The following is a 110,611-nucleotide window of genomic DNA, read 5'->3' as shown; positions in this document are numbered from 1 at the left end:
CCGTATCTTGCGGTCAAAAAAAATTCCAGGAAAAATCTTAATTTCGCTCAATGATACAAATTTGAGTGAATTTTTAGCCCAGAAAGTTGTCCTTTGCGATAAGAATCTGGACGAACCGGGCGCATGATGAACCCGATCGCATTCCCTTCTTCAGCCGCTTCAGTCAGACGAAAATGTTCCTCTTCCGTCAGTTCTTCGGGTAACCAGCCGATCACCACGCTGTAATTTCCGGTGCGCAACGCGCGAACCATAGACTCAACGGTATCGCAGGGAGAGAGTTGGTTAATCTGCATCACCTTAGCCAGCGGCAGGCCTGCGGACTGAACCCATTCACGGCTCAATTTTTGCTGTGGCGTCAGCCAGAGCTGCCAGCGCGATTGCTGACCAAGCTGCTGTAATAAAGGCAGTAGCAGGAGTTGGGTCAACAGAGGCTGGTCTTCACGATAAACCACTTCACTAATAAGCCCCGTCGAAACACCCCCAACGGTGTTGTGCGCGACAGTGCCCGCGGTAGAGGAGAGAGAAGTTGAGCGATTTGCATAGCCTGAAGTGTACATATTCATTCCAGCCCTGTAGTTACTGTATGGATATACAGTAACCCCTGTATGCATAAAGATCAACCTCATTTTCGGAAAGCGACTCGCAAAATTCGTTCAATGTTGATGCCCCTCGAAAAATCATCTTGCTCAACGGCGCTAAGTTGCCTATTTTCCTGCTAACGGATCCGCTAGTAAGAAATTTCGCTGTTACCTTATGATTTAGAAGGGAAATATCATGAAAAAGATATCTTATGAACGGATTTATCAATCCCAGGAATACCTCTCACCGCTAGGAGAAATTCATCATCGCGCACTGTTCGGTGGCTATACCCTGGCGATAGATGACGCGGTTTTTGCCATGGTGTCAGATGGCGAGCTGTACCTTCGCGCCTGTGAAGAAAGCGCGAAATACTGTGTAAAAAATGCCGCCTCTTTTTTGACGCTGATGAAACGAGGCCGCCCGGTACTTCTCAACTATTACCGTGTCGATGATGGACTGTGGCAAGACAGGGAACGGCTGCTTCAGCTCTCCTCTTTCGCGCTCAATGCGGCGAGGAAAGAGCGCTGTCAGCGCCATCAACGAAACCGGCTTAAAGATCTGCCAAACCTGACCTTTCAGCTTGAGGTATTACTTTTTGAAGCTGGCATTACTAACGAAGAGACGCTGCGGGCACTGGGTGCCAGGGAGTGCTGGTTAAAGATGCGGGCTAAAAATAGGGCACTCGGTATTAAAGTGCTCTTCGCCCTTGAGGGGGCTATTGAGGGTTTGCATGAGGCGGCACTCCCGGCAGGCACTCGCCGGGAGTTGACGGAGTGGTTTAATGCGCTGCCTGAGCCACAGAAGAATCACTCCTCCAGGTAGCGATTTGCTGTTGTAACCGGCAAATTTCTGGCAGCAGAGCGATAAGCAGGCCAATCTGCTGTAGCACCAGCGGCGCTTTGCTGTCGTTTCCAGGCTCAAGACGCGCGATACGTTGAGTCAGTTCATCCAGCGACTGTCTCACTTTCGGTTCATCGGCTGGCCGGTGATGCAGTGCATCATCGACGTAGCAGACCGCGTCATCCAGCAGGTTGAGTATGCCCGGGTTGACCAGTTTCTCGCGGTGTGCACCCAGGGTGGAAATATAGCTGGTGAAGGTATGGTTGAGGCAGAGCAACCGGAAAGCCGTCTCACGCATCTCGGCCGTGGCACGAGGCTCCGTTGACATGTTAGAGACAACCGAAGCCAGTTCAGCATCACTGTTGTGCGCGTCGCGGCGGGCTATCCGATAAGCCAGACGGTTATCGCGTCCCTGGTGGTACTGCTCAAGGATGGCATCCAGGTATCGACAGTTGGCGTTCAATGCCCTGTCTAACACCCGCGGTAAATTACGGAAACGCCAGTCCGGCCAGATAAAGCTCACCGCTGCCCAGGCAATCGCACAGCCGATCAGGGTATCGAGCACGCGAGGCAGGGCGACCTCGAACCCTTCACCCAGCAGGTTAAAGCAGAGCAGCACCAGCAGCGTGATAAACATGGTGGCATGAGCGTACTGCACGTTGCGAAACGCGAAAAACAACACGCCGGTAATCACAATCAGCACCAGCTGCCCTTCAACAGAAGGCACGAAGTACAGCACGGGAAGTCCAATCGCGACACCGACCAGCGTACCGATAATACGCAGCGCAAGGCGGTGCCGGGTGGCGTTATAGTTTGGCTGGCAGACAAACAGGCTGGTCAGCAGGATCCAGTAGCCATGCTGCAAACCGGTTATCTGGATAAAGGCATAACCGACGCATAGCACCAGAGACATTCTCACCGCGTGGCGAAAGAGCGCCGACTCTGGCGTAAAGTTGCGGCTCAGCCGTAGCCACATATCGCTAAAGCTATGCACGCTGTCATCAGCCAGCTGATTTTCCACATCATTACCCGGTTGCGCCATCGCCTGTTCGGATTCGATAGTCGCCAGCTGAGCATCTATAGCCCGCAGGTTGTTGAGCAGAAAACCCAGCGCTTTGATATGTTCCGGTGATGTTCCGCTGGCCTGAACGCGGTCGAGCGCCGCATCAAGATGGCTAAACACGCGTTCGAAACGGGGGTCATGCTGATAGGGCGTGCGCAGCAGAATGGATCGCGAGAGCTGCTGGCAGGCCAGGGACTGCATGGACAGCAGGCGCTGGAAGCGGAACATCACGTCGCTGTAACGAAACTTTTCACGTAGGGCGGCGTACTGAACATGCGAGGAACTGGCGCGTTCATGAATGTCCTGGGCGGCAAAATAGTAGTGTAAGGTTCTTCGCGTTCCACGCTGACCGCGATCGCCGCGCAGACGGGTAAGCAGTGAGGCTTTCGTCTGGTTAAGGGTGGTGACCAACTGACCGTTTGCCAGCGCCAGATCGTAAAGCGGCGCCTGGCTTTCTTCTTCAATATCCGGGTCAAACAGCCGGGATTTCAGTTCCAGATAATGGGCCAACTGCTCAAAGCTACGGGCAAGGTTATCCTGCAGCGGGCGAACCGGGAAGATAAGATGGCCGGTTAACGTCAGCAGGTTATACCAGATGGCGCCCAGCAACAGCAGTAGAGGTTGCTGGTACCACTGGTCGTAAAGTGACACGCCCAGCATGGTATAGATGGCGATCAGTAAGGCGCCGAAGGCGATGGTGGCGTAGCGCTGCCCCAGTCCACCCAGCAAAATAAACCCGCTGGTCGAAAGCGTCAGGCCCAGCGCAAACAGCCACGGCCAGGGGAAGAGCAACTCAACGGACGCTGACGCAATAAAAAAGCAGACGAGCGTAATCACCAGATTACGCAAACGACCGGCCAGGCGATCGTCCAGATCCGCAAGCGCCCCGGCCACCACCCCCAGCGTGAGCGGGATGGTGAGTTTGACGTCATTCAACCACCACGGCAGGGCTACCGTGCCGCAAAGCGCGATAAAAATCCTGACGTTGTAAAGCCAGGAACTGTTCCAGGTATAACGGCGAAGCAGTGGGCTTAGCATAAACGCGGCCAGTCCTTATTTACTGAAAACGACGGCGTGCGTTCGCTTCACGCGCCGCCTGGGCCACTTCAACCGGAACAACTCTGCGCCCGACGGGCCAAAGGGCGATGGCGGCGATCTTAAAGTTCGCGAGCCCTACCGGAATCCCAATAATTGAGATGCACTGTGCAATACCGGCAAAAATATGCATGATGCATAGCCACCAGCCAAAGAAAATCAGCCACAGAATGTTCAGCAGGGTTCCACCCGTGTTCATCAGGGCGTTCTTACTTTCCGGGTTCAGTTCGTCAACGTGGATGGCTTCGTTACCGTAGGGGATTAACGAGAGTTTGGTGATTTCCCAGCAGGAGCGGGTCAGGGGGAGTGTGAAAATCAGGACGATGCTCACCAGTGTGGCAAAAAGCCAGGAAAGGGTGGTGGCAAAACCGCCCAGCACAAAATTCAAGACATTCAGAACGGTACGCATAAACCCTCACTTCCTTTCGATAAAATTAACGCCCAATGATTGTAACGTTTTTTTAGGCTGGAGCACCTTAAAACTGGCAGTTAAACTGTCAGGTAAATTATCTCTTCGTGGATTTGGCGGGACATGGAACTGAAAGCAACTTCATTAGGCAAACGCCTGGCGCAACACCCTTATGACAGCGTTGTTTTGCTCAACGCCGGGGTGAAAGTCTCCGGAGAACGCCACGAATACCTTATTCCGTTTAATCAGCTTCTGGCCATCCACTGTAAGCGTGGGCTGGTATGGGGTGAGCTGGAGTTTGTTCTGCCAGACGATAAAGTCGTGCGTCTTCACGGCACCGAGTGGGCGGAAACCCAGCGTTTTCATCACCACCTGAACGCCCGCTGGCAGCAGTGGAGTCACGACATGAGCGTGATTGCCGCCCAGGTTCTGCACCAGGTGCTGGACGAGATCGCCCAGAGCAACGCGCAACAAACGTGGTTGACCCGCCAGCAGACTGCCGGGCTGCAGCAAAAGATTCGCCAGGCTCTCTCGGCCCTGCCGATTGCCGTAACGCGTCTTGATGAGTTCGACAACTGTCGCGACGCCTGGCGTCAGTGTCAGGCCTGGCTGAACGATAGGGATAAGAGTCGGCTGGCGCATAACCAGGCCTGGACAGATGCCATGCTGGCCCAGTACGCCGACTTTTTCAGTACGGTGGAATCTTCGCCGCTCAACCCTGCGCAGGCTCGCGCGGTGGTCAATGGCGAGCAGTCGCTGCTGGTGCTCGCGGGGGCAGGAAGCGGCAAAACGTCGGTACTGGTGGCGCGTGCAGGCTGGCTTCTGACGACCGGCGAAGCGGTTGCCGATCAGATTCTGCTGCTGGCTTTTGGCCGTAAGGCTGCCGAGGAGATGGACGAACGCATTCAGCAACGTCTGCATACCCGGGATATTACTGCCAGAACCTTCCATGCCCTTGCGCTGCATATCATTCAGCAGGGCAGTAAAAAAGTGCCTTCTGTCAGTAAACTGGAAAACGACACGCAGGCGCGCCAGGCGCTGTTTATCAAAACGTGGCGTCAGCAGTGCAGTGAGAAAAAAGCGCAGGCGAAAGGGTGGCGTCAGTGGCTGGAAGAGGAGCTCAACTGGGCAGTGCCGGAAGGCAGTTTCTGGCAGGATGATAAACTGGCGCGTCGGCTGGGATCGCGTCTTGACCGTTGGGTCAGCCTGATGCGGATGCACGGTGGCTCACAGGCTGAAATGATTGAAGGTGCGCCAGAGGGGATCCGCGATCTATTTTCGAAGCGGGTCAAACTGATGGCACCGCTCTTAAAAGCCTGGAAAGCCGCGTTGAAGGCGGAAAATGCCGTCGATTTTTCTGGTTTGATCCATCAGGCGATCGTCATTCTTGAGAAAGGACGTTTTGTCAGTCTGTGGAAACATATTCTGGTGGATGAGTTTCAGGATATCTCACCCCAGCGCGCAGCACTGCTCTGTGCGCTACGGGCGCAAAATAAACATACCTCGCTGTTTGCGGTGGGGGATGACTGGCAGGCTATCTATCGCTTCAGCGGCGCACAGCTTTCACTCACGACCGCGTTCCACCACTATTTTGGTGAAGGGGATCGCAGCGATCTGGACACCACGTATCGCTTCAACTCCCGGATTGGTGAAATCGCCAACCGTTTTATCCAGCAAAACCCGCATCAGCTGACCAAGCCGCTTAACAGCCTGCAGCCTGGGGATAAAAAAGCCGTCACCCTGCTGGCGGATGACCAGCTGGAACCGCTGCTGGACAAGCTCAGCGGCTATGCGAAGCCCGATGAGCGTATCCTGGTGCTGGCGCGTTATCATCACCTTAAACCTGCAGCGCTGGAAAAAGCAGCTACCCGCTGGCCGAAACTGCAGCTTGAATTTATGACTATTCACGCCAGCAAAGGGCAGCAGGCCGATTATGTGATTGTGATGGGGCTGAAAGAGGGCAGCGACGGTTTCCCGGCTCCGACCCGTGAATCGGTGATGGAACAGGCCCTACTGCCGGTGCCGGAAGATTTCCCGGATGCCGAAGAGCGACGTTTGCTTTATGTGGCAATGACGCGCGCACGTCACCGCGTCTGGCTGCTGTTCAATAAAGCGGAGCCATCCGTGTTTGTCGATATTCTGAAGAGTATTGATGTGCCGGTAGCGAGAAAGCCGTAGCGACGACGGGCAAGGATGGGTAGGCCGGGTAAGGCGAAGCCGCCACCCGGCAAAAAAGCTACTTCAGTCTCTCAGAAAGATAACGCTGATAGTCCGGAATCAGGATATCAACCGGCGAATTGAACTGCGGTGATTCGATGATGAAATCCGCCGTCGAGAGGTTTGTCGCCACCGGAATATTCCACACCGTCGCCAGACGCAGCAGGGCTTTAACATCGGGATCGTGCGGAACCGCGTTCAGCGGATCCCAGAAGAAGATCAGCACGTCAATCTTCCCTTCGGAAATCTGCGCGCCGACCTGCTGATCGCCGCCCATCGGGCCGCTCAGCATCGCATTGACCTCCAGACCCGTTTCGCGCTGGATCAGGTTTCCGGTGGTGCCGGTCGCTGAAAGGGCATGCTTTTCCAGCAAAGACTGATGGCGGCGCACCCAGTTAAGCAGCATTTGTTTACAGTGATCGTGCGCCACCAGTGCAATGTGTTTGCGTTCAGGCAGCGTGCGTGTTGTCAGTTCCATAATCATATCCATCAGGTTAACTGACTACACGATGACGGGAAGCGCCTGACGCTGCAAGCCTCAGGCGAAAAAAATGTGGCTTAGGATGAAGGTTGTTGCTTTGCCCACTGTAAAAATCGGGCCCGCGTGTCGGGATCGGCCTGCTGGAACCAGAATTTCAGGCGCTGTTCCGTCAGCGTCTGGGACTGAGGCGGGATAACATCCAGTTCCGATACGCCGGAAAGTAGCGTACTGTCGTCGGCCATCAAGGTGGCAAACTGCGGAAGGGAGGCACGTTTACCGGCTTTGTTATAAACCTGCGTAGCCGCCTCGTAATCCGGGACTTTCGGGGACGTGGTTAATGCCAGAATATCCAGCTTCACCGGGATCGGCATCGCATCGCCGTCCAGCAGTTCAATGCGCGGCGAGGCGTCAAAGGCCGCCGATTCCTTCTCTGTTTCAAGGCGAGGCAGAGTAATGTTCACCTGACTGATTTGCCGGGTATTAAAGCTGATAATCAGCGGCGGCGAGATGTACAGTCGTTGCTCATGGTTAGCCAGGCCGATCGATTTTTCTACCCGAAAGACCAGTTGATGGGGGCCGTTATCTAATTCGATGCTGTCAGCACCGCGTAATAATGAGCTGGACACTTTTTTTCCGTCCAGTACCAGAAGATCAATGTCGCCAGAGAGCCGAAGCGTGGTAGCAAATACGCAAACCGGCATCACTAACGCAATCAGAGCCGTGGCAATACCGGTTTTCATAGGAGGCTCCCGTCAGACATACTGTCGCCGCATTAATGTATCTAAATTTTTCGATAATCACGTTTACTAACATATAGACATATTTTGCCGTTTTGCCCTCATGCATCTGTATGGGATGGATGGTTGAGATGTGCGCTTTGGCGTACACTTTTAAAAAAGCCAGGAGAAAAACCATGAAAGAGAATGATGTTGCTGAGATTTTGACATCCACGCGGACCATTGCGCTGGTGGGCGCGAGCGATAAACCCGATCGTCCCAGCTATCGGGTGATGAAATACCTTCTCGATCAGGGTTATCACGTCATCCCGGTCTCGCCAAAAGTGGCGGGGAAAACGTTGCTGGGCCAGCAAGGGTATGCGACGCTCGCTGACGTACCCGAAAAAATTGATATGGTCGATGTCTTCCGTAATTCCGAGGCCGCATGGGGCGTAGCGCAGGATGCTATTGCCGTCGGGGCGAAAACCCTGTGGATGCAGTTGGGTGTGATTAACGAGCAGGCGGCCGTGCTGGCGCGTGAAGCGGGTCTGAAGGTGGTCATGGACCGATGCCCGGCGATTGAGATCCCCCGTCTGGGGCTGGCGAAATAATAAAAAAAAAGCCCGTTATCGGGCTTTTTTTACACGCTTAGTTCCGCAGGCGCGGAGCCTGTAGCTGTTTACGGATGGTCTGAGCAAGTTCATCCATCGTAGGTTGCTCCGGATGCTCTTCCTGCAACTCACTACTCAGCTGCGCTTCGGCAAGGTAGGTATGAACAGGTTGTCCGTCGTCACCTTCCATCACCACATGGTACCAGGGCGCAGCGCGAAGCTCGGCGTTAACCGCCAGCTCGTCTGCTGACGGTTCATCAAGGGAATACTCCGGGTCGATATCGACGACCACACCCAAATACCCTAGCAAAGTGTGGCGGACCTGCTGGCCGATACCGAATTTGCTGGCAATCATAGTCACCTCCCGGGAAATACGACTTACACGTTATGTGTGGTCAATATTTCTCTTTTCAAGTTACATGACGCGACAGGCAAACCCTTTCAGATACAGCCCTTCCGGGTAGGTAGCAATCACGGGATGATCGGCTGCCTGACGGAACTGCTCTATAAATTGTACATCACGACCAGCATCTATTGCGGCATCGGCGATGATTTTCTGAAATAAATCTGTGGTCATCAGACCGGAGCAGGAGAACGTCAGCAGAACGCCACCCGGGTTCAGCAGCTGGATGGCCAGCATGTTGATATCTTTGTACCCGCGGCAGGCGCCCATCAGCTGGCTTTTATTCTCCACAAATTTAGGGGGATCCATCACGATAACGTCGAACTTCTCGCCCTGATCGCGATATTTACGCAGCAGCTTGAAAACGTCGTCGCGTACAAACTCCGCTTTGCTCAAATCCAGCTTGTTTAGCTCGACGTTTTGTTTTGCCACGTCAAGCGCTTCCTGTGACGTATCCACGCTGACGACCTGCGCACAGCCGCCCATCAGCGCCGAAACGGCAAAACCGCCGGTATAGGAGAAGCAGTTAAGTACGCGCTTGTCGGCGACGTACTGGCGTGTCGCCAGACGGCTGTCGCGCTGGTCAAGGTAATAGCCCGTTTTGTGACCGCCCTGAATATCCACCAGCAGCTTCATGCCATGTTCTTCAATGGGCAGCAGGGCTGGCGGCAGTTCGCCCGTTACAGGCCCCTGAGTCAGCTCCATGCCCTCTTTTTTGCGCACAGCCACATCGCTGCGGTCGTAAATGGCACACTGCGGGAACAGCGTTTGCAGCGCGCTAATCAGCGCGGCACGCTGGTATTCCGCTCCGGCGCTCAGGAGTTGCAGCACCAGGAAGTTGCCGAAGCGATCGATGGTCACACCCGGCAGGCCGTCGGACTCACCGGCGATCAGACGATAGCTGTCCAGACCGTCACGCTTTGCCAGCCACTCACGCCACTGCTGCGCCTGCTGCAGGCGGCGAACAAAGAAGTCGATATCAATGGTTTCATCTTTGTCGAAGGTCCAGACGCGAGCGCGGATCTGGGACGCAGGCGAGTATGCGCCTCGCGCTAACCATTTCCCCTGATGGTCAACGATATCAATGGTTTCACCGAGGCTGGCTTTGCCTTCCATGCGGGCAACTGCGCCAGAAAAAACCCAGGGATGACGGCGCAGTAAGGATTTCTCGCGCCCTTTGGCTAACACTAAACGTACACTCATAATTTGCTGTTCTGTCGATTTCAGGGAAATGGCGCGTAGATTATCACATTCAGCAAGTCGCAATCATCTGTGGATGCCTTTGAGCGTTTCGGCACAAAATCAAATCGCTTAAGCACATTACGGTATGGCCGCGTGCCTTACATTGGGGCTTCCCGTTCAGCAAAGGACTCCCCCATGAAAAAGCGCAATGTAATAGTAACAACCGCTCTGGCGGCGATAAGTTTTCAGGTTTTAGCGGCAACGCCTTTCAGTATCACCAGTCAGGATATCTCCAGGGAGCACCGTTTAGCGCAACAGCAGGTGTTCAACGCTTTTGGCTGCCACGGTGATAATCAGTCTCCGCAGCTTGCATGGAAACATCCGCCAGCCGGTACGAAAAGTTTTGCCATCACGGTATATGACCCCGATGCCCCCACCGGCAGTGGCTGGTGGCACTGGACAGTCGCCAATATTCCTGCGAAAACAATGGCACTGCCTGCGGGCGCGGGTAACCCAAAGAGTGAGAAATTACCCGCTGGCGCGGTGCAGGGGCGTAATGACTTCGGTTATTCTGGATTTGGCGGCGCATGTCCACCTGAGGGAGACAAACCGCACCGTTACCAGATTACCGTCTGGGCGCTGAACGTGGACACACTGCCCCTTGATAACAATGCCAGCGGCGCGCTGGTCGGTTATATGATAAACAGTCACGTTCTCGGAAAAACGCAGTTAACCGCAACGTACAGCAGATAAGGATGACCCGGTGCAGGAGTTTTACCTTCAACATAAACAGCTGACGGCGGGCGAAGTCAGTGCCAGCAAAATGCATCGCCTGCACCAGGTTAAACTTTTTTTTCCGGCCATTTGTCACATTACTCACGGCAGTAAGGTCATTGTTCAGGATGATAATCGCCTGGTGGCAACGAGGGATGCGCTGATTATTATCCCGGCCAATACGTCAATGGAGATTATTAATCAGCCTGCGAACGGCATGTTTCGATCGGACTTGCTGATGTTGTCGCCAGAAATCCTGGCCGAGTTTAAAGCGCATTACCTGAAATCCTGGCCGGGCACGACGTTACATTCCCTTTGTGTCCCGTTGAGCGAGGGGCTGACGTTTATGTGGGATAACCTGCTGCACGCCGTGCGTCAGGATTTACCGGAGGCGTTACAAAAACATCAGGCCTTCGGTCTTTTGCTGGCATTGCTGCATGAAGGCGTGGCAGGTCCGCTGCTTATTGAGCGAAGCAGTAACCTGACTGAGCAGGTGCGACAGTTCATCATGCTATCGCCGGCCAGATCCTGGACTGCGCAGGATATTGCAAGCCGTCTGGCCTTAAGTGTGCCGACGCTGCGCAGAAAGTTGCGTGAAGAGTCGCAGAGTTTTCGCCAGATCGTGGAAGAGGTGAGAATGGCCGTTGCGCTGTCACAGCTGCAATCGACCCGATTACCCATTGGCGAAATCGCATTACAATGTGGGTATCTTTCCAGTTCTCGTTTCACCGCCCGCTTTCGGCAGCACTACGGCTGTTTGCCGAAAACGCTACGTTAAGGAGAAGAAAAATGTCAAAAGTTTGCACTATTGCCTGGGTTCACGGCATCGTTCAGGGCGTCGGGTTCCGCTACAGCACCCAGCGTGAGGCTCTTCAGCTCGGGATAACGGGCTATGCGCGAAACATGGATGACGGCAGTGTTGAGGTGGTCGCCTGTGGCGACGCGGAGCAGGTAGAAAAACTGATGGTGTGGCTGAAAGCAGGTGGCCCGCGCAGTGCGCGGGTTGACAGGGTGCTAACGGAACCGCATCAACCCGGCCGGGAATACGAGAACTTCAGTATTCGTTATTAAATGCATTTCACCGGCTTTGGCAGGCCAGCAATTTTGGTGGCCTGTTTTGCCGGGCCTTTCGGAAACAGACGATACAGATAGCGGCTGTTGCCTTTCTCTTCGCCAAACTTATTGGCCATCGCTTTCACCAGCATGCGGATCGCCGGAGAGGTATTAAATTCGAGATAAAATTCGCGCACAAAACGCACGACTTCCCAGTGTTCGGGGGAGAGGGTGATACCTTCGTTTTCGGCGATTTTTTCCGCCAGTGGCTCGCTCCATAGCGTGGTATCTTTCAGATAGCCTTCGCTATCGGTCTCAATTTCCTGGCCTGCAAAAATGAACATAGTGCTCTGTCGATAAAGTAAAAACCGCCCCTAGTCTAGCAAAGAAGGGGCGGCATGAGAAACTTCGGTCTACAGAAGAAGCTGTAGCAGATTGTTGGCATTCAGCTTTTTTAACGCGTTGCATTTGTACGTCGAGACCTGTTTTTCGCTCATCTGCGTCATTGTCGCAACATGTCTTACCGATTGCCCGTTAACCAGCCTGTCGAGAACATTGAACTCCATGCCCGTCAGGCAACAATTCAGGCTGCGGACCCGACGGGGCTCTTTTGCAAGCAGATACGCTGCATCCGCGACGGCAATTCTGTCATCAATAATATATGAGGTCAGCGTGGCAAAACGCTTTCGCAGATGCGTGGCCAGCGCCCAGCCTTTTTCATTGCACACCAGATAAAGGGTTCCTTCCCAGCAACTGGCCTCCAGCTGAAGCAGAATCTCAACCAGCGCCTGATGCGTCCCGGCGACGGAAAAGCGGCAGCGCACAACGAGGGTGTCGCAGGCCAATAACGAATGTCGCCACGTTACCGCGCCGCTTTCAACCAGCATCTGAGCGTTACGGCGCAGAAGGGCGTAGCGTAAACCTTCGGCATAAAAGCGATTATTATCAAGAATAACGTAATTCACGGCGGCCTCTTTATAATGTACTGGGTGTGTAGATAATGCGTAGCGTGCCGGTGTAATCCCCGGCATTTTTGCTGCTGGCAGTAAATGAAGGGGTTTTCAGGATAATAGGGGCTGGCACGCACAGTACGCTCTCGCGTCCGCCGGGCAGGACGACCTGACGCAGATACCGCGGATCGTTAGTCCCTTGCCAGACCACGGTTTCACCGTTAGCGACGATGTCTGTTGCGCCTGTGATGGGATGGGTGACAAAGACCTGATAGTCGAGACGGTCTCGCGCATCGGTCTGGCTTCCTCCGCGTCGCCTGATTGAAAACGCACCTTCAGTACGGCCCGCTGAGGCGAGTCCGTCGTCCTCAAACCGAAGGTAGGTGCGGGTGCTGGTGCTGTTTTTACCATCGTACAGGCACATATCCAGCGTATTTTCTCCCTGGATCTCACTGCCACCCGGCCGCCCCGGGAAGTTAGTCAGGTTGAGGTTAACGATGGGCGTGGAGTGCGGAAATGCCGGCAGATAAATCTGCTGATTACCCGGATCGACCACCTCAATGCGAATATTTGCCTGCCACCTGGCGATAGCGAGATAGCCAGGACAGCCCACGTTAACATTATTGGCATTTCCGCTGCTACAGCTACCATTACCCCATTGACGCAGGTTTTGCTTCAGCGTTGCGGTCCAGATCCCCGGTAATGCGAGCTTGTCCAGTTCGCTTTTCACAATATAGAAATCGAAGTAGGGCTCTCTGTTCCAGGCGGAGATATCAACATTCCCAGCTGTGACAAAGCTGGCAAAAATATCCACTTTATTGCTAATGAACATATGGTGATCGCCATACACCTTGATATCCACCGTCTTGCTGGTGAGGGCATGCGTAAAATGTAATGTGATGGCATAAGGCTTGGCTGGGTTCGCCTGAAACCAGACCGGTGAGTCCATGCAGGCCCCGTACGTGGCGTCGGTCCGTGACTGACAGGTCAGGGTATTACGTCCCCACTTTTGCGGGTCGGCGGCGTCAAAGCCGCCCGATTCATGCAACCAGATATCGAAACGTGCAGGCGGTGCCGTGCGATCGAAGCTGATCCCAACGCTGGTGTTTCGTCCCGCAGGGGCGCCCGCCAGCGTCTGGCCTGTCCACAGGCTTAACAACAGTAAAATAAAGAGGTACTTCATCACATCATTTCCCTTTAGTGAGGTTGTCGGCGTTCATGGCAGTTGGCCCGGCAGGTACCGATCGTCCGGCGAGCATCAGCTGCGCCTGCTGCTGGACGGCATCCGGCAGGGCCGAGAAGGTTAATTCCCGACAAGGAATTGAGCCGACATAGCGCACCACGTCGCGCATACTTTTCACGTTGAGTTCGCACTGATAAAACTGCTGCTGACGCACCAGGTAGAGGTTATGCAGCAGAGCATCGCTCTGGGCGCTGAATCCGCCGTTGCCGAGATCGCTCCAGCCGTTAACGTTCAGCGGCACACCACCGATAAACGGCGAATGACGCTCGTCGGTTAACTGGCCGAGCCAGGTGTAGCTTGCGGTGGTTTGCACATCCCGACGCAGCAGTTTGCCTGGCACCATAAACAGCGTTCTGCTGCCTGAACCTTGCGTGATCTCACTGCTGGCTCCCCGGGATACATCCAGCGATTCGTTAATTGTCAACGTGGTCTGCTGGTAGCCCGGTACGGCGAAGAGAGCGCGGCTATTACCCGGAATGTCTGCGCTCCCGCTGTTATCCAGCGACACGGCAACGCTCGGAGCCAGGTATCAGTCGGTGTGGCAACGTTAACCGCGACGGCGGAAGCAGGGCGTCCGTCGCTCCATCGGCCCAGCCACAGGCCAGAACGCGACAGCGCAAGTGTCGAGCTGTAGTTGCCGCTGGTGCTCAGCGTATGGCGTCTGTCCTGACGATCCCAGGCGTCGCTGACGGTCAGACTGCCGTTGCCATATCGCCCGCCCTGGCGCGTATAGGCTGAGGTATTCAGCGAGTCGCTGTTAATGCCTGATGCGCTAAGGCCGTACTCGTTTTCACCGCGTGCATCGCTGTACCAGTTATGCGCCACGTTGTAGCTCAGCTGATTTTTTTCACGCTGCTGGTGCTGCCAGGTCGCCCCCAGAGAGGTATAGCTAGACGCATCACCCTGACGGTTATGCGCCATGGACAGGCTCACGCTCAGGTAGCCGCCTTTGTCCCTGCCGTCGCGGGCATCATCGTTGCGCATGAAGAGGTTAACGCTACTGTTAATGTTCAGACCATGGGTGCTAAAGGCATTGCTCAGGCCTCCCTGCCAGGCCCGCGAGCGCGAGCGGGTCATATAGACCGATTCCCACGGCAAACCCGCATCGTGGCGATCGACGCTATCCGGCAGCTCCCGGCGTGAAACGTACCGTCCTTCGTTGCGGTTATCCGAATAGCCGAGGCTCGCATACCAGGCGCCGACAGGGACGGAAAACATCACCGAGAGGGTGCGATAACAGCCGTTCACGGCGTCAAACCCGGCGCTTCGGGTGTTGCAGTTTTCCGCTGATAGCGCGTTGCGATAGAGGCTCAGTGAAAAACCGTCGTTGTAGCTGATTTGCTGAATATTGCCGCGCTGGCCTTCGCTGCCGTAAAGGTAGCTAAACCGGGTACTCAGCACGCCGTCGATCGGGCCCGCGTTGAAGCCCCGGCTCCAGTCGAGCGCATTTTCCAGGAAGCGCTGGTTTTGCTTTATCGTTGCTCCGCTGGTAAGCGCTAAGGTCTCGGTGACGGGCAGGCGTACGCCCGCCTGCGCAACCGCGCTGGGTTCTTCGTTTTGATCGCTATTGTCGGTTTCACCAGCCTGCAGGAACCACTCGACGCGGTCGAATGGCGTAATGCCGGTTCGGGTAAACGGCACCTGCTCGGTACGCGTTAGCCGGTTATTTTCATAGACCGACAGCGTGACGGTGTAGCTCCCGTCCGGAAACGATCGCGTGTCGAGAGTTTGCGCCCCGGCATTCAGGTAAAAGCTGGCCAGCAGCTGACTGCCACGGCGGGCATCAATACGCGCGTCATGGGAAAGCAGCACGGTGATAGGGGTTCCCTTTGACTGCTGAACCGGATTTATCCACGCCCGTGTTGAGCCTGCGCGCACGCCGCGAATTTTCCCCAGCGGAAGCTGGCTGAGGTTGATATTTCCACCGGCATTACTGAACAGATCGCGGGTATCCATTTCGCCCAGCTGGACATAGTACTGGCGCAAGATATCCTGGCGGAACCAGGCATTGTTAACGGTGATTTCCTGTTGCTGCTGGTGCCTTGAACGCTGTCCCAGCCAGGTCCAGTCGAGGTTAACATAGCCGTCCTGCGTGAGCGCCAGCGCGCCATTGCCCTGCACGGTGGCTGACTGATAATCCCTGTCGGCAACAAAATTAACATTCTGCTGATGGATAAGCGCATTTTCGGTGTCCTGCGTGGGCTGATACCACTGATTTTCCGCGGTGGCTTTAGGCAGGAATTTCTTGTCTAAAAACAGGCTAATACGGGCGTTATTCTCGTCATAGATAATGGCCGCGTGGTCGGTATCAATGTAATCGCAGCCCGCTGCGGAACTGTTGCTGCTGCAGGCCAGGTTGCCGTTACGGGCAAGCGGAACGGCCAGCGTGGCAGACACGATGGCAACGAGAGCAGGGTCGTCGTTAAACCGTCGTTTGATGGCTGCTACAACGGTTTCAGGTGCGACAAAACTGACCGTTTCAAGCGTGATATCCGTTTCAAACAGGCCAAGCGACTCGCCATAGAGGTTTACCTCTGTCCACAGGCGCTGGGTTTTCGCCAGATCTTCAAAACCTGCCGGGACGGTCATCCCGGCACAGGCGAGTTGGATGGAAGCGGGTAACAAAGCAACAAAGAGGAGAGTATTTCTGTGAAACGCCATGAACGAGCCTCGACATCATCCTGACGTCAGAGGGTGGGCACCCTCTGACGTTATTCCTTAGGTGCTGTGGTGTTACGCACCGCCTTCCGTGGTCGTCGCTTGCGTCAGCATCAGGCTGACAACACCGCTGTACTGACCGGTTTTCAGAATGCCTTTGGTGGTCTGAGAAATGGTCAGCGGCAGTACCGCTGAACCGTTTTCAATGCTCCCCGGGAACAGTTCGGTACCGGTATATTCAACATCGGCGGTAGAGAGGGTTTTATCGCCCAGCTTCACCGTCATTGGGATGGACTCAGCACCGTCGGCATTTGCCAGCTTCGCGGCGCTCACCAGACGGACTTTCACGTTGCTGGTGGCGGAGTTAGACCATACCTTGGTATTCAGGCGGTAGCTTTCCAGACCGCGGCCTGGCAGGTACTGCATATCGATGCTTGCCGGCAGCGGCGTATTATCGGCCTGGGTCATATCCAGCTGTGAATCAACGCTGGCGTTGACGGTAATATCTTTTTGGATCGCCAGCGCGCTAACGGACGTGGTCATCGCGGCAACAATCATCAGGGGTTTAAAATACTTACGCATTGATATCTCCATATTTACAAATGAGCACCCTGGCTCTTTAAACAAACCCTTTGGGGTCTTTACGGTAACGTCGTGTTATTGCACGACGGGTAAATCAGCTTCTTCAGCGGTTTTATTCACCCAGTTGAAGTAGCGGAATTTATATTTATGGCCTTGTGTCTTTGTGAGCGTTTTTAATTTCCGTTCGGTGTCTGGATAAATCGTCGCGTCTTCTTTAATCCATTTACACGACGAATTTGCGTCACAAATACCGATCTCTCTCAGCGGCACGCGCAGCGTACCGTTGTTTTTTAACGTCCCCCTGCGAGGGTCTATCGAGAGTGAAACCACACTTTTTTCCGGGGCGAGGTGGATCAGGGCGCCCCAGATGACATTGACGCCCAATGTCGCCTTCGCCGCAGCGCTTTCTGCCTGACCTGGAATAATGCTGTCAGGTTGCTTTACCCCTTCAAAATAGACGCGCCAGGTGGTCTCTTTTTCCGGTGGCGTGAGCGATACCAAACGAACGACGCGCATTGCGCCAGCCGCCAGGGCAAATTTTTCTGGCGTCACAACAACGCCACCTTCTTTCCACGAGGCGACATCAATCTCTTTTTCGTCGGCAGTGCCGGGATTAAGAATTTTCTTTTGCCTCACCCGAATGAACTGAATATCATCCGTTTTTGAAGCCACTTTTATTTGCGCCGCCCCGGACTTATCCACGTTAAGTTCCATCGGGTACACGCTCATATTGGCCATTGCCATTTCTGAGAAAAATGGTAATGACAGCGCGGCGACATAAAAGGCGGTTGTCATGTTCACTCTTTTTTTCTGTTTCACATTCTGCCTGCCTGCTCTGAGTTCATCGGTGGCGCGTTAACACCAGGACACCGTCTGCTTTCGTATCGCTTCAGGGCAGGGAAACTTTAACCAGAACAGCGGTTTGTGAAAATTTGTATTAATTAACTCGTTAAATACAGTTTTTTATCCTGCTTTTCTGTCTTTAAGGTTGTATAGTTAAGCGAAAATACCGCGACCAGGGATGGGAAGAAAATTCCTTCTGATTACAAAATAAGCAGATCAGGAGGTGGTTTTCATGTCGATGTACCAGGGATTAAAAAGCATGCGGTAACAGCCGAGAATAAAAGATGTTTTTTATATGCAATAATTCGTTGTTATTCGATCCTGAAGCACATGCAATAAGTCTTGTTGGACAACCCGAGTCTGTATTAACGCTTTCGGCACCGGCCGTTCGTCTTTTACAGGAGTTTATTAAGCACAGAGGTCGTGACCTTAGCCGGGATGAATTGATCGCGCGCGTGTGGGAAGCGTTCGGCTTTACGCCATCAGGAAATAATCTCAATAAAGCGGTAAGCGAATTACGTAAAAGCTTCCAGTCGCTGGGAGAGGGGCATGAATTTATCGTGACCGTACCCCGCTATGGATTTCGTTTTGAGGCCGATGTGATTTTTCAGCCTCGGGAGAATATTCAACCCGTTGATTCTCAGTCTCCGGTTGAACAGCAAGACGTAAAGCCGCGGCGCACGTTCCTGAAAAGGGGGGCTATTACGGCGGTCGCGATCGTCGCTGCACTAGGGGGCTGCCTGTACTTTAGCCGCCCGCAGGGGATAACCGTTCCGGCGAAACTCACGCCAGTTAAGGAAAAAATTGCGCGTTGCAGTATCTGGATAATTAACGATCATGGACGGCCGTTAGTGTTATCGAAATTAGCGAAACAGCTGGAGGCGAATAACGTGGCATGCGAGCGAGAAGAGTATAATATTTATTATTTCAGCGCCCGTTTTGCTATTTCCGCCGCGGATGAGGTTTTCATTGGTGCCTGCCCGGGAAGTAAAACCAGACTGTGCAAAACCATTCGTTATAAAAGCGGGGCTGAAAAATGAAAATAAAACTTATTTTTGGGCTGAGCGGTGTACTGGTTGGTGGTGCAATAGCGCTTTTTTACTGTTCTGGCGGCCTGGGTAAAAAGGATGTGCTTGCCTGCAGTACAGAATTTAATTTCACGCGCAATGAGGGAAAAGCAAGTGAGGTGAAGGTCAATACCTTTGCTCAGTTCTATTTTCATCAGGATGGAACCGGGTTGACGACTTACAAAGGCGCGGCAAGGGCTGGCGGGCAATGTTTGATCGTTGACAGGGATGTCGACTTTACCTGGGAGCAACGGAAAGATGATAACGTCATTGTATTGAGCTACACCAAAACCCGGCGTCGACACAATGACAATACCCCGGATGCTCAATGGGGAAGCTTCGCCTATCCGACCGCACGTTACTACCTGACGATCTCTGAACTGTCGCCCGCCGTGTGGCTGATTCAGGACCGGCGTTATCCTACCTATATCTGCCGGGGAGAATAAGACAAAAAAAAGAGAATGCCATGGGCATTCTCTTTTTTCGTATCAGTGATGCAGATTAATCCCGGCTGGCGAAGCCCAGAATGCTCAGCAGGCTGACGAAGATGTTGTACAGCGATACATACAGGCTCACGGTGGCGCGAATGTAGTTCGTCTCACCGCCGTGAATGATGTTGCTGGTTTCATACAGGATCGCGCCAGATGACAGCAGGATAAACACCGCGCTAATCGCCAGATGCAGGGCAGGCAGCTGCAGGAAGATGTTAGCCACCATACCAATCAGCACCACCACGATACCCGCCATCAGCATACCGCCGAGGAAGGACATGTCCTTACGGGTGGTCAGCACGTAGGCCGAGCAGCAGAAGAACACCAGCGCGGTACCGCCCAGCGCCATGCCAATCACGTCGCCCATACCGGCAGACAGATACGCGTTCAGAATCGGCCCCAGGATATAGCCCAGGAAGCCGGTGAAGGCGAACGCGGACAGAATACCGACCGGTTTATCCGCGGTTTTGTAGGTCAGGAACATCAGCCCATACATCCCCACCAGCGTCAGGATCAGCCCCGGAGACGGCAGCATCAGCACGGTGCTGGCGGTGGCAGTGATCGCCGAAAACGCCAGCGTCAGGCTGAGCATGAAATAGGTATTGCGCAGCACCTTGTGGGTACTGAGTAGCGATGTGCGGTCGCGTGAAGAAGTAATAATACGATCCATGAGTCACTCTCTTATGACAGATGTAATTAGCGGAAAGAATAGGAAACGGCGAGCCAGTCTCAAAGTGGTTTTACCCATCTTTACTCAGCACGTTAGCGAAGGAGATGGTTATTTCTTCTGCAGAAATGCATTTCACCAGAATGAACAGCGGTTTGAGAAAATTTACCAGATCAACCTCTTATAGGTTACTGAAAAATATTGCGTTATTACCCTTAGGGCGCTAAGAGTTATCTCCGGATCGTCATAAAACAGACAATAAGGCGAAGGACATGAAACCACAAACACGCACGCGCTTTACACTCTCTTTACTTACCGCCGGGATCCTGTGCGCCAGTACGGCATCCTGGGCGGCCAACGTCCCGGCAGGAACCGCGCTGGCAGAGAAACAGGAACTGGTCAGAAATAATGGCAGTGAACCGGCTTCGCTCGATCCGCATAAAGTCGAAAGCGATGTCGAATTCAATATTATCAGCGATTTATTCGAAGGTCTGGTGAGCGTCTCCCCGACGGGTGAAATTCAGCCCCGGCTGGCGGAAAAGTGGGAGAACAAAGACAATACCGTCTGGACCTTCCATTTGCGGCCGGGCATCACCTGGAGCGACGGGACAGCGATTACCGCAGAAGATGTGGTCTGGAGCTGGCAGCGCCTGATCGATCCTAAAACGGCGTCACCGTATGCCAGCTATCCGGGCAACATGCATATTGCCAACGCGGCCGATATCGCCCAGGGGAAAAAAGCCCCCGATACGCTGGGGGTAAAAGCGATTAACGATACCACCCTGGAAGTGACGCTCACGCAGCCAAACGCGGCTTTCCTTGCGATGCTGGCGCACCCGTCGCTGGTACCGGTGGACAAAGTGCTGATTGGGCGTTTTGGCGATAAGTGGACCAAGCCGGAGCATTTCGTCAGCAGCGGGGCGTATAAACTTTCTCAGTGGGTGGTCAACGAACGCATTGTGGCGGAGCGTAACGCGCGCTACTGGGATAATGCGCATACCGTTATCAACAAAGTGACGTATTTGCCCATCACCTCTGAAGCTTCGGATGTGAACCGCTATAAAGCGGGTGAAATTGATATTGTCTACACGGTTCCCATTAACCAGTTTGCCCAGCTGAAGAAAACCCTTGGCAGCGAGCTGGACGTTTCACCGCAGCTCGCGACCTATTACTACGAGTTCAACACCACGCGCCCGCCGTTCAACGACGCGCGCGTGCGTAAGGCGCTGAATATGGCGCTGGATAAAGACATCATTGCCGGGAAAGTGTTAGGGCAGGGGCAGCGTCCGGCGTGGCTGATTAGCCAGCCGGACATCGGTGGGGTCAAGCTGCAGAACCCGGATTACGCCAGCTGGCCGCTGGACAAGCGCATCGCGGAGGCGAAAAAACTGCTCAGCGAAGCGGGGTATAACGAAAGCCATCCTCTGCGCTTCAACCTGCTTTATAACACCTCTGAATCGCACCAGCGCATCGCGATTGCCGCCAGCTCCATGTGGAAGAAAAACCTCGGCGTGGACGCGAAGCTGCAAAATCAGGAGTGGAAAACCATGCTGGATACCATGCACACCCACAACTTTGACGCGGTGCGTTACGCATGGATTGCGGACTACGACGATGCAGCAACCTTCCTGAACAACTTCCGTACCGGCGACAGCGAAAATACCAGCCAGTACAGCAATCCGGAGTACGACCAGGCCCTGATCAACGCCGCGAAAGCGAAAACAGCCGGGGAACGGGGTAAGTTCTACCAGCAGGCGGAGGATCTGCTTGGCCGTGATGTGCCAGCCATTCCGGTTTATCACTACGTTCGTACCCACCTGGTCAAACCGTGGGTAGGGGGATTCACACCGGATAAGCTCGGGTACTATTTCACAAAAGACATGTACATCAAAAAGCATTAAGAGGGCGGGCTGAATGTTATGCTGTTAAAATCGCCGATATGTCGTCAGTTCAACCGATTAAACGCGTTTTGGCTATTTTTACAGCGAACGATTGCAGCCACTCTTTACAGCACGCGGTGAGGTGTTTATAGTTCGCCTCACTTAGGAAGTGTGGCCGAGCGGTTGAAGGCACCGGTCTTGAAAACCGGCGACCCGAAAGGGTTCCAGAGTTCGAATCTCTGCGCTTCCGCCAGATATAAACCCCAGCTTACTCGTTAAGCTGGGGTTTTTCTTTTGGCGTGAATTTAAAACCTGACGTTTATGAACGGATAAACGCAAGAATGTCCGCGTTGATGGTCTCCGCATGCGTGGTGTGCATCCCGTGCGGGAAGCCTGGATAAATTTTCAGCACGCTGTTCGCCAGCAGCTTGTCCTGCAGAAGGGCGGCATTCTTATACGGTACGACCTGATCGTCATCGCCCTGCATTACCAGAACGGGAACCGTGATGGCTTTTAAGTCCTCCGTCTGGTCAGTCTCTGAAAACGCCTTAATCCCCTCATAGTGCGCTTTGGCACTGCCAATCATTCCCTGACGCCACCAGTTCTGAATCGTACCCTGTGAAACCTCCGCGCCATCCCGGTTAAAACCGTAAAAAGGGCCGCTGGCTACGTCGAGGTAAAACTGCGCGCGATTGGCTGCCAGCGCACTACGGAAGCCGTCAAACACCTCGATGGGTGTCCCGCCGGGGTTATCCTCTGTTTTGACCATCAGCGGGGGAACGGCGCTGACGAGCACCGCTTTGGCGACGCGCCCCTGCGGCTGGCCGTATTTCGCTACATAGCGGGCGACCTGGCCGCCGCCGGTAGAGTGACCGACGTGCACGGCATTGTGCAGATCCAGGCTTTCAACCACGGCCGACGCGTCGGCCGCATAATGATCCATATCGTGACCTTCACTGACCTGATCCGAACGTCCATGACCACGACGATCGATAGCGATAACGCGATAGCCCTCTGCAAGGAAGAAGAGCATCTGGTTATCCCAGTCATCGGCACTCAATGGCCAGCCGTGATGGAAAACAATGGGTTGAGCTTCTTTCGGACCCCAGTCTTTGTAGTAAATGTTGACGCCGTCTTTCGTTGTTACGAATGCCATACCGCAGACTCCTCTGTTAAAAACAACACGACCCCTAAAGTGTAGGAGAAATCATATCAGCGGTGGGTTTCATTCCCGTGAAAGGTATTCATTTTGGATTCAGGGCTCTGGTGCGGCGCGCCAGAGCCCCCAGGGCGGGGTCATACAGCTGGGCTTAGCGGTTCTCTTCAATATAGCGGGCGAGATCTGCCGGGGTCTTCAACACCGTCGCTACGTCAGTTGGCGGGATCATACAGCCGTAAACGTCCTGCACTTCCAGCACCATATCGACTGCCAGAATAGAGTCGAGAATATCAGATTCAATCAGTTCATCGTGAAAGCCCACTTTACGGGATAATACTTTTTCGAACAGGGCGAGAATTTCGTTTTCCATTATGTTTCCTGGGATAATTAATGAGTGCGGGCGTAAGCGTCCAGCAATTTGCGGTCAATTTTGCCGTTAGGGTTCAGCGGCAACGCGTCTTTTACGATAATTTGTGAAGGCACCATATAGTGGGGAACCACTTTCGACAGCGAGGTTTTGATCGTGTCCGGTGCCATTTCCGTCACGCAGAACGCGGCAATACGCAGCACGCTGCCGCAGGGTTTCATCAGCGGCATCACTACCGCTTCATTAATGCCGGACATGGCCAGCAGACGGTTTTCGATCTCGTTGATTTCAATACGGTAGCCATTCAGTTTGACCTGACTATCGTTGCGACCCTGGCAATAGATCATCCCCGCTTCATAACCCAGATCGCCGGTCCGGTAGCCGCGACACGCGTCATCTTCCCGATGCAGTAATTTTGCCGCGTTCTCCTGCGGCAGGCCGAGGTAGCCGCGCATGACGTTTTTACCCCAGATAATCAGCTCGCCCTCGGCGGAAATGTCCATTCTGCTCTCCGGCATCATGACCCCCACTGGCAGCACGGCGCTGTCCTGGTTAAGGATCTCATCCGTAATTTCAACCACCGTCGTCGCGATGGTCGCTTCCGTTGGGCCATAGGAGTTGATGATTTTGACCTGCGGGAAACGGCGGCGCAGCTGTTTGACCAGCGCTTTATTGAGCACTTCACCAATGAAGATAAAGACGCCGAGTTCAGGCAAATACTCGCTGTTAAACTGCGGGGACAGCAGCTGCTGGTAGGCAAAAGAGGGCGTGGACACCCAGGCGGAGACCGCGTTGCTTTTGAGTCGCGCCAGCCAGTTCTCTTTCTGAATATCCTCTTTGGCGTTGAGCACGATGTGTCCGCCCATCGCCAGGTTCGCCAGCAAAGGGATCAGGGAGAGGTCAAAGCTGAACACCGCGTGGTTCATCAGCACCGGTTTTGCCGGCAGGGAAAAGTCCTGGCTGACCCATTTCATGAAGTGCCAGACGCTCTCACGTCCAATCTGCACGCCTTTCGGTTTGCCGGTGCTGCCTGAGGTAAACATGATATAGGCCAGATCCTGCTCTTCCAGGACCTTGCCCGCTTCACCGGTGGCAATAAACTGCCGGGTTGCCACGTCGTAATAGTAAGGGACACTGGCCAGGCTACAAATCTCCCGGAGCCGCTCCTGCGGGTAGATGCAATCCACCGGGATGTACGGAATGTTGTGCAGCAGGCAGCTATAAATCGCCACGGCGAACTCGGCCTGTTGATGACCATATAATACGACCGGTGTGCCTTCGATAGGCTTGCAGCGTTGATAGCGTTCCACCCAGTCCATCACGGCGGCGGAAAGCTGTAGCCAGCTGAGGGTTTCGTCGCTACCAGTGATGGCCAGCTGCTGCGGGGAGGCGGGATCGCGCAATGCCGCACGTAATAAATCCTGCAGTTCCTGCAGATCGGTGTGATTTTTCATAGAGGAGACATTCCACTAAAGATGTAAAGGGATCCTGCGGCGCTGCCCAGCGTCAGAATTCGCCCCAAAAACGCCACTGCCGGATACTGCAAACCACGGTGTAATGCCGGGCTGCGTTTGGCTGACCACAGCAGCATGTTGTGTGCGACAGAAATGGCGCCAAACAGCGCGCCGCTGATGACATAATGGCGTTCCAGGCCATTCCATGCCCCCATGCAGAACAGGGTGCAAAAAATACCGATATTTTGCGCCAGCGTTTTGTTCTGACGGAAAAAGTTGAACTTCATCAGGTTCATATAGACGGGCATAAACACCACATCGCGCAGCCATTCAGACAGGCTGATGTGGAAGCGCCGCCAGAAGTCCTGAGGGTTCTTTGCAAGCAGCGGCATATTGAAGTTTGCCGGAATATTCAGCCCGAATAAGCGCCCGGCACCGATGGCCATATTGCTGTAACCTGCAAAATCAAAGTACAGATAGGCGCTGTAAGCAATCGACATCACCACGCCGACGGTCAGCGAAAACGGCTTATGGCTCCAGGGCTGCACCACAAGCGAATCGATCAGCATGGCAAACAGGAACTTCTGGATGATACCGGTGACGATCTGCTCTAACGCTGTTAAACATTGTTCACGGTTAAGGGTGAATGCGGGTTTATTCACATCGCTCATCCATGTCCGCCAGCGGTACATCGGCCCGGCCAGAATAATAAAGGGCATAAAGAGGTAGCAGAAATAGTGCAGAATATTCTGGCCCTCTTTTTTACTGCGATACAACAGCACATCCACCGCGCGAAAGGTCATAAAAGAGAGACCGATCATGCCGAGATGGTGATTAAAATGTAATTTCACCAAAAACAGTGGCAGCAGCGTTAACACGATCGCCTGCCAGGTTTTTAACCATCCTTTTTCTTTTAATGTGGCGAAAAGATAAAAACAGCCAAATACGATCGCCGGAATACGATAATCGCCCTGAAAAATATAGCCCCAGCCCAATGCTGTCAGGACGGCCAAGGACGATAACCAGGTCAGGCGATGGCGCAGCAGGCGATTAATCAGCGCAAATATCAGTGCCGATGAAAATAAACAGACAAAAAACAGTCCTGAGCTGTACATCATTCGGCCTCAGAATTTCTGATATTCAAAATGCAGTTGCATACTCATGCTGTTATCGACAGCGGTCCACGCGACGATGGTGATCCCAAGCAGGAGATAAAGGAAAAACAGACGGATCGCGATTTTCATTATTTAAAACTCTGTGCAATAAAGCGAAGCATAGGCACCCAGGCCAGTTCAGTCGGGTGCAGTCGGTCCCAGTTCCAGCCATTCTGATAAGGCATAGCGTACATATCTAAATAAGGGATCTGGTTCTCTTTCAGAATGGATTGAATTTGCTTATCGTACGGGCGGAAAGTGTCGGTATGGTAAAGCGCCCACGGGTTAACCGGGTCGACGATAGCAATGACCTGCACGTGATGTGCCTTCAGCAGCTGGACGGTTTTCCTGAACGCAGCGAATTGGCCGGGCACCACCGGCGTGTCATCCCACTGCTGCGGCTTACCGTCCTCTTCGTAAATCGTTTTGTCCATCCACAGGGTCGCCGCACTTTGCTGGCGAACTTTATTTAATTCACGGGCATTCGCCAGCTCTTTATTCCAGTCCGGAGTCATGTGGGTGGTTGGCTGTTGCGGCCAGGGTTGCGCCGTCTCAGGCCTGATATTGAGCAGCGACAGCCAGTCGTTTTTTATCAGGGTACAAAAATTAGCGAACTGGAAACCGATCTCATCCCAAATCAGATCGGGGTGCCAGCCGAAGACACGCATTTGCCCAAAGGTTAAATGGCTTATCTCTTTAGCATCAATATGTTTTAAATAATTCATGAGGATCGGACGTGCCTGCGGATCCTTCATCAGGGGATCAAAAACAGAGCCCGGAAAATTATCCGCATAGATAGCGGGTGGCAGACCTTTTGAGTAAAAGCTGTCAGGTGCCAACAATAAAACCACTTTACTGTTTGCGTTAAGGCTATTTTTAAAACGTGAAAACAGTAAAAATTGTGTTTCATCATCGACAAACGCATCGCCATACGCCACGACGGGTTGGTGTAATTGCTGATTAAAATAATGATAGACCGCGTAATGTTCATCTTCGGAGGTGGCAACTTCAGAGGCACCAATGAAGAAAATGGCATTCCCCTCCAGGGCATGGGAAATGGTGGCAATTTTTTCCGCTTGTTCTTTCGGTGTGCCCGCCATGGATTTGATCAGCGGCTGGAATTTAAGCGGCGGATCAAAGCTGGTCACCAGCGGGTGAATGCTGAGGAATAAAATGGCCAGGGCTGCCATCAGGATATGTAAGCAAAACGTATTTTTGATTTTCATCATTAACCAGTAAGACTACATGGCGGCAATTTTCTAAAATCCGTTGATAACCGGCTTTATAACAATTACACAACAAATGGCCGTCTATTTTGGGGCATTCTATACCAGAGCGATTTAGAAGGATGAGCGTTGCCGTGTAACGGTATGTACAAGTGGGAGAGAGCGACGCGGGGATCGTGGAATGAGCGATTTTTTGCGCAGTTAAACGCCAGGGCGTAGAAATAGAAAAATTCCTGCTTTACAAGGCGCTAATAGATGTTTATAGTGCGCCTCACTTTGGAAGCGTGGCCGAGCGGTTGAAGGCACCGGTCTTGAAAACCGGCGACCCGAAAGGGTTCTAGAGTTCGAATCTCTACGCTTCCGCCAAATTCGAAACCCAGGTCGTTATGCGACCTGGGTTTTTTGTTTGTTAAAACCGCCTTAACCGGGAATTCTGGTGCCGGAGTTACTCCGTCGATACTGCAGCGGCGTCTGACGCATCATCTTTTTAAAGCAGGTAATGAAATAGGTCACCTCGCTAAACCCCACTGCCAGTGCAATGGCGTCAACAGGCTCATCGCTGTACCGTAACAGATCGCAGCTGCTTTTAATCCGCCGGGTCAGCAAATATTCGTGGATGCTACCGCCGGTCTGCTGGCGGAAAATGCGTGAGGTATAGCTTCGCGAGAGCCCCAGGTCGTGCGCTAACCGATCGAGCGAAAACTTGCTGGCATAGTGGGCTTCGACCCAGCTCATTATCCGCGAGGCGACGGTCTGCTGGCGCGGCGGGTAGGGCTGCGGCTGCTCGGGCAGACATGTCATCAACTGCATCACCAGAAATGCCACCTCGCAGGCCTCGGTCTGCGCGTTGTCCTCCAGGTGCTGAAACTGTTCAAGTATTCTCTCAATAAACGCCGCGTGCGTGCTGAGATCGTAAATTTGTGCCGGGAGATTGCTGGCGGCCAGCGCGGCGAACCGGGCCTGATGGCGCGGAAAGGTGCTGAGCGCACTTTCGACGACCGATTGCGCAATGTGCATGGTGGTGCGGTGGTAGGGGTTCTTATCGCTATGATCGACCTGCACTTTGTGCAAACGGAAGGGCGGGAAGACAAATAAACGCCCCGGACGGGCGGTGTAGTGCTGATTGTCCACCACCACGATGCCATAACCGCTGGAAATATAGAGCAATTCAACGCACTGATGCCAGTGGTAGTAAACCGCGCTGGTGGTGTACATGCGGTTAAATGAAATGGCCTGCCGATCGAGCGTAATGCGTTCCAGCAGTTGCGTTTCACCCATTTTCCCTCCAGGACAACAGATTTAAATTTTTAGACCATCATTTGTAATTTATCCCTCTCTCGATCGACAAAATCCAGCAAAAATGAAATGCCGGTTTAATTTTGTGAGTCTGCTCACTCAGCACCGGGAATAAAAGCGGTTACTCTTCATTCAGACGTCGCACTCGTGGCTTTAATAAGCCAAATAACAATAACTTATCTCTACCTTCGTGTTATGCGGGAGGACCCTGTGCAACCTGAAAATATTCATGTGGATAACCCACTGACGAGCCGTGATGAGGTACTGCGGCTGGTTAACGATATGCTGAACGCGGTGACGCCTTATTTTAAAAAAGACGCCAGCCGCATTGATTTAGCGAACTTTACCGCTCACTACGGCCAGCAGGTCGCGAGCATGGAAACCTTTTCCCGTCTGCTGTGGGGCATCACGCCATTGTTGGCTGGCGGCAGCGAGCCGCAACACTTCTCTTTCTATTTACAGGCGATAAAAAACGGCACCAATCCGCAGCATGCTGATTACTGGGGCGATGTCGGTCCTTTCGATCAGCGAATCGTCGAAATGGCGGCTTACGGATTACTGCTGGCGCTGGCGGGCGAAACCGTACTGGCACATTTCACTGAGACGGAGAAAGAGAATCTATGGCGCTGGCTAAAGCAGTGCGAGACCCAGGATATCCCCGATAACAACTGGCACTTCTTCCCGATTCTGGTGCAGGTTGGCTTCCATTATTGTGGCATGCCGACCCATCCGCAGGCGCTGGAAAATCACTTCGCTGCCATGGAGCACTACTATCTTGGCGATGGCTGGTACTCCGATGGTCCGGGCCGGCCGCGCGACTATTACATCTCGATGGGCTTCCATTTCTATGGCCTGATTTACGCGAAGCTAATGGCCGATGTTGATCCAACGCGGTGTGCAACCCTGCGCGATCGCGCCGCGCGTTTCTCCTCTGACTTCATTCATTTCTTTGCCGAAGACGGCTCGGCGATCCCGTTTGGCCGTAGCCTGACCTACCGCTTTGCCGAGGCGGCGTTCTGGAGTGCGGCGGCTTTCGCCGGGCTGGAGGTCTTTTCGCCGGGCGTAATTAAGGGCATCGTGCTGCGCCATCTGCGCTGGTGGCTGAAGCAGCCGATATTCGACCGCGACGGCATACTGAGCGTCGGCTACAGCTACCCGAATCTGGCGATGGCGGAAGACTACAACGCGCCCGGTTCACCGTACTGGGGCCTGAAGACCCTGCTGGTACTGGCATTAGATGAGGGCGACGCTTTCTGGCAGGCGGCCGAGCTGCCGCTGCCGCCATTGCCCGCGCAGCACACGATAGCCCACGCGGATCAGGTGGTGGTGCATCAGGCCGATCACCTGTGGATGCTGACGTCCGGCCAGCTGGAGCTGAACAACTTCGTGAATACCGAAGCGAAATACTGCAAATTTGCCTATTCCACCCGCTTTGGCTTCACCCTCGAACGCGGGCGCTATGGCCTGAACCATGCCGCACCCGATTCGATGCTGCTGCTGGCCGAAAAAGATAACTACTGGCGTGGCCGCCGTGAATGCCAGCACGTGGTCACCGCCGACGGTACCATATACAGCCGCTGGCTGCCGTGGCGCGACGTGGTGGTTGAAAGCTGGCTGCTGGCGCTGGGCGACTGGCAACTGCGCGTCCATCGTATCAATACTCAACGCGCGCTGGATTGCGCGGAAGGGGGCTTTAGCCTCGCGAACCGCCCACAGCCGCAGGCGCAGGAGATGGAAAGCGCCTGCTGGTTACGCAATGCCCAGGATGCCTCAGCCATTTTCTGTTTACATCCGCACGCCCGCCGCGGCGAAACGGTGGTGACGCCACCAAACAGTAATCTGTTGTTTGCCGAGCGCGCGGCAGTGCCGCTGCTGCGCGGCGAACTCGATCCCGGCACGCATTTGCTGATAAGCGCGGTGTGGGCGGGAAATGCCGCAGGCTTCGATCCGCAACACTGCCCGCAGGCCTTCATTAGCGATGACGCGGTACGCTTCGTGATGGCACGACAAGAAACGACGCTCGTTCTGGCCCCGGAGACATCGCTATGAGCACATCATCGTCCGTACGCGCCGCACAGTACAAAATGAGTACCTTTATTTTTCTCTACTTCTTCACCTGGTCATCCAGCTTTGGCCTGTACGCCTTGTGGCTGAGCCAGAAAGTGGGCCTCGATAGCATCACTATCGGCAGCGTGTTCGCCATCAATGGCGTCTTCGCGGTTGTCCTGAAGCCGGTGTATGGCTACATCATGGACAAAATCGGCATGAGCAAGTGGCTGCTCTATTTTGTCTGCGCCATTTCTGCGCTGATGGCACCGTTTTTTGCGCTGGTGTACCAGCCGCTGCTGGAAAGCCATGCGATGGCCGGGATTATCATCGGCGCGCTGTATCTGAGCCTGGGCTGGTACGCTGGCGTGGCGGCGTCTGAATCTTACGCAGACCGCTTTAGCCGCCTGTACGGGCTGGAGTTTGGCCGCATCAGAATGTGGGGTTCGCTGGGCTGGGCGATGGCGGCTTCGGTCTCCGGGCTGTTGTTTAACGTCACGCCGCTGGCCAACTTTCTGCTCAGCAGCGGTACCTCGATACTGATGCTGCTGGTGCTGATTAGCCTCAAAATCGGCGATGAGCAGCTGCGTAATAACAATGTTATTTCCGCCAATAAGATCGTCTTTGCCGATGTGCTGATGCTCCTGAAAAACCGCAAATTCTGGATGTTCAGCCTCTACGTCGCCGGGGTGGCGTGGATGATGTTTATCGCCGAACAGCAATTCCCGCGCTACTTCGTATCATTCTTCGCCACCAAAGAGCAGGGAAATGCCTGGTACGGCTACCTGAGCACCGTCCAGTCGGGTATGGAATTCCTGATGATGATGTGTATCCCGTGGCTGGTGAATCACTACGGCGCCAAGCGCGGCCTGGTGTTCTGCGGCTGCGTGGTCGGGGCTCGGCTGATCGCCTCCGGACTCACCAGTGACCCGATAGTGATCTCTATCATCAAACCGTTTTATGGCGTCGAGATCGCACTGCTGCTGATCTCGGTCTTTAAATACATCGCCGAACACTTCCATCGTCGGGTTAACGCCACGATGTACCTGCTGGGCTACCAGGCGATGATTTACGTGGGGTCGATTGTGGTCGCCCCACCTGCTGGCTATCTGTACGACAGGATAGGCTTTGAGCATACCTATCTGCTGATGGGCTGCTGCGCCCTGATATTTACGCTGATTTCCGCCTTTACGCTGTCGCGCTGCCAGTCTAAGTGCGATGTCTCACGCCCCTTTGCTCCGGCATTAGATTCCGCCCCGGTTGAACCGGCCAAACATTAATTCAGGAGTTGTTATGACCAAATCTGTTATCACCGAAGCGCTGCGGCCGATCGAACTGCATCAGGTCGATCGCCTGGCCCTGAGCCAGAAGCTGGAAGCGGCGTTAACCCGCGTAACGCGCAAGCTCGACAAAAATATTGTTGCCTTCGGCGATAAATTCCCCGGCGAAGCCTGTGAGAAGGGCGTCTGGCCGCGCACCGATAACGTGGAATGGACCACCAGTTTTTGGCCAGGCCAGCTGTGGCTGGCGTGGGAGATGACGGGCAAAGCGCATTATCGTGACGCCGCCGAGCGCTATTTACCGTCGTTCGCCCGGCGTATTGAGCAGCGTATCGACACGGCAACGCACGATCTTGGTTTTCTCTATTCGCTCTCCTGCATCAGCGCCTGGCGCCTCACCGGCAACGAAGCCGCTCGCCGGTCGGCGCTGCTGGCAGCCGAGCGCCTGATGGAGCGTTTTAACCCAACGGCCAGGATTATCCAGGCATGGGGTGATTTAAACGACCCGGAGCAGCAGGGGCGAATGATCATCGACTGCAACATGAACCTGCCGCTGCTGTACTGGGCCAGCGAACAGACCGGGGATCCGCGCTATGCACAAGCGGCGACGGCTCACGCCGGACAGGCTGCGAACTATATCGTGCGGGAAGATGCCTCGACGTATCATACATACTATATGGATGTCCAGACGGGTGAGCCGCGCTTTGGTAATACCCATCAGGGCTACAGCGACACCTCGTGCTGGTCGCGCGGGCAGGCATGGGGCATTTACGGCTTCCTGCTCAGCTATCAGCACACCGGCGATAAGCAGATGGTTGAGCTGTCACGCAGCCTGGCACATTACTTCCTCAACCGTTTGCCGGAAGATGATGTGTGCCACTGGGATCTGGCGCTGCTCGGCACCGACGCCGTGCGCGACAGTTCAGCGGCGGCGATTGCCGCTTGCGGTCTGCTGGAGCTGGTCAAGGCGCTGCCGACGCTCGACGCAAACCGTGCGTATTACGAAGAGATGGCGCTGCGTATTGCGCTGTCGCTGACCGATAACTACCTTGCCCACGACGACGATCCGACCGAAGGGCTGCTGCAACACTCGGTTTATCATATGGGCAGCGGCAAGGGGGTCGATCAGTGCTGTAGCTGGGGAGACTATTTCTATCTCGAGCTGCTGGCGCGGCTGCGACAGATTTGGCACCCGTACTGGTAACCCTGAAGCCATGGAGAGCAAAATGAAAAGCGTAGCCGTGCTATTAGCCCCCGGTTTTGAAGAGGGGGAAGCGATCGTCACCATTGATATCCTGCGTCGCCTGAATATTACGGTGCAGACGATTGCCTGCGGCGAGAGCCGCGAAGTGGTGAGCTATCACGCCATCTCAATGGTGGCGGACAGCACCCTGAAGGCCAGTTTCGATTGCACCTTTGACGCCGTGGTGTTACCGGGCGGCCCGGAGGGCAGCGTTAACCTGGCGAAAAGCGCGGAGGTCATCGCCTTCGTCCGCCGCCACGATGAAATGGGCAAATATATCTGCCCGATTTGTTCCGCCGCCGCCCGTGTGCTGGGCGGTAACGGGCTGCTGAAGGGGCGCCGCTACGTCTGTTCCGGCGATCTGTGGAAAACAGTCAGCGAGGGCAGGTACGTCGATGCCGAGGTGGTGGAAGACGGCAATCTGCTGAGCGGTCGCGGCCTGGGTAACGTATTTGATTTCGCCTTTACCCTGGCGGCGCGATTACAGGGCGATGATGCCCTGGCGCGCGAGCAGGCCAGCCATATTGAGTACGCGTGGCAGGATAGCGATCCCGTTTACGGGCTGGCAAAAAGCGATGTGTGAGTTTCGCCCGGCGGCGCTACGCTTGCACGGGCCTACAATGAATAGTGCAATATATTGATATTGTTACGGATTGTAGGCCGGGTAAGCACAGCGCCACCCGGCAAGAAGGGCCGCTAAAATGTTGATGTCGTTTTACAGCCCAATCACCAGCTCCCCCGAATGGCTCCGCGAGCAGCACAGCGCCACCTGCTGGTTTGTTGCGCCTTTTTCCGCCTCCGACTGCACGCTGTCCCGGTGATCCACCACGCCGTCAATCACCGGCGTCAGGCAGGCGCCGCAGATCCCCATTTCACAGGACAGCGGTACGTCTACGCCGTTTGCCTGTAAGACCTGGGCAATGGTTTTATCCGCAGGCACCGGCCAGCGCTCCCCGGTGGAGGCCAGTTTAACGGTAAAGATCTCGCCGGTTTCATGACCAGCGGCAGGCGCAGCAGGCTGAAACGCCTCGCTGTGAATGTGGGCGTTATCCCATCCCTTCGTCGTTGCCACATTGCGGACTTTCTCCATAAAACCCGCAGGTCCGCACACCCAGGCATGCAGTCCCGCTTCCGGTATGGGGAGATGTTCTGCCAGCGCTGAGCGGGGGCTGAGGGTATGAATGATGCACTCACCGTACTTTGAGAGTTCCCGAACAAACGCCGCGCTTTCGCGATTTTTAACGTAATAATGCAGCGTAAACGGCGTTCCGGCCGCCTTCAGCTGCAGGGCCATCGCAAACAGCGGCGTAATGCCAATGCCCGCAGCCAGGAGTAAAACCCGCTCTGCCTGAACGAGCGGGAACAGATTGCGTGGGGTGGAGATCGTGAGTTTCTGTCCAGGCCGCAGCGTCTCGTGAACGTAGCGCGACCCGCCGCGCGAGGCGGTTTCGCGCCCCACGCAGATAAGATACCCTTCGTCCTCACAGGCTCCGGTCAGGGAATACTGGCGCACCAGGCCGCAGGGCAGGTGCACATCAATATGCGCGCCGGGCTGCCACGCCGGTAGCGCGGCGCCGTTTTCCGCCACCAGCCTGACGGCGAGGCTTTTATCCCCCTCACGCCACAACCCATCAACGATAACGCTCAACATATTGGCCTCCGTCATACCAGGAAAAATTCGCCGAATCCCATCTTTTTCAGTCCCCGACGGTAGGCAATCGAGCTTTTATCCGCCGGGATATGGGCTTCCAGCGTCAAATCCAGCGGCAGGCTTTCCGGGCGCTGGGTTTCGACCATCAGACGGTCTTCTTCAAAAATACGCAGATTGAAGGCATGCACATCTTCCACCGGAATATGCAGATCGAAGTTGCGCGCGATAGGGGCAAACATCCGGGTCACCCGCGATGATACCGGCGACGCGGCGTTCATAATCACCAGTCGGGATTCCCCCGGGAAATGGATCGTCAGCGTGGCGGTAAACGGCAGATGCATTTCAAAATGACGCAGCCACTGGAAGCCCTCCGGAGCCTGGACGTCTGAACTGGCGGGATAGTTGCTCACGGAACTCCAGTAATCGGCCACGAAACCGAACGGCGTCTCCTGCGGCTGATAGGTGGGAACCAGCTGATTATTGGGATCGGCAAAGGTATCGGTGTGGATCCAGGCAAAGTGCGCCACGTCCAGAAATCCTTCCACCTGGCGACCGGCGAAGCCATTCACCTCGAACGCCGGGCAGTTAATCTGCTGGAATCCGTCGTCATCCCAGTGCGGCATGGCGGGCAGCGGTACCGGATTGTCCGGGTCAAAGGCCAGACAGGTCCAGATCAGGCCAAAGCGCTCCTCCACGGCGTAGTTAATCAGGTTCAGCTTCGCCGGAACGGGCTGGTCGGGGCTGGACGGGATACGGTTGCAGCGCCCGTCCTCTCCGAAGCGTAAGCCGTGGTACGGACAAATAATGCCGTGCTCATCGTGAAAGCCCAGCGTCAGCGGCACGCCGCGGTGCGGACAGACATCCCGGGCGACCACGACCTGGTCGTTAATCCGATAAATGACCAGCTGTTCATCCAGCAGGGTTGCTTTAACCGGTGCCGGGCCGATGTCGCAGGCGCGTGCAACCGGATGCCAGCATTTCGCCAGGCGCAGCCAGTCCTCTGGCTCAAAGGTACAGTGGGCGGGTGGAGTCGGTTCTCTTTTCATCGTTGTCCCTCTTGTTCAGCCTAACGGGCCGCCCTGAATGGTTTCGCACAGACCGTTGATGATGCGCTCCCCGGTCTCCTCTTTCAGCTCCTGATACCAGGCCTGCGTCAACGTCATGTCTTTGCCGTGGGTGACGTCGCAGCGTTTGCGCGCCTTCAGCACCAGGTCACGCACCCGGTCGCAGCGCAGCGCTTCGTACTGTCGCAGCGCCAGCGTAATGTTGTGGTTCTCTCGCAGGCATTCGCCCAGCACCACGGCATCTTCCATCGCCGCACAGCCGCCCTGGCCGATATCCGGCGTGGTGCTGTGCCCGGCATCGCCAAGCAGCGCGACGTTGCCGCGCACCAGGGTATCGAACGGTTCGATGTCGTGGATTTCAATCCGGTTAGTGGTGTCAGGATCGAGCGCGGCGATAAGCTTTTGCACCGGCGGCGCCCAGCCGCGGAAGTAGCCCGTGAGATCGGCACGCAGGGTGGTGCGATCTTCTGCCAGACCCGCAGGGAGCGGCACGTCAAAGAAGAAGTAGAAGCGTCCGCCGGAGACGGGCATCAGCGATACGCGTTTGCCCTCACCAACGAAGGTGGTCCACTGGTGCGCCGGGGCAATCTCTTCATCAATCTTCACCAGCCCGTTCCAGTTCACGTAACCGGCGTAGCGGCGCTCCGGCGTATAACCCAGCACATACGGACGAACCGCCGAGTGGCTGCCGTCGGCGGCAATCAGAAAATCCCCGGTTGCCGCGGTGCCATCGGTGAAGGTGACGCTCACGCCCGCGTCATCTTCCCGGACACGTTCGACGCGCTTGCCAAACTGCACGTTATCGCGCCCCCAGAAGTCCAGCATTTCGCGCTGAAGTTCCGCGCGCGAGACGGGGCAGGGACGCCCGCCGGTGCGCTCGACCAGCGGCGCGAGGCTAAAGCGGGTCAGGGTATCGCCGCGCCGGTAATCTTTGTAGGCCATAAAACGCATCGGCCCGCCGTACGTCTCGATGATGTCGCCCATGCCGAGGTGCTGCATGCATTTCACGCCGTTAGGCCAGATGGAGATGGCCGCCCCGACGGGCTTGATCGCTTTGACGGCTTCAAACAAGGTACAGTCGATGCCCGCTTTCTTCAGCGCAACAGCGGCGCTCAGGCCGCCAATTCCCGCACCAATAACGATTGCTTTCATGCTTCTCTCCTTTTGCAGGGTGTAAAGCCATTCAGCAATTTGCGTACCAGGCTGCAAAGGGATGAAAACGGCGTTGAGAAGGGCAGGTTTGCACTGCTAAGGTGCACAGACGCGGTGAGCTTGCCTTTTTTTGAATCAAAAATTTCCAGTTGAGCTATACGGAATCAACTGTTTCACGCTCAGGCAAGGAGTGGCGTGGTTTGTGCAATGACCTGAAAGAGGATAATCAAGGAGATACTATGATCGCACTGCACGACTTTAATTGGCTTCCTGAGAAAGAGGCTCTCGCGCTACTCCACCCCTGCGTGGCGATCCCCGGCTGGGCTGAAGCCCTGGTGCGCGGGCGGCCCTTTTCCCGCCGGGAAGACGTGTTCAGTACGGCACTGGCGCTGACGCAACGCTGGGATGAGACGGCGTTAACGCAAGCCCTGAGCGCCCATCCGCGTATCGGGGAAAAGCCAGCGGGTTCCCAGGCGGAGGCAGCACTGTCGCGGCAGGAACAGGGCGCGGTGAATGACCGCGATGCTGCCCTGACGCAGGCGTTACGGGAAGGAAACGCCCGCTATGAAGCCCGTTTCGGACGGGTCTTTCTTATCCGCGCGAAGGGCCGCAGCGGAGAAGAGATCTTACAGGCGCTGAACGCGCGGCTGGAAAACAACGATACGCAGGAAGTATTGACCGCGCTGGAACAGCTGCGGGAAATTACGCTGCTGCGGCTGGAAGGAGTCATTAGCGAATGAGCACACTCAGCACCCATATTCTCGATATTTCAACGGGGAAACCCGCCGAGGGCGTGACGGTTCATCTTGAGCGGGACGGGGAGATCATGGCGACTGGCGTCACGAACGCCAGTGGGCGCATCACAGAATTCGTCCCGAACCTGGCAAAAGGCCGCTACCGGCTGGTGGCCGAAATCGGTAAGTGGTTTAGCGACACAGGCCGCGAGACGATCTATCCCTGCGCGCAGATTGAGTTTGTGACGGGAGAATCGGCAGACGAGCATTTCCATCTGCCGTTTGTGATTGCGCCCGGCGGCTGGTCAACCTACCGGGGCAGCTGACCACACCTGCACGCCGTTGACCCAGGTTTCGCTGATGTTGCGCTCATCGCCCAGGGTCATCAGCACAAAGAGCTGCTCGTAAATGTCCTGGCAGCGGCGATTGCGCAGGCGCTGCAGCGGCGTTACGTCCGGGTCGATGACGACGAAATCCGCCTCTTTGCCGGGCGTGAAGTTGCCAATCTTCTCGTCAAGCCGGAGGGCGTGCGCGCCGCCCAGCGTGGCGTGATAAAACGCCTCGCTGGCGCGGAGACGGTAGCTCTGGAGCTGACCCACCTTGTACGCTTCCCCCAGGGTACGCAGCATGCTGAAGGTGGTGCCCGCGCCCACGTCAGTGCCGATGCCCATCCGCACTCTGTGCTGCCAGCAGGCGGGCAGGCGAAACAGCCCGCTACCGAGAAACAGGTTCGAGGTGGGGCAAAACGCCACCGCCGAACCGGTGTCATGCAGGCATTGCCACTCGCTGTGGTGCAGGTGGATGGCGTGGGCAAACACGCTGCCCTCGCCGGTCAGGCCGTAGTGGTGATACACGTCCAGATAGCGTTCATGCTCCGGCCAGAGGTCGTTCACCCAGGCCACTTCGTTTGGGTTTTCGCTCAGATGGGTTTGCAGCCAGGTATCCGGAAACTCCTCTCTCAGCAGGCTGACCGCGGCGAGCAACTCGGGGGATGACGTCGGGGCAAAGCGTGGCGTAATGGCATAGCCCAGCCGCCCCCGGTGATGCCAGCGCTGGATCAGCTCGCGCGTCTGCCGGTAGCTCTGTTTCGCGTCCTCGCTCAGGTAGTCCGGCGCGTGTCTGTCCATCATCACCTTCCCGGCGATAAGGCGCATGTTGAGGCGCAGCGCCTCAGTAAACAGAGCCTCGACCGATTCCGGATGCAGCGTGCAGAACACCAGCGCGGTGGTGGTGCCATTGCTCACCAGCTGGTTAATGAAAAATTCGGCGATCTCTTTCGCGTAGGCTTCATCGGCAAACTGGCTCTCCACCGGGAAGGTATAGGTGGTCAGCCACTCCAGCAGCTGCTCGCCAAAGGCGCCGATCATCTCCGTTTGCGGATAATGCACATGGGTATCGATAAAACCGGGCAGCAGCAGCTTGCCGCGCAGGTCAGTGTAGCCTTTGTGGGGGTCAAGATACTGCTCGCCCTCCTGCCAGGGCATGTGCGCCAGAATTTTTCCGTTCTGTATAAACAGCAGCCCGTCCTCAAGGTAGCGCGCGTGTTCGGCAATGGTGTCTGCGCTGTCGCAGACCTGGGCAATGTCAAAAAATGTACCGCGTATCGCAGTATGGTATTCCATCATGGTTCCTGCCTTCGTGTTTGCGTAGCGGGGTGAGAAAGCGCAGCAAGAACAGTGCCAGAATGAACGGGCCGCAGTTACGCTGCGGCCAGAGGAGGAGGGAAGGGTTACTCTTTTTGCGTTGCCACGCGGGAGCTAAACGTCGTCGCGCCTGCCGTCTCGCGATCTTCCCGCGCCAGCCAGCGGTAGGTCACGCCGCCGAGGAAGACGCCGATGAACCAGCTGAAGTTCGCCACCTCATGCAGGGCCGGGATAAAGCTAATCACCAGGCCCACGGCAACGGACGGGATCAGCGCGCCGATGGCTTTCGGGTTAAAGCCGTTGCGATACCAGTATTTGCCCTTTGGCGTGTCATCGAACAGGTCGTCAACCGACACCTTGCCGCGTTTAATCAGGTAGAAATCGGCAATCAGTATGCCGAACAGCGGGCCGATAAACGCCCCGAGCACGTCCAGGGTGTAGTGGATTAACTCCGGTGAGTTGAACAGGTTCCACGGGGTGAGCAGGATCGAGCCGACGGCAGCAATCATTCCCCCGGTGCGGAAGCTGATCTTCTGCGGCGAGCAGTTAGAGAAATCAAAGGCTGGCGAGACAAAGTTCGCCACAATGTTAATCCCGATGGTGGCGGTGATCATCGTCAGCAGGCCAATCGCCACGGCCAGATCGTTACCCACACGGCTGACGGTTTCAATCGGGTCGGTGATCATGCGGCCAAACAGCGACTGGGTACCGGAGACAATCACCACGGTGACGATGGAGAACAGCAGGAAGTTAAACGGCAGACCCCAGCGGTTACCGCGGCGGATCTCCCCCATGCTTTTCCCGTAGCGGGAGAAGTCACCAAAGTTGAGCAGCGGGCCGGAGAAGTAGGAGACCACCAGCGCGGTCGCGGTGATCATCTGCCAGGTTTGCTCGCCCGCGGTGAGGGATTTGCTGGCGAGGGTAAAGGAGATCCCGTCAAAACCGGTCTTGTATACAATCCAGCCCGCAAGGGCCAGCATCACTACGTAGACCGCCGGACCGGCGATATCAATAAAGCGCTTGATGGCGCTCATCCCGTGCCAGAAAACCATCGCCTGCAATACCCACATGATGGCGAAGCAGATCCAGCCCAGATGTGACAGGCCGAGGAACGCGCCGGTGGTGAGTGAAGAGAGCGACGGCCAGAACTTCAGTGCCACCAGCATCAGGGCGTTGGCGGCCAGGTAGGTCTGGATGCCATACCACGCAAAGGCGATAAGCCCGCGGATCACCGCCGGAATGTTCGCCCCAAAGACGCCGAACGCCTGACGGCTGATCACGGCATAGGGCACGCCCGCCATCTGGCTCGGTTTTGCGACCAGGTTGGCGCACAGTTGCACAATACAAATCCCCACCAGCAGGCAGAGTAACACCTGCCAGCTTGCCAGCCCGAGCGTAAAGAAGCTCGCGGCGACCACATATCCCCCCATGCTGTGAACGTCCGACATCCAGAATGAAAAGATGTTGTACCAGCTCCAGTTCTGGTCACGCGTGGGTGCCAGATCCTCATTGCAAAGACGTGGGCTGTAAACCGCACCGGAATCAGCGGCCGTACCCTGCTGCGCGTTTTGACTGTTTGGCATGAAACCTGCTCCTGTGAATGAAAACCCGTTGAGTGGGAGTGCAAACGGTGTTGCAGGATCCAGGCCAAAATAATAAATCTTGTATGCAATATTTTATTTTTATGTATACGATTCGATAACGAAAGGTAAAGCACGGAGTGGTGAATGAACAACGTAAATGGCCTGCAGACCGCGCCAGACCTGCATGACAAAGACGAATCCATCTTTCAGGCGCTGATGACCGCAATTGTCGAACATCAGTTGCTGCCGGGGAGCAAATTGCCGGAAGAGGCGCTGGCCGAGGTGTTTGGCGTGAGCCGTACCGGCATCCGAAAGGTGCTGCAACGACTCGCCGCTGTGCAAATGGTCACCTTAACGCCCAAACGTGGTGCACACGTCGCCAGCCCGACGGTAGAAGAGGCGCGGCACATCTTCCGCACCCGCGCGCTGCTGGAGGTCGCTAATCTGCCGGACGTGCTGGCCCACTGCCAGCCGCCGCATCTGGCAGCACTGGAGGCCATTATTCGTCAGGAGCAGCAGGCGCACGAGGCCTATGACGGCCCGGCGGCGATCCGCCACTCCGCCAATTTTCACATTCAGCTACAGGCCATCTCCGGCAACCAGGTGCTGACGGAGATGGTGACCGGCCTGAGCCAGCGTTCATCGCTGGTGATTGCCACCTGGGGTGCGCCGTGGCGGCAGGGCTGTCGCTGCAACGATCACGAACAGCTGGTGGATCTGCTGCGCCAGAAGGCGCTCCAGCCGCTCAGCGAGGCCTTAATGCACCATTTTGAACATATCGTCGCCAGCCTCTGCTTCGAGCGGGCGGGCGAGTGTCTGCCTGATTTTGCCCGGCTGTTTGCCGGCCACAAGGAGTCGTAATGTCGTCTGTCTGTATACAAGTGATCAACCCCAACACCAGCCTCGCCATGACGGAAACCATCGGTGCGGCAGCCCGTGCGGTGGCTGCACCGGGAACGGAAATCCTCGCGGTCTGCCCGACCGCAGGCGTGCCGTCCATCGAAGGCCACTTTGACGAGGCCATTGCTGCCGTGGGCGTTCTCGAACAGGTCAAACTCGGCAGACAGCAGGGCGTGGATGGTCACGTTATTGCCTGCTTTGGCGACCCGGGTCTGCTGGCGGCGCGCGAGCTGGCCCAGGGGCCGGTGGTAGGGATTGCTGAAGCCGCCATGCATATGGCGACGCTGGTGGCGACGCGCTTTTCGGTGGTCACCACGCTGCCGCGCACGTTGATTATCGCCCGCCATCTGCTGCATCAGTATGGCTTTCAGGACCACTGCGCGGCGCTGCATGCCATCGATCTCCCGGTGCTGGCGCTGGAAGACGGCAGCGGTCTGGCGCAGGAAAAGGTGCGCGCGCGCTGTATACAGGCGCTGAAAGAGGATGGCTGCGGGGCCATCGTGCTGGGCTGCGGCGGCATGGCGACGCTGGCGCAGGAGCTGACGCGCGAACTGCGCGTGCCGGTTATCGACGGCGTCAGCGCGGCGGTGAAGATGGTGGAGTCGCTGGTGGCGCTGGGGCTGTCGACCAGCAAGCACGGGGATCTGGCCTTCCCGGAAAATAAAGCGTTAAGCGGACAATTTCAGGCACTGAATCCATTTTAATTTTTAGGGGTGGCAATGGGGACTTTTGAACAGGATTACCCGCGTGATCTGCGCGGTTACGCAGGCAACCCACCGCACGCGCGGTGGCCGAATCAGGCGCGCATCGCCGTGCAGTTTGTACTCAATTACGAGGAAGGAGCGGAAAACCACGTTCTGCATGGCGATGCCGGATCCGAGCAGTTCCTGTCGGACATCATCGGTGCCGCAAGCTACCCGGACAGGCACATGTCGATGGACTCGCTCTACGAATACGGCAGCCGCGCCGGGTTCTGGCGCATCCACACTGAATTTCAAAAACGCGGTCTGCCGCTGACGGTCTTTGGCGTAGCGATGGCGCTGGCGCGTCATCCGGAAATCGTCGAAGCGATTAAGGCGGCGGATTATGACGTGGTCAGCCACGGCTGGCGCTGGATCCACTATCAGCATATGGACATCGCCCAGGAGCGCGAGCATCTGCATAAAGCGGTGCACGTACTGACCGATCTGTTTGGCAAACCGCCCACAGGCTGGTACACCGGGCGCGATAGCCCCAACACGCGCCAGCTGGTCGTGGAGCATGGCGGCTTCGACTACGACAGCGACTATTATGGCGATGACTTACCCTTCTGGACGGAAGTGGCCTGTAGCGACGGGACCCGTAAACCGCACCTGATTGTGCCCTATACGCTGGATGCTAACGATATGCGCTTTGCCACCGCGCAGGGGTTTAACACCGCCGAGCAGTTTTATACGTATCTGAAGGACAGTTTTGACGTGCTGTACGAGGAGGGGGAGCGCGCGCCGAAAATGATGTCTATCGGCATGCACTGCCGCCTGCTGGGGCGGCCGGGGCGTTTTCGCGCGCTACAGCGGTTCCTGGATTACGTGCAGCAGCATGAGCAGGTGTGGGTCTGTTCCCGCCAGCAGATTGCCGACCACTGGCGGGAGGTGCATCCGTTTCTGAAATAATTGTGCGATGTTTTGCCGGGTGGCGGCTGCGCCTTACCCGGCCTACAGGACGTCGCCTGCCCGGTCGCGTTATGACATCAAACTCACCTGCGCCGCCACGATCCGCCACCCACAGGCAAACCGCACCCATGTCTGCTGCTGGCGGCCGATGCGTTCGCTACCTTCACGGGTAAACTCGGTGCTGCACACGGCATAATTCTCCCCGAAGGTGGTGATGACGGTGTGACGCAACGTTCGCGCCAGCCCGGCTGACGGGCGCGCCGCACGAAAGGCGCGGATTTCTTCAATGCCGTACAGGTTTTCACCTGCCCCCAGACGCACCGTATTTTTGTCGTGCCAGAACAGTTCATCCAGCACGGTAATGTTGTTGCTCACCAGCGCATCTTCATAGCGGTAAAACGCCGCCGTCACTTCGGCTACCACCCACGGCAGGTTAATATCATCGTGATTGATCATGCCGCCACCTCCGCCGGGCGGGCATCGGTGATGCCACTCTCTTCCAGCACGCGCGCGACGCGCAGGCAGGCCTGCTCGTTAAACGGCGCGGCAATCAGCTGCAGGCCAATCGGCATACCCCGGGCGGTGCGTAGCGGAACGGTGGTCACCGGCAAACCCAGGAACGAAATCGGTTGAGTGAGCATGCCCATGCTGGCGCGAATGGGCAGCGGCTGACCGTTAATCTCCATGGTTTGCTCACCGATCCGCGTGGCGCTACGCGGCGTTGCGGGGGCGATCAGGACATCGGCTTGTTCAAACAAGGCGTTGAACGCCTGACGCGCCTGAGCGCGAAACCGCTGGGCCTGAATATACCAGGCGGAAGGGATCATCGCGCCTGCCAGAAGCCGTTCGCGGGAATGGGGTTCAAAACGCTCAGGCTCGCGGCGAAGCGCGGGCAGGTACTGGTTACCCCCTTCCGAGGCGCTGGTGATAAACGCCGCGGAGCGCGCCAGCCCGGCGTCGGGGAACTGCAGCTCCTCCTGCACGTCGAGGGCCTTCGCCACCCGCGCTACGGCGTCCCGGGCCTCCGTGTCGCACCAGGTGGTGAAGTAGCCGCCAAGCGCAGCGCAGCGCAGGCCGTCCAGACCGCGTTCGAGCAGGGGACGCGTCTCCTCGCGCGAGCGTTCTGCCTGAAAACCGTCGCGGGTATCGCGCCCCTGCAGCGCGTCGTACACCGACGCCAGATCGCACACGCGGCGGGCAAAGGGCCCGATATGATCCAGACTCGCCACAAACGGATGGCTACCGGATCGCGACAGGCGGCCAAAGGTGGGTTTCAGGCCATAAATCCCGCACAGGGATGCCGGAACGCGAATGGAGCCGTTGGTGTCGGTGCCGAGCGAAAAATGCACCAGCCCGGCGGCCACGGCGGCGGCTGAACCGCCGGACGAACCGCCCGCGATGCGCGTCAGGTCGTGCGGGTTATTCGTCGCGCCGTAGTGGCTGTTTTCGGTGGTAAAGCCGTAGGCGTAGGCATCCATATTCACCATCCCGGTCAGTAACCCGCCCGCGCTACGCAGCTGACGTACGGCAAAACTGTCAGTGGCCGCGGGAGGGCGCTGGCTGAACAGCTCGGCCCCGGCGAGGGTAGTATGCCCGGCAACGTCAAACAGGTTTTTCACCGCATAGGGCACGCCCGCCAGCGGTGGCAGGGGGCGCTTTTCGCGGCGCAGGGTGTCGATATTCGCGGCCTCGGCGAGCATGCGCGCTTCCGTCACGGCGGTCCAGGCGTTGATCTGCGGGTTCACGCGCGCTATCGCCTCCAGCGTCTGACGGGCAATCTCATGGGCGCTCAGCTCGCCCGCACTCAGCGCCTGCTGGATTGCGCTGATACTCATCTCGTGTAGCGTCATGCTTTATACACTCCTGCGATCTCCAGACGGTCATCGAGCGGCAGCGCCATCAATGGAGCGGCCATGCTGGCAATGCGGCTGAACTGTACCTGTAGCTCGGCGCGGCGGGCATCATCCAGCGTCACGCCAAGAACGGTCTCCATTTGCGCGAGATAGGCATGCCAGTCGGGTTGTTGTGTCGTCATTATTCTCTCCTCAAAATCCGGCGGCCGCGCCGTTGCTGCGCGGATCAAACGCTCCTTCAAACAGCCCGTTGGGGTGGCGAACAATCGCCCCCGCGTGGCCCATGGCTTCACTGAAGTCCGGGAAGATCTCCACGTCGTGTCCACGCGCCCTGAGCTGTGACACGGTCTCACCCGAAAAGCGTCCTTCCAGTTTTAACGTGTCCGACGTTTGTCCCCAGGTACGCCCCAGCAGCCAGCGCGGGCGAGCGATGCTCTCCTGCAGGGGCGCACCCTGGACCACATAGCGGGTAAACAGCGTGGCCTGCGTTTGCGGCTGTCCGTCGCCGCCCATCGAGCCATAGACCATCACGCGCCCGTCCTTGAGGCGCGCTGCCGCCGGGTTCAGGGTGTGGAAAGGCTGTTTGCCCGGCGCGAGGGCCAGAAGATGACTGGGGTCGAGACTGAACGATGCGCCCCGGTTCTGCCAGACGATACCGGTATCGGGCAGTACCACGCCGCTGCCAAATTCGTGATAAATACTCTGGATAAACGACACGGCAAGCCCGCTGTTATCCATCACGCCCATCCACACCGTATCGCCGGGACCTTTGCCGGTGCCCCACGATGCGGCACGGCTGTCGTCAACCCTGTCGGCAAGCGCCTGAAGGGCGGTGGGTGCCAGCAGTGCCTGAATATCCGTTTTCAGCTCGCGCGGATCGGTAATGTGCGCATCGCGCAGGCCAAAGGCCAGCTTGGTGGCTTCAACAATACGGTGAATCGTCCCCGCATCGTCAGCCTCCGCCATATTCAGGCGGTCTGTGATGCCGAGTATCGCCAGCGACACCAGCCCCTGCGTCGGCGGGGCGTGGTTATAAATTTCTCCCTGCTGATGCTGCAACTTCAGCGGCGTGGTGCGCCGGGCGACGTGGGCGTGTAGATCGGCCAGCGTGACCGGCAGGCCCAGCGTCTCCATACCCTGCGCCAGCACCTCCGCCAGCGGGCCGCGATAAAAACTGTCCAGACCGTCTTCCACCAGGCGCGAAAGGGTCGTGGCCATGGCGGGCTGGTAAAAACGGCTCCCGACCGGCGGTGGCTTGCCGTCCACCAGCCAGGTTTCGGCAAAGCCGGGAACGTCCTTTAGCTCGTCAAATTTACTGGCGGTGGCATGCGCCTGTGACGCCGTGACCGGGGTACCGTTTTGCGCGTACTCAATGGCGTCGGCCAGCAGGCGGGACAGCGGCAGCGCCTTGCCCGTCATCTCGCGCGAGACCTTCAGCGCCTCGTCCCAGCCGCTCACCGTGCCGGCAACGGTCAACGCCGCCTGAGGGCCGCGATGGGGGATATGCGGGAGCCCGTCGTAGGCCGCGAGCGTCGCGCGCGATCCCGCCGCACCGCTGGCATCAATGGTGATCGGATCCCCTTCCGGCGGCACGATAAGCCAGAAGCCATCGCCACCCAGCCCGTTCATGTGCGGGTAAACTACGGCAATGGTGGCCGCCGCCGCGACCATGGCTTCTATCGCGCTGCCGCCTTCGCGCAGGACGGCCAGCGCACTCTGGCTGGCAAGGTGGTGGGGGGCAACAGCCATCCCGTGTGTGGAGACATTACTTTGCATGAAGCGTCCTCATAACCCTGAAAGTCACAAGGTGCTGCAAAAGCTGTTCCAGTTCTGAATAAAAAGTTTCATGCCAGTTGCCGCAGAAGCTGGCATGCTTAATGAATAGTGAGTATGAGATGAAACAAACGTTACAGAGGCGTTATGGAACAGCTTGATGAACGACTGAAAGCGCAATACCCGTCACTGTCGCCGCAGGAGCAGCGGGTGGCGGATTTTATTTTCGATCATTTTGACGACCTTATTAGCTATAACAGTGCCGAGCTGGCGCAGCTGAGCGGGGTATCGAAAGCCACGGTGAGCCGTCTGTTCAAGCGTCTGGGCTATGAGAAGTATAAAGAGATGCGTGACGAGCTGCGCACCCTGCGTCAGAGCGGAATGCCGCTTACCGATAACCGCGACGCGGTGCAGGGCAACACGCTACTGGCGCGCCATTATAAGCAGGAGATGGCGAACCTGACCCAGTGGGTCAATGCTCTCGATGCTCAGCAGTTTGCCGACGCCATGGCCTGCATGGTGAAGGCGCGGCGCATTGTCATTATTGGCATGCGTAACGCCTATCCCGCGGCGCTCCACCTGCGCCAGCAGCTGCTGCAGGCGCGCGGTCAGGTGCTGGTGCTCCCTCAGCCAGGCCAGAGCCTGAGCGAAGAACTGGTGGATTTAACCCCTGACGATCTGGTGGTGATGATGGCCTTTCGCCGCCGTCCGCGCATTATCCGCCCGCTGATGCAGCAGCTTCAGAGTAGCGGTATTCCGGTGCTGCTGATGTGCGAGCCGCAGGCGCACAGCCTGTTTCCGCTGGCGAGCTGGCAGCTCTGCGCCCCGCTGGACAGCGTTTCGGCCTATGACAGCTATTCCTCGGTCAACAGCCTGCTCAACCTGCTGGCGAATGCCTTCCTGCATGACAGTCTCGATAAAGGCCGTCCGCGCATTCACGAGATTGCTTCCCTTTATCAGCAACTGGACGAACTCGAACAACGATAATGGGGCGTCAGACTGGTGCTTTGCATTGAAATGGTGCAACGTGGCGGGGCGTGAACATCATCAATTTTTCGCTCCGTCCGCGTTTTATCAGGCTTTATAAGAATATCCCCCGTTTCGCCTCACCTGGCACATTAGTTGCAAAATCACATTCAAAGAATCTTTTGTTTCATGTTAACGTTACGGGGAAGCACCATGAAAAAACTGTTGATTGCACTCGCCGGGGCCGCATGCCTCTTCACACAACTGCCTGCAAAGGCTGACCAGCTTCAGGATATCGAGAAGCGCGGCACCCTCCGCATTGCCGTGCCGCAGGACTTCCCGCCGTTTGGCTCGGTGGGGACCGACCTGCAGCCGCAGGGCTACGACATTGACATGGCACGCTATCTGGCGAAACAGATGAAGCTCAAGCTGCAGCTCGTGCCGGTGACCAGCGCCAACCGTGTGCCGTATCTGCAAACCGATAAGGTGGATCTGGTCATCTCCAGCCTCGGGAAAAACCCGGAGCGCGAGAAGGTGATTGATTTTAGCCGCGCCTACGCGCCGTTCTTCCTTGGCGTGTTTGGCCCGAAAGGGGCCGAGCTGAAAGATGCCGCCGGGCTGAGCGGAAAAACTATCGGCGTGACGCGCGGGGCGGTGGAGGACATGGTACTCACCAGCCTGGCGCCGAAAGATGCCAACGTGAAACGTTACGAAGACAATAACACCACGCTCTCTGCATACCTTTCCGGACAGGTGCAGTACGTGGCGACTGGCAACCTCGTGGTGGCGGCGATTTCCCGCCAGAATGCCGATAAGGCCCCGGTGCCGAGCTTTATGCTGAAAGATTCACCGTGCTTTATCGGCCTGAAGAAAAACGAACCGGCTCTGAAGGCAAAAGTGGATGCGCTGATTGAGCAGGGCATTAAGGACGGCACGCTGAACGGTCTGTCTGAGCAATGGCTGAAGGCCCCGCTGCCGGCAAACCTTGGCGCCTGAGCCGATGACTGAGCAACTTCATTTCTCTGAACTGTGGCCGCACTGGCCGGCGCTGCTGGCGGGATTGTGGGTCACCATCCAGCTGACGGTGATGGCGACCGTCGGCGGGCTGGCGATAGGGATTTTCGGGGCGGCGATCCGCAGCGGACGCCCAACGTGGTACAGCCGGATCTGGGGCGGTTACGTGGAGATTATCCGCAACACGCCGTTTGTGGTGCAGCTATTTTTCATCGTCTTCGGCCTGCCGAATCTGGGCCTGAAGATGACGGCGGGGGAAGCGGCGCTGCTGGCGATGGTGGTGAACCTTGGCGCCTACAGCACTGAGATTATCCGCGCGGGCATTCAGGTAACGCCGAGAGGGCAGTGGGAGGCCGGACGCGTGCTGGGGCTGACCCGCCTGCAGACCTTTATTCGCGTGGTGCTGCCGCCCGCGCTGCAACGTATTTATCCGGCACTGGTGAGCCAGTGCATCATCGTGATGCTCGGCTCGTCGGTGGTGTCGCAGGTCTCGTATGAAGAGCTGACCTTTGCCGCCAACCTGATCCAGTCCAGAACGTTTTTGAGCTTTGAGGTCTATCTGGTGACAACCGGTATTTACTTAGCGCTGTCGATTACCCTGCGCCAGCTGATGATGGCGGCTGGACGGAAATGGCTGGGGGTGCAGGCATGATGACCACCTTTACCGACTGGGACATTATTCGCAACCTGCTGCTGGCCGGACGCTGGACGGTGCTGCTGTCGCTGGTGGCGTTTGTCGGCGGGGCGGTGGTAACGCTGCCGCTCCTGCTGCTGCGCCTGACGGGCGGGCGCACGGTGAAGCGCATTATCCGCGGCTATATCGAGCTGTTTCAGGGCACCCCGCTGCTGATGCAGCTGTTCCTGGCCTTCTTCGGCGTGGCGCTGTTCGGCATTGACGTCTCGCCGTGGACCGCCGCCTCGCTGGCGTTAACCTTTTACACCAGCGCATTTCTGCTCGATATCTGGTACGGCAGCATTCGCGCCCTGCCGAAGGGGCAGTGGGAAGCCTCGCGCTGCCTGGGCCTGACCTTCGGCCAGACCCTGTTTCGCGTGGTCGCTCCGCAGGCGCTGCGCATCGGCATCGCCCCGACGGTGGGCTTTGCGGTGCAGGTAATCAAAGGCACCGCGCTGGCGTCGATTATCGGCTTTATCGAGCTGACCAAGGCCGGGACCATGCTGACCAACGTGACCTATCAGCCGTTCAAAGTCTTTGCGCTGGTGGCGCTGGGCTACTTCATTCTGTGTTATCCGCTGTCGCGCTACAGCCGCTATCTGGAGACGAAATTCAATGCCTCTCATCACCATTAATCAGGTGCAGAAGTACTACGGTAATAACCACGTGCTCAAGGGCGTCGATCTGGATATCGACATGGGCCAGGTGATCTCTATTATCGGGCGCAGCGGATCGGGAAAAAGCACGCTGCTGCGCTGTATCAACGGCCTGGAGGGCTATCAGGACGGCAGCATTAAGCTGGGCGGCATGACCATTACCGACCGGGATTCCCAGGCGCGTGAAATCAGCCGCTCGGTGGGGATGGTGTTCCAGAGCTTCAACCTGTTCCCGCACATGACGGCGCTGGAAAACGTCATGCTCGCCCCGCGTCGGGTGCTGAAGAAAAGTGCTGCCGAATGCCGGGAGCTGGCGCAGCGCATGCTGGAGAAAGTGGGTTTAGGCGATCGTCTGGATTACTACCCGTCGAGCCTCTCCGGCGGCCAGCAGCAGCGCGTGGCGATTGCCCGCGCGCTGGCGATGTCGCCTAAAGTTTTACTCTGTGACGAGATCACCTCCGCGCTTGACCCGGAGCTGGTGGGCGAAGTGCTCAAGGTACTGGAGCAGCTGGCCGCCGAGGGGATGACCCTGATTCTCGTGACGCACGAAATGAATTTTGCCCGCGAAGTGGGCGACCGCGTGGTGTTTATGCACCAGGGGAAAGTCTGGGAGCAGGGCGACAGCAAAACGCTGTTCGCCAACCCACAGACCACGGAACTGAAGCAGTTCATCTCCTCCGTGCGCGGCCTCAACTGATAAGGACTGACTCATGGATATTGTACATTTTCCGCAAATTAACCCGCCGCAGCGTCTGCTGATGGGGCCGGGGCCGATCAACGCCGACCCGCGCGTGCTGCGCGCTATGTCGAGCCAGCTGATTGGCCAGTACGATCCGGCCATGACCCACTACATGAACGAGGTGATGGCGCTCTATCGCGGCGTATTCCGCACTGAAAATCGCTGGACGATGCTGGTCGACGGTACCTCCCGGGCGGGAATTGAAGCGATACTGGTTTCCGCCATTCGCCCGGGGGATAAAGTGCTGGTTCCGGTCTTTGGCCGCTTTGGTCACCTGCTGTGCGAAATTGCCCGCCGCTGTCGGGCGGAGGTACATACCATCGAGGTGCCGTGGGGCGAGGTGTTCACCCCGGACCAGGTGGAGGATGCGATTAAGCGTATTCGTCCTCGCCTGCTGCTCACCGTACAGGGCGACACCTCCACCACCATGCTGCAGCCACTCGCGGAGCTTGGCGCTATCTGCCGCCGCTACGACGTGCTGTTTTACACCGACGCCACCGCGTCCCTCGGCGGCAACGCGCTGGAGACCGACGCCTGGGGGCTGGATGCCGTTTCGGCCGGGATGCAGAAGTGTCTCGGTGGGCCATCGGGTACTTCGCCAGTCACCCTGAGTATGCGGATGGAGGAGGCGATCCGCCGCCGCAAGTGCGTTGAGGCGGGCATTCGCACCGACGCCCACCGCGACGGCGACGAGGAGATGATCTACTCCAACTACTTCGATCTTGGCATGGTGATGGACTACTGGGGGCCGGAACGGCTGAATCACCATACCGAAGCCACCACCGCGCTGTTTGGCGCCCGCGAATGCGCGCGGCTGATCCTGCAGGAAGGGCTTGATAACGGCATTGCCCGCCACAAGCTGCACGGCGATGCGCTCCTGAAGGGCATTCAGGCGATGGGGCTGGAGACCTTTGGCGACCTGAAGCACAAGATGAATAACGTGCTGGGCGTGGTGATTCCACAGGGCGTCAACGGCGACGAGGTGCGTAAGCTGATGCTGGAGGATTTCGGGATTGAAATCGGCACCTCGTTTGGCCCGCTGCACGGTAAAGTGTGGCGCATTGGCACCATGGGTTATAACGCACGTAAGGATTGCGTGATGACCACCCTGAGCGCGCTGGAGTCGGTGCTGAACTACCTGAAATTCACCACCACGCAGGGGGCCGCCATGCAGGCCGCGTGGGACCACTATCGCCGCGAGACGCCGCAATGAGCCCGGCGGCAGAACGGGTGATGGCGCGCGCCGATGCGCTGGCCGCCATCAGCGAAACGCCGGATGCGCTGACCCGGGTCTACCTCTCGGCGCAGCATCTGCAGGCCAACCAGCTGGTTGGACAGTGGATGAGCCAGGCGGGGATGACCGTCTGGCAGGACAGCGTGGGCAATATCTGTGGACGCTATGAAGGTGCTCAGGAAGGGGCGCAGGCGGTGCTGCTCGGTTCGCATCTGGATACCGTGCGCAATGCGGGGCGCTACGACGGTATGCTCGGGGTGCTCACCGCGATTGAAGTGGTGGACAGCCTGCACCAGCAGGGCCTGCACCTGGCGCAGGCCATTGAGATTGTCGGTTTTTGCGATGAAGAGGGCACCCGTTTCGGCATTACGCTGTTAGGCAGCCGGGGGCTGACGGGCACCTGGCCGCAGGACTGGCTGGAAAAAACCGACGCCAGCGGCATCAGCGTGGCGCAGGCAATGGTGCAGGTGGGGCTCGATCCCGGCCGCGTGTCGCATGCCGCACGCCGTCCCGAGGATTTCAGCGCCTACCTGGAGCTGCACATTGAACAGGGGCCGTGCCTTGAGCAGGACGGTCTCGCGCTCGGCGTGGTGGAAGCCATCAACGGCGCGCGTCGCCTGAATTGCCGTTTCACCGGCGAAGCCGGGCACGCGGGAACCGTGCCGATGAACCATCGTAAGGACGCGCTGGCCGCCGCTGCCGAATGGATGGTTCTCATCGAAAATACCACCCGGCAGCAGGGCGGTAATCGGGTGGCGACGGTCGGGGAGCTGCGCTGCCTGCCCGGTGCGGTAAACGTGATCCCCGGTGAGGTGCATCTCTCGCTGGATATCCGCGGTCCGCAGGATGCGCCGCTGGATCGGTTGCTGGCCGAATTGCTGGAAAATGCGCAGGCAATCGCGTCGCGACGCGGACTGCAGTTCAGCGCCGAGGAGTTTTACCGCATCGCCGCCACGCCGTGCGATATCCACCTGCAAAACGTGTTAGGGGAGGCCGTCGAATCGGTGCAGGGGCGTTCACTGTCGCTGCCCAGCGGCGCGGGCCATGATGCGATTGCCATCGCGGAACGCTGGCCGGTAGGGATGCTGTTTGTGCGCTGCAAGGGGGGCGTCAGCCACCACCCGGCAGAGTCGGTGATGGCTGAGGATGTCGCGCTGGCGATTGAGGCGTTTTCGCGAGCGGTGATCCAGCTGGCGGACCGTGTTACTCCAGCCCCAGCGTATATTGCGCGATCTTGAAGTAGATAATCAGCCCGGTACCGTCGATAAGCGTCGCGATAAACGGCGCGGAGACGACCGCCGGGTCAATGCCGCAGCGTTTGAGCACCATCGGAATCACGGACGACACAATCGCGCTCCACAGCGTTATGCACACCAGCGTCAGGCTGACGATAAGCGTGATTTCCAGCCCAATCCCCATTATCCACGCGCGGATACACCCGGCAATCCCGAGCGTCACGGCAATCATCAGCGAAGTGGTCATCTCTTTTCGCAGCACGCGCCCGACGTCGCGAAGATGCACCTCTCCCAGCGCCATGGCGCGCACCAGCGTGGAGGTGATCTGCGTTCCGCTGTTGCCGCCCGTGCCGATCAGCAGCGGAATAAAGAACGCCAGCGCAATGGCGGACTCCAGCGCCTCTTCGAAGTGCTGGATCACCGAACTGGTATAGGCTTCTGCGACAAACAGCAGCAGGAGCCAGACGGAGCGTTTCTTCCACAGGCTGAAGGCGCTGGTTTCCAGATAGGGCTTCTCCAGCGGCAGCGTCGCCCCCTGAAGCTGAGCGTCTTCGGTGACGTCATCTTCCAGCAGATGGGCGATTTCGCGCTCGGTCAGGCAGCCGACGAGCTTGCCGTGGGTGACCACCGGCACCACGTCCGCGCCGCCGTGCGCCAGCTGGCCGGCAACATCGGCACGTTCATCCTCCGGTTTGACCTGTAAAAACTGCGAGATCATCAGCGATTTCACCGGCTGTAGCGGATCGGCGGTTTGCAGCAATTTACGCACCGCAATCATGCCCGCCAGGCGGCCATTGTCTTCAATAAAAATATGTGATGGAATATCGTCGTCTTTTAATTTTGCGAAGAATTGCTCGCGCGCCAGCGCCACGCATAATGCAATATCAAGGACGATAAAATCGGTATTCATATATTGCGCGATGGCGCTGTCATTGAATGCCGGGTTTTGATTGTGAATAGCGTAAGACATAGTGAATTCCCTTTGAATAATAACATCTCTCAGGGGCGAGCAAGACAGGGCATGTCGAAGAGGAGATCCCCACGTCCTGGGTTCAGCACTGTACACCGTATCCCGCAAGGGAAGTTATACTGACAAAGCCTTGATTCGACAGTGCCTGTTTTACCCTGTGTTGGTTCTCTCGAACCCACCAGAGCGATAACGTGTATTTGTACAGGAGCCTCGCCATAACGAGATCGTTGTAAAACGTGAGGGATAATACGCATATTTAATTTTACCGCTCAGGATTTTAAATAATGTTTAAGAACGGTTTAGAAGAATTTTATTAATACGATGTTGAGGGTTTATTTAAGGTTATTCATTTTAAATAAAAGATTAAATCATCACGAGGATGGGGTAAATGGCGTGGTTTGATCATCTGCTTACTCATTTTGCGCTCTATCCGGCACATCTGTTTGCGTTGTTATTCGTGATGGCGCTGGGTAAATCGACGGTACTGATCTCCTCCGTGCTGCCACCCGCCTCGGTGATGCTACTGGCGGGCATCGGCGTCAGCCAGGGGAGCATGCATCCTGGGCTCGCATGGCTTGCCGTGGTAATGGGGGCAACGGTGGGGTCGGTGCTAAATTACCATGTTGGCCAGCTGATGGGACACACCCGGCTGGTCACGCGTTTCACGTCTAAGCATGCCGACAGGTTTTTGCGAGTGCAGCATCAGCTGCAAAAGAACGGTGAAATTGCGCTGTTTACGTCGCGCTTTCTGGCGGTATTGCGTTATATCGTGCCGCTGGCAGCGGGGATGCTCAGGCTAAGCGCCGTGAAGGTCTACGCCGTCAGCCTGCTTTCTGCCTGCGCGTGGGCGGCGCTGTATGTTGGCATCGTCGCTGGCATCAGCGTCTGAATCGGCGAGTAAGGTATTCATCAGATTGAGAAATGCTTCCCGGAAAATTGTCACGAATCTGTCACACTGAATGCGACATTTTAAAACGAGTGAGGAATTAGGGATGAGAAAAGCACTACTCGCGCTGGCAGTCGCCGGTTCCATTTCAGCAACGTTTGGCGTGCAGGCACAAGAGACGCCGGAAGGGTATCAGCTGGAGCAAGTTTTAATCATGAGTCGCCATAACCTGCGCGCACCGCTCGCCAACAACGGCAGCGTGCTGGAGCAGTCCACGCCGAAACAGTGGCCAGAGTGGGAGGTACCGGGTGGTCAGCTCACCACCAAAGGCGGCGTGCTGGAGGTCTATATGGGTCATTACATGCGCGAGTGGCTGGCGCAGCAGGGGATGATAAAGACTGGAGAGTGCCCGCCAGCGGACACCGTTTATGCATATGCCAATAGCCTGCAGCGTACCGTTGCGACCGCACAATTCTTCATTACCGGCGCGTTCCCGGGGTGCGATGTGCCTGTGCATCATCAGGAAAAAATGGGCACGATGGATCCCACCTTTAATCCGGTCATTACCGATAACTCGCCTGAGTTCCGCGAAAAAGCGCTGAAGGCGATGGAGACCGAGCGGCAGAAAATGCAGCTTTCAGAAAGCTATAAGCTGCTGGAGCAGATGACGAACTACGCCGATTCGCCGTCCTGCAAAGAGAAAAAAGTCTGCTCGCTGGCGGACGCGAAAGATACGTTCAGTGCCGACTATGAAAAAGAGCCAGGCGTGTCCGGTCCGCTGAAAGTGGGTAACTCGCTGGTGGATGCGTTCACGCTGCAATATTACGAAGGTTTCCCGGCTGATCAGGTGGCCTGGGGTGAGATCAAGACTGACCAGCAGTGGCGTGTGCTGTCGAAGCTGAAAAACGGCTATCAGGACTCGCTGTTTACCTCCACCGAGGTGGCGCAAAACGTCGCCAAACCGCTGGTGAAATATATTGATAAAGCGCTGGTCACCGATCAGGCGAAAGCGCCTAAAATCACCCTGCTGGTGGGGCATGATTCGAACATTGCGTCGCTGCTGACCGCGCTGGATTTCAAACCGTATCAACTCCACGATCAGCACGAGCGCACGCCAATTGGCGGCAAAATAGTCTTCCAGCGCTGGCATGACATAAACGCTAACCAGGAACTGATGAAAATTGAGTATGTCTACCAGAGCTCAGAGCAGCTGCGAAACGCCAGCGTGCTGTCGCTGGAATCCCCCGCGCAGCGTGTGACGCTGGAGCTGAAAGGCTGCCCGGTGGATGCTAACGGCTTCTGCCCGGTTGATAAGTTTAATGCGGTGATGAACAGCGCGGCAAAATAGAGGATAACCCCCCGCAAAGGCGGGGGGAAACGTTCAGACGTTTTTACGTTCGATGGTCTGTTCGCCCCAGAAGAGCGAGTCTTTGTCCGTCTTTTCGAAGGCGCGAACCAGCACTTCGTCGCTACCTTCTTCCCAAATCTGCTCTGCCAGTTTCTCGTCATATTTCGCGACTTCAAAAATGGCTTCGGCAATCTCCGGAGAGGTATTGCGTAAACTTGCCCATTCACCCACGCGGTGGGCTTTTGATTCCTGAGTTGGCATGCTTGTCCTCCTGTTGAGTTAGCCGTTCAGTTTTTTGGCGAGGCCCGCGACATGCTCACCCTGATAACGGGCGATGGCGAGCTCTTCGTCGCTCGGCTGTCGGGAACCATCGCCGCCGGCAATGGTGGTTGCACCGTAGGGAGTACCGCCACGTACCTGAGAAACATCAAAGAGTTCCTGCGCGCCGTAGCCAATCGGCACAATCACCATCCCATGATGAGCAAGGGTAGTCCAGGTTGAGGTAATCGTCTGCTCCTGACCGCCACCGGTGCCGGTAGAGCTGAAGACGCTGGCGAGTTTGCCGTATAAAGCGCCTGAGGCCCATAGCCCGCCCGTCTGATCGAGGAAGGTGCGCATCTGGCCGGACATATTGCCGAAACGGGTTGGCGTCCCGAAAATAATCGCATCGTAATCTGCCAGCTCCTGAGGCGTGGCGACCGGGGCATTCTGTGTTTTTCCCCCGGCTTTGGCGAAGGCTTCCGCCTGCATGGTTTCCGGTACGCGCTTCACCACAACCTCAACGCCGTCCACCCTGTTTGCACCTTCTGCGACTGCGTGAGCCATGGTTTCAATGTGTCCATACATGGAATAATAGAGCACCAGAACTTTTGCCATTTTGCATCACTCCTCGTTTGTGTTTTCTGACAGCGGATCGCTGCGTTCATTTAAAGATATGCCATCACGGCCAGACTGCAAAAATGAACACCATTTCTTTGATTTATAACAATATGATTGGGTAAGCGTGCTGTAGCAAAATGAAACAACTTTCTCGCCTCCGTTTTTTGAAATGATAAGAAAGAGTTATGAATCTCCGTCGCGTTATCTCACCCGAAAGACTGAGATCCTGTTGCAGGATATTACCAGCGGCTTGCCGGACAGCCTTAGTCCACTAAGCTTAGTTTCACGCGGCACAGATAAAGGCACTGTCCTCATGCCGCGAGGTGAAAGAATCCTCTTTTACTGAATGCAATATGATGTCTAATATTTCACACTCTGGAGGTTAGAGATGGCAAACCATCGTGGTGGTTCAGGTAATTTCGCTGAAGACCGTGAAAGAGCATCAGAAGCAGGTCGTAAAGGTGGCCAGCATAGCGGGGGCAACTTCAAAAATGACCCTCAGCGCGCATCAGAGGCTGGCAAGAAAGGGGGTAAAAACAGCCACGGCAGCAATAAGTAACGCGCCAGGCTGAACCCTGCCGCCGGGTGTTCCCGGCGGTTTTTTTATTTCTGCAACATTGAACTGTAACCAAAGGCGACGCACACTACAGAATTGTTCTCATTTGCTGGTGTCGCATGTCTGTCTCACGCTTTAAATTCTCCGTAAAACCGCAGGAAGCCATCCTTATTCTCATTACCATGTTCTGGGGCGGGACGTTTCTGGCCGTCCAGTACGCGGTAACGCTGAGCGAACCGTTCTTTTTTGTTGGTTTGCGCTTTGCGACGGCGGCGATAGCCGTGGCGCTCGTATCGCTAAAATCCCTGCGCGGATTAACCCTTAAAGAGCTGAAGGCCGGGGTGGCGATCGGGGTGGCGATTGCAATGGGCTACAGCCTGCAGACATGGGGATTACAGACTATCTCCAGCAGCAAATCGGCATTTATCACCGCCATGTATGTGCCGCTGGTACCGCTCCTGCAGTGGCTTTGCCTGGGACGGCTGCCGGGGATGATGTCCTGCATCGGCATCGTGCTGGCGTTTATCGGCCTGATTTTGCTGGCCGGGCCGGAAAATAACCTGCTGGCACTGGGACCGGGCGAGATCATTACCCTCGTCGGGGCGATTGCCATTGCGGCGGAAATTATTCTGATTAGCGCCTGGGCGGGCAAGGTGGACGTCAAGCGCGTGACGGTGGTCCAGCTCGCCACGGCGTCGCTGGTAGCGTTTGCGACGATGGTACCGGCCGGAGAGTCCGTGCCGCCGATGTCTACCGGTCTGATCGTGGTCGCGTTGGGGCTGGGCATCTTCAGCGCCATTATTCAGGTCACCATGAACTGGGCGCAGCGCAGCGTCTCCCCGACGCGGGCGACGGTGATCTACACCGGTGAACCGGTATGGGCGGGGATTTTTGGTCGCCTCGCCGGAGAGCGTTTGCCGCTGCTGGCCCTGGTCGGTGCGGCATTTATTGTCGCCGGGGTGCTGGTGAGCGAGCTGAAGCTCAGAAAACGCCGGATTGAGGTGAGCGATCTGACGACTGAAAAAGGTTGTGATTGAAAAACGGAGCGGATTAGTCCAGGATGTGTACGGATAAATACCGTACACGGTGATGTAAACCATGCCAGCACTTAAAAAACAGCGTATCGATCTTCGCTTAACGGACGAAGACAAAACAATGATTGAAGAAGCGGCGGCGATGACGAACCAGACAATCACCCAGTTTATGGTGAACAGTGCGTCAGAACGTGCTGCTGAAGTCATCGAACAACATCGGCGTCTCGTATTAAACGAGTCATCATGGAATGCGGTGATGGACGCCATCGACAATCCGCCAGAGCCAAATGAACGCCTGAAGCGAGCGGCAAAACGTCTTCGAAACATGGAGTGAAGCATCGTGGCAAATCTCACGATCGAAATGTTTTCAGAGGGAAGTGATTACGATTTCAGGGGTTTCGATTGTGGTGAACCCTCGCTAAATGCCTTCCTGACGGAACATCTGGTGCGTCAGCACAAGGGACGGATATTGCGAGGTTACCTGCTTAAAGATCGTGACCATCCGCGTGTGCTGGGCTATTACACGTTGTCCGGAAGCTGCTTTGAAAAAGCGATGCTTCCTTCTAAGACCCAGCAGCGTCGGATCCCCTATGTCAACGTACCCAGTGTGACGCTGGGGCGTCTGGCTGTGCATAAAGATCTACAGGGAAAGGAGTGGGGAACAACGCTCGTCGCACATGCTATGCGCGTTGTGTATCTGGCATCGCAGGCGGTAGGGGTACACGGAATCTTTGTTGATGCTCTCAATGAACAGGCAAAACGATTCTATCTGAAGCAGGGTTTTATTCCGCTGACAGGTGAAAACAGCCATTCTCTTTTCTTCCCCACAAAATCTATCGAACAACTCTTTGAGCAGGCGTGATCGTTGTACTGCCTTTTGATAGTACGCAAGATTATGGTCGGGTAAGGTGTGACTATTACCCGACGTCAAGATTTTACGAATCCTGATGCACCACCTCACCCTGCGGTGCTGCGCCCATCCGGCGGCTCAGCAGGGCGTTAAGCAGAATTGCCCCGAACGTCGCCGTGCCGATCCCACCAATCGTAAATCCGCCCAGCGTTAGCGCGAAATCGCCCGCGCCCAGCACCAGCGTGACCGCCACCATAATCAGGTTGCTGTTCTGGCTCAGATCGACCCGATGCTGCACCCAGATTCGCGCGCCAGCCACGGCGATCAGCCCAAATACCACAATCGATGCCCCGCCGATGACCGGCGACGGAATGGTGTGGATCAGCGCGCCGAACTTCGGAGAGAAACCAAGCAGTATCGCCATCGCCGCTGCCGCGACGAAGACCAGCGTCGAGTAGACTTTGGTCACCGCCATCACGCCGATATTTTCGGCATAGGTGGTGACGCCGCTGCCGCCCACGGAGCCGGAGATCATGGTTGCCAGACCGTCACCGACAAATGCCCGGCCCATGTACGGGTCCATACTGCGGCCGGTCATTCCCGCGACCGCCTTCAGGTGACCTAAGTTCTCCGCCACCAGGATCACCGCCACCGGTGCGATAAGCATCATTGCCTGGGTGTTAAAGGTGGGGGAAGTGACCTGCGGCAGGCCAAACCAGGCAGCCTGATGGAGCAGGGTAAAATCGACCGGCTTGCCGAGACCGAAAACGTTCGCCAGCAGAGCGTAAACCAGACAGGCGACAATCAGCCCGACCAGAATCAGCAGACGCTGGATCATCCCGCGCGTAAACACCGCCACCAGGCCGATACACAGCACGGTGATCACCGCCATCCAGCTTTCAAACGGCGAGCCGGAGACGCTTTTCACCGCGATCGGCGCCAGGTTCAGGCCAATCGCCATGACGACGGCACCGGTCACCACGGGAGGCATCATGCGTTCGATCCAGCGCGTGCCAATCTTCATCACCACCAGACCAATCAGGGTATAGACCAGGCCGCAGGCGATGATGCCGCCGAGCGCCACGCTCAGGTTAGGGTTGATCCCCTGGCCGTTAAATCCGGTTGTGGCGATAACCACCCCGACAAACGCGGCGCTGGAGCCCAGATAGCTGGGCACGCGCCCACCGGTGACAAAAAAGAACAGCAGGGTGCCGATACCCGACATCAGAATCGACAGGTTGGGATCAAGCCCCATCAGCATCGGCATGAGTACGGTCGCACCAAACATCGCGACTGCATGCTGGACGCCCATCACCATCGTTTGTCCGAGCGGGAGTCGTTCATCCGGCGCGACCACGCCTGCTTCTGTGGAGGTCGATTTCAACTGCCAGTGGGGAAATCCGAACATGGTCTGTCTCCTTAAAGCGCCTTAGCAGGCGGGTCGCATAAGCGCGTGGTAGCCGCGGTCAAACCACACCAGCCCTTGCGGCGCGGGGTGGCGAACAATCGAAACAATGTCGCAAAACAGAATGTCGTGGGTACCGACGCTCACCACCTGGCTGATGCGGCAGTCAAACGAGGCCAGCGCATCCTCCAGACGCGGACACCCCGTATCGCCCGTTTGCCAGCGGGCGGCGGCAAAGCGCGTCTCCATTGGCGTTTTGCCGCCAAACAGGTTGGATAGCGGCTCTTGTCCGGCGCTCAGGGTGTTCACGCACAGCGTGCGGTTTTCGCTAAACGTCGGCCAGACGGACGCGCCGCGGTTCAGGCATACCAGCAGGGTGGGAGGCGAATCCGTGACGCTGCACACCGCGCTGGCAGTGAATCCCGCCATTCCCGCCGGGCCGTCGGTGGTGATGATGTTGACTGCCGCGCCGACGCAGGCCATGGCGTCGCGAAAGGTTTGTTTATCCGGTGTCGTCATGATTGCTCCTTACGCCAGCCCGCAGGCATCTTCGAACGCCAGACGCGGCAGGCGTCCGTAAAGTTTGTTCGTATCACCATAGCCAATGTTGATCAGCAGATTGCTTTTAAGCAGCGTGCCGGTGAAAAAGGCCTCGTCGACCTTTTGTTGGTCAAAGCCTGACATCGGGCCGGTGTCCAGCCCGAGGGCGCGACAGGCGAAAATCAGGTAAGCAGCCTGCATTGAGCTGTTGCGAAATGCCGTCTCTTCGGCGAGCGCCGGGCTGGTGGTAAACCAGCTTCTGGCATCGCCGTGCGGGAACAGTTCCGGCAGGCGCTCATAAAACTCGCTGTCCCAGGCAACAATCGCCGTGACCGGCGCGGTGAGCGTTTTTTCCAGATTGCCGCTGGAGAGCGCCGGGCGCAGCTTCTCTTTTCCCTCTGCGCTGCGCACAAACACGATTCGCGCCGGGGAGCAGTTGGCGGAGGTTGGGCCCCATTTCATCAGGTCGTAGATTTCGCGCAGCGTCTCGTCACTGACGGGCAGATTCTGCCAGCCGTTGTGGGTACGGGCGCCGGTGAATAGCGTTTCGCGCGCCGCAGGATTAATGGCTTCGCTCATTAAAGCTCCTTATAAAGCGGGTTCAGGACTGTGCAGCAGGCTGGCAAGCCCGTTCAGCAGCAGGGTGTTAAAGGTGTTCGGTTCGGTGACGTTGCAGGCATGCCCGCCCTGGCGCATGACCACGCTGTGGCTGCGTGGGAGAGCCGCCTGTAGCTCAGTCGAGCAGACAGAGGGCACCAGCATGTCGTCGGCTGAACAGATGAGGTGTACCGGACAATGAATACGCGCGGCGTGGCGGCTGAAATCCGCTTTCTTCAGGGCGCTGAGCCTGTGCAGCAGGTTGCTTTTGCCCTGGAAATGGGCCAGCGCCAGCGCTTCTTCGGCCTCCAGGCGGGGCGCACGAGCAGCCATCCAGTCTGCCGGGTAGAGAAACAGCGGCTGCGCCTCTACCCACGCCTGCGCGCCGCCGGAATGCAGCAAACGCTCGCGGATCTGAAAACAGCGTCGGGTATGGGCGTTGAGGGTTAGCCAGCCGTTGACGCACACCAGCGCGGTGAGCGCATCAGGTCTGTCGAGGGCCAGCTGTAGCCCGATCAGCGCGCCCAGCGCATGACCGACCACGCAGTAGCGGGTGATTCCGGCTTCGGCCAGCGCTATGGCCAGTTCGTCCGCCATTTGCGCCAGGCTATAGCCTTCCGGCAGTGTGTCGCGGTTATTACCCGTCCCCCGCTGGTCATAGCACACCACCTGATACTCCGGCTCCAGCGCGGCCAGCTGGGGCAGCCAGTAGCTGCCGCTGCCGCCGAGACCGGCAATGAGGACTACCACGGGTGCCCCCTCATACGGGGGCGGTGAGACGGAGAGTTTCATGGCCGCCTCACTTCGCAATGTGCGCAACGGTGGCAATTTCAACCAGCGCGTCCGGCTTCACCAGCCCGCACTGTATACAGAACCGGGCCGGCTTATCGCCGGGGAAGAACTCGGCGTAGATCTCGTTAATCGCGGCGTAGTTTTTCCAGTCGGTGATAAAGATGCTGTTGAAGGTCACATCCTCCATCGTGCCACCCGCCGTTTCGATCACGCTTTTGATCGTCTCCAGCACGTGGCGGGTTTGTGCCTTTGGGTCGTTGATAAACACCACGTTGTTGTCTTTATCAAACGGCAGCGTACCGGAGACATACACCACGCCGTCGGCGAGCGTTCCGGGGACAAACGGGGCAATCGGTGTGCTGGTGCCCGGCGGAATAATCACGGATTTCGGCATCGTCGTTCTCCTCAGGCGATACGGGCGAGCGGCGGATTCAGGGCATCGCAGAACGCTGCGACGTTACTCACCCAGCCAAAAAAGGTTTCGATATTGAACAGGGCCGCTTTCTGCGCGAATTCCGGCCCGGCCTGATGGGTCGCGTCTTCCAGCACCACGCCAAAATACTCAAGGAAAAAGCCGTCGCGCAGGGTCGACTCCACACAAACGTTGGTGGCGATGCCGGTAAAGACCAGGTGACGAATGCCCCGGCTGCGCAACAGGCTGTCGAGCGGGGTGTTGAAAAAGCCGCTGTAGCGCGGTTTGGGCAAGACAATATCACCTGCCTGCGGGACCAGCTCGTCCACCAGCTGATAATCCCAGCCGCCTTTTGCCAGCAGCTTGCCCTGCAGTTCTGGGTTTTTGCGCATCGTTTTCAGGGCGTTGGACTTGTGGAAGTTGGGCGAGCCGGGGCCACCGGCCTCCACGTACTGGTCGTCCCAGCCGTTCTGGAACCAGACGATGAGCATGCCGGCTTCCCGTGCGGCGCTGACGGCGGTGTTGATGTTCGCAATGACCGGCTGCGTGGCGGAGACGTCGAACCCCGCCAGATCCAGATAACCCCCTTTACTGGCGTAGGCGTTTTGCATGTCCACCACGATCAGCGCGCTCTGCTGCGGCGCAAAGGTGATGGCTTCCGGGCGAGCGTTTAAGGTCGTCATTACGCAACCTCCTTCGTGACGGCAGGAATGTGGGCGCGGCATTGCATCAGCGGCTGGATGCGCTCGCCGAAGGTTTCCACACCGGTGAGGAAATCATCGAAGGTCAGCAGAACGCCCTCTGCGCCGGGTACGGCGGCGACTTCGTCGAGCATTCTGGCAACGCTGGCATAGGATCCAACCAGCGTGCCCATATTGATATTGACGGCGGAGGTGGGGTCAGCCATCTGGCGGACGTTGGTGTCTGCGCCGGAACGGGTATCTTTCTGGCTCTGCTCGGTAAGCCAGCTCAGGGCCTCCTCGTCGGCACCGTCCTTGTAACACTCCCATTTCGCGCGTGCGGCCTCGTCGGTTTCGTCGGCAATCACCATAAACAGCACGTAGGAGCCCACGTCGCGCCCGGTTTTGTCGGCAGCCTCTTTCATGCGCGCCGCGGTGGGGGCGAAAGCGGCAGGGGTGTTAACGCCTTTCCCGAAGCAGAAGTTAAAGTCGGCGTATTTGGCGGAGAATTCCATCCCCGCGTCGCTCTGCCCGGCGCAGATCACCTTCATCGGCACCGACGGTTGCGGGCTGACGCGGCAGTCGTTCATGGTGAAGAAGTCACCTTTGAAATCGCTTTTGCCGGTGCCCCAGAGATCGCGCAGGACCTGCACGTATTCGGTCAGGTAGTCATAGCGACGCGAGAAGTAATCGTCACCCGGCCAGAGCCCCATCTGCTCGTACTCCGGCTTTTGCCAGCCGGTCACCAGGTTCACGCCAAAGCGTCCTCCGGAGATCGAGTCGATGGTGGAGGCCATGCGCGCGACGATCGCCGGTGGCAGAGTGAGCGTGGCGGCGGTAGCGTAGATCTGAATCCGCGAGGTGACCGCGGCCAGTCCTGCCATCAGGGTGAAGGACTCCAGGTTGTGATCCCAGAATTCGGTTTTGCCGCCAAAGCCGCGCAGCTTGATCATCGAAAGTGCAAAGTCGAAATGGTAGTGCTCCGCTTTTTGCACGATGGCTTTATTCAGCTCAAAGGTCGGCATGTATTGCGGGGCAGTGGTCGAGATAAGCCAGCCGTTGTTGCCGATAGGTACAAATACGCCAATTTTCATCACGAACCTCTCTTCACTACGTTGCAGGTACTGGCGTTTTTGCAAAGGGAGTGCCAGTTTTGAAAATGACTTTGTTATTAATGTGTTAATCGAAGGTTGGCGTATTGATGCGGTCAAAAGTGGACTAACTGGTCAAAAACATTGCACAGAAAACAGGCATTCATGCGCGATGGGAGTGCAGAATGTCGTGGCGAGACGGGGGTTTTGCTATGCTGAGGGCAACGCAGAATAAGGAGAGCGGGAATGACACAAGGCGCAGTGAAAACACCAGGTAAACGGTCACAGGCAGTCAGCGCCAAGAAGCAGGCTATTCTCAGCGCGGCGCTGGAGACGTTTTCACAGTTTGGCATTCACGGCACGCGGCTGGAGCAGGTGGCGGAGCAGTCCGGGGTTTCCAAAACCAATCTGCTCTACTACTACCCGTCGAAAGAGGCGCTCTATGTGGCGGTGATGCAGCAGATCCTCGATATCTGGCTGGCGCCCCTGAAAGCGTTCCGCGCAGAGCTGGCCCCGCTTGTGGCGATCAAAGAGTACATCCGCCTGAAGCTGGAGGTGTCACGCGATTACCCGCAGGCGTCGCGCCTGTTTTGTCTTGAGATGCTGCAGGGCGCGCCGCTGTTGCAGGCTGAGCTGACGGGGGATTTAAAGCAGCTGGTGGACGATAAGTCGGCGATTATTGCCGGATGGGTCGCCAGCGGCAAGCTGGCGCCGGTCGATCCGCAGCATTTGATCTTTATGATTTGGGCCGCCACCCAGCATTACGCTGACTTTGCGGCCCAGGTCGAGGCGGTAACCGGGAAAACGCTCCAGGATGAAGCGTTTTTCCACAGCACTCTGGAAAACGTACAGCGGATGATTATCGAAGGGATCCGCGTGCGTTAGTTTCCCGGCGGGAGAGGGCAGCTTAAATCGCCCTCTTCACATTGCATCAGCGAGGCCAGAAACGCTTCTCGCTCCGCGGTTTTCTCTGCCAGACACTGATTGACAATCATTGGCTGAATGCTTCCACCTTCCGTACCCGAACCGATAAACGTGCAGTCTGCATCCCGCAGGGTAATCCACGCCTGCTGCGCTTTTTTTAGCAGGTCACGCTGGGGGGCTGCCGCACGTTTGATAGCGGCCTGATACGTCGCGTTGAGCTTCTTATCCGCCGCCTGGTACTGCTGCGCGCTACAGGTGTTCAGTTCAAGCTGGGTGGTGGCGTTGTCGCACTCGTTGGCCAGCGCGCTGGTGCTCAACAGCAGTGCGGCACCTGCGAGAAATACTCTTTTCATCATCCCCTCCGTGTAAAAAAAAGCCGGATGCGCTATGCATATCCGGCCTACGATTCTTAGTAGCCCCGGTAAGCGTAGCGCCACCGGGGAGAGTTTACACGATTAACCGATGGTCATCAGGCTGGCGTTACCGCCCGCCGCCGCGGTGTTGACGCTGAGCGAACGCTCCACGTACAGACGCTCCAGCAGCAGGTTGGTTTCCCCACGCGCAAAGCCCTGTACCGAAACAATCGCCCCGCTGCGGGCCGCTACCTGTTCGCACAGTTCGCGCAGCTGGTCGGAATCACCGTGATAAATCACGGCGTCAAACGGCTGCGTCAGCAGCGCATCGGCCTTCGCGAAGCGAATGCGGGCTGAAACGGCTTTTGGCAGCTGTTTTGCCAGGTCGCGATGCAGCGCATCTTCCGGCCACAGCACTTCACATCCGGTTGCCATCGCGGCAGCCAGCTGTACCAGCGCATCCTGCTCGTTATCCGCTACGCAGAGTACGTGCTCGCGCGGCATCAGCGTCCAGGTGTTGCGCTCGCCGGTTGGCCCCGGAAGCAGACGCTGCGTGCCAGCCTGCGCCAGCTCGCCGTACTGCTGCGCAATGGCACGCAGTTCAGGACGTTTTTCCGCCCAGGCGATCAGCGCTTCAAGCGGCTGCGTCAGCACGGTTTTCAGCTGCGCGTCGACCGGATAGTCTGCGTCCTGACGTGCCAGCGTCACGCCCAGCGCGTTCTCCGGACGGTTCGCCAGCAGACGGTACAGGTAAAGCGGACCGCCCGCTTTCGGACCGGTGCCGGACAAACCTTCACCGCCGAACGGCTGTACGCCCACGACCGCGCCGACCATGTTGCGGTTAACGTACAGGTTGCCCACTTTGGCACTGCCGGTCACCTGCGCGATGGTTTCGTCGATACGGGTGTGTACGCCAAGCGTCAGGCCATAGCCGGAGGCGTTGATCTGATCGATCAGTTCATTAAGGTTGTTACGGTTGTAACGCACCACGTGCAGCACCGGACCGAAGACCTCTTTTTTCAGCTCGTCGAAGCTTGCCAGCTCAATCAGCGTTGGCGGCACGAAGGTGCCGGTCTGCCACTCGCGGGCATCTTCGCTGTTCTCACGCACCGCCTGGAACACCGGACGGCCTTTGGCGCGCATGGTCTGGATGTGGTTTTCGATATTGGCTTTGGCTTCCGCGTCAATCACCGGGCCGATGTCGGTGGTGAGACGCCCCGGGTTGCCCATACGGCATTCGGCCATCGCGCCGCGCAGCATTTTCAGCGTGTGGTCGGCCACGTCATCCTGCAGGCACAGTACGCGCAGGGCGGAGCAGCGTTGACCGGCGCTGTCGAACGCGGAGGCCAGCACGTCGACCACCACCTGTTCGGTGAGGGCAGAGGAGTCAACGATCATGGCGTTCATGCCGCCGGTTTCCGCGATGAGCGGGGTAGGACGACCCTGCGCATCCAGACGGGTAGCAATGTTGCGCTGCAGCAGAGAGGCAACTTCGGTCGAGCCGGTAAACATCACGCCGCGTACGCGGTTATCGGAGGTCAGTTTAGCGCCGACCGTTTCGCCGCGGCCTGGCAGCAGCTGGACCACGCCCGCAGGTACGCCGGCTTCCAGAAGGATGTTGATGCCCTGCGCGGCAATCAGCGGGGTCTGCTCTGCCGGTTTGGCCAGCACGCTGTTACCTGCGGCAAGGGCGGCGGCAATCTGACCGGTAAAAATAGCCAGCGGGAAGTTCCACGGGCTGATACACACGACCGGTCCGAGCGGACGGTGGGTTTCGTTATCGAAATCATCGCGCACCTGACCCGCGTAGTAGTGCAGGAAGTCCACGGCCTCACGCACTTCGGCGATAGCGTTGCTGAAGGTTTTACCTGCTTCACGCACCAGAATGCCGATAAGCGACTGCATCTGATCTTCCATCAGCACGGCAGCACGCTCCAGAATGGCGGCACGCTCCTGCGGCGGGGTGGCAAACCAGATTGGCGCGTTGTTGACCGCACTGTCCAGCGCCTGATCCACTTCCGCTTCGGTGGCTTCGCGTACATAGCCGACGATATCTTTTGGCTCTGCCGGGTTGATAACCGGCTGCATCTCACCGTCCTCGACGGACTGCTCAAGGATCGGTTTCGCCTGCCATTTCTGCAGCGCGCTGTTGAGCAGGGCAGAGGAGAGGGACGCCAGACGATGTTCGTTCGCCAGGTCCAGACCCGCAGAGTTGACGCGGCCTGCGCCATACAGCTCGCGCGGCAGGGCAATCTTCGGATGCGGCAGACCAATCTGACCTTCCTGGGCCGCCATCTTCTCAACGGCCTGCACCGGATCGGCCACCAGCTCGTCGAGCGGCAGCGTGGTGTCGGCGATGCGGTTTACGAAGGAGGTATTCGCGCCGTTTTCCAGCAGACGACGCACCAGGTACGCCAGCAGCGTTTCGTGCGTACCTACCGGCGCATAAATGCGGCATGGGCGGTTCAGCTTGCCATCCGCTACCTTACCGGTCACCTGCTCGTACAGCGGTTCACCCATGCCGTGCAGGCACTGGAACTCGTACTGGCCAGGATAATAGTTTTGACCCGCCAGGCTGTAGATTGCCGCCAGGGTGTGGGCGTTATGGGTAGCGAACTGCGGGTAGATCAGGTTCGGCACGCCGAGCAGTTTTTTCGCACAGGCGAGGTAAGAGACGTCGGTGTAGACCTTACGGGTATAGACCGGATAGCCTTCCAGACCTTCCATCTGGGCGCGTTTGATTTCGCTGTCCCAGTAGGCGCCTTTCACGAGGCGGATCATCAGGCGGCGACGGCTGCGGCTTGCCAGGTCAATCAGATAATCAATGACGAACGGGCAGCGCTTCTGGTACGCCTGGATAACGAAGCCAATGCCGTTCCAGCCCGCCAGCTCTGGCTCGAAGCACAGTTTTTCCAGCAGATCGAGGGAGATCTCCAGACGGTCGGCCTCTTCGGCGTCGATATTGATGCCGATGTCATACTGGCGCGCCAGCAGGGTCAGGGATTTCAGGCGCGGGTAAAGTTCCTCCATCACGCGGTCGTACTGCGCGCGGCTGTAGCGCGGGTGCAGGGCGGACAGTTTGATAGAGATACCCGGACCTTCATAAATACCGCGGCCGTTAGAGGCTTTACCGATGGCGTGGATCGCCTGCTGATAAGAGACCATGTAGGCCTGCGCGTCGGCGGCAGTCAGGGCCGCTTCACCGAGCATGTCATACGAGTAGCGGAAACCTTTGTCTTCCAGCTTGCGGGCGTTCGCCAGCGCTTCGGCAATGGTTTCGCCGGTCACGAACTGCTCGCCCATCAGGCGCATCGCCATGTCCACGCCTTTGCGGATCAGCGGCTCGCCGCTCTTACCGATGATGCGGTTCAAAGAGCGTGACAGGTTGGCTTCGTTATGGGTTGAGACCAGTTTGCCGGTAAACAGCAGGCCCCAGGTGGCGGCGTTAACGAACAGGGACGGGCTGCGGCCAATGTGCGAATGCCAGTTGCCGTTGCTGATCTTGTCGCGGATCAACGCGTCGCGGGTGGCTTTATCCGGAATACGCAGCAGCGCTTCCGCCAGACACATCAGCGCCACGCCTTCCTGTGAAGAGAGGGAAAACTCCTGCAGCAGACCCTGCACCATCCCGGCGCGGCCGGTGGCGGTTTTTTGGTTGCGCAGCTTGTCGGCCAGCTGATACGCCAGGCTGTGCGCCTGGGCGGCAATGGCTTCCGGCAGGCGGGCCTGCTCCAGCAGCATCGGCACGGCGTCGGTTTCGGCACGACGGTAACCGCCGGTAATGGCGGCACGGCTGACGGACTGCGGCAGGATCTGCTCGGCGAATTCGAGGAACGGCTGGTGGCTTTCGTCACCAGCGGCGGGCGCATCCTCGCTTTCATTGGCGGCACCCGCCAGCAGGGCAGGCAGTTCTGGCAGGCCTTCGTCGCTCTCCAGTCTTTCCAGATAGTTAAAAATCGCCTGCTTGATTAACCAGTGCGGTGTGCGGTCAATGCGGGTCGCTGCGGTTTTAATCCGTTCGCGGGTAGCGTCATCCAGCTTAACCCCCATGGTGGTCATCCCCATGCCAAAACTCCTGTTGTTCTGTAATCGCGTTTTGTAGATGGCATGAAATATCCACCATGTTGCAACTTTGTGCAACCGTGTTAAATGTGACCTGGTTTGCAACCCAGAAAATGAATGGATTGTTAATGATTGGTTAGCTGAAAAAAAGCGCTGGCTTCTGCATGAGAAGCCTGTTTTTATGCGGTACTTAACACTTTTAAAAGGTGCAACCCGTATAAGTGTGAGCGAGTGCAACCTATAGGAAACTCGTATCAAACCGGGGATGAATTTGATGTAAATGCAGTGTTAAATCGTTTGTCAGCGGGATGCGCATACGGCAGGATAGCGCGCCCAATGGAAACACATACACACATCACTACGTTCCGGTGATGACATAACAAGGCAACCCGGACGGTTGTCGCTCGACATTTTGGAGAATTTGAATGGCTATTAGCACACCGATGCTGGTGACATTTCTCGTTTATATTTTTGGCATGATCCTGATAGGGTTTTTGGCATGGCGTTCAACAAAGAACTTTGACGACTACATTCTCGGCGGCCGCAGTTTAGGCCCGATGGTGACCGCGCTGTCTGCGGGCGCATCCGATATGAGCGGCTGGCTGCTGATGGGGTTACCGGGCGCGATTTTCATCTCCGGTATCTCTGAAAGCTGGATTGCCATCGGCCTGACCCTTGGGGCGTGGATCAACTGGAAGCTGGTAGCAGGCCGTCTGCGCGTGCATACCGAAGCGAACAACAATGCCCTGACGCTGCCGGATTACTTCACCGGACGTTTTGAAGATAACAGCCGCATTCTGCGCATTATCTCCGCGGTGGTGATTCTGCTGTTCTTCACCATCTACTGTGCTTCCGGCATCGTGGCGGGCGCGCGTCTGTTTGAGAGCACCTTCGGCATGAGCTATGAAACCGCGCTGTGGGCAGGTGCCGCGGCGACCATTCTCTATACCTTCGTGGGCGGATTCCTGGCGGTAAGCTGGACCGACACCGTGCAGGCGAGCCTGATGATCTTCGCCCTGATCCTGACCCCGGTGATTGTGATTTTCACCGTTGGCGGCTTCGGTGAATCGCTGGAAGTGATCAAGCAGAAGAGCATTGAAAACGTCGACATGCTGAAAGGGCTGAACTTCGTGGCCATCGTCTCTCTGATGGGCTGGGGTCTGGGCTACTTTGGTCAGCCGCACATTCTGGCGCGCTTTATGGCAGCGGATTCTCACCACACTATCGTTCATGCGCGTCGTATCAGTATGACGTGGATGATCCTGTGTCTGGCTGGGGCGTGTGCCGTCGGTTTCTTCGGCATCGCTTACTTCAACAATAACCCGGCGCAGGCAGGTGCAGTAAACCAGAATGCCGAGCGTGTGTTCATCGAACTGGCGGGCATTCTGTTCAACCCTTGGATTGCCGGTATTCTGCTCTCCGCAATTCTGGCGGCGGTGATGTCGACTCTGAGCTGCCAGCTGCTGGTCTGCTCCAGTGCGATTACCGAAGATCTCTACAAAGCTTTCCTGCGTAAAGGTGCGAGCCAGAAAGAGCTGGTATGGGTCGGGCGCTTTATGGTGCTGTTAGTGGCGCTGATTGCCATCGCGCTGGCGGCCAATCCTGATAACCGCGTTCTGGGTCTTGTGAGCTATGCGTGGGCGGGCTTTGGTGCGGCGTTTGGTCCGGTGGTTCTGTTCTCCGTTCTGTGGTCACGCATGACCCGCAACGGCGCGCTGGCGGGGATGATCATCGGAGCGGTGACCGTTATCGTCTGGAAGCAGTTCGCGTGGCTGGGTCTGTACGAAATCATCCCGGGCTTCATCTTCGCCAGCATCGGTATTGTGGTGTTCAGCCTGCTGGGTAAAGCACCGTCTGCCTCCATGCAGAAACGCTTTGCGGAAGCGGACGCGCACTACCACACTGCACCACCGACGAAGCTTCAGGCTGAGTAAAAAAACCTATTCCCTCCTGTAAGCCGGGTAAGCGCTAGCGCGACCCGGCTTTTTTCTTGCCAAAATGCGTAAATTACGTTGATATCGCTGCACTTATAACAATGAGGATAGCGAACAATGACCATCAAAACAGGGCTTATGGCGGCGGCATTATTGATGCTCGCAGGCTGCAACGCACCCGTGCAACACGCGGCAATGGAGACCTGCAAAGCAGATAACCAGATGCAGCAAACCACGCTTTATTTCGGACTGAATCGTCCGGCCGGAGCGCAGATCACCGGCAACGAGTGGCAGCAGTTTGTTGACCAGGACGTGACGCCGCGCTTTCGGGACGGCTTAACGGTGTTTGATGCACGTGGCCAGTGGCTGGGGAATGACGGGAAAGTGGCGCGCGAGCCGAGCAAAGCGTTGATGCTGATCCACGGTAAAGACGCGCAGAGCGAGAAGAATATCGAAGCGTTGCGCGGGATTTATAAATCTCGCTTCGCGCAGGAGTCGGTGATGCGGGTCGATCAGCCGGTGTGCGTGCAGTTTTAAGCAAAATGGCGGGATAGTTTTGTAGGCCCGGTAAGGCGTAGCCGCCACCGGGCACAAACCGCACAAAACTTACAACACTAATCCCGCAAAGCTCGCCGACAGCAGGCTCACCAGCGTCGCGCCGTACACCAGGCGCAGACCAAACCGCGAAACCACGTTCCCCTGCCGCTCGTTCAGGCCCTTGATGGCGCCTGCGACGATACCAATAGACGCGAAGTTAGCGAACGACACCAGGAAGACGGATAAAATGCCCAGCCCGCGCGGTGACATCTGATGGGCAATTTTTTGCAGTTCAATCATCGCCACAAATTCATTTGCCACCAGCTTGGTTGCCATAATACTGCCGGCGTTGAGCGCATCACTCAGCGGAATACCGATGAGCCACGCCAGCGGATAAAACACATAACCCAAAATCTGCTGGAAGCTCATGCCGAATACGCTGGAGAAGAGGGCGTTAACGGCGCTAATAAGCGCGATAAAGCCAATCAGCATCGCCAGAATAATCATCGCTACCTTAAAACCGGCCAGAATATACTCCCCGAGCATTTCGAAGAAGCTCTGGGATTCATGCAGTTTTTCCAGCTTGATATCCGGCTCCGCTTCCGGACGCACCGGATTGATGACGGAGAGAATAATGAAGGTGCTGAACATGTTCAGGATCAGCGCCGCAACGACAAATTTGGCGTCGAGCATGGTCATATAAGCGCCGACAATCGACAGGGAAACGGTCGACATGGCGGTCGCAGCCATGGTGAACAGACGGCGCGAGGAGAGATCCCCCAGCACGCCTTTGTAGGCAATGAAGTTTTCCGACTGGCCGAGGATCAGCGAGCTCACCGCGTTAAACGATTCCAGCTTGCCCATACCGTTCAGTTTTGACAGCAGCGTCCCGATAACCCGAATAAAAATCGGCAGGATCCGCCAGTGCTGGAGAATACCAATCAATGCGGAAATAAAAATAATCGGGCAAAGCACGCCAAGGAAAATGAACGCCAGCCCTTTTTCACCCATTCCGCCAAAGACAAAATTGGTGCCTTCGCCAGCAAATTTCAGCAGGGATTCAAAGAAGCCAGAAACGTATTTAATCAGGAATAACCCGCTTTCGGCATGCAGGAAAAAGAACGCCAGGGCAATCTCAATAACAATCAGCTGTAAAACATAACGAATGCGAATTTTTCGGCGGTCGAAACTCACCAGCCAGGCGAGCGCAAGAATAATCACCAGCGCCAGCAGGAAATGGATAATCTTAAACATGGTTTATTTTCACTTGGTTTTCGAGGCAGATATTTAGCCACAGCGCTGATTAACCGTAAATGGGCATTTTCGTTATAACTTATAAACGTAATGATTACGTTGACAACTATTATCAGGCTTCGCGTTTACAACTCGTCATCAAAACATCCCACATTTCGCTTGTTTTTCTTCTCGGCGTAATGATAATCACTATCACAAGAATTTACCTTTCTTTGCATCAGTTGACCGCGATAAACATTTAAGGTGTCGGCATGTTTGTTCCATTTCTCATTATGTTACGTGAAGGGCTCGAAGCGGCTCTGATTGTCAGCCTTATCGCCAGTTATCTGAAGCGAACCCAGCGCGGACGCTGGATTGGCGTCATTTGGATTGGCGTGTTCCTCGCCGCGGCGCTCTGTCTGGGCCTGGGTATCCTCATCAACGAAACCACCGGCGAGTTCCCGCAGAAAGAGCAAGAGCTGTTTGAGGGGATTGTCGCCGTCATTGCGGTGGTGATTCTGACCTGGATGGTGTTCTGGATGCGTAAGGTCTCCCGCAATGTGAAAGTCCAGCTGGAGCAGGCGGTGGATAACGCCCTGCAAAAAGGCAACCATCACGGCTGGGCGCTGATCATGATGGTCTTTTTTGCGGTGGCGCGTGAAGGGCTGGAATCGGTCTTCTTCCTGCTGGCCGCCTTCCAGCAGGACGTAGGCATCTGGCCGCCGCTGGGGGCAGTGCTGGGGCTGGCAACGGCCGTTGTGCTGGGTTTCCTGCTCTACTGGGGCGGTATTCGCCTTAACCTGGGGGCGTTCTTCAAATGGACCAGCCTGTTTATTCTGCTGGTCGCCGCGGGGCTGGCGGCTGGGGCGATCCGCGCCTTTCATGAAGCGGGCCTGTGGAACCACTTCCAGGACGTGGCGTTTGATCTCAGCAATGTCCTCTCCACACACTCTCTGACCGGCACTCTGCTCGAAGGTATCTTCGGTTACCAGGAGACACCGAGCGTGAGCGAAGTGGCGATGTACTTTATTTATCTGGTGCCGGCGCTGGTGTTGTTTGCGATGCCGCCGCGTACCGGCACACAGGCGACGCGCGTCGCGCCGTAATAATTGATTTAGTTACAACATACTTTTAAAGGGAAGAGTCATGGCAATTCAGTTCCGTCGTAGTGCGTTATGCGCAGGCATTGCCGCGCTGTTCGCTTCCGCATTTTCCGCCTGGGGGGCCGATGTTCCTCAGGTCAAAGTGACCGTCAATGACAAGCAGTGCGAGCCGATGACCCTCACGGTGAACAGCGGTAAAACCCAGTTCATTATTCAGAACCACAGCCAGAAGGCGCTGGAGTGGGAGATCCTGAAAGGGGTGCTGGTCGTCGAAGAGCGTGAAAATATCGCCCCTGGCTTCAGCCAGAAGATGACCGCCAACCTGCAGCCGGGCGAGTATGAAATGACCTGCGGTCTGCTGACCAATCCTAAGGGTAAGCTGATCGTTAAAGGTGAAGCGACGGCGGATGCGGCGAAAGGCGCTGCGGTGCTGAGCCTGGGTGACGCGATTACCGCTTATAAAGCATACGTTACCAAAGAGACGGCAGATCTGGTGGCGGGCACGAAAGCCTTTACCGATGCGGTGAAAGCCGGTGATATCGAAAAAGCCAAATCCCTTTATGCACCAACCCGTCAGCACTACGAGCGCATCGAGCCGATTGCCGAGCTGTTCTCAGACCTTGATGGCAGCATTGACGCCCGCGAAGATGATTTCGAGCAGAAGGCCGCCGATCCGAAATTCACCGGCTTCCACCGTCTGGAGAAAGCCCTGTTTGGCGACAACACTACCAAAGGGATGGAAAAATACGCCGCACAGCTGAACGGCGACGTGCTGGAACTGCAAAAGCGCATCAGCGAGCTGGCTTTCCCGCCTTCAAAAGTGGTGGGCGGCGCGGCGGGTCTGATTGAAGAAGTGGCCGCAAGCAAAATCAGCGGTGAAGAAGATCGCTACAGCCACACCGACCTCTGGGACTTCCAGGCCAACGTCGACGGTGCGCAGAAAATTGTCGATCTGCTGCGTCCTCAGCTGCAGAAAGAGAACAGCGAACTGCTGGCAAAAGTGGATGCCAACTTCAAAAAAGTCGACACCATTCTGGCGAAATACCGTACCAAAGACGGATTTGAAACATACGATAAGCTGACCGACGCCGACCGTAATGCGCTGAAAGGCCCGATTACCGCCCTGGCGGAAGATCTCTCTCTGCTGCGCGGCGTACTGGGTCTGGACTAAGCACGATGAACAAGAATGGCAAATTCGACGAGGTAGAACCTTCCCGTCGTCGGTTGTTAAAAGGGGTAGGGGCGCTGGGCGGCGCGCTTGCCCTTGCAGGCGGCTGCCCGGTGGCGCATGCGGCGAAACCGCAAAGCGCACCTGGCACGCTGTCCCCCAATGCCCGCATGGAGACGCAGCCTTTTTACGGCGATCATCAGTCGGGCATTCTGACGCCGCAGCAGGCCTCCATGATGCTGGTGGCGTTTGATTCGCTGGCCAGCGATAAAGCCGATCTGGAACGTCTGTTCCGCCTGCTGACGGCACGCATTGCGTTTCTGACCGCAGGTGGACCGGCGCCGGACACGCCGAATCCGCGCCTGCCGCCAATGGACTCCGGTATTCTCGGGGCGTTTATCGCGCCCGATAACCTGACCATTACCGTGTCGGTCGGAGAGTCGCTGTTTGATGGCCGCTACGGCCTGACAAAGCAGAAGCCGAAAGCGCTGCAAAAAATGACGCGTTTTCCAAACGATTCCCTCGACGCGGGGTTGTGTCATGGCGACCTGCTCCTGCAGATTTGCGCCAATACCCAGGACACGGTGATCCACGCCCTGCGCGATATCATCAAGCACACCCCGGATCTGCTCAGCGTGCGCTGGAAGCGGGAAGGGTTTATCTCTGACCACGCTGCGCGCAGTAAAGGGAAAGAGACGCCGGTTAACCTGCTGGGCTTTAAGGACGGCACGGCCAACCCGGACAGCAGCAATGCTGCGCTCATGAAAGAGGTGGTGTGGGTGACGGCGGATCAGGGCGAACCGGCGTGGGCCGTCGGCGGCAGCTACCAGGCGGTGCGCATTATCCAGTTCCATGTGGAGTTCTGGGACCGCACGCCGCTGAAAGAGCAGCAGACCATTTTCGGCCGCGACAAGCAGAGCGGGGCGCCGCTCGGTATGACGCATGAGCATGATGTGCCCGACTATGCCCGCGATCCCAATGGCGATGTGATTGCGCTGGACAGCCATATTCGCCTCGCCAATCCGCGCACCAAAGAGACGCAGTCCAGCCTGATGATGCGTCGTGGCTACAGCTACTCCCTCGGCGTGACCAACGCAGGCCAGCTCGATATGGGGCTGCTGTTCGTCTGCTATCAGCATGACCTTGAAAAGGGCTTCCTGACCGTGCAGAAGCGCTTAAACGGCGAAGCGCTGGAAGAGTATGTAAAACCCATCGGCGGCGGCTACTTCTTTGCCCTGCCTGGCGTGCGCGACCGGAACGCGTATCTCGCGCAAGATCTGATTGAAGCCTGATAATTGTCCCTGCGAGAGTTCGCGGGGACATTATTTTTTCCTATGACAAACATATTGTTATATTTCTGTAATATTTCTATATAAGACTGAATCCGCTGCAGGAGCAGTCTGAAAAGTTGCAATCAGGTAAAATAAATGTTGCATTTATGATAACTCCTGATGTACTTAAGATAAGACAGCGGTAGTTCCCGGCAGTGATGCTGAATCACTATGGAGATCGCGAATGGTTGCGTCCTGTACTGGACAAGGTAAACATAACAACCGCAGCACCCGGCGCGGAGGCTCAGACTCCGGCAGCGATTTCCTCACCACTAAATTCTCCCCCTCTCCTCAAGAATCTGATTCGACCGACGTGCAGACTGGTGCGCGTAGCCGTTCTGTATCGTCATCTGATAAAGCAAGCAATGGCTTACAAGGAAGCCAACCCTCTGATGTTCGTGCGCATAATCGTGCCGACGCTGGCACGTGTGATGAATACCAACAACTCAAGGTGCTATCCATGGGAAGACAAAAAGCAGTGATCAAAGCTCGTCGCGAGGCAAAACGTGTGCTGAGACGGGACTCACGTAGCCATAAACAGCGTGAAGAAGAATCGGTCACCTCGCTTGTGCAGATGAGTGGCGTAGAAGCAATTGGCATGGCCCGAGACAGCCGTGATCATTCTCCAATTGTGGCGCGCAATGAGGCTCAGGCGCACTACCTGAATGCTATCGAGAGTAAACAGCTCATCTTTGCAACCGGTGAAGCCGGATGCGGGAAAACCTGGATCAGTGCAGCCAAAGCGGCGGAAGCGCTGATCCATAAGGACGTGGAGCGTATTATTGTTACCCGTCCGGTACTGCAAGCGGATGAAGATCTCGGCTTCCTGCCCGGCGATATTTCGGAGAAGTTTGCCCCGTACTTCAGACCCGTCTATGACGTGCTGGTGAAGCGTTTGGGTGCATCCTTTATGCAGTACTGCCTGCGACCAGAGATTGGCAAGGTGGAAATCGCGCCGTTCGCCTATATGCGCGGACGTACATTTGAAAATGCGGTCGTCATTCTTGACGAGGCTCAGAACGTGACCGCTGCGCAAATGAAGATGTTCTTAACGCGCCTCGGGGAGAACGTGACGGTCATCGTTAACGGCGACATTACCCAGTGTGACCTGCCATCCGGCGTGAAATCCGGGCTGAGCGACGCGATGTCACGTTTTGAGGAAGATGAGATGATTGGGGTGGTACGCTTCACGAAAGAGGATTGCGTGCGTTCGGCACTGTGTCAGCGGACGTTGCAAGTCTATTCCGACTGAAGGTAAAACATTACCGTTTTATCCTTCTTCAGTAATCCCTTCCCGGCATCATGCCGGGAAGCTTCTTTTATTCCTGTGCTCTACTCGCGCCTGGTTATCTTTTAATAGATCGCCTGTCGTGCGGAATTCATCATTTCGGTATTCATTTCAGCGGTGGGTTTTTATCACGCCTGGCGAAATGTGATGCGTATTTATAATATCCACAAAATACCCATGAATATCATGATCGCGCTAATTGTTCATTCAAATTTAAACGTGAATGTTGTCACATAATGTTACTAAGTTGTAAAAATTAAGTTGGTATATTGAGGGTAATTATCTATGTTTCGTACTGATTCAAACAACATTCTAACAAGAAAATCCCATGGGGAACCGTTTCCCTGGAACATCACGTTGAGGGTCATACATGAACGAACTGGTTGGTGCAATTAACGGTGTTATCTGGAGCCCGGCGTTAATATTCTTATGTCTGGGTGTCGGTCTCTATTTCTCATTACGTAGTCGTTTTTTGCAGTTACGTCATATAAAACATATGATTACCTTGATGTTCCAGGGGCGTCCTACCGATGCAGGGGTATCGTCTTTCCAGGCACTGACGATGACGCTGGCAGGGCGAGTAGGGACCGGAAACATTGCTGGTGTCGCCACCGCAATCACCTTCGGTGGACCGGGCGCACTTTTCTGGATGTGGATGGTGGCGTTTTTGGGTGCCAGCTCAGCGTTTGTGGAATCTACGTTGGGCCAGGTTTATAAAGAAAAAATCAACGGTGAATATCGTGGCGGTCCTGCCTTTTATATCGAAAAAGGATTAGGGGTCAAATGGTATGCATGGTTATTTGCAGTCGTCACCATTTTCTCCTGCGGTTTATTAATGCCAGGGGTTCAAGCAAACTCGATTGGCGCCAGCCTGGAGATAGCTTTTGGGCTTGATCCCAATGTCACGGCGGCATTACTTGCCGTACTGTTAAGCTTTATTATTTTCGGTGGTGTGAAAAGGATCGCCAGTTTTAGCAGTATGGTCGTTCCGTTTATGGCACTTGGCTATATTATTGTGGCTTGCGTTATTATCGCGATTAATATTACCGAGCTTCCTGGTGTTATTCTGCTGATCTGGAAAAGTGCTTTTGGCTTTGAAGCGGGCTTTGGCGCGATTCTGGGTCAGGCGATTATGTGGGGCGTTAAGCGCGGCGTCTATTCCAACGAAGCGGCACAGGGGACCGGACCGCATGCTTCATCTGCGGCAGCGGTGAGCCATCCGGTGAAACAGGGGCTGGTGCAGGCATTCTCAGTTTATATCGATACGCTGTTTGTCTGCTCCGCGACCGGGTTTATGCTGCTGATCACCGGGCTGTATAATGTTCAGGGCGTCGACGGCGCTGCACTCTATACGGGGATTGCAGGCGTGGCCGCAGGTCCTGGCTATGTTCAGACGGCGATGGAAAGTATGATGCCGGGCTTTGGTAATTACTTTGTTGCCATTGCGCTGTTCTTCTTCGCCTTTACCACCATTATTGCGTACTACTATATCGCCGAAACCAATATCGCCTACATCAACCGTAAAATTCACCGTCCCTGGCTGACATTCCTGCTCAAATTATGTTTGATGGCTTCCACCGTGTACGGGACCGTCCGCACCGCGGATCTGGCGTGGGGACTGGGGGATATTGGGGTTGGGATGATGGCATGGCTTAACATTATTGCCATTGTGCTTTTACATAAAAAAGCCTTTGTCAGCCTTAAGGATTATGAAACCCAGAATGCACAGGGACTGGATCCACAGTTTGATCCGGTTCGACTGGGAATTAAAAATGCCGATTACTGGCTGGGAGAGCGTAAGGATGAACCGGCTGCGAATCCGGGGCAGACGACTTCTGTCGTGAGAGAGCAAAGCGCAGGGAAACTGAACAATTAATCGTGACAGCCGGTATCGCAATACGGGCTCAGACTGCTGACAACGTTTCGCCCGGCGGCGCTACGCTTGCACGGGCCTACGGGTTTTGTCGAACCCCGGTCGGGGATTCTCATCCCCCCCGCTGGAGAATATAAAAGAAAAAAGCCCGTACTTTCGTACGAGCTCTCATCTTGAATATGGCGGTGAGGGGGGGATTCGAACCCCCGATACGTTGCCGTATACACACTTTCCAGGCGTGCTCCTTCAGCCACTCGGACACCTCACCATATTGTTTTGCTGCCTGACCGCGTGGGGGGCAACGGGGCGCTACTATAGGGAGTTGCGCTTACACGGTCAAGCAGATTTTCTGTATTCGTGCTTGTTCGGTTAAGCCTTAATCAGCACATGCCGCTGAGGGCTGAATTAACGCTGTGAATCGAGCACTTCGCTGTTTTTAACCACTTCCTGAGCTTTGCTATAGCTTTCGATCAGCAGCTGGTACGCCGGGAAGATATGGGTGTACACCTCAGCCCACTCCGCAGCATCTTCGCGGTTCCAGGTTCGCTGGATCTCAGACGCCACCGCCGCGGTGTCCATCGGTACCACACCGGCCTGCATCACACGCGCGAGGGTGATCTCCTGCGCCATTTTGCTGTAGGTGCCGGAGGCGTCAATTACCGCAAAGACTTTATACCCATCCGCAACCGCGCTGATCGACGGGAAGGCCATGCAGACGCTGGTGATCGTGCCCGCAATGATCAACGTGTTGCGCCCGGTGGCTTTTACTGCCGCGACAAACTCCGGGTTATCCCAGGCGTTGATCTCACCTTTGCGGGCCACGTACTGAGCATGCGGCGCATTGGCGTGGATCTCCGGGATAAGCGGGCCGTTCGGTCCCTGCGGGACGGAAGCGGTGGTGATCACCGGGATCTTCGCCAGGGTGGCGATTTTTGCCAGCGCCGCCGCACGGGCGCGCAGTTCTGGCATCGGCATATCGCCGACGGTCTGGAACAGCCCGCTCTGGTGGTCGATAAGCAGCATGACTGCATCGTTTACGTCAATGACGGGACGTGTACCGTTGAAGTTTGCAGGGGTAGACATTTTGCGCTCCTTATTACGTTTAGATCTGGCCGAAGCGGCCGGAGTTGAAATCACGAATGGCTTCCGCGATTTCGGTTTTACTGTTCATCACAAACGGGCCATAGCCCACAATCGGTTCATTCAGCGGCTCGCCGGCCATCAGCAGTACTTTTGCGTCGCCGTTTGCTTCCAGATGAAGCTTGTCGCCTTGCTGACTGAATACGATCAGCTGTGCCTCACCCGCTGGCGTGGTGCCGTTCACCGTTACGCTGCCCTCAAGTACCACCAGCGCCGTGCTCCAGCCTTCAGGCTGATTGAGCGTCAGGTGGCTGCCCTGGCGTAGTGTCAGATCCCACACATTCAGCGGTGAGAAGGTATGAGCCGGGCCAGTCACCTCGTCAAAGCGGCCGGCGATGACGCGCAACGTTCCGCTGCTATCCGGCAGCGTGACGACAGGGATATCCGCCTTCGTGATGCTCTGGTAACCGGGCGCTGCCATCTTGTCTTTGGCGGGCAGGTTGACCCACAGCTGCATCATTTTCAGTTCGCCGCCTTTCTGCGAGAACGCGCTGGAGTGGAACTCCTCATGCAAAATGCCTGCGCCCGCCGTCATCCACTGCACGTCGCCCGGTCCGATGACTCCGCCTTTGCCGCTGGAGTCACGATGTTCCACTTCGCCGGAGTAGACGATGGTGACCGTTTCAAAGCCACGGTGAGGGTGCTCGCCCACGCCACGCTTCGCGCCATCCGCCGGGAAGGTGTAGGGACCGGCATAGTCCAGCAGCAGGAACGGACTGAGTGATTCACCGTGCGTCTGATAGGAAAACATCGAACGAACCGGGAAACCGTCTCCGACCCAATGGGGACGAGGTGCGGTATAGACGCCTGTTACGTTTTTCATGATTAACTCCTGATGTGCTGTCGATGTAATTAGCTTATATTCAGAGCTAATATCCCGGTAGAGAGTGAAAATGACATTCACTGTTCTTAAAATGGAACAATGAGGGCGTATGCAGGATCTCAATGATTTCGTGTGGTTTGTGAAAGTGGTGGACCACGGTGGGTTTGCAGCGGCAGGTCGGGCGCTCGATCAGCCTAAATCGAAACTGAGCCGCCGGATTGCGCAACTGGAAGAGCGGCTGGGTGTGCGGTTGATACAGCGTACCACGCGGCAGTTTACGGTGACGGAGGTGGGGCAAACGTTCTATCAGCACTGTAAAGCCATGCTGGTCGAGGCTGAAGCGGCGGAGGAGGCGGTGGCTGCCTTACAGGCTGAACCGCGCGGTGTTGTCAGGATAACGTGTCCTGTCACGTTGCTGCACGTTCATGTGGGGCCCATGCTGGCGCGGTTTATGGCGCGCTACCCGGGGATCAATCTTCAGCTGGAGGCCACCAACCGGCGGGTTGACCTGGTAGGTGAAGGCATTGACGTGGCGATCCGCGTTCGTCCGCGTCCGTTTGATGACAGCGATCTGGTGTTAAGGGTGCTGGCTGACAGAGGACACTGCCTGGTGGCGAGCCCGGCGTTGATTGAGCGGATGGGCAACCCGGTGATGCCTGCTGAACTCAGCGACTGGCCGGGTTTAAGTATGGGGGCGGGCAAGCAACTGCATAAATGGGATCTGAGCGGTCCGGAGGGAGCGAAAGCCGAAATCCACTACACGCCGCGCTTTATAACTACCGATATGCTGGCGCTGCGGGAAGCGGCGATGGCGGGCGTAGGCGTGGTGCAGTTGCCGATTTTAATGGTTAAAGAACAGTTGGCGACAGGGGAATTGGTGCGGGTTCTGGATGCCTGGGAGCCCAGACGGGAAGTGATCCACGCGGTGTATCCTTCGCGGCGCGGTCTACTGCCATCGGTCAGGGCGCTGGTCGATTTTCTAACCGAAGAGTATGCGCGGATGGTTGAGGAGTAAATTCTTTGTAGGTCGGGTAAGCGAAGCGCCACCCGACATATTCACCGCAGAGGAAGCAAAGTTCGAATCCCCTGCAGACGTGCAACATGCGAAAAAAAAGCCCGCATTTTCATGCGAGCTCTTCTTTAAATATGGCGGTGAGGGGGGGATTCGAACCCCCGATACGTTGCCGTATACACACTTTCCAGGCGTGCTCCTTCAGCCACTCGGACACCTCACCATATTGTCATCCCGTTGTTGCCGGGACGGGCGCTAATGTAAGGAAAAGCCGAACTGCCGTCAACTCACTTTTTCAGTAATTTAGCGTGTTTAGACAAACTTCAGGCAACCTGATTCCGAAATGTGCGAAAAGCGTCTTTTTTATCAGCAATAACATAGCGCCATAAATTTGTTATGCTGACAATCCATTTGAAAATGAAAACAAAACAGCGCGAAAAAGGCAGGAATGACTATGGATATACTCTTCTATCACCCCACTTTTGATACGGCTTATTGGATTAAAGCACTGTCGGCAGCACTGCCGGGCGCGCGCGTTCGTGAGTGGAAGCGGGGCGATAACGAACATGCTGACTATGCGCTGGTCTGGCATCCACCCGTTGAGATGCTTCAGGGCCGTAAACTGAAGGCCGTGTTTGCGCTTGGCGCTGGCGTGGATTCCATTCTGAGCAAACTGAAGGCACACCCGGAGATGCTGCCGGAAGATATCCCCCTGTTCCGCCTGGAAGATACCGGTATGGGCCAGCAAATGCAGGAATATGCCGTCAGCCAGGTCCTGCACTGGTTCCGTCGCTTTGATGATTATCAGGCCTTTAAGCAGCAATCCCACTGGGAGCCGCTGCCGGAATATCAACGTGAAGACTTTACCATCGGTATCCTCGGGGCGGGCGTGCTGGGCTCAAAGGTGGCTGAAGCCCTTGCCCCGTGGGGCTTCCCGTTACGCTGCTGGAGCCGTAGCCGTAAAGCGTATCCGGGCGTTGAGAGTTTTGCCGGAACGGATGAACTCCCGGCGTTTCTGAAAGGCACACGCGTGCTGATCAACCTGCTGCCGAATACGGCGGAAACGGTGGGGATTATCAACGAAGCCTTGCTCAATCAGCTGGCCGATCAGAGCTACCTGATGAACCTGGCGCGCGGGGTGCATCTGGTGGAGCCGGATCTGCTGAAGGCGCTGGATAGCGGAAAGCTTAAAGGTGCCATGCTGGATGTTTACAGCCGTGAGCCGCTGCCTGAAGAAAGCCCTCTATGGCGACACCCTCGCGTGGCAATGACCCCGCATGTCGCCGCCGTGACGCGACCGGCTGAGGCGGTGGCTTATATCTCGCATACTATCGGTGAAATAGAGAAGGGGAACGCGGTTACCGGTCAGGTCGACCGACAGCGCGGCTACTGAGAGAAACCCGGCGTTGGCCGGGTTTTTGCTAATATTCGCCGCTGATAACTGCTATCCTTTGGAAAAACCGCAGAGGAGAGAAAGATGTATCCCGTTGACCTGCATATGCACACCGTCGCCAGCACCCACGCGTATAGCAACCTCCATGATTATATCGCCCAGGCAAAGCTAAAAGGTATTAAGCTCTTTGCGATAACCGATCACGGCCCGGATATGGCGGATGCGCCGCACTACTGGCATTTTGTGAATATGCGGATCTGGCCACGTCTGGTGGATGGCATTGGGATACTGCGCGGCATTGAGGCGAACATCAAAAACACCGACGGTGAAATCGACTGCACCGGCCCGATGCTGACCTCCTTAGATCTGATCCTTGCCGGTTTCCATGAGCCGGTTTTCCCGCCGCAGGATAAAGAGACCAATACCGCGGCGATGATTGCCACCATTGCCAGCGGCAATGTGCATATCATCAGCCATCCGGGTAATCCTAAATACCCTATTGATATTCAGGCCGTGGCGCAGGCCGCCGCGAAACACCGTGTGGCGCTGGAGATTAACAACTCCTCGTTCGTGCACTCGCGTAAAGGCAGTGAAGCCAACTGTCGCGAAGTGGCAGCCGCCGTGCGTGATGCCGGAGGGATGGTGGCGCTGGGCTCTGATTCGCACACGGCCTTCACGCTGGGGGATTTTGGCGAGTGCATGAAAGTGCTGCAGGACGTCAATTTCCCGGAAGCACAGATCCTGAACGTCACGCCGCGCCGTATGCTCGACTTCCTGGAGTCGCGCGGCATGACGCCCGTTGATGAATTTGCCGACCTTTAATTGAATAACGGAATAACACAATGAATGAATTCTCCATCCTTTGCCGCGTGCTGGGCTCCCTGTATTATCGCCAGCCGCAGGACCCGCTGTTGGTTCCGCTGTTTACGCTCATTCGCGAGGGTAAGCTGGCGCAGAACTGGCCGCTGGAACAGGATGAGTTACTGGAACGTCTGCAGAAAAGCTGTGATATGCAGCAGATCTCAACGGACTACAACGCATTGTTCGTGGGGGAAGAGTGCCGCGTTTCGCCCTACCGTTCTGCCTGGCAGGAAGGGGTGACCGAAGCGGAAGTGCGGGCATTCCTCTCTGAGCGCGGTATGCCGCTGAGCGATACGCCAGCCGATCATATTGGTACTCTGCTGCTGGCGGCCTCCTGGATCGAAGACAACGCGGGTGATGATGAAAATGAAGCCATCGAAATCCTCTTCGAGACGTATCTGCTGCCGTGGGTTGGAACCTTCCTGGGGAAAGTTGAAGCCCACGCCACCTCTCCGTTCTGGAGAACGCTGGCTCCGCTGACGCGCGACGCCATCGCAGCAATGTGGGATGAGCTGGAAGAAGAGAGTGAAGAGTGATTTACATCACAAAAATTCTGCAACGATACATTTCAACTTGCACGCAATGTGCTTCTGATCTCATTTCCATGGTGCGCATCTGCTAAGATGCGCACCATGAACATATTACTTTGTATTGCAATCACGACGGGCATTCTCTCCGGTATCTGGGGATGGGTGGCGGTGTCTCTCGGTTTATTAAGCTGGGCTGGCTTCCTTGGCTGCACGGCCTATTTCGCCTGCCCGCAGGGAGGGCTGAAAGGGCTCTTTATCTCTGGTTGCACGCTGATGAGCGGCGTTATATGGGCGCTGGTTATCATCAAAGGCAGCGCGCTGGCGCCGCATCTGGAGATCCTGGGCTACGTCATGACGGGGGTCGTTGCCTTCCTGATGTGTATTCAGGCGAAGCATCTGCTGCTGTCGTTTGTACCGGGCACCTTTATGGGGGCGTGCGCGACCTTTGCCGGACAGGGGGAGTGGAAGCTGGTCGTCCCTTCACTGGCGCTGGGGTTGCTGTTTGGCTATGCCATGAAGAACAGCGGTCTCTGGCTGGCGGCGCGACGGGAAAAAACGCAAAACATCACCGCGGTGAGTGAATAAAAAAAGGCGAGATAATCATCTCGCCTTTTTTATGCGCTTCCTGTCAGGATTCCGGAGGCACGGACATATCACGGTATTTCACCAGGATCGGGTTCTGCACGTCTGATTTGTTTTGCAGATCCCACAGCCCGCGATCGATACCATCGTTAATCAGGAAGATCACGCCGGTTTCAATGGCTGACATCAGACACATCATGACCGGTTCATTCGAGGTATAACCAATTTCACCTTCCAGTAAACGCTGGTAGTCGATGAAGCGGAATACCCCCGCCTGGACTTCATAAGACAATATCGTTTTGCTGGTGTTTACCGAGGAGAGCACTTCACCGGTACTGACGTTGACGACACGCAGGTTAACGGCAATTTGGTCGAGCTGATACTGGGTATCCGCGCCAATCCCAAAGTAACGTGCTCCCACACCACCCGATTTAACGTTGCTCTCATAACCGATAATCGAGCCTTCGATCATGACGTTTGCCGCAGCCAGAGACTGCAGAGGCATTCGGTTATTGTCCGCGACGGTGCCATTCTCCTGTGCAGCACGAATAATTTTTCGTTCATTTAACAGGTTCTGTAGCCCCTGGCGTTCCAGCGGTATAAACCAGTGCGAATCCTTGAGTGCGGTAACCAGCATGGCGGTGGCGCTTTGCGGCACTGCCGTGGAGAAGTTACTGGCCGGGTAGGGCTTAAATTGCCCTGTTTCATCCTGAATGTTGTATACCGAGACAAATATTTTGCCCGTTGGAGAAGGCAAATGGGTTAAATCACGATAACTCTGAGCTCGAGGCATTAATGTTGGTTTTGCAGCTTCTTTAGGCGGAGCAGTTAAACAACCGCTCAATAAGCACACTGCAACAAATATCAGGAAGCGCTGCATGATCGTTGTCCTTATTTAGCTATTGTTTAAAAGTCAGTTGAATTGCTTTGTAGGCCAGAAACCTCAATGGTGGAGGTTTTTCCGGTTTTACGATCGGTTACGTTCAACTGAAGTTGTCCGTCTCTGTTGGCGATATCGACAATAAAATCGTTGGTCACCATTCGGCCGGGCTTGCCGGTGTTAATGTTTGTCAGCAATCCCCCTAAAATTTGCGACTGGATAGCCTGGGTGAAGTTATCCAGTGCGGAAGGGGTATCAACGGTAAAGTCCTTATAACTGGGATCTTTATAGGAGTTTTGCGCCTGAGCTTCATTCAGCAGGAACGCACCGTTGTTAGGGTTACCGCCAAAGTTAGGGTTACGGAACTGGAACGTCATATTTCCGCCCCAGCAAAGAGGGGTAATAAGCATTATCGAAACAACTGCATATGCAATACGCATGACAGCCTCCGCATATCGGTTCGCTAGAACTCATCTTTTGCTAAATCGCTGGTGCTTAATAGCGCTTTGTCTATTTGCAGGCGATTAATAGCGTCTTCAGTTTGAGCCAGTGCTAAGGCCACGTTTTTATCGAAGTCTGTTTTCGAGGGGAATAAAAACGTTTGATAAATAACGTCCTGATTAGCCGTGATGGTTATCCAGCTTCCCCAACGTGCACTGGGCCGCTCGTTGATTGTTAAATTACCCGTGTAGGTACTGTCCCATTTATCACTGAAGGCCCGGTAAAAACTGTGCCCGATCGATGAGACTGTGTGGTCAGTTAACAATCCGGGAACTTCGACCTCGACGGCCTGCAGGTTCCCTGCAGCGAGCAAGAAACTCGCTGCGGCGATCCAACTCAACGTGCGCTTCATGTGATTAACGCCTGAGGTTATCGTTTGCCCATGAAACAGCCTGAGTTCGATTTTTAACAGCTATCTTCTTGAAAAGATTATAAAGGTGCGTCTTTACCGTATTTTCGCTGATAAATAACGAACGGGCGATTTCAATATTTGAAGCACCAATGCGTAGTTTGTTCAGGATCTCTTTTTCACGGTGCGTGAGCAGCGCGGATTCCGAACTGTTATAGCGGTAGTTACCGGAGTGCGTGATGAGGTAGCTGGCCAGCTTTTGCGAGAAATAACACTCTCCGCGCAATATGCCCTGCAGACCCTCTACCACCCGGCCTTCTTCTTCAGTGACGTAGAACACGCCATTGATATGCGGCCAGCTTTCAATATCTCTGAAAGGGTATTCATCAGGAGTGTTCAATAATAACACGCGGATATTATTGTTTTTCCTGCTTAAGTTATCTTGCCAGTAATGGATAAGCTTCTTATCAGCTTCCATCATATCAAACAGAATGATGCTGCCAGGCGCAATATCATCAAAAGAACGTTGAATATTATGCAATTTCCCGTTCAATGATAAAGATTGCTTTAAATGTTGTAATAAAGCTGTCGCTTGCAGAGAAGGTTTTGTGATCAACAGTAATGTATGACCATGTAAACTATGGACTTCATTATACATGATGAAACCCCACTTATTTTTGGCACCTGACAGCTGCCCTCCTGAAAAGAGGAAGGCACCAGAAGTACTGACAGATGTTGCACTGCTGTGTGTAGAATCAGAACATAACCTCCACAGGGAGGTAAATATAAAACCAATTTCGTACAGCTAATTTCAATCTAGCTTTTACGAAGTTTAAAGCAAGTGTTAATCATGTAACAAGATGTAAAAATAAATATTAATTTGTGAATATTGGCTGTTTTGAATGTTGTTATTTGATATGAAAGTTGTACATATAAATAGGCGTGCACAGATTTTAAAAATCATACAAATTTTATTAACTGGTTGATTTTATGTCTTAATTTTTATTTTAGAGACGTTAAGCTTTGGTATGAGTAACTGATACTTTCTAAGCCATAATGTTCTCCTCTCTCTGGCTTAAGAAAACACGTCCTGTGTCACGTGATGAACAAAATGCCATCCTGCCGTTACGCTTAAACAACGCGGAGGGAAGCGTGGGCAGGCTTGTCGTCGTTGTACGACACAACGCGCATAAATATTCTATAAAAAATTAAACCAGCCTGTGTAATGTGTATTTTTTCTGCAAATTACGACTTTGTGGTGACCTGATAAATAAAAATAAGCCACGCGGGTGAGATATTTAAAATGTTTCAGCGGACATACTCTTCACCGTAACGACGCGTTAACAAAAAAACGAGTCGTTTAACACGAAATACGAACAGGGTGTTTTCAGGTAGCCGGGTCCAGGGTGACAACATGAAAAACACATCGTTATTTTTGATGTTTACATTACTGGGTGTGCCTGGATTTGTAACCGCGGCTAATACTGATTTGGCGAATGCTGAATATAATTTTGCGGTTAATGAATTAAGTCGTTCATCATTAAATCAGGCAGCCATTATTGGTCAACAGGGCGTATTTAATGACGCTCAGATTCGCCAGGAAGGGTCGAAACTCTTGTCAGTCGTTTCCCAGGATGGTGCAGGCAACAGAGCGAGAGTTGATCAATCAGGGACTTACAATATTGCCTGGATCGATCAGAGCGGTAACGGGAACGATGCAGGTATTACGCAAGATGGATATGGTAACAGTGCAAAAATTATCCAGAAAGGGTCGGGTAATAGAGCAAATATTACGCAGTACGGTACGCAGAAAACCGCAGTTGTAGTGCAGAAACAGTCGCAGATGGCAATTCGCGTTATTCAACGCTAGTTATTTCGCGACGACTTTAATCAATCCGATGGGGGTTTACCATGAAATTTATCAAAGTGGCAGCACTTGCAGCAATCGTAGTTTCTGGTAGTGCTATGGCTGGTATGATTAACCAGGGCGGATGGGGTCATGGACATGGTCATGGCGGATACGGTGGCCCAAATTCAACCCTGAATATTTACCAGAATGGTGGCGGTAACTCCGCGCTGGCCCTGCAGACTGATGCCAGAAATTCAGTTCTGAATATTAGCCAGACCGGTGGTGGTAACGGCGCTGACGTTGGCCAGGGGTCTGACGACAGTAGCATTAACCTGACCCAGAACGGATTTGGCAACAGTGCGACACTTGATCAGTGGAACAGTAAAGATTCCGTGATGAATGTCAGCCAGTACGGTGGCCTTAACGGCGCACTGGTAGACCAGACGGCGTCTAACTCCACCGTCAACGTTACCCAGATTGGCTTTGGTAACCACGCGACAGCTCATCAGTACTGATACTGACATCTGTGCTACAAAAAACAGGGCTGATGCCCTGTTTTTTTTCGGGAGTTAATTATGAATACCTTAATTCTCCTCGCCGCGCTGTCGAGCCAGATAACCTTTCAAACCTCACAGCAGGGCAATATGACCACCATTATTCCGCAGGTCACGTTGACGGAATCGTGTGATTGTCAGGTCCAGATTGTTTCTTTGCGCGAAGGGCAGAGTGGACAAAGTTCATCCCGCCAGCAAAACACACTTTTTATCCCCGCTAATCAGGCGATTGATTTAATGCGCTTGAGTTTAAATATCTCTGCGGGAGACACGGTAACGATCGTGGTAACCGTCACTGATGGAAAAGCACTTCATTTATCACAACAGTGGTCGCCTGGAGGGCGCGCGCTCTAATAATTCATAATATCAATATGTTGCGAAGGTGGCGGGTCTGTGCCGTTGAGCTATGCTGTTATCAGGAACTGTGTCGTAATGTTCCGTAACGTGACACTTCGTTAACATAATGAAGCGCGTTTGCCCCTCATGGACGATTTTCATTGAGGAGTACCTATCGTGACCCACAATTTTGCACATCTTATTTCAGGTTTGGGCCTGCTCGTTTCTGCCTTTATCGTTCCTGCACATTCGGCCACTTTTGCGGAAGGGGGCGTCATTCACTTTCGCGGTGCAATCGTTGCTGACCCGTGTGAAGTCACGCAGCAACATCGGCAGCTGGCGGTATCGTGCCCGGATAAAAACCGTATGCAAACCCGTATGGTCAGTTACGACGATGCGCTGAACGGCATGACGACACCTTCCAGCCTGGCGACAGTGGATATGAAATACCTTAATCCTGAAAAAACGCTCGCAGTGGTTCAGATCCAGTACCGCTAATTCGTGTTTTACCGCCGATCGTTTTTCTCAATAACCCCTCTGCGATACACTTAAGAAAAAGGCGGGTAGCAGAGGGCTTTTATGAAACCGCAAATTGAAGTGATTCATGGCGATATTACGAGCCAGCATGTCGATGTCATCGTCAATGCGGCCAATCCTTCCCTGATGGGGGGAGGCGGGGTTGACGGTGCTATTCACCGCGCTGCCGGACCGCAGCTGCTGGAAGCCTGTAAAATCGTGCGTCAGCAACAGGGCGAATGCCCGCCGGGCCATGCGGTGATTACGCTTGCGGGCAACCTTCCGGCCAAAGCGGTGATTCACGCCGTTGGCCCAGTATGGCAGGGCGGCGACCACCATGAAGCGAGTCTGCTGGAAGAGGCATACCGAAACTGCCTACGGCTTGCCGCCGACAACGGTTACAAAACGATGGCGTTTCCGGCAATTAGTACCGGCGTGTATGGTTATCCCAAGGCGGCAGCGGCGACCATCGCGGTAGAAACCGTTTACCGCTACCTGTCGCTGAAACCGCTGCCAGAGAAGGTGACCTTTGTCTGTTTTGATGAAGACACCCTGCATCTGTATCAGCGGTTGTTGGCGCAGCGCAGACAAGCGCTGGAGAGTTGAAACAAACGTGGCGCACCGTCAGTGCGCCACGCTGCTCAGGCAGTTTTCGTCTGGGGCTTGCCTGAAAACAGGAAACGCAGGAGAGGGATCCGCAGATGGATCTCGTAGAGCACGATCGCCACGCCCACTACAAACACCAGTCCGGTAAAGAAGCCCAGCGTGTTAGAGGCGATATGCGGCGTGATGTAAGCCCCGAAGAACAGCGTCAACGGGTGATGCACCAGATAGATAAACAGTGAAGCATTGACGAAGTAGGTCACGCGGCTGGACTTAAAGTTCAGCAAGCGGTGGCCGAGTGCGAACACCACATTCACCATCCACAAGCCCAGCAGCATAGTGATCACGCTTTCCGTTTCATACATCCAGGCGTCGCCGCTACCGTAGCGCTGGTTCAGCAGATAGGCCGCAAACGCGAAGGCGGCACCCACTGCGCACCACGGTGACGGTGTGGTAAACAAGGCTTTAAGCTTCGGATAAATAAACGCCAGTGCGCCAATTAAAAAGAACGGAATGTAGAACAGCGACTGCATCACCACAAAATTAAACAACCCGTCGCTCAGTATCGGTGGGTAGACGATAAACAGAGTGCGTCTCACGGCGGCATAAGCAACGCCAAGCAGCAAAAAGAGCACCGACAGTTTGCCCAGCGTGACGTTGGCGAAGAAGGCGTCAGCGGTCGTGCTTAAATGACGGCGCAGACGGCTAAAGATCACCAGGCTGACCGTGGTCAGTACCACCAGTACCAGCAGGAACCAGAGGTGAGACACCAGTTCCCAGACCAGCGTATTGTATTTTTCATACAGCGTAAGATTCGGCCAGTTCTCTGCTTTGCCTTTAACATACTGCAGCATAATGAACTGCGGCAGCGTCAGCAGCGGGATGGCGGTCAACATAGGAATACCCACGCGCTCTACGCGGACTTTCCACCAGCGCTTCAGCGGATAGCGTAAAAAAAGCATGTAGGAGAAATAGCCTGAAATGACAAAAAACACCTGCATACGGAAGGCGTGAATAAAGTCATTAAACAGCGTGAGCCACCAGGAGGGCATCTGGCTATTAACATGCCACGTGTGGCTGGAGTAAATCAGTGAAATGTGAAAGGGGATCCCCAATAGCATCAGCCATGCCCGGATCGAGTCGAGGAAATATTCACGTTCTGTTGGTGATGTGCTCATATAACTTTGTGCATTCTCAGACTTTTCGTCTTATCCCTAAGACTCATAATGGTTACATTCGACGCCAACCCTACACCAAGACCGACACACTGTCTCCAGGATAAGCACGCAAAGTGAATCGCGGGTTCTTTCATTTGCTTAATCCATGAGCCAGTAGCTGAACAAAGCAGTGATTATGTTGTCGGATTGCCTGAGTTTCCATTAAAATGGATCGGATCGATATAAGCACACAAAGGGGGAAGTGCTTACTTATTATGAAACATAAACCACAGATGATGAAAATGCGTTGGGTGGGTGCTGCAGTCGTGTTATCACTGTATACCTCATCGGCACTGGCCTTTAACATCGACGATGTCGCAAAACAGGCAAAATCGATGGCAGGCAAGAGCTACGAAGCGCCGAAAAGTAACTTGCCCTCCGTTTTCCGCGACATGAAGTATGCGGACTATCAGCAGATCCAGTTCAATCACGATAAAGCGTACTGGAACAACATTAAAACCCCGTTCAAGCTTGAATTTTATCATCAGGGTATGTACTTCGACACGCCTGTTGCCATCAATGAAGTGACGGCGACCGCGGTACGTAAGATCAAGTACAGCCCGGATTACTTCAATTTTGGCAATGTGCAACACGACAAAGATACGGTGAAAGACCTGGGCTTCGCAGGCTTCAAGGTGCTTTACCCGATTAACAGCAAAGATAAAAACGACGAAATCGTCAGCATGCTTGGCGCCAGCTACTTCCGCGTGATTGGCGCGGGGCAGGTGTACGGGCTTTCTGCGCGTGGTCTGGCCATTGATACCGCGCTGCCATCAGGTGAAGAGTTTCCGCGTTTCCGCGAGTTCTGGATTGAACGTCCAAAACCAACGGACAAACGTCTGACTATTTATGCGCTGCTGGACTCCCCGCGCGCAACCGGTGCCTATCGCTTTGTGATTATGCCGGGTCGTGACACGGTCGTTGACGTGCAGTCTAAAGTCTATCTGCGTGACAAAGTGGGCAAACTGGGCGTTGCGCCGCTTACCAGTATGTTCCTGTTTGGGCCAAACCAGCCGTCGCCGGCAACCAACTTCCGCCCGGAACTGCATGACTCCAATGGTCTGTCTATTCATGCCGGTAACGGTGAGTGGATCTGGCGTCCGCTGAATAATCCGAAACATCTGGCAGTAAGCAGCTTTGCGATGGAAAACCCGCAGGGCTTTGGCCTGCTGCAGCGTGGCCGTCAGTTCTCTCGCTTCGAAGATTTGGACGATCGTTATGACCTGCGCCCAAGCGCTTGGGTTACGCCGAAAGGCGACTGGGGTAAAGGCAAGGTAGAGCTGGTTGAAATTCCAACCAACGACGAAACCAACGATAACATCGTCGCTTACTGGACGCCGGATCAACTGCCGGAAGTCGGCAAAGAGATGAACTTCAAGTACACCATTACCTTCAGCCGCGACGAAGATAAGCTGCATGCGCCGGATAACGCGTATGTGATGCAGACTCGCCGCTCAACGGGTGATGTGAAGCAGTCTAACCTTATCCGTCAGCCTGACGGTACCGTGGCGTTTGTCGTGGACTTCACAGGCCAGGATATGAAGAAACTGTCTCCGGATACGGCGGTGTCGGCTCAGGCCAGCATTGGTGATAACGGTGAAATCGTTGAAAACACGGTGCGTTACAATCCGGTAACCAAAGGCTGGCGTCTGACCCTGCGCGTGAAAGTGAAAGATCCGAAACAGACCACTGAAATGCGTGCTGCGCTGGTCAGTGACGATCAGCCGCTGAGTGAAACCTGGAGCTATCAGCTACCTGCCAATGAATAATACATCTGAATATATTGATGCCATGCCGCTGACGGATATCGAAAAAGCGGCGCTGCCTAAGAGCGACATCCGCGCGGTTCACACCGCGCTGGATGGTGAACATCGTCAGTTTTCCCGTGATGATGATACGCCGCTGGGGTCAGTAAAAGCGCGTCTGGAGCAGGCATGGCCAGACTCGCTGGCAGAAGGGCAGTTGATTAAAGACGACGAAGGACGCGATCAGCTTCAGGCGATGCCGAAGGCGACGCGTTCCTCTATGTTCCCCGATCCATGGCGCACCAACCCGGTTGGCCGCTTCTGGGATCGCCTGCGTGGGCGTGATGTGACGCCGCGCTATCTGTCACGCCTGACGAAAGAAGAGCAGGCCTCTGAGCAGAAATGGCGTACCGTAGGGACTATTCGCCGTTACATCCTGCTGCTTCTGACGCTGGCACAAACGGTTGTCGCGACCTGGTACATGAAAACCATTCTGCCTTACCAGGGCTGGGCGTTTATTAACCCAACGGACATGATGGGCCAGGATCTCTGGGTCTCCTTCATGCAGCTACTGCCTTATATCCTGCAAAGCGGCATCCTCCTGCTGTTTGCAGTTCTGTTCTGCTGGGTTTCGGCCGGTTTTTGGACCGCGCTAATGGGCTTCCTGCAATTGCTGATGGGGCGGGACAAATACAGCATTTCAGCGTCAACGGTCGGGGATGAACCCCTCAATCCTGAGCACCGTACCGCGCTGATCATGCCTATTTGTAACGAAGACGTTGACCGCGTATTTGCGGGCCTGCGTGCGACCTGGGAGTCCGTCAAGGCGACCGGCAACGCGGCGCATTTCGACGTCTATATCCTGAGCGACAGTTACAACCCGGATATCTGCGTTGCAGAACAAAAAGCGTGGATGGAGCTGATTGCAGAAGTACAGGGCGAAGGTCAGATCTTCTACCGTCGTCGTCGCCGTCGTGTGAAGCGTAAAAGCGGTAACATCGATGACTTCTGCCGTCGCTGGGGTAACCAGTACAGCTACATGGTGGTGCTGGATGCGGACTCCGTCATGAGCGGTGACTGCCTGAGCGGTCTGGTGCGTCTGATGGAAGCCAACCCGAACGCGGGGATCATTCAGTCTTCGCCAAAAGCGTCCGGTATGGACACGCTTTATGCGCGCTGCCAGCAGTTTGCCACCCGTGTTTACGGGCCGCTGTTTACTGCCGGTCTGCACTTCTGGCAGTTGGGTGAATCGCACTACTGGGGTCACAACGCCATTATTCGCGTGAAGCCGTTCATTGAACACTGTGCGCTGGCGCCGCTGCCAGGTGAGGGTTCGTTTGCCGGTTCTATTCTGTCGCATGACTTCGTGGAAGCTGCGCTGATGCGTCGTGCGGGCTGGGGCGTCTGGATTGCCTACGACCTCCCGGGATCGTACGAAGAGCTGCCGCCAAACCTGCTGGATGAGCTCAAGCGTGACCGCCGCTGGTGTCACGGCAACCTGATGAACTTCCGCCTGTTCCTTGTCAAAGGGATGCACCCGGTTCACCGCGCGGTGTTCCTGACGGGCGTGATGTCTTATCTCTCTGCACCGCTGTGGTTCATGTTCCTTGCGCTCTCTACTGCATTGCAGGTCGTCCATGCTTTGACGGAGCCGCAATACTTCCTGCAACCGCGCCAGCTGTTCCCGGTGTGGCCGCAGTGGCGTCCGGAGCTGGCAATTGCGCTGTTTGCGTCTACCATGGTGCTGCTGTTCCTGCCTAAGCTGCTCAGTATCATCCTGATCTGGTGCAAAGGTTCGAAAGAGTACGGCGGTTTCTTCCGCGTGACCCTTTCACTGCTGCTGGAAGTGCTGTTCTCTGTGCTGCTGGCACCGGTGCGTATGCTGTTCCACACCGTGTTTGTGGTCAGTGCGTTCCTGGGCTGGGAAGTGGTCTGGAACTCACCGCAGCGTGATGACGACTCCACGCCGTGGGGCGAAGCCTTCATGCGTCACGGTTCTCAGCTGCTGCTGGGGCTGGTGTGGGCGGCGGGCATGGCCTGGCTGGATCTGCGCTTCCTGTTCTGGCTGGCGCCGATTGTCTTCTCGCTGATCCTGTCGCCGTTCGTCTCTGTGATCTCCAGCCGTTCAACGGTGGGACTGCGGACTAAACGCTGGAAACTGTTCCTGATCCCGGAAGAGTACTCCCCGCCGAAGGTGCTGGTGGATACCGATACCTATCTGGAGCAGAACCGCAATCGCACGCTGGATGATGGCTTTATGCACGCCGTGTTTAACCCGTCATTTAACGCCCTGGCAACAGCCATGGCGACGGCGCGTCACCGTGCAAGTCATGTGCTGGAGATTGCCCGCGATCGTCACGTTGAGCAGGCGCTTAACGAGACGCCGGAAAAACTCAACCGCGACCGTCGTCTGGTGCTGCTGAGCGATCCGGTCACGATGGCAAGGCTTCACTATCGCGTATGGTCCGCTCCCGAAAAGTATTCTTCGTGGGTGAACTACTACAAAGACGTGAAGCTGAATCCGCTTGCACTGAAGGCGAAGTAAGTTGTTAACCAGGGCGGGTAAGCGTAGCGCCACCCGCCAGATAAAAATACCGGCTTAATCGCCGGTATTTTTTTAGAGGTAACTTATGAGAATAATCATCGTCGTCCTGATGGCATGCCTGCTTAGCGGCTGCGGCAGCATCATCAGCCGCACTATTCCAGGGCAGGGCCATGGGAATCAGTATTACCCGGGTGTGAAATGGGATGTGCGTGATTCCGCGTGGCGCTACCTGACCGTGCTCGATCTGCCGTTTTCGCTGATTTTCGACACGCTGTTGCTGCCCATCGATGCCAGCCACGGCCCGTACGAGTAGCGTAAATCAACGCTCGTCCCACTCATCGGCTGCGGTTTGACCTTCTTCCGTATCCAGCGGGGGTTCGAGCTGAAATTCGCCCTCATCCCACTCGTGCAGGGTGTTCTCTTCCAGCCACTCCTGCCGTAACTCGATTTCGTCATAATCACCATCAAAGACGGCCTGCGCGCCTTCACCGCTCAGGACCGGCAAACATTCCCCTTCTTCACCTTCATCAGCAAAGAATTCGGCCTGCCACATAATATCCCCGTCCTGCAGAACGTATTTTTGGATATTAAGTTGTTGCACGTCAGCATCTTCTTCCTCAACACCGGGATTGTCGGCGAGGAACTCTTCGCGAGCGGCATCAATAGCTTCTTCCAGCGTGGCGTACATGGTCATTGGTGTCTCCCTGTTTTCCAGAAGGTTTCAGGGAAAGAATAGCTGAAGATCGGATTCTGCAAGTATGAATGCGAAAATAAGCCGTCAGGCTTTCGCCTTATTCTGTCGCGGGGCGTAACGCGCGGGATAAACTGAACCACGAATACATCGCGTTGAACAACACCACGCCCGCCGTCACGATAAAGACGGCGCGGAAACCAAAGCTGGCGGATATACCTGCACCGAGAAGCGGTCCGGTCACGTTACCAATATCGCGAAATGACTGGTTATAGCTAAAAATACGCCCCGCAATCTGGTTCGTGGAGTTGTAAACCAGCAGGGTCTGTACGGCGGGCAGTAACGCCCCGTCGGCGGCGCCCAGTAAAAAGCGCAGAACCCCCAGTTGCCACGGAGAGTGCACCATCGACATGGGGACAAGCAGCAGGACGGAGATCACCAGCGCGCAGATCAGAATTTTTTCCGGGCCCACCCGATCCCCCAGCTTGCCCAGCCTCGGGGCGCTAAGCAGCGCCGCCACGCCGGGCACGGAGGCAATCAGCCCGCTGATAAAGGCGATGTTACTGACATCACCCGCCAGGTCACGCACGTAGAGCGTCAGAATTGGCGCAATCGAGCCGGTAGCGACCTGAATAATCATTGTCGTGACGAACAGGCTCAGCACCAGTCTGGGATTCTTAAGCGAGGTCAGCACGTCTCTGGCATGGAGCATCTCTTTTTTGGCGACAGGCGTGAAGTTCTCACGGATACAGAGCAGAGTGACGATAAAGCACAGGAACAGCACGCTGGCGGTGATGAAAAAGACCGGGCGCAGGCCGTAATTATCCGCCAGCAGTCCTCCGGCCAGTGGCCCCAGCAAGGCGCCACTTACGCCACCGGTGGAGAGCGTCCCAAGCGCCCAGCCGCTCTTATGGCGCGGAATTTGCGTGGCAATCAGGGCATTCGCATTGGGAATAAATCCGCCCAGTAAACCCAACAATGCCCGCAATACCAGGAACTGCCAGACGTTTTGCGCGACCCCCATCAGCGCCATGATGATGGCCATCCCCAGCGCAGAACGTAGCAGCATAATTTTTCGCCCCTTGCGATCGGCAAGGCCACCCCAGAAGGGGGAGGCAATCGCGGAGAAGAGAAACGTAATGCTGAAGACCAGTCCAGACCACATATTGAGCGCGCTGTGGCCCGTCACGCCCAGTTGTTCGACGTAGAGCGGCAGGAAAGGCATAACCAGGCTAAACGCCGCACCGGTAAGAAAACAGCCAAGCCACGCAACCGTGAGGTTACGTTTCCAGTTTATGGGGGCATCTGAGGGTGACATAACATTCCGCATAATGAGGTGCTGAGCATCTGAGGCATAAAGTAATAAGCCTGCTAATTATGCGCCTGGGTTATGATTGCCGCAATGCGGAAGCGCTTTTAAAGCTAAAACAGGAGGCGGCCCGAATGGGGCCGCATGAGGATCAATAGCGGGACGGTGTGCCCTGTGGTCGCGTTTTAAAGCGGCGATGCAGCCACATATACTGCTCAGGGGCCAGCATGATGCACTTCTCTACAACGCTGTTCATCCAGCGCGCGGTGGTTTCTGCATCGTCTAACGGCGGCGCGAGCTCCGGTTCGAGCATCATCAGCTCGTAGCCTGAGCCATCCGGCATACGGCGGGGAACAAAGGGGACGATGGCGGCTTTGGACATCCGTGCCAGCATCCAGGTGCCGGTGGTGGTGGCCGCCTCTTCAACGGCGAAGAACGGCACAAATACGCTCGACTGCGGACCGTAGTCGTGGTCGGGAGCATACCAGACCACTTCACCGGATTTAAGGGCGCGGATCATGCCCTTCAGATCCTTACGGTCGATCATGCTTTTATTGGAGCGCATGCGGCCGTTGGTCTGAATGAGATCGATAACCGGGTTGTCGTTTGGACGATAAACACCGATGCCGGGCGCCTGCATGCCAAACATCCGCGCCCCGATCTCCAGCGTCAGAAAATGAACCCCGATCAGCAGAACGCCGGTCTGGTTAGCCTGAAGCGTATGCACGGGCTCCATGCCGGTTCCCGTCACTTTGCTCCAGCGCGCCATGCGCTTATCTGACCAGAACCACGCCATACCGGTTTCCATGAGCCCCATACCGACGGATTCGAAATTCTTCGTGACCATATCGTGGCGCTCTGCCTCGCTCATCTGCGGGAAGCACAGCTCAAGATTTCGGTACGCGATGCGCGCCCGACGCTTCATGAACGTTAGCGCGATTCGGCCTAACGATTTACCTAACCGGAAGATAACAGGGTAGGGAAGCTGTACCAGTAGCCATAAAAAGCCAATGCCAAGCCAGGTCATCCAATAGCGAGGGTGCAAAAGGGCGACGGTAAATTTGGGTAACTGGGTCATGTCTTTCCTGTGTTCAAACGTCCTGTTTCGCTATTGTCGCATTTTTTGAGACGTTGCCAAAATATCTGCCAACGAAACCTGTACGACGAGAGCAATTGTTAAACCTGATTAATCAGGGTGTGTGAAATGTAGCGTAAATTGTGTGGATGTAAATTGGTTTTGTTTGCTATATGATGCCGACCGATTTTTCATTCTCTCTAACGATTCCAGGACTGTACACCATGCCAGTGTTACACAACCGCGTGTCGAATGAGATGTTAAGAGCGCGTATGTTGGCTGAAACCGAACCGCGCACAACCATCTCTTTCTATAAATACTTCACGATCGACGATCCGCAGGCGACCCGCGATGCACTTTACCAGGCCTTCACGGCGCTGAACGTTTTCGGGCGCGTCTACCTTGCCCGCGAAGGCATCAACGCGCAGATTAGCGTACCGGAAAGCAAAGTCAGCGCCTTCCGCGACGTTCTTTATCGCTTCGACCCCGCCCTCGACGGCTTACGCCTGAACATTGCCCTGGACGATGACGGGAAATCCTTCTGGGTGCTGCGCATGAAGGTGCGTGAACGCATTGTGGCGGACGGTATTGACGATCCTGAATTTAACCCGGCGAACGTCGGTGAATATCTGAAGGCAGCGGAAGTGAATGCGATGCTGGACGATCCGGATGCCGTGTTCATTGATATGCGTAACCACTATGAATACGAAGTGGGGCATTTCGAGAACGCGATGGAAATCCCGGCCGACACCTTCCGCGAGCAACTGCCCAAGGCGGTTGAGATGATGCAGGAACATAAAGATAAAAAAATCGTTATGTACTGCACCGGCGGCATCCGCTGCGAGAAGGCCAGCGCGTGGATGAAGCACAACGGCTTTAATAAGGTCTGGCACATTGAAGGCGGCATTATCGAGTACGCCCGCCGCGCGCGCGAGCAGGGTTTACCGGTGCGTTTTATCGGGAAAAACTTTGTCTTTGACGAGCGTATGGGTGAGCGTATTTCGGAAGACGTTATTGCCCAGTGCCACCAGTGCGGTGCGCCGTGCGATACCCATACCAACTGTAAAAACGACGGTTGCCATCTACTGTTCATCCAGTGCCCTGCCTGTGCCGAGAAGTTTAACGGTTGCTGCAGTGAACTGTGCAGTGAAGAGAGTATTCTGCCGGAAGAAGAGCAGCGTCGGCGTCGTGCGGGACGAGAAAACGGCAATAAGATTTTTAATAAATCACGCGGCCGTCTGAATACCAAACTGGGTATTCCCGACCCGGAATGATAATAACGCCCGGCAGGCGAGATCCTGCCGGGCGAATCTATTATGACTTCTGCTGCACACCTTCAACAGAAATAACCAGCTCAACATCCTGAGACGCCGGACCCAAATCCGTTGTGATATTGAAATCTTTCAGGTGAATTTTTCCTGCCGCTTCAAAACCTGCGCGTTTACCCCCCCACGGATCGTCACCCTGGCCGATCAATTTTGCATCCAGAGTCACGGGTTTCGTAACGCCATTCAGGGTAAGATTACCGGTAATATTCAACTTATCACCGTCTTTTTTCACGTCCGTAGAGGTGAAAGTCGCTTTCGGGAATTTAGTGACGTTCAGGAACTCTGCGCTGCGCAGGTGTTTATCGCGCTCAGCATGATTGGTGTCAACGCTGTTGGTATTAATGGTCACATTGACTTTATCCGCCGCAGGATTTTTCTCGTCAAAGGTGAATGTGCCGTCAAAATCTTTAAAGGTACCGTACAGCCAGCTGTATCCCAGATGCTGAATACGGAAATTGACGAACGCGTGCTGGCCCTCTTTATCAATTTTATAATCCGCCGCCACGGCGGAACCGGTGGTGAATAACAGAGAGCCCAGTGCGATACCCAGCAGGTGTTTTTTCATTTTATACTCCAGAGTCAACTGACGAGCGGCCAAGCATGCGCTTGAGCGTATCGTCTTTATCAATAAAGTGGTGTTTAAGGGCGGCAAGTCCGTGCAGCACGGACAGGATCACCACGCTCCAGGCAAGCCAGAGGTGGACCACCCCCGCCGTGTCGGCCTGAACCCCAGCATCACTGAGCGTTGCTGGCACCTCGAACAGACCAAAAACGCTGATCGGCTTGCCGTCTGCCGTCGAAATGAGATAGCCGCTGATCAGAATGGCGAAGAGCAGCGCATAAAGCGCAATATGCGCGGCGACAGCACTGAAACGGGTCAATTTACTGTGGGTCTTCGGTGCTGCAGGTGGCGGGGAGATATGTCGCCATATCACGCGGAAAATCAGCCCCAGCATCAGCAAAACGCCGATGCTTTTATGCAACTCTGGCGCCTGGTGATACCAGCCGTCGTAATAGCTGAGCGTGACCATCCAGAGTCCAAGTCCGAACATGCCATAGACGGCAATGGCAAATATCCAGTGCAAACTTATGGATATTATTCCGTAGCGCCGGGAGGAGTTACGCAATTGCATCAGAATGTCCATTTTCAAATTAACCGAAACGTAAAAATGAACGGGAAGGCAAGATATTGCAACTGAAATAAGAGTATATGGATTTTTATTTTATTTATTTCAGCAATTTTGAAAAGGAACCGCAAAGGTAATTCAAAGGCTTCGTGCAAGGCGGAATAAGCAGGGGGAAAGAGATTAAATAAACATAAAGTAACGTCAATAAATGTCAGTCAACGCTTTCAATAAAATACAATGTAAATAAAATCAACGATCGCAAGCAGCGCCCACAGTAAGATATAGAGCATAAAATGTTCGCGAATATTATTGACGAGAAAACTCACGATCCTGCGCATAATGCCCCATGATTCACCGTAAAGAAAACGGGCCCCGAACTGTCCGGAGCCCATAGCGATTATCCGTTAAAACGCGCGAGTGAGAAGGGCGTCAGATCAAACTGAGGCGTGATACCCTGAGCAAATTGCGCGGCGATTTCACCCAGCACGGAAGCGAACTTAAATCCGTGTCCGCTCAGCCCGGTAATGAGCAGGGTGTTGTCATGTCCTGGCAGCGTATCAATGATAAAGTCTTCATCCGGCGTGTTGTCGTAGGTGCAGGCCGCGCCGTAGAGCAGGCCACCCACGCCCGGGAGAATATTGCGCAGGAACGAGAAGGCTTCTGAACCATCCTGCGGACAAGCACCAAACGGTTTACGCTCGTCAGGTGAGGAGATAATTTGCCCCCCGTTGTGTTTTCCAATCTTGAGCGCGTCTTTTTCGGAAGGGAAACCGTAGAACTGATCGCCATTGGGCAATTCGCCAGTGAACGCCGGGAATTTATTCTGGGCACTGTAGCGACCATCCGACTGGAACCACGAAAAGACCTTACGCACGGGCTGGATCGGCAGGTCTGGCAGCAGGCGGGTGACCCAGGTTCCTGCGCTGATAAGCAAACGAGACGCCGAATATTCACCGTCCAGAGTCGTTACCGTCACGCCATCTGCGTTATGCGTGATGGCCTCCACCGGACAGTTAAACAGCTGCGCACAGCCCGCTTTGGCGGCAAGGTCGATCCAGGTTTTGATGGCGGTTTCACAGTGCAACACCCCGGAGTTGGCTTCAAAGAGGCCAATATAATCGTCCGGGACGGTAATTTCTGGCCAGCGCGCGGTGATAGCCGGCGCGTCCAGCTTCTCAACCTCCAGATTAAAGGCCTTTGCGCTGCGTTCCACATTAGCCAGAAATTCCGAACGGGCCGGGCCAAGATTGATGACGCCCGTACGTTCGAAAATGCGCTCTTCAGTCTCTTTAGCCAGCGCGTCCCACAGCGTCTGGGCACGAATCACCAGCGGAACATAGCGTTCCCCCTCGCCATAGGCATGGCGAATGAGACGAGTGTCGCCGTGGTGGCTACCTTCGCTATGGGGCGGCAGGTGAGAGTCAATCATCAGGACATTGAGTCCTGCCTGTGTCGCGTAATACCCGGCGGCCGATCCTACGGAGCCACTGCCAATAATGATTAGGTCATATCTCATATGCATCTCGTCACGTACGTTTTTTTTAGCAGAGTAATTAACAAAGCGGGTGCAAACAAGCGGGAAATAAATAAGGCACCGCGTGGGTGCCTGTTGAAAGAAAAGTGAGCATTCGGTTAGTGCCGTTTATACTCATTTTCCTGATAGTCGCCAGATTCTATTTTTGCAATTCCTGCCTCTAAAATAGAAATAAACTGACGGGCGACGTCTGTCGTAAGCCACAGCGTCTGTCCAACTTCCGCTTCTTCACGGTTCAGCTGATTTGGGGTCTGGTAGTGCAAACGCAGCATCAGTGCATCGTAGCTGTCTACGGTACTGATATCCCAGCCAACGAGTGGGTGGGTCTGGATGACTTCGCTATTCTTTTCCATTATAACCCCCATAATGCGTGTTAGAAGACAACGACTTCGAGGTTCAATGCATGTTTTTCTGAAAGCAACTTCAGTATACAAGTAATAAGGGTTCCTAAGGGAAAAATAAACAGCTAGCAACACATTTTTCTGCTTTTTAGGATTGTTCGAGCAATAAAACACCATCTTGTTCACGATTTTTAAAGAAGTTGCCGAATTATTTTGAACTTTCTGGAATTTCAGGCAAAAAAAAAGCCGGGGCGACCCGGCAAAAAACACAATGAGGGAGCAGTGTTAATCTGTGATGAACCAGTCGTCAGCGCTCTCCCACGTTTCCTGCAGGATTTCGCTGATGCGATCTTTATCTTCTTTTGCACCGCCAATGACGGAAAGGTTGTTCGCCGCGGCGTAACGAACAGTGACGGCGCCTGCATTGTCGGGGAAGGTGTTATGAATACGACGGGATAATTCGCCTGCCAGTGCGTCAAGCGCGCCAGCAGGCAGAACGGTAGTTTTGGCTATGGTGACTTCAATACGCATAAATGCCCCCTGTGTAATATACTGTTTATTTATACAGGTATATTGTTCGTTTGACAACAAGGGGCGTTGATTATTTAGCGTTTTACCGTCCAGTTGACGGTTTCGCCTGCCAGGAAGGGGATCAGCGTATCATCCGTCAGGGCAATGGATGCCTCCACCTGGCTCGCTTTGCGCTCCAGTTCAATGAACGTGTCATTGACCGGCAGGCCGTAAAAGCGCGGGCCGTTGAGGGAGCAGAACGCTTCGAAATGTTCCAGCGCGTCCATCTCTTCAAATACCGTTGCATAGCTGGCAAGGGCCGTAGGGGCGTTGAAACAGCCTGCGCAGCCGCAGCTCGCCTCTTTACGATGGCGGGCGTGAGGCGCGGAGTCTGTGCCGAGGAAAGCGCGTGAGAAACCGCTGGCAACCAGTTCGCGCAGCGCCTGCTGGTGAACGTTGCGCTTAAGGATCGGCAGGCAGTACAGGTGAGGGCGTACCCCGCCTACCAGCATGTGGTTACGGTTAAACATCAGATGCTGTGGGGTGATGGTGGCGGCAATCAACTCGTTGCCGTCACGCACATATTCTGCGGCGTCTTTGGTGGTGATATGTTCAAAGACCACTTTAAGCGCAGGCAGGCGCTGACGCAGCGGTTCCATCACGGTCTCGATAAAGCGGGCTTCACGGTCGAAGATATCAATCTCGGCATGCGTGACTTCGCCGTGTACCAGCAACGGCATGCCCAGTTTCTGCATACGTTCCAGCACCGGCATGATGGCATCAATGCTGGTGACGCCGTGGCTGGAGTTGGTGGTGGCGTTTGCAGGATAGAGTTTCGCCGCCGTAAAAACGCCTTCGTTAAACCCGCGCTCAACTTCGTCCGGATCGAGAGAATCGGTCAGATAGCAGGTCATCAGCGGGGTGAAATTATGTCCAGCCGGGACGGCATCCAGAATGCGCTGGCGGTAGGCAATCGCGGCATCGACGGTGGTGACTGGCGGAACCAGGTTTGGCATGACAATCGCGCGGCCATAAATTTCACTGGTATAAGGCACGACGGTTTTCAGCATATCGCCATCGCGCAGATGGATATGCCAGTCGTCAGGGCGGCGGATTTTAAGAACCTGGGGTTGTGCAGTCATGGAAGCTCCGGCTTGTCAGGAATCAGTCATAAGGATGGCTGTTTTTGCCGGACACAAATCATAAGCGGAAACGTTTTCGTTTGCACACTTTTCCGTAAAAAAAAGGGCGCCGCAGCGCCCTTCAGGTTAATCGGTGAAAGGAATGATGATTTCTCCCGGTTTCACCTCTATCCCTTTTGCGTATTTTTTCGCAAGGGCTTCACCCTTACTTTTGTCTTCGCTCAAGACATACGCCGGTTGCTGATTGAAATAGTTACGCAGCGACTGGTTCAGATAGGGCATCAGGGTTTGCAGAACCGGTGCCATCTTGTCCGGTGAAACCTGCGCATCGACCACTTCCATCTCCTGCAGGAAAATCGCGCCCTTCTCTTTGTTGAAAACCGGAAGTGCCTTCAGCTTGAGCTTGATGTTGGCTTTCTGGTTGCCAAAAAGGGAGGTCATATCAAGGCTGGCATCCCCGGCGAGGGTGACTTTATTGGGCTCTTCACGACCAATCTGGCTGGTGAGATTGGTGAGAATGATATGCGCATCGGCAAGGCCTGGCACACCAATGTCTTTGGAGAAATTGTTATGTTTTTCCAGCGCCTGATTAATTTCCTGTTCACTGACGGTGTATTGCGTAAGCTGATTGCAGCCCACCAGCAGGCCGCTAACGATAAATGCGGCGGCAATGACAATTTTCTTCATGGTGTTCCTCAACGAAAAATCGGCGCTTCTGTCCTGTAGCGTCAGTATGTCAGTGTGAAATGGCAGAAACCAGCAGAAAATACTGAGAAGTGAGGCGGGAGGGGCTCACGCCGGAGCAGTGAAACCCCACAACATTTTTAACCAGAAGCAATAACAACATTTTAAGAATGACTTTAGACTTAAAGCGATGCCCTGGGCCGGCTGTAAATCGCCGAAGCGTTTCCGTAAGGCCGGGGCGAGGCGCAGGGATGCGCCGAGAGGGCGTGGCCTGCAGGGATGCAGGCTCATGCCCGACCCGATAGCCTGTAGGAATAAGCTGAGGGCACCGCGAAGCGGCGATTTACCGCCGGGAGCCCGGGTCGCCAGGGTGGTGGCGACTGAGCCACCCTGGCACGTTCACCGATCATGTCGTTACAGAGTAGCAAGGAACATAAAGTGAACGGAATGACCACCATAGCTGTATGTTCCCCTCACCCTAACCCTCTCCCCAAAGGGGCGAGGGAATTGATCACTGCCTCAGCAAAGGATTATGCACCGGGCTCGAGCATACCGCTCGCGCTGCGCTTCTGGCTGAACTGCCACCAGAGGGCCAGTAACGTCATAAAGCCCACTGCACCGAGCATCATCCACGGCAGTTCCGGTTGATTCAGCGCTTTACCGGCATCGAAGAGCCAGCCGCCGCCGGTGTAGCCTAACGCGCCACCAAAGGCCAGACCGAGTCGGCTGAATCCCATATAGCTGCCGCGGGCACGCGCGTCCGCAAGCGAGGCGCTCAGCGTTTCCCGGGCGGGCTCGGCGATGATGGAGCCGATATAGAAGGTGCAAATCAGCGTAAACAGCTGCTGGAGCGAGCTCACCAGACCGATCGGCATCATGCTCAGCGTCATCAGAAACAGCCCGGCCATCAGGCGATGTTCCAGGCGAAAACGCCGTTCGCTCCAGCGGGCGATGGGGTAGAGCAGCGTCAGTGACAGGCAGGCTTCAATGGCGTACATCCATTTAACGGCAGCAGGCGTGCCCGCAATATCGTTTACCATGATCGGCAGCATCAGCATCACCTGCACGGCCAGCATGTAATACCCGGTCAGGGTCAATACGTAGGTGACAAAACGCTTGTCGCGCAGAACGCGACCTAGCCCCTCGCGCACCGGCGCTTTTACCGTCGACAGTTTCCAGGCGGGAAGATAGAGACCGTTAAACAGCGCGCACAGAATAAAGAGTACCGCCCCGGCCGCACAGACCAGACGGAAATCGTACTGCAGCAGCCAGCTTCCCAGCAATGCGCCAACCACCGCGCCGGCACTGTCCTGCATCATCAGAATGGAGAAGAAACGCCCCCGGTGGTGCGGGCGAATCAGCTTCACCACCAGCGCGGTACGGGGCGGGTCAAACAGCGTGCCGCCGATACCGGAGAGGAAGCAGGAAAACCAGAGCAGCCAGGGCTCGTGGGCAACGGCCATCGTGGCAAAGCCTGCTGCGCGGAGCAGCATACCGGTCACGATCATTGGTTTAGCGCCAAAGCGGTCAGCGATCGCGCCGCCAAAGACGCCCAGACCCTGCTGGACAAACTGACGCAGTCCCAGGGCAATACCGACCATTACCGCCGCCCAGCCCATTTGATCGACAAAGCGGATCGAGATGAGAGGGAATACGACAAAAAAGCCGAGCACGACCAGCATGTTATCGACTAACAGGAAATATTTACCCAGGCTCCTCGCCTGTGATACGCGGGACATTTTCCCTCCAGGGAAAATAAGAAGGTGAGCACGCTAACATTCTGCGGTGTCGCCACGTTTTTTCCCACCCCTGGACGCGACAATATTTTTTTATCAAAAGGGTGCTTTGATAGAGAGTTTTCATTGAAAAAGGTGAAAAGAGGTGAAAATGGTATGTCACTGTTTTCACAGACGGCACGGGCGCAGGTATAGTAAAGCTAATGGGCAAGCTGAAGTGACGGGAAGGAGTGGTATTGATGTTTGGCTATCGCAGTAATGTGCCAAAAGTGCGTCTGACAACGGACCGGCTGGTCGTTCG

115 protein-coding genes, 4 tRNA genes, 1 pseudogene and 1 riboswitch (1 of these 121 running past the window's edge) are annotated in these 110,611 nt (G+C 55.7%); of the genes and pseudogenes, 56 read left to right on the top strand and 64 right to left on the bottom strand.

The genetic code is table 11. From position 1 onward, the window contains the following. Positions 1-47 precede the first annotated feature (47 nt). On the bottom strand, positions 48-557 hold the full coding sequence (sulA, locus tag ACOTY9_RS08810; RefSeq protein WP_348565747.1) for an SOS-induced cell division inhibitor SulA: 510 nt from the start codon (positions 555-557) through the stop codon (positions 48-50). A gap of 217 nt (positions 558-774) precedes the next feature. Here sulA and ACOTY9_RS08805 point away from each other — a divergent pair, with 217 nt between their 5' ends. Then, complete coding sequence (locus tag ACOTY9_RS08805; RefSeq protein ID WP_032637053.1) at positions 775-1,401, top strand: TfoX/Sxy family DNA transformation protein; 627 nt, start codon at positions 775-777, stop codon at positions 1,399-1,401. Here the strand turns inward: ACOTY9_RS08805 and yccS are convergent. After that, positions 1,358-3,520, bottom strand: coding sequence for a YccS family putative transporter (gene yccS / locus ACOTY9_RS08800; RefSeq protein WP_023332614.1), 2,163 nt, complete (start codon positions 3,518-3,520; stop codon positions 1,358-1,360). The genes ACOTY9_RS08805 and yccS overlap by 44 nt on opposite strands. A 19-nt stretch (positions 3,521-3,539) precedes the next feature. Next, entirely contained in the window at positions 3,540-3,986 is a 447-nt protein-coding gene (locus ACOTY9_RS08795) for a YccF domain-containing protein (protein ID WP_014883256.1), read from the bottom strand. 123 nt (positions 3,987-4,109) lie between these two features. Here ACOTY9_RS08795 and helD point away from each other — a divergent pair, with 123 nt between their 5' ends. Beyond that, the gene (gene helD, locus ACOTY9_RS08790) at positions 4,110-6,164 is read left to right on the top strand and encodes a DNA helicase IV (RefSeq protein WP_348565655.1); all 2,055 of its coding nucleotides are present in this window, start codon (positions 4,110-4,112) and stop codon (positions 6,162-6,164) included. 58 nt (positions 6,165-6,222) lie between these two features. Here the strand turns inward: helD and mgsA are convergent, their stop codons facing one another. Both mgsA and csgI read right to left on the bottom strand, forming a co-directional pair. Next, positions 6,223-6,681 (bottom strand): methylglyoxal synthase, encoded by a 459-nt coding sequence (gene mgsA / locus ACOTY9_RS08785; RefSeq protein WP_008499922.1) that lies wholly within the window; start codon positions 6,679-6,681, stop codon positions 6,223-6,225. A gap of 80 nt (positions 6,682-6,761) precedes the next feature. After that, positions 6,762-7,424, bottom strand: a complete 663-nt coding sequence (gene csgI, locus ACOTY9_RS08780) for a curli synthesis inhibitor (protein WP_032637051.1) — start codon at positions 7,422-7,424, stop codon at positions 6,762-6,764. 173 nt (positions 7,425-7,597) lie between these two features. On the opposite strand from csgI, the gene ACOTY9_RS08775 reads away from it, so the two are divergent. After that, the gene (locus ACOTY9_RS08775; protein ID WP_014883259.1) at positions 7,598-8,011 is read left to right on the top strand and encodes a CoA-binding protein; all 414 of its coding nucleotides are present in this window, start codon (positions 7,598-7,600) and stop codon (positions 8,009-8,011) included. 37 nt (positions 8,012-8,048) lie between these two features. Here the strand turns inward: ACOTY9_RS08775 and hspQ are convergent, their stop codons facing one another. After that, entirely contained in the window at positions 8,049-8,366 is a 318-nt protein-coding gene (gene hspQ / locus ACOTY9_RS08770; protein ID WP_008499919.1) for a heat shock protein HspQ, read from the bottom strand. A gap of 60 nt (positions 8,367-8,426) precedes the next feature. After that, positions 8,427-9,617 carry a 23S rRNA (cytosine(1962)-C(5))-methyltransferase RlmI gene (gene rlmI / locus ACOTY9_RS08765; RefSeq protein ID WP_014883260.1) on the bottom strand — a complete coding sequence of 397 codons (1,191 nt, stop codon included), beginning with the start codon at positions 9,615-9,617 and terminating at the stop codon, positions 8,427-8,429. A gap of 174 nt (positions 9,618-9,791) precedes the next feature. On the opposite strand from rlmI, the gene ACOTY9_RS08760 reads away from it, so the two are divergent. The 3 genes from ACOTY9_RS08760 to yccX all read left to right on the top strand — a co-directional run bounded on the left by ACOTY9_RS08760 (position 9,792) and on the right by yccX (position 11,441). After that, positions 9,792-10,349 (top strand): kinase inhibitor, encoded by a 558-nt coding sequence (locus ACOTY9_RS08760; RefSeq protein WP_348565654.1) that lies wholly within the window; start codon positions 9,792-9,794, stop codon positions 10,347-10,349. Between the two features lie 70 nt (positions 10,350-10,419). Continuing rightward, the gene (locus ACOTY9_RS08755) at positions 10,420-11,148 is read left to right on the top strand and encodes an AraC family transcriptional regulator (RefSeq protein WP_234449864.1); all 729 of its coding nucleotides are present in this window, start codon (positions 10,420-10,422) and stop codon (positions 11,146-11,148) included. Positions 11,149-11,159: 11 nt separating this feature from the next. Beyond that, entirely contained in the window at positions 11,160-11,441 is a 282-nt protein-coding gene (gene yccX, locus ACOTY9_RS08750; RefSeq protein ID WP_045269356.1) for an acylphosphatase, read from the top strand. Here the strand turns inward: yccX and tusE are convergent. The 7 genes from tusE to ACOTY9_RS08715 all read right to left on the bottom strand — a co-directional run bounded on the left by tusE (position 11,438) and on the right by ACOTY9_RS08715 (position 17,675). Beyond that, positions 11,438-11,767 (bottom strand): sulfurtransferase TusE, encoded by a 330-nt coding sequence (gene tusE, locus ACOTY9_RS08745; RefSeq protein WP_008499913.1) that lies wholly within the window; start codon positions 11,765-11,767, stop codon positions 11,438-11,440. The genes yccX and tusE overlap by 4 nt on opposite strands. A 69-nt stretch (positions 11,768-11,836) precedes the next feature. Next, positions 11,837-12,388, bottom strand: coding sequence for a LuxR C-terminal-related transcriptional regulator (locus ACOTY9_RS08740; RefSeq protein WP_045269357.1), 552 nt, complete (start codon positions 12,386-12,388; stop codon positions 11,837-11,839). A 10-nt stretch (positions 12,389-12,398) separates the two neighbouring features. Next, positions 12,399-13,559, bottom strand: coding sequence for a CfaE/CblD family pilus tip adhesin (locus tag ACOTY9_RS08735; protein ID WP_348565653.1), 1,161 nt, complete (start codon positions 13,557-13,559; stop codon positions 12,399-12,401). Position 13,560: 1 nt separating this feature from the next. Further along, a complete protein-coding gene (locus tag ACOTY9_RS08730) occupies positions 13,561-14,040 on the bottom strand; it encodes a CS1-pili formation C-terminal domain-containing protein (protein WP_421637336.1) in 480 nt (159 codons plus the stop codon). Continuing rightward, positions 14,037-16,277 carry a TcfC E-set like domain-containing protein gene (locus ACOTY9_RS08725; protein ID WP_421637335.1) on the bottom strand — a complete coding sequence of 747 codons (2,241 nt, stop codon included), beginning with the start codon at positions 16,275-16,277 and terminating at the stop codon, positions 14,037-14,039. The genes ACOTY9_RS08730 and ACOTY9_RS08725 overlap by 4 nt, the downstream gene beginning before the upstream one ends. A gap of 72 nt (positions 16,278-16,349) precedes the next feature. After that, complete coding sequence (locus tag ACOTY9_RS08720; protein ID WP_023332625.1) at positions 16,350-16,856, bottom strand: CS1 type fimbrial major subunit; 507 nt, start codon at positions 16,854-16,856, stop codon at positions 16,350-16,352. Between the two features lie 75 nt (positions 16,857-16,931). After that, positions 16,932-17,675: a hypothetical protein gene (locus ACOTY9_RS08715; RefSeq protein WP_023332626.1), complete on the bottom strand. Its 744-nt coding sequence runs from the start codon at positions 17,673-17,675 to the stop codon at positions 16,932-16,934. Between the two features lie 308 nt (positions 17,676-17,983). Between ACOTY9_RS08715 and ACOTY9_RS08710 the strand changes: the two genes are divergently transcribed. Together ACOTY9_RS08710 and ACOTY9_RS08705 are read left to right on the top strand one after the other, a co-directional pair. Then, complete coding sequence (locus ACOTY9_RS08710) at positions 17,984-18,739, top strand: winged helix-turn-helix domain-containing protein (RefSeq protein WP_023332627.1); 756 nt, start codon at positions 17,984-17,986, stop codon at positions 18,737-18,739. After that, on the top strand, positions 18,736-19,212 hold the full coding sequence (locus ACOTY9_RS08705) for a hypothetical protein (RefSeq protein WP_045134644.1): 477 nt from the start codon (positions 18,736-18,738) through the stop codon (positions 19,210-19,212). Before ACOTY9_RS08710 ends, ACOTY9_RS08705 begins: the two co-directional genes overlap by 4 nt. Before the next feature lie 55 nt (positions 19,213-19,267). On the opposite strand, the gene yccA is transcribed toward ACOTY9_RS08705, so the two are convergent. Continuing rightward, the gene (gene yccA / locus ACOTY9_RS08700; RefSeq protein ID WP_013097244.1) at positions 19,268-19,927 is read right to left on the bottom strand and encodes an FtsH protease modulator YccA; all 660 of its coding nucleotides are present in this window, start codon (positions 19,925-19,927) and stop codon (positions 19,268-19,270) included. A gap of 269 nt (positions 19,928-20,196) precedes the next feature. On the opposite strand from yccA, the gene ACOTY9_RS08695 reads away from it, so the two are divergent. Together ACOTY9_RS08695 and ACOTY9_RS08690 are read left to right on the top strand one after the other, a co-directional pair. Then, on the top strand, positions 20,197-21,825 hold the full coding sequence (locus tag ACOTY9_RS08695; protein ID WP_023338218.1) for an ABC transporter substrate-binding protein: 1,629 nt from the start codon (positions 20,197-20,199) through the stop codon (positions 21,823-21,825). 144 nt (positions 21,826-21,969) lie between these two features. Further along, positions 21,970-22,057, top strand: a tRNA-Ser gene (locus ACOTY9_RS08690). 66 nt (positions 22,058-22,123) lie between these two features. Here the strand turns inward: ACOTY9_RS08690 and ACOTY9_RS08685 are convergent. From ACOTY9_RS08685 to ACOTY9_RS08665, 5 genes are all read right to left on the bottom strand, one after another. Beyond that, positions 22,124-22,960 (bottom strand): alpha/beta fold hydrolase, encoded by an 837-nt coding sequence (locus ACOTY9_RS08685; protein ID WP_023332629.1) that lies wholly within the window; start codon positions 22,958-22,960, stop codon positions 22,124-22,126. A 154-nt stretch (positions 22,961-23,114) separates the two neighbouring features. Then, positions 23,115-23,333, bottom strand: coding sequence for an acyl carrier protein (locus ACOTY9_RS08680; protein ID WP_023332630.1), 219 nt, complete (start codon positions 23,331-23,333; stop codon positions 23,115-23,117). Between the two features lie 17 nt (positions 23,334-23,350). Further along, positions 23,351-24,784, bottom strand: coding sequence for an AMP-binding protein (locus ACOTY9_RS08675; RefSeq protein WP_348565652.1), 1,434 nt, complete (start codon positions 24,782-24,784; stop codon positions 23,351-23,353). Beyond that, on the bottom strand, positions 24,781-25,899 hold the full coding sequence (locus ACOTY9_RS08670) for an MBOAT family O-acyltransferase (protein WP_248189774.1): 1,119 nt from the start codon (positions 25,897-25,899) through the stop codon (positions 24,781-24,783). Before ACOTY9_RS08670 ends, ACOTY9_RS08675 begins: the two co-directional genes overlap by 4 nt. 128 nt (positions 25,900-26,027) lie before the next feature. Continuing rightward, complete coding sequence (locus ACOTY9_RS08665) at positions 26,028-27,164, bottom strand: D-alanyl-lipoteichoic acid biosynthesis protein DltD (protein ID WP_063614077.1); 1,137 nt, start codon at positions 27,162-27,164, stop codon at positions 26,028-26,030. Between the two features lie 278 nt (positions 27,165-27,442). Between ACOTY9_RS08665 and ACOTY9_RS08660 the strand changes: the two genes are divergently transcribed. Next, positions 27,443-27,530: transfer RNA gene (locus ACOTY9_RS08660), tRNA-Ser, on the top strand. A gap of 54 nt (positions 27,531-27,584) precedes the next feature. Here the strand turns inward: ACOTY9_RS08660 and ACOTY9_RS08655 are convergent. Then, positions 27,585-28,442, bottom strand: coding sequence for an AraC family transcriptional regulator (locus tag ACOTY9_RS08655; protein WP_023338222.1), 858 nt, complete (start codon positions 28,440-28,442; stop codon positions 27,585-27,587). Between the two features lie 228 nt (positions 28,443-28,670). Here ACOTY9_RS08655 and ACOTY9_RS08650 point away from each other — a divergent pair, with 228 nt between their 5' ends. From ACOTY9_RS08650 to ACOTY9_RS08635, 4 genes are read left to right on the top strand one after another with little or no spacing between them, the layout of a single operon-like run. Next, entirely contained in the window at positions 28,671-30,509 is a 1,839-nt protein-coding gene (locus ACOTY9_RS08650; protein ID WP_348565651.1) for a DUF2264 domain-containing protein, read from the top strand. Continuing rightward, positions 30,506-31,786, top strand: a complete 1,281-nt coding sequence (locus ACOTY9_RS08645) for an oligosaccharide MFS transporter (protein ID WP_348563967.1) — start codon at positions 30,506-30,508, stop codon at positions 31,784-31,786. The genes ACOTY9_RS08650 and ACOTY9_RS08645 overlap by 4 nt, the downstream gene beginning before the upstream one ends. Before the next feature lie 13 nt (positions 31,787-31,799). Beyond that, positions 31,800-32,990, top strand: a complete 1,191-nt coding sequence (locus tag ACOTY9_RS08640) for a glycoside hydrolase family 88 protein (RefSeq protein WP_023332637.1) — start codon at positions 31,800-31,802, stop codon at positions 32,988-32,990. A 22-nt stretch (positions 32,991-33,012) separates the two neighbouring features. Next, positions 33,013-33,612, top strand: coding sequence for a DJ-1/PfpI family protein (locus tag ACOTY9_RS08635; RefSeq protein WP_014883278.1), 600 nt, complete (start codon positions 33,013-33,015; stop codon positions 33,610-33,612). A gap of 132 nt (positions 33,613-33,744) precedes the next feature. On the opposite strand, the gene ACOTY9_RS08630 is transcribed toward ACOTY9_RS08635, so the two are convergent. From ACOTY9_RS08630 to hpxO, 3 genes are read right to left on the bottom strand one after another with little or no spacing between them, the layout of a single operon-like run. After that, positions 33,745-34,680, bottom strand: coding sequence for a PDR/VanB family oxidoreductase (locus tag ACOTY9_RS08630; protein ID WP_048996924.1), 936 nt, complete (start codon positions 34,678-34,680; stop codon positions 33,745-33,747). Between the two features lie 11 nt (positions 34,681-34,691). Then, positions 34,692-35,726 (bottom strand): molybdenum cofactor-independent xanthine hydroxylase subunit HpxD, encoded by a 1,035-nt coding sequence (hpxD, locus tag ACOTY9_RS08625; RefSeq protein ID WP_014883280.1) that lies wholly within the window; start codon positions 35,724-35,726, stop codon positions 34,692-34,694. A 15-nt stretch (positions 35,727-35,741) separates the two neighbouring features. Then, positions 35,742-36,896, bottom strand: a complete 1,155-nt coding sequence (hpxO, locus tag ACOTY9_RS08620; protein WP_348565649.1) for an FAD-dependent urate hydroxylase HpxO — start codon at positions 36,894-36,896, stop codon at positions 35,742-35,744. Between the two features lie 239 nt (positions 36,897-37,135). Between hpxO and uraD the strand changes: the two genes are divergently transcribed. Then, positions 37,136-37,636, top strand: a complete 501-nt coding sequence (gene uraD, locus ACOTY9_RS08615) for a 2-oxo-4-hydroxy-4-carboxy-5-ureidoimidazoline decarboxylase (protein WP_348565648.1) — start codon at positions 37,136-37,138, stop codon at positions 37,634-37,636. Further along, complete coding sequence (gene uraH / locus ACOTY9_RS08610; RefSeq protein ID WP_023332642.1) at positions 37,633-37,956, top strand: hydroxyisourate hydrolase; 324 nt, start codon at positions 37,633-37,635, stop codon at positions 37,954-37,956. The genes uraD and uraH overlap by 4 nt, the downstream gene beginning before the upstream one ends. Here uraH and guaD read toward each other — a convergent pair. After that, positions 37,936-39,252 carry a guanine deaminase gene (guaD, locus tag ACOTY9_RS08605; protein WP_348565647.1) on the bottom strand — a complete coding sequence of 439 codons (1,317 nt, stop codon included), beginning with the start codon at positions 39,250-39,252 and terminating at the stop codon, positions 37,936-37,938. The genes uraH and guaD overlap by 21 nt on opposite strands. Before the next feature lie 107 nt (positions 39,253-39,359). Then, the gene (locus ACOTY9_RS08600) at positions 39,360-40,856 is read right to left on the bottom strand and encodes an NCS1 family nucleobase:cation symporter-1 (protein ID WP_023332644.1); all 1,497 of its coding nucleotides are present in this window, start codon (positions 40,854-40,856) and stop codon (positions 39,360-39,362) included. 144 nt (positions 40,857-41,000) lie between these two features. Here ACOTY9_RS08600 and ACOTY9_RS08595 point away from each other — a divergent pair, with 144 nt between their 5' ends. From ACOTY9_RS08595 to puuE, 3 genes and pseudogenes are all read left to right on the top strand, one after another. Then, positions 41,001-41,717, top strand: coding sequence for a GntR family transcriptional regulator (locus tag ACOTY9_RS08595; protein ID WP_014883286.1), 717 nt, complete (start codon positions 41,001-41,003; stop codon positions 41,715-41,717). Then, positions 41,717-42,588, top strand: a pseudogene (locus tag ACOTY9_RS08590) (aspartate/glutamate racemase family protein); the annotation flags it as partial. The gene ACOTY9_RS08595 and the pseudogene ACOTY9_RS08590, both read left to right, overlap by 1 nt. Then, positions 42,509-43,408: an allantoinase PuuE gene (gene puuE / locus ACOTY9_RS08585; RefSeq protein WP_226882748.1), complete on the top strand. Its 900-nt coding sequence runs from the start codon at positions 42,509-42,511 to the stop codon at positions 43,406-43,408. The pseudogene ACOTY9_RS08590 and the gene puuE, both read left to right, overlap by 80 nt. 69 nt (positions 43,409-43,477) lie before the next feature. On the opposite strand, the gene hpxZ is transcribed toward puuE, so the two are convergent. Genes hpxZ through hpxW form a run of 4 tightly spaced genes read right to left on the bottom strand, consistent with a single transcriptional unit; the run spans position 43,478 to position 47,037 of the window. Beyond that, entirely contained in the window at positions 43,478-43,864 is a 387-nt protein-coding gene (hpxZ, locus tag ACOTY9_RS08580; protein ID WP_047626838.1) for an oxalurate catabolism protein HpxZ, read from the bottom strand. Then, positions 43,861-45,258 carry an AtzE family amidohydrolase gene (locus ACOTY9_RS08575; RefSeq protein WP_348565646.1) on the bottom strand — a complete coding sequence of 466 codons (1,398 nt, stop codon included), beginning with the start codon at positions 45,256-45,258 and terminating at the stop codon, positions 43,861-43,863. The genes hpxZ and ACOTY9_RS08575 overlap by 4 nt, the downstream gene beginning before the upstream one ends. After that, positions 45,255-45,443, bottom strand: a complete 189-nt coding sequence (gene hpxX, locus ACOTY9_RS08570; protein WP_023332649.1) for an oxalurate catabolism protein HpxX — start codon at positions 45,441-45,443, stop codon at positions 45,255-45,257. Before hpxX ends, ACOTY9_RS08575 begins: the two co-directional genes overlap by 4 nt. A gap of 10 nt (positions 45,444-45,453) precedes the next feature. After that, positions 45,454-47,037: an oxamate amidohydrolase gene (gene hpxW / locus ACOTY9_RS08565; RefSeq protein WP_348565645.1), complete on the bottom strand. Its 1,584-nt coding sequence runs from the start codon at positions 47,035-47,037 to the stop codon at positions 45,454-45,456. Between the two features lie 144 nt (positions 47,038-47,181). On the opposite strand from hpxW, the gene hpxU reads away from it, so the two are divergent. The 7 genes from hpxU to hpxK all read left to right on the top strand — a co-directional run bounded on the left by hpxU (position 47,182) and on the right by hpxK (position 53,554). Then, positions 47,182-48,021, top strand: a complete 840-nt coding sequence (hpxU, locus tag ACOTY9_RS08560; RefSeq protein ID WP_348565644.1) for a MurR/RpiR family transcriptional regulator HpxU — start codon at positions 47,182-47,184, stop codon at positions 48,019-48,021. A 192-nt stretch (positions 48,022-48,213) separates the two neighbouring features. Further along, the gene (locus ACOTY9_RS08555) at positions 48,214-48,996 is read left to right on the top strand and encodes a transporter substrate-binding domain-containing protein (RefSeq protein ID WP_014883294.1); all 783 of its coding nucleotides are present in this window, start codon (positions 48,214-48,216) and stop codon (positions 48,994-48,996) included. A 4-nt stretch (positions 48,997-49,000) separates the two neighbouring features. Then, positions 49,001-49,666: an amino acid ABC transporter permease gene (locus ACOTY9_RS08550; protein ID WP_023332651.1), complete on the top strand. Its 666-nt coding sequence runs from the start codon at positions 49,001-49,003 to the stop codon at positions 49,664-49,666. Further along, positions 49,666-50,322, top strand: coding sequence for an amino acid ABC transporter permease (locus tag ACOTY9_RS08545; protein ID WP_014883296.1), 657 nt, complete (start codon positions 49,666-49,668; stop codon positions 50,320-50,322). Before ACOTY9_RS08550 ends, ACOTY9_RS08545 begins: the two co-directional genes overlap by 1 nt. Then, entirely contained in the window at positions 50,303-51,040 is a 738-nt protein-coding gene (locus ACOTY9_RS08540; protein ID WP_023292833.1) for an amino acid ABC transporter ATP-binding protein, read from the top strand. The genes ACOTY9_RS08545 and ACOTY9_RS08540 overlap by 20 nt, the downstream gene beginning before the upstream one ends. A 13-nt stretch (positions 51,041-51,053) precedes the next feature. Then, positions 51,054-52,295: a pyridoxal-phosphate-dependent aminotransferase family protein gene (locus tag ACOTY9_RS08535; protein WP_023338230.1), complete on the top strand. Its 1,242-nt coding sequence runs from the start codon at positions 51,054-51,056 to the stop codon at positions 52,293-52,295. Beyond that, positions 52,292-53,554, top strand: coding sequence for an allantoate amidohydrolase (hpxK, locus tag ACOTY9_RS08530; protein ID WP_045134623.1), 1,263 nt, complete (start codon positions 52,292-52,294; stop codon positions 53,552-53,554). The genes ACOTY9_RS08535 and hpxK overlap by 4 nt, the downstream gene beginning before the upstream one ends. Here hpxK and ACOTY9_RS08525 read toward each other — a convergent pair. Next, the gene (locus ACOTY9_RS08525; protein ID WP_421637334.1) at positions 53,520-54,521 is read right to left on the bottom strand and encodes a magnesium transporter; all 1,002 of its coding nucleotides are present in this window, start codon (positions 54,519-54,521) and stop codon (positions 53,520-53,522) included. The genes hpxK and ACOTY9_RS08525 overlap by 35 nt on opposite strands. Positions 54,522-54,581: 60 nt before the next feature. Continuing rightward, positions 54,582-54,751, bottom strand: a riboswitch (M-box (ykoK) riboswitch). Positions 54,752-54,909: 158 nt separating this feature from the next. On the opposite strand from ACOTY9_RS08525, the gene ACOTY9_RS08520 reads away from it, so the two are divergent. After that, positions 54,910-55,410, top strand: a complete 501-nt coding sequence (locus ACOTY9_RS08520) for a DedA family protein (RefSeq protein WP_014883299.1) — start codon at positions 54,910-54,912, stop codon at positions 55,408-55,410. 103 nt (positions 55,411-55,513) lie between these two features. Continuing rightward, positions 55,514-56,755 (top strand): bifunctional glucose-1-phosphatase/inositol phosphatase, encoded by a 1,242-nt coding sequence (agp, locus tag ACOTY9_RS08515; protein WP_248196412.1) that lies wholly within the window; start codon positions 55,514-55,516, stop codon positions 56,753-56,755. A gap of 33 nt (positions 56,756-56,788) precedes the next feature. Here agp and ACOTY9_RS08510 read toward each other — a convergent pair whose 3' ends face one another. Both ACOTY9_RS08510 and wrbA read right to left on the bottom strand, forming a co-directional pair. Continuing rightward, entirely contained in the window at positions 56,789-57,016 is a 228-nt protein-coding gene (locus tag ACOTY9_RS08510; protein ID WP_014883300.1) for a YccJ family protein, read from the bottom strand. An 18-nt stretch (positions 57,017-57,034) separates the two neighbouring features. Continuing rightward, entirely contained in the window at positions 57,035-57,631 is a 597-nt protein-coding gene (gene wrbA / locus ACOTY9_RS08505; RefSeq protein ID WP_014883301.1) for an NAD(P)H:quinone oxidoreductase, read from the bottom strand. A 391-nt stretch (positions 57,632-58,022) separates the two neighbouring features. Between wrbA and ACOTY9_RS08500 the strand changes: the two genes are divergently transcribed. The 4 genes from ACOTY9_RS08500 to ACOTY9_RS08485 all read left to right on the top strand — a co-directional run bounded on the left by ACOTY9_RS08500 (position 58,023) and on the right by ACOTY9_RS08485 (position 60,086). After that, positions 58,023-58,193: a general stress protein gene (locus tag ACOTY9_RS08500; RefSeq protein ID WP_023332656.1), complete on the top strand. Its 171-nt coding sequence runs from the start codon at positions 58,023-58,025 to the stop codon at positions 58,191-58,193. A gap of 116 nt (positions 58,194-58,309) precedes the next feature. Beyond that, positions 58,310-59,227 carry a DMT family transporter gene (locus ACOTY9_RS08495; RefSeq protein ID WP_348565642.1) on the top strand — a complete coding sequence of 306 codons (918 nt, stop codon included), beginning with the start codon at positions 58,310-58,312 and terminating at the stop codon, positions 59,225-59,227. Between the two features lie 61 nt (positions 59,228-59,288). After that, on the top strand, positions 59,289-59,558 hold the full coding sequence (locus ACOTY9_RS08490; protein ID WP_014883303.1) for a DUF1778 domain-containing protein: 270 nt from the start codon (positions 59,289-59,291) through the stop codon (positions 59,556-59,558). A 3-nt stretch (positions 59,559-59,561) separates the two neighbouring features. Then, complete coding sequence (locus ACOTY9_RS08485; protein ID WP_176450254.1) at positions 59,562-60,086, top strand: GNAT family N-acetyltransferase; 525 nt, start codon at positions 59,562-59,564, stop codon at positions 60,084-60,086. A 73-nt stretch (positions 60,087-60,159) separates the two neighbouring features. Here the strand turns inward: ACOTY9_RS08485 and rutG are convergent, their stop codons facing one another. From rutG to rutA, 7 genes are read right to left on the bottom strand one after another with little or no spacing between them, the layout of a single operon-like run. Beyond that, a complete protein-coding gene (gene rutG, locus ACOTY9_RS08480) occupies positions 60,160-61,482 on the bottom strand; it encodes a pyrimidine utilization transport protein G (protein WP_014883305.1) in 1,323 nt (440 codons plus the stop codon). Positions 61,483-61,503: 21 nt separating this feature from the next. Beyond that, entirely contained in the window at positions 61,504-61,998 is a 495-nt protein-coding gene (gene rutF, locus ACOTY9_RS08475; RefSeq protein ID WP_023332659.1) for an NADH-dependent FMN reductase RutF, read from the bottom strand. Positions 61,999-62,007: 9 nt separating this feature from the next. Continuing rightward, a complete protein-coding gene (locus tag ACOTY9_RS08470; RefSeq protein ID WP_348565641.1) occupies positions 62,008-62,598 on the bottom strand; it encodes a malonic semialdehyde reductase in 591 nt (196 codons plus the stop codon). A 9-nt stretch (positions 62,599-62,607) separates the two neighbouring features. Then, a complete protein-coding gene (gene rutD / locus ACOTY9_RS08465) occupies positions 62,608-63,408 on the bottom strand; it encodes a pyrimidine utilization protein D (protein WP_241819862.1) in 801 nt (266 codons plus the stop codon). Positions 63,409-63,415: 7 nt separating this feature from the next. After that, positions 63,416-63,802: a pyrimidine utilization protein C gene (gene rutC / locus ACOTY9_RS08460; protein WP_014883309.1), complete on the bottom strand. Its 387-nt coding sequence runs from the start codon at positions 63,800-63,802 to the stop codon at positions 63,416-63,418. 11 nt (positions 63,803-63,813) lie between these two features. Then, on the bottom strand, positions 63,814-64,503 hold the full coding sequence (gene rutB, locus ACOTY9_RS08455) for a pyrimidine utilization protein B (RefSeq protein WP_014883310.1): 690 nt from the start codon (positions 64,501-64,503) through the stop codon (positions 63,814-63,816). Then, entirely contained in the window at positions 64,503-65,594 is a 1,092-nt protein-coding gene (gene rutA, locus ACOTY9_RS08450) for a pyrimidine utilization protein A (RefSeq protein ID WP_014883311.1), read from the bottom strand. Before rutA ends, rutB begins: the two co-directional genes overlap by 1 nt. Positions 65,595-65,837: 243 nt before the next feature. On the opposite strand from rutA, the gene rutR reads away from it, so the two are divergent. Continuing rightward, complete coding sequence (gene rutR, locus ACOTY9_RS08445) at positions 65,838-66,476, top strand: HTH-type transcriptional regulator RutR (RefSeq protein ID WP_014883312.1); 639 nt, start codon at positions 65,838-65,840, stop codon at positions 66,474-66,476. Here rutR and ACOTY9_RS08440 read toward each other — a convergent pair. Together ACOTY9_RS08440 and putA are read right to left on the bottom strand one after the other, a co-directional pair. Continuing rightward, positions 66,473-66,868: a lysozyme inhibitor LprI family protein gene (locus ACOTY9_RS08440; protein ID WP_014883313.1), complete on the bottom strand. Its 396-nt coding sequence runs from the start codon at positions 66,866-66,868 to the stop codon at positions 66,473-66,475. The genes rutR and ACOTY9_RS08440 overlap by 4 nt on opposite strands. A 102-nt stretch (positions 66,869-66,970) precedes the next feature. Then, a complete protein-coding gene (gene putA, locus ACOTY9_RS08435; RefSeq protein WP_348565640.1) occupies positions 66,971-70,933 on the bottom strand; it encodes a trifunctional transcriptional regulator/proline dehydrogenase/L-glutamate gamma-semialdehyde dehydrogenase in 3,963 nt (1,320 codons plus the stop codon). Between the two features lie 422 nt (positions 70,934-71,355). On the opposite strand from putA, the gene putP reads away from it, so the two are divergent. Together putP and ACOTY9_RS08425 are read left to right on the top strand one after the other, a co-directional pair. Continuing rightward, complete coding sequence (gene putP / locus ACOTY9_RS08430; RefSeq protein WP_045281259.1) at positions 71,356-72,864, top strand: sodium/proline symporter PutP; 1,509 nt, start codon at positions 71,356-71,358, stop codon at positions 72,862-72,864. A gap of 117 nt (positions 72,865-72,981) precedes the next feature. Further along, entirely contained in the window at positions 72,982-73,401 is a 420-nt protein-coding gene (locus ACOTY9_RS08425; protein WP_318594404.1) for a DUF3574 domain-containing protein, read from the top strand. 69 nt (positions 73,402-73,470) lie between these two features. On the opposite strand, the gene ACOTY9_RS08420 is transcribed toward ACOTY9_RS08425, so the two are convergent. After that, positions 73,471-74,655, bottom strand: a complete 1,185-nt coding sequence (locus tag ACOTY9_RS08420; protein ID WP_014883317.1) for a NupC/NupG family nucleoside CNT transporter — start codon at positions 74,653-74,655, stop codon at positions 73,471-73,473. A gap of 251 nt (positions 74,656-74,906) precedes the next feature. Here ACOTY9_RS08420 and efeU point away from each other — a divergent pair, with 251 nt between their 5' ends. The 5 genes from efeU (at position 74,907) to ACOTY9_RS08395 (ending at position 81,400) form a co-directional block, all read left to right on the top strand. Beyond that, positions 74,907-75,740 carry an iron uptake transporter permease EfeU gene (efeU, locus tag ACOTY9_RS08415; protein ID WP_348565639.1) on the top strand — a complete coding sequence of 278 codons (834 nt, stop codon included), beginning with the start codon at positions 74,907-74,909 and terminating at the stop codon, positions 75,738-75,740. Positions 75,741-75,780: 40 nt separating this feature from the next. Then, positions 75,781-76,908, top strand: a complete 1,128-nt coding sequence (gene efeO, locus ACOTY9_RS08410) for an iron uptake system protein EfeO (protein WP_023332662.1) — start codon at positions 75,781-75,783, stop codon at positions 76,906-76,908. A 5-nt stretch (positions 76,909-76,913) separates the two neighbouring features. Then, positions 76,914-78,197, top strand: a complete 1,284-nt coding sequence (gene efeB / locus ACOTY9_RS08405; RefSeq protein WP_014883320.1) for an iron uptake transporter deferrochelatase/peroxidase subunit — start codon at positions 76,914-76,916, stop codon at positions 78,195-78,197. A gap of 499 nt (positions 78,198-78,696) precedes the next feature. Next, a complete protein-coding gene (phoH, locus tag ACOTY9_RS08400; protein ID WP_014883322.1) occupies positions 78,697-79,488 on the top strand; it encodes a phosphate starvation-inducible protein PhoH in 792 nt (263 codons plus the stop codon). Positions 79,489-79,894: 406 nt separating this feature from the next. After that, the gene (locus tag ACOTY9_RS08395; protein ID WP_023332665.1) at positions 79,895-81,400 is read left to right on the top strand and encodes an alanine/glycine:cation symporter family protein; all 1,506 of its coding nucleotides are present in this window, start codon (positions 79,895-79,897) and stop codon (positions 81,398-81,400) included. A 177-nt stretch (positions 81,401-81,577) separates the two neighbouring features. Here the strand turns inward: ACOTY9_RS08395 and ACOTY9_RS08390 are convergent. The 3 genes from ACOTY9_RS08390 to ACOTY9_RS08380 all read right to left on the bottom strand — a co-directional run bounded on the left by ACOTY9_RS08390 (position 81,578) and on the right by ACOTY9_RS08380 (position 83,360). Further along, positions 81,578-81,665: transfer RNA gene (locus ACOTY9_RS08390), tRNA-Ser, on the bottom strand. Between the two features lie 137 nt (positions 81,666-81,802). Next, positions 81,803-82,480: an isochorismatase family protein gene (locus ACOTY9_RS08385; protein WP_023337077.1), complete on the bottom strand. Its 678-nt coding sequence runs from the start codon at positions 82,478-82,480 to the stop codon at positions 81,803-81,805. 19 nt (positions 82,481-82,499) lie between these two features. After that, a complete protein-coding gene (locus tag ACOTY9_RS08380) occupies positions 82,500-83,360 on the bottom strand; it encodes a pirin family protein (protein WP_023337078.1) in 861 nt (286 codons plus the stop codon). 109 nt (positions 83,361-83,469) lie between these two features. Between ACOTY9_RS08380 and ACOTY9_RS08375 the strand changes: the two genes are divergently transcribed. Then, on the top strand, positions 83,470-84,375 hold the full coding sequence (locus ACOTY9_RS08375) for a LysR family transcriptional regulator (protein ID WP_348565638.1): 906 nt from the start codon (positions 83,470-83,472) through the stop codon (positions 84,373-84,375). 132 nt (positions 84,376-84,507) lie between these two features. On the opposite strand, the gene ACOTY9_RS08370 is transcribed toward ACOTY9_RS08375, so the two are convergent. Then, positions 84,508-84,595, bottom strand: a tRNA-Ser gene (locus ACOTY9_RS08370). Between the two features lie 231 nt (positions 84,596-84,826). On the opposite strand from ACOTY9_RS08370, the gene ghrA reads away from it, so the two are divergent. The 4 genes from ghrA (at position 84,827) to ACOTY9_RS08350 (ending at position 87,741) form a co-directional block, all read left to right on the top strand. Beyond that, complete coding sequence (gene ghrA, locus ACOTY9_RS08365; RefSeq protein ID WP_032637010.1) at positions 84,827-85,765, top strand: glyoxylate/hydroxypyruvate reductase GhrA; 939 nt, start codon at positions 84,827-84,829, stop codon at positions 85,763-85,765. Between the two features lie 84 nt (positions 85,766-85,849). Further along, on the top strand, positions 85,850-86,587 hold the full coding sequence (locus tag ACOTY9_RS08360) for a phosphatase (protein ID WP_014883328.1): 738 nt from the start codon (positions 85,850-85,852) through the stop codon (positions 86,585-86,587). Between the two features lie 20 nt (positions 86,588-86,607). Continuing rightward, positions 86,608-87,162 carry a TorD/DmsD family molecular chaperone gene (locus ACOTY9_RS08355; protein ID WP_063666645.1) on the top strand — a complete coding sequence of 185 codons (555 nt, stop codon included), beginning with the start codon at positions 86,608-86,610 and terminating at the stop codon, positions 87,160-87,162. Positions 87,163-87,258: 96 nt separating this feature from the next. Further along, complete coding sequence (locus ACOTY9_RS08350) at positions 87,259-87,741, top strand: DUF1097 domain-containing protein (protein WP_074170090.1); 483 nt, start codon at positions 87,259-87,261, stop codon at positions 87,739-87,741. A 43-nt stretch (positions 87,742-87,784) separates the two neighbouring features. On the opposite strand, the gene csgG is transcribed toward ACOTY9_RS08350, so the two are convergent. From csgG to csgD, 4 genes are read right to left on the bottom strand one after another with little or no spacing between them, the layout of a single operon-like run. Next, positions 87,785-88,618, bottom strand: coding sequence for a curli production assembly/transport protein CsgG (gene csgG / locus ACOTY9_RS08345; RefSeq protein ID WP_014883331.1), 834 nt, complete (start codon positions 88,616-88,618; stop codon positions 87,785-87,787). Positions 88,619-88,644: 26 nt separating this feature from the next. Then, complete coding sequence (gene csgF / locus ACOTY9_RS08340) at positions 88,645-89,058, bottom strand: curli production assembly/transport protein CsgF (RefSeq protein ID WP_014883332.1); 414 nt, start codon at positions 89,056-89,058, stop codon at positions 88,645-88,647. Positions 89,059-89,081: 23 nt separating this feature from the next. Further along, positions 89,082-89,471, bottom strand: a complete 390-nt coding sequence (csgE, locus tag ACOTY9_RS08335) for a curli production assembly/transport protein CsgE (RefSeq protein ID WP_014883333.1) — start codon at positions 89,469-89,471, stop codon at positions 89,082-89,084. A 4-nt stretch (positions 89,472-89,475) separates the two neighbouring features. Further along, on the bottom strand, positions 89,476-90,126 hold the full coding sequence (gene csgD, locus ACOTY9_RS08330) for a biofilm master transcriptional regulator CsgD (protein WP_014883334.1): 651 nt from the start codon (positions 90,124-90,126) through the stop codon (positions 89,476-89,478). A 756-nt stretch (positions 90,127-90,882) separates the two neighbouring features. On the opposite strand from csgD, the gene csgB reads away from it, so the two are divergent. From csgB to ymdB, 5 genes are all read left to right on the top strand, one after another. Next, positions 90,883-91,338, top strand: a complete 456-nt coding sequence (csgB, locus tag ACOTY9_RS08325; protein WP_014883335.1) for a curli minor subunit CsgB — start codon at positions 90,883-90,885, stop codon at positions 91,336-91,338. A 41-nt stretch (positions 91,339-91,379) separates the two neighbouring features. Further along, positions 91,380-91,832 carry a curli major subunit CsgA gene (gene csgA, locus ACOTY9_RS08320; protein WP_014883336.1) on the top strand — a complete coding sequence of 151 codons (453 nt, stop codon included), beginning with the start codon at positions 91,380-91,382 and terminating at the stop codon, positions 91,830-91,832. Between the two features lie 60 nt (positions 91,833-91,892). Further along, entirely contained in the window at positions 91,893-92,225 is a 333-nt protein-coding gene (csgC, locus tag ACOTY9_RS08315; RefSeq protein ID WP_023337081.1) for a curli assembly chaperone CsgC, read from the top strand. A gap of 159 nt (positions 92,226-92,384) precedes the next feature. Then, a complete protein-coding gene (locus ACOTY9_RS08310) occupies positions 92,385-92,705 on the top strand; it encodes a hypothetical protein (protein ID WP_014883338.1) in 321 nt (106 codons plus the stop codon). 81 nt (positions 92,706-92,786) lie between these two features. Continuing rightward, positions 92,787-93,329 carry an O-acetyl-ADP-ribose deacetylase gene (ymdB, locus tag ACOTY9_RS08305; protein WP_032637007.1) on the top strand — a complete coding sequence of 181 codons (543 nt, stop codon included), beginning with the start codon at positions 92,787-92,789 and terminating at the stop codon, positions 93,327-93,329. 35 nt (positions 93,330-93,364) lie between these two features. On the opposite strand, the gene mdoC is transcribed toward ymdB, so the two are convergent. Next, the gene (mdoC, locus tag ACOTY9_RS08300) at positions 93,365-94,504 is read right to left on the bottom strand and encodes a glucans biosynthesis protein MdoC (RefSeq protein WP_023337083.1); all 1,140 of its coding nucleotides are present in this window, start codon (positions 94,502-94,504) and stop codon (positions 93,365-93,367) included. 254 nt (positions 94,505-94,758) lie between these two features. On the opposite strand from mdoC, the gene mdoG reads away from it, so the two are divergent. The 3 genes from mdoG to ACOTY9_RS08285 all read left to right on the top strand — a co-directional run bounded on the left by mdoG (position 94,759) and on the right by ACOTY9_RS08285 (position 99,146). Continuing rightward, entirely contained in the window at positions 94,759-96,312 is a 1,554-nt protein-coding gene (gene mdoG / locus ACOTY9_RS08295; RefSeq protein ID WP_348565636.1) for a glucans biosynthesis protein MdoG, read from the top strand. Continuing rightward, positions 96,305-98,833, top strand: a complete 2,529-nt coding sequence (gene mdoH / locus ACOTY9_RS08290) for a glucans biosynthesis glucosyltransferase MdoH (RefSeq protein ID WP_023338244.1) — start codon at positions 96,305-96,307, stop codon at positions 98,831-98,833. Before mdoG ends, mdoH begins: the two co-directional genes overlap by 8 nt. Before the next feature lie 85 nt (positions 98,834-98,918). Further along, positions 98,919-99,146: a YceK/YidQ family lipoprotein gene (locus ACOTY9_RS08285; protein ID WP_014883343.1), complete on the top strand. Its 228-nt coding sequence runs from the start codon at positions 98,919-98,921 to the stop codon at positions 99,144-99,146. Positions 99,147-99,152: 6 nt separating this feature from the next. On the opposite strand, the gene ACOTY9_RS08280 is transcribed toward ACOTY9_RS08285, so the two are convergent. The 3 genes from ACOTY9_RS08280 to ACOTY9_RS08270 form a co-directional block, all read right to left on the bottom strand. Further along, a complete protein-coding gene (locus tag ACOTY9_RS08280; protein ID WP_008500834.1) occupies positions 99,153-99,527 on the bottom strand; it encodes a MysB family protein in 375 nt (124 codons plus the stop codon). Between the two features lie 97 nt (positions 99,528-99,624). After that, positions 99,625-100,842 carry a multidrug efflux MFS transporter MdtG gene (gene mdtG, locus ACOTY9_RS08275; protein ID WP_063434638.1) on the bottom strand — a complete coding sequence of 406 codons (1,218 nt, stop codon included), beginning with the start codon at positions 100,840-100,842 and terminating at the stop codon, positions 99,625-99,627. A gap of 142 nt (positions 100,843-100,984) precedes the next feature. Next, on the bottom strand, positions 100,985-101,911 hold the full coding sequence (locus ACOTY9_RS08270; RefSeq protein ID WP_023332678.1) for a Kdo(2)-lipid IV(A) acyltransferase: 927 nt from the start codon (positions 101,909-101,911) through the stop codon (positions 100,985-100,987). A gap of 221 nt (positions 101,912-102,132) precedes the next feature. Between ACOTY9_RS08270 and ACOTY9_RS08265 the strand changes: the two genes are divergently transcribed. Beyond that, complete coding sequence (locus ACOTY9_RS08265) at positions 102,133-103,182, top strand: rhodanese-related sulfurtransferase (RefSeq protein WP_058689768.1); 1,050 nt, start codon at positions 102,133-102,135, stop codon at positions 103,180-103,182. Between the two features lie 40 nt (positions 103,183-103,222). Here the strand turns inward: ACOTY9_RS08265 and ACOTY9_RS08260 are convergent, their stop codons facing one another. From ACOTY9_RS08260 to mdtH, 9 genes are all read right to left on the bottom strand, one after another. Continuing rightward, positions 103,223-103,801: a YceI family protein gene (locus tag ACOTY9_RS08260; protein ID WP_014883347.1), complete on the bottom strand. Its 579-nt coding sequence runs from the start codon at positions 103,799-103,801 to the stop codon at positions 103,223-103,225. Position 103,802: 1 nt separating this feature from the next. Then, positions 103,803-104,369 (bottom strand): cytochrome b, encoded by a 567-nt coding sequence (locus ACOTY9_RS08255; protein WP_014883348.1) that lies wholly within the window; start codon positions 104,367-104,369, stop codon positions 103,803-103,805. A gap of 218 nt (positions 104,370-104,587) precedes the next feature. Then, entirely contained in the window at positions 104,588-104,701 is a 114-nt protein-coding gene (locus ACOTY9_RS08250) for a YceO family protein (protein ID WP_014883349.1), read from the bottom strand. Between the two features lie 59 nt (positions 104,702-104,760). Further along, positions 104,761-105,879: an N-methyl-L-tryptophan oxidase gene (solA, locus tag ACOTY9_RS08245; protein ID WP_348565635.1), complete on the bottom strand. Its 1,119-nt coding sequence runs from the start codon at positions 105,877-105,879 to the stop codon at positions 104,761-104,763. Positions 105,880-105,995: 116 nt separating this feature from the next. After that, the gene (gene bssS, locus ACOTY9_RS08240; protein WP_008500827.1) at positions 105,996-106,250 is read right to left on the bottom strand and encodes a biofilm formation regulator BssS; all 255 of its coding nucleotides are present in this window, start codon (positions 106,248-106,250) and stop codon (positions 105,996-105,998) included. 273 nt (positions 106,251-106,523) lie between these two features. Next, positions 106,524-106,769, bottom strand: a complete 246-nt coding sequence (dinI, locus tag ACOTY9_RS08235; RefSeq protein WP_014883351.1) for a DNA damage-inducible protein I — start codon at positions 106,767-106,769, stop codon at positions 106,524-106,526. Positions 106,770-106,843: 74 nt separating this feature from the next. Next, on the bottom strand, positions 106,844-107,890 hold the full coding sequence (pyrC, locus tag ACOTY9_RS08230) for a dihydroorotase (RefSeq protein WP_047027497.1): 1,047 nt from the start codon (positions 107,888-107,890) through the stop codon (positions 106,844-106,846). Between the two features lie 126 nt (positions 107,891-108,016). After that, positions 108,017-108,577: a lipoprotein gene (locus ACOTY9_RS08225; RefSeq protein ID WP_014883353.1), complete on the bottom strand. Its 561-nt coding sequence runs from the start codon at positions 108,575-108,577 to the stop codon at positions 108,017-108,019. A gap of 527 nt (positions 108,578-109,104) precedes the next feature. Continuing rightward, a complete protein-coding gene (gene mdtH, locus ACOTY9_RS08220) occupies positions 109,105-110,313 on the bottom strand; it encodes a multidrug efflux MFS transporter MdtH (RefSeq protein ID WP_200925121.1) in 1,209 nt (402 codons plus the stop codon). Positions 110,314-110,549: 236 nt separating this feature from the next. Here mdtH and rimJ point away from each other — a divergent pair, with 236 nt between their 5' ends. Beyond that, a protein-coding gene (gene rimJ / locus ACOTY9_RS08215) for a ribosomal protein S5-alanine N-acetyltransferase (RefSeq protein WP_014883355.1) crosses the window boundary here: on the top strand, positions 110,550-110,611 show its beginning. Its footprint extends 523 nt past the window's final position; only the first 62 of its 585 coding nucleotides appear in the window; the start codon lies at positions 110,550-110,552; its stop codon lies off the right edge, out of view.

Origin of the sequence: Enterobacter cloacae complex sp. SHL012 (genome assembly GCF_049237505.1) — a bacterium.
GTDB classification, from domain to species: Bacteria; Pseudomonadota; Gammaproteobacteria; order Enterobacterales; family Enterobacteriaceae; genus Enterobacter; species Enterobacter kobei.
The sequence above is the reverse complement of the archived record's forward strand: the minus strand, read 5'-3'. Positions and strand labels throughout refer to the sequence as shown.

What these genes read in the sequence shown, in the direction of transcription:
- sulA (WP_348565747.1), bottom strand. Translation starts at nt 557, where the DNA reads ATGTACACTTCAGGCTATGCAAATCGCTCAACTTCTCTCTCCTCTACC.
- ACOTY9_RS08805 (WP_032637053.1), top strand. Translation starts at nt 775, where the DNA reads ATGAAAAAGATATCTTATGAACGGATTTATCAATCCCAGGAATACCTC.
- yccS (WP_023332614.1), bottom strand. Translation starts at nt 3,520, where the DNA reads ATGCTAAGCCCACTGCTTCGCCGTTATACCTGGAACAGTTCCTGGCTT.
- ACOTY9_RS08795 (WP_014883256.1), bottom strand. Translation starts at nt 3,986, where the DNA reads ATGCGTACCGTTCTGAATGTCTTGAATTTTGTGCTGGGCGGTTTTGCC.
- helD (WP_348565655.1), top strand. Translation starts at nt 4,110, where the DNA reads ATGGAACTGAAAGCAACTTCATTAGGCAAACGCCTGGCGCAACACCCT.
- mgsA (WP_008499922.1), bottom strand. Translation starts at nt 6,681, where the DNA reads ATGGAACTGACAACACGCACGCTGCCTGAACGCAAACACATTGCACTG.
- csgI (WP_032637051.1), bottom strand. Translation starts at nt 7,424, where the DNA reads ATGAAAACCGGTATTGCCACGGCTCTGATTGCGTTAGTGATGCCGGTT.
- ACOTY9_RS08775 (WP_014883259.1), top strand. Translation starts at nt 7,598, where the DNA reads ATGAAAGAGAATGATGTTGCTGAGATTTTGACATCCACGCGGACCATT.
- hspQ (WP_008499919.1), bottom strand. Translation starts at nt 8,366, where the DNA reads ATGATTGCCAGCAAATTCGGTATCGGCCAGCAGGTCCGCCACACTTTG.
- rlmI (WP_014883260.1), bottom strand. Translation starts at nt 9,617, where the DNA reads ATGAGTGTACGTTTAGTGTTAGCCAAAGGGCGCGAGAAATCCTTACTG.
- ACOTY9_RS08760 (WP_348565654.1), top strand. Translation starts at nt 9,792, where the DNA reads ATGAAAAAGCGCAATGTAATAGTAACAACCGCTCTGGCGGCGATAAGT.
- ACOTY9_RS08755 (WP_234449864.1), top strand. Translation starts at nt 10,420, where the DNA reads ATGCATCGCCTGCACCAGGTTAAACTTTTTTTTCCGGCCATTTGTCAC.
- yccX (WP_045269356.1), top strand. Translation starts at nt 11,160, where the DNA reads ATGTCAAAAGTTTGCACTATTGCCTGGGTTCACGGCATCGTTCAGGGC.
- tusE (WP_008499913.1), bottom strand. Translation starts at nt 11,767, where the DNA reads ATGTTCATTTTTGCAGGCCAGGAAATTGAGACCGATAGCGAAGGCTAT.
- ACOTY9_RS08725 (WP_421637335.1), bottom strand. Translation starts at nt 16,277, where the DNA reads ATGGCGTTTCACAGAAATACTCTCCTCTTTGTTGCTTTGTTACCCGCT.
- ACOTY9_RS08720 (WP_023332625.1), bottom strand. Translation starts at nt 16,856, where the DNA reads ATGCGTAAGTATTTTAAACCCCTGATGATTGTTGCCGCGATGACCACG.
- ACOTY9_RS08710 (WP_023332627.1), top strand. Translation starts at nt 17,984, where the DNA reads ATGTTTTTTATATGCAATAATTCGTTGTTATTCGATCCTGAAGCACAT.
- ACOTY9_RS08705 (WP_045134644.1), top strand. Translation starts at nt 18,736, where the DNA reads ATGAAAATAAAACTTATTTTTGGGCTGAGCGGTGTACTGGTTGGTGGT.
- yccA (WP_013097244.1), bottom strand. Translation starts at nt 19,927, where the DNA reads ATGGATCGTATTATTACTTCTTCACGCGACCGCACATCGCTACTCAGT.
- ACOTY9_RS08695 (WP_023338218.1), top strand. Translation starts at nt 20,197, where the DNA reads ATGAAACCACAAACACGCACGCGCTTTACACTCTCTTTACTTACCGCC.
- ACOTY9_RS08685 (WP_023332629.1), bottom strand. Translation starts at nt 22,960, where the DNA reads ATGGCATTCGTAACAACGAAAGACGGCGTCAACATTTACTACAAAGAC.
- ACOTY9_RS08680 (WP_023332630.1), bottom strand. Translation starts at nt 23,333, where the DNA reads ATGGAAAACGAAATTCTCGCCCTGTTCGAAAAAGTATTATCCCGTAAA.
- ACOTY9_RS08675 (WP_348565652.1), bottom strand. Translation starts at nt 24,784, where the DNA reads ATGAAAAATCACACCGATCTGCAGGAACTGCAGGATTTATTACGTGCG.
- ACOTY9_RS08670 (WP_248189774.1), bottom strand. Translation starts at nt 25,899, where the DNA reads ATGTACAGCTCAGGACTGTTTTTTGTCTGTTTATTTTCATCGGCACTG.
- ACOTY9_RS08665 (WP_063614077.1), bottom strand. Translation starts at nt 27,164, where the DNA reads ATGAAAATCAAAAATACGTTTTGCTTACATATCCTGATGGCAGCCCTG.
- ACOTY9_RS08655 (WP_023338222.1), bottom strand. Translation starts at nt 28,442, where the DNA reads ATGGGTGAAACGCAACTGCTGGAACGCATTACGCTCGATCGGCAGGCC.
- ACOTY9_RS08645 (WP_348563967.1), top strand. Translation starts at nt 30,506, where the DNA reads ATGAGCACATCATCGTCCGTACGCGCCGCACAGTACAAAATGAGTACC.
- ACOTY9_RS08640 (WP_023332637.1), top strand. Translation starts at nt 31,800, where the DNA reads ATGACCAAATCTGTTATCACCGAAGCGCTGCGGCCGATCGAACTGCAT.
- ACOTY9_RS08635 (WP_014883278.1), top strand. Translation starts at nt 33,013, where the DNA reads ATGAAAAGCGTAGCCGTGCTATTAGCCCCCGGTTTTGAAGAGGGGGAA.
- ACOTY9_RS08630 (WP_048996924.1), bottom strand. Translation starts at nt 34,680, where the DNA reads ATGTTGAGCGTTATCGTTGATGGGTTGTGGCGTGAGGGGGATAAAAGC.
- hpxD (WP_014883280.1), bottom strand. Translation starts at nt 35,726, where the DNA reads ATGAAAAGAGAACCGACTCCACCCGCCCACTGTACCTTTGAGCCAGAG.
- hpxO (WP_348565649.1), bottom strand. Translation starts at nt 36,896, where the DNA reads ATGAAAGCAATCGTTATTGGTGCGGGAATTGGCGGCCTGAGCGCCGCT.
- uraD (WP_348565648.1), top strand. Translation starts at nt 37,136, where the DNA reads ATGATCGCACTGCACGACTTTAATTGGCTTCCTGAGAAAGAGGCTCTC.
- uraH (WP_023332642.1), top strand. Translation starts at nt 37,633, where the DNA reads ATGAGCACACTCAGCACCCATATTCTCGATATTTCAACGGGGAAACCC.
- guaD (WP_348565647.1), bottom strand. Translation starts at nt 39,252, where the DNA reads ATGGAATACCATACTGCGATACGCGGTACATTTTTTGACATTGCCCAG.
- ACOTY9_RS08600 (WP_023332644.1), bottom strand. Translation starts at nt 40,856, where the DNA reads ATGCCAAACAGTCAAAACGCGCAGCAGGGTACGGCCGCTGATTCCGGT.
- ACOTY9_RS08595 (WP_014883286.1), top strand. Translation starts at nt 41,001, where the DNA reads ATGAACAACGTAAATGGCCTGCAGACCGCGCCAGACCTGCATGACAAA.
- hpxZ (WP_047626838.1), bottom strand. Translation starts at nt 43,864, where the DNA reads ATGATCAATCACGATGATATTAACCTGCCGTGGGTGGTAGCCGAAGTG.
- ACOTY9_RS08575 (WP_348565646.1), bottom strand. Translation starts at nt 45,258, where the DNA reads ATGACGCTACACGAGATGAGTATCAGCGCAATCCAGCAGGCGCTGAGT.
- hpxX (WP_023332649.1), bottom strand. Translation starts at nt 45,443, where the DNA reads ATGACGACACAACAACCCGACTGGCATGCCTATCTCGCGCAAATGGAG.
- hpxW (WP_348565645.1), bottom strand. Translation starts at nt 47,037, where the DNA reads ATGCAAAGTAATGTCTCCACACACGGGATGGCTGTTGCCCCCCACCAC.
- hpxU (WP_348565644.1), top strand. Translation starts at nt 47,182, where the DNA reads ATGGAACAGCTTGATGAACGACTGAAAGCGCAATACCCGTCACTGTCG.
- ACOTY9_RS08555 (WP_014883294.1), top strand. Translation starts at nt 48,214, where the DNA reads ATGAAAAAACTGTTGATTGCACTCGCCGGGGCCGCATGCCTCTTCACA.
- ACOTY9_RS08550 (WP_023332651.1), top strand. Translation starts at nt 49,001, where the DNA reads ATGACTGAGCAACTTCATTTCTCTGAACTGTGGCCGCACTGGCCGGCG.
- ACOTY9_RS08545 (WP_014883296.1), top strand. Translation starts at nt 49,666, where the DNA reads ATGACCACCTTTACCGACTGGGACATTATTCGCAACCTGCTGCTGGCC.
- ACOTY9_RS08540 (WP_023292833.1), top strand. Translation starts at nt 50,303, where the DNA reads ATGCCTCTCATCACCATTAATCAGGTGCAGAAGTACTACGGTAATAAC.
- ACOTY9_RS08535 (WP_023338230.1), top strand. Translation starts at nt 51,054, where the DNA reads ATGGATATTGTACATTTTCCGCAAATTAACCCGCCGCAGCGTCTGCTG.
- hpxK (WP_045134623.1), top strand. Translation starts at nt 52,292, where the DNA reads ATGAGCCCGGCGGCAGAACGGGTGATGGCGCGCGCCGATGCGCTGGCC.
- ACOTY9_RS08525 (WP_421637334.1), bottom strand. Translation starts at nt 54,521, where the DNA reads ATGTCTTACGCTATTCACAATCAAAACCCGGCATTCAATGACAGCGCC.
- ACOTY9_RS08520 (WP_014883299.1), top strand. Translation starts at nt 54,910, where the DNA reads ATGGCGTGGTTTGATCATCTGCTTACTCATTTTGCGCTCTATCCGGCA.
- agp (WP_248196412.1), top strand. Translation starts at nt 55,514, where the DNA reads ATGAGAAAAGCACTACTCGCGCTGGCAGTCGCCGGTTCCATTTCAGCA.
- ACOTY9_RS08510 (WP_014883300.1), bottom strand. Translation starts at nt 57,016, where the DNA reads ATGCCAACTCAGGAATCAAAAGCCCACCGCGTGGGTGAATGGGCAAGT.
- wrbA (WP_014883301.1), bottom strand. Translation starts at nt 57,631, where the DNA reads ATGGCAAAAGTTCTGGTGCTCTATTATTCCATGTATGGACACATTGAA.
- ACOTY9_RS08500 (WP_023332656.1), top strand. Translation starts at nt 58,023, where the DNA reads ATGGCAAACCATCGTGGTGGTTCAGGTAATTTCGCTGAAGACCGTGAA.
- ACOTY9_RS08495 (WP_348565642.1), top strand. Translation starts at nt 58,310, where the DNA reads ATGTCTGTCTCACGCTTTAAATTCTCCGTAAAACCGCAGGAAGCCATC.
- ACOTY9_RS08490 (WP_014883303.1), top strand. Translation starts at nt 59,289, where the DNA reads ATGCCAGCACTTAAAAAACAGCGTATCGATCTTCGCTTAACGGACGAA.
- rutG (WP_014883305.1), bottom strand. Translation starts at nt 61,482, where the DNA reads ATGTTCGGATTTCCCCACTGGCAGTTGAAATCGACCTCCACAGAAGCA.
- rutF (WP_023332659.1), bottom strand. Translation starts at nt 61,998, where the DNA reads ATGACGACACCGGATAAACAAACCTTTCGCGACGCCATGGCCTGCGTC.
- ACOTY9_RS08470 (WP_348565641.1), bottom strand. Translation starts at nt 62,598, where the DNA reads ATGAGCGAAGCCATTAATCCTGCGGCGCGCGAAACGCTATTCACCGGC.
- rutD (WP_241819862.1), bottom strand. Translation starts at nt 63,408, where the DNA reads ATGAAACTCTCCGTCTCACCGCCCCCGTATGAGGGGGCACCCGTGGTA.
- rutC (WP_014883309.1), bottom strand. Translation starts at nt 63,802, where the DNA reads ATGCCGAAATCCGTGATTATTCCGCCGGGCACCAGCACACCGATTGCC.
- rutB (WP_014883310.1), bottom strand. Translation starts at nt 64,503, where the DNA reads ATGACGACCTTAAACGCTCGCCCGGAAGCCATCACCTTTGCGCCGCAG.
- rutA (WP_014883311.1), bottom strand. Translation starts at nt 65,594, where the DNA reads ATGAAAATTGGCGTATTTGTACCTATCGGCAACAACGGCTGGCTTATC.
- rutR (WP_014883312.1), top strand. Translation starts at nt 65,838, where the DNA reads ATGACACAAGGCGCAGTGAAAACACCAGGTAAACGGTCACAGGCAGTC.
- ACOTY9_RS08440 (WP_014883313.1), bottom strand. Translation starts at nt 66,868, where the DNA reads ATGAAAAGAGTATTTCTCGCAGGTGCCGCACTGCTGTTGAGCACCAGC.
- putA (WP_348565640.1), bottom strand. Translation starts at nt 70,933, where the DNA reads ATGGGGATGACCACCATGGGGGTTAAGCTGGATGACGCTACCCGCGAA.
- putP (WP_045281259.1), top strand. Translation starts at nt 71,356, where the DNA reads ATGGCTATTAGCACACCGATGCTGGTGACATTTCTCGTTTATATTTTT.
- ACOTY9_RS08425 (WP_318594404.1), top strand. Translation starts at nt 72,982, where the DNA reads ATGACCATCAAAACAGGGCTTATGGCGGCGGCATTATTGATGCTCGCA.
- ACOTY9_RS08420 (WP_014883317.1), bottom strand. Translation starts at nt 74,655, where the DNA reads ATGTTTAAGATTATCCATTTCCTGCTGGCGCTGGTGATTATTCTTGCG.
- efeU (WP_348565639.1), top strand. Translation starts at nt 74,907, where the DNA reads ATGTTTGTTCCATTTCTCATTATGTTACGTGAAGGGCTCGAAGCGGCT.
- efeO (WP_023332662.1), top strand. Translation starts at nt 75,781, where the DNA reads ATGGCAATTCAGTTCCGTCGTAGTGCGTTATGCGCAGGCATTGCCGCG.
- efeB (WP_014883320.1), top strand. Translation starts at nt 76,914, where the DNA reads ATGAACAAGAATGGCAAATTCGACGAGGTAGAACCTTCCCGTCGTCGG.
- phoH (WP_014883322.1), top strand. Translation starts at nt 78,697, where the DNA reads ATGGGAAGACAAAAAGCAGTGATCAAAGCTCGTCGCGAGGCAAAACGT.
- ACOTY9_RS08395 (WP_023332665.1), top strand. Translation starts at nt 79,895, where the DNA reads ATGAACGAACTGGTTGGTGCAATTAACGGTGTTATCTGGAGCCCGGCG.
- ACOTY9_RS08385 (WP_023337077.1), bottom strand. Translation starts at nt 82,480, where the DNA reads ATGTCTACCCCTGCAAACTTCAACGGTACACGTCCCGTCATTGACGTA.
- ACOTY9_RS08380 (WP_023337078.1), bottom strand. Translation starts at nt 83,360, where the DNA reads ATGAAAAACGTAACAGGCGTCTATACCGCACCTCGTCCCCATTGGGTC.
- ACOTY9_RS08375 (WP_348565638.1), top strand. Translation starts at nt 83,470, where the DNA reads ATGCAGGATCTCAATGATTTCGTGTGGTTTGTGAAAGTGGTGGACCAC.
- ghrA (WP_032637010.1), top strand. Translation starts at nt 84,827, where the DNA reads ATGGATATACTCTTCTATCACCCCACTTTTGATACGGCTTATTGGATT.
- ACOTY9_RS08360 (WP_014883328.1), top strand. Translation starts at nt 85,850, where the DNA reads ATGTATCCCGTTGACCTGCATATGCACACCGTCGCCAGCACCCACGCG.
- ACOTY9_RS08355 (WP_063666645.1), top strand. Translation starts at nt 86,608, where the DNA reads ATGAATGAATTCTCCATCCTTTGCCGCGTGCTGGGCTCCCTGTATTAT.
- ACOTY9_RS08350 (WP_074170090.1), top strand. Translation starts at nt 87,259, where the DNA reads ATGAACATATTACTTTGTATTGCAATCACGACGGGCATTCTCTCCGGT.
- csgG (WP_014883331.1), bottom strand. Translation starts at nt 88,618, where the DNA reads ATGCAGCGCTTCCTGATATTTGTTGCAGTGTGCTTATTGAGCGGTTGT.
- csgF (WP_014883332.1), bottom strand. Translation starts at nt 89,058, where the DNA reads ATGCGTATTGCATATGCAGTTGTTTCGATAATGCTTATTACCCCTCTT.
- csgE (WP_014883333.1), bottom strand. Translation starts at nt 89,471, where the DNA reads ATGAAGCGCACGTTGAGTTGGATCGCCGCAGCGAGTTTCTTGCTCGCT.
- csgD (WP_014883334.1), bottom strand. Translation starts at nt 90,126, where the DNA reads ATGTATAATGAAGTCCATAGTTTACATGGTCATACATTACTGTTGATC.
- csgB (WP_014883335.1), top strand. Translation starts at nt 90,883, where the DNA reads ATGAAAAACACATCGTTATTTTTGATGTTTACATTACTGGGTGTGCCT.
- csgA (WP_014883336.1), top strand. Translation starts at nt 91,380, where the DNA reads ATGAAATTTATCAAAGTGGCAGCACTTGCAGCAATCGTAGTTTCTGGT.
- csgC (WP_023337081.1), top strand. Translation starts at nt 91,893, where the DNA reads ATGAATACCTTAATTCTCCTCGCCGCGCTGTCGAGCCAGATAACCTTT.
- ymdB (WP_032637007.1), top strand. Translation starts at nt 92,787, where the DNA reads ATGAAACCGCAAATTGAAGTGATTCATGGCGATATTACGAGCCAGCAT.
- mdoC (WP_023337083.1), bottom strand. Translation starts at nt 94,504, where the DNA reads ATGAGCACATCACCAACAGAACGTGAATATTTCCTCGACTCGATCCGG.
- mdoG (WP_348565636.1), top strand. Translation starts at nt 94,759, where the DNA reads ATGAAACATAAACCACAGATGATGAAAATGCGTTGGGTGGGTGCTGCA.
- mdoH (WP_023338244.1), top strand. Translation starts at nt 96,305, where the DNA reads ATGAATAATACATCTGAATATATTGATGCCATGCCGCTGACGGATATC.
- ACOTY9_RS08285 (WP_014883343.1), top strand. Translation starts at nt 98,919, where the DNA reads ATGAGAATAATCATCGTCGTCCTGATGGCATGCCTGCTTAGCGGCTGC.
- ACOTY9_RS08280 (WP_008500834.1), bottom strand. Translation starts at nt 99,527, where the DNA reads ATGACCATGTACGCCACGCTGGAAGAAGCTATTGATGCCGCTCGCGAA.
- mdtG (WP_063434638.1), bottom strand. Translation starts at nt 100,842, where the DNA reads ATGTCACCCTCAGATGCCCCCATAAACTGGAAACGTAACCTCACGGTT.
- ACOTY9_RS08270 (WP_023332678.1), bottom strand. Translation starts at nt 101,911, where the DNA reads ATGACCCAGTTACCCAAATTTACCGTCGCCCTTTTGCACCCTCGCTAT.
- ACOTY9_RS08265 (WP_058689768.1), top strand. Translation starts at nt 102,133, where the DNA reads ATGCCAGTGTTACACAACCGCGTGTCGAATGAGATGTTAAGAGCGCGT.
- ACOTY9_RS08260 (WP_014883347.1), bottom strand. Translation starts at nt 103,801, where the DNA reads ATGAAAAAACACCTGCTGGGTATCGCACTGGGCTCTCTGTTATTCACC.
- ACOTY9_RS08255 (WP_014883348.1), bottom strand. Translation starts at nt 104,369, where the DNA reads ATGCAATTGCGTAACTCCTCCCGGCGCTACGGAATAATATCCATAAGT.
- ACOTY9_RS08250 (WP_014883349.1), bottom strand. Translation starts at nt 104,701, where the DNA reads ATGCGCAGGATCGTGAGTTTTCTCGTCAATAATATTCGCGAACATTTT.
- solA (WP_348565635.1), bottom strand. Translation starts at nt 105,879, where the DNA reads ATGAGATATGACCTAATCATTATTGGCAGTGGCTCCGTAGGATCGGCC.
- bssS (WP_008500827.1), bottom strand. Translation starts at nt 106,250, where the DNA reads ATGGAAAAGAATAGCGAAGTCATCCAGACCCACCCACTCGTTGGCTGG.
- dinI (WP_014883351.1), bottom strand. Translation starts at nt 106,769, where the DNA reads ATGCGTATTGAAGTCACCATAGCCAAAACTACCGTTCTGCCTGCTGGC.
- pyrC (WP_047027497.1), bottom strand. Translation starts at nt 107,890, where the DNA reads ATGACTGCACAACCCCAGGTTCTTAAAATCCGCCGCCCTGACGACTGG.
- ACOTY9_RS08225 (WP_014883353.1), bottom strand. Translation starts at nt 108,577, where the DNA reads ATGAAGAAAATTGTCATTGCCGCCGCATTTATCGTTAGCGGCCTGCTG.
- mdtH (WP_200925121.1), bottom strand. Translation starts at nt 110,313, where the DNA reads ATGTCCCGCGTATCACAGGCGAGGAGCCTGGGTAAATATTTCCTGTTA.